Below are 101,874 nucleotides of genomic sequence, written 5' to 3' on the forward strand. Positions count from 1 at the left end.
GCCGACCCGGTCTCGGGCTGGCTGTCGCAGGTGGCGAAGGACGAGCACGGCTTCGTCCTCACCGACTCCGCCGGTCCGACCCTGCCGTTCCAGACCAGCGCGCCGCGGGTCTTCGCGGTCGGCGACCTCCGGGCGGGCTCGACCAAGCGGGTCGCCACGGCCGTCGGCGAGGGCGCGAGCGCGGTCTCCTCCGTCCACGCGGTGCTGTGACCCTCGCCCTACGTCGACCCGATCTGTTGGGCGCCGATGACGGAGAGCAGTTGCAGTTTCTCGTAGCTTTCAGTGCCGGGAACGGCGGTGTAGACGAGCAGGATGTGTGACTGCTCCGGGTCGACAAGTGATTGGCATTTGAGTTCGAGCAGGCCGACCTCGGGATGGATGAAACGCTTGACGTCGTTGTATCCGATGCCCACCTCGTGTTCCTGCCAGACCGACCGGAATTCCTCGCTCTGGGCCAGCAGCAGCTTTTGGAGGTGGGCCGCCCACGAGTCGGGGCCGCGCAGGGTGACCAGCTTGCGCAGGCCCGAGGCGAAGACGCGGGAGTGCAGCGCGTGGTCGTCCGGGTGGTACAGCGCCCGGGTGGCCGGGTCGGTGAACCACCGGTAGCCGATGCTCCGTGAGGGACCCGTGTAGCGGGTGAGATCGCCGGTCAGCGCCACCCCCGGCGGCGTCTGCCGCAGCGTCTCCCCCAACTCGGTGACGATCTCGGCGGGGGTGTCGGTGAGCCGGTCGAAGATGCGCAGCAGCCCCGGGCTGATGTGCTCGCTGATCGCGCCGCGCGTCGGCGGGTTGTGCCCGGCCAGCCGGAACAGGTGGTCGCGCTCGTCGAGCGACAGGTGCAGGCCCTGCGCGAGCGAGGCGATCATCTGCGGGGACGGGTGTGGCCCGCGCTCCCGCTCCAACCGGCTGTAGTAGTCGGCGGAGATGTGGCAGAGCGCCGCGACCTCCTCGCGGCGCAGACCGGTCGTCCGGCGCCGCTGGCCGCGCGGGAGGCCGACGTCCTCGGGCTGCAGTGACTCCCGGCGGCGACGCAGGAACTCCGCGAGCCCGGCTCGATCGATCATTTCTCCTTTCTATCACCGGCGCCGGAACCCAACCTCGGACTGTCAATCCCACCCTGGCGGCCTGGGATTCAGAGGCCGTGGATAAGCCCTCGAATCGGGTGCAGCGTGAATGCGCAGCCACATTCGAGGCACCGCCGAAACGAGGAGCAGCACAATGGCACGCACCCGACCGGAGATCACGGTTCCCGACCTGGCCGGAAAGCTGGCCGTCGTCACGGGCGCCAGCGACGGCGTCGGGGTGGGTCTCGCGGCCCGGCTAGCCGCCGCCGGGGCCGAGGTCGTCATGCCCGTGCGCAACCGCCGCAAAGGCGAGGCGGCGGTCGCGAGGATCAAACAGCAGCACCCGAATGCCGTCGTGTCCCTGCGCGATCTCGACCTGTCGTCGCTGGACTCGGTCGCCGCCCTGGGCGACCGGTTGCGCGGCGAGGACCGTCCGATCCACATCCTCGTCAACAACGCCGGCGTGATGACGCCGCCGACCCGGCAGGTCACGGCGGACGGTTTCGAGCTGCAGTTCGGCAGCAACCACCTGGGCCACTTCGCCCTGGTCGCGAACCTGCTGCCGCTGCTGCGCGCGGGCCGCGCCCGGGTGACGTCGCAGATCAGCGTCGCCGCCAACGAGAACGCCATCAACTGGGACGACCTGCACTGGGAACGGTCCTATCACGCCCGGCGCGCGTACAGCCAGTCCAAGATCGCTTTTGGCCTGTTCGGGCTCGAACTGGATCGCCGCAGCCAGGCGGGCGGCTGGGGGATCACCAGCAACATCTCCCATCCCGGCATCGCGCCCACGAACCTGCTGGCCGCCCGCCCGGAGCTGGGCAGAGCCAAGGACACCGCGGGTGTACGTCTCATCCGCCTGTTCTCCCGCAGCGGCATCCTGGCCGGCACGGTCGAGTCAGCGGCCCTGCCGGCCCTGCTGGCCGCCACCTCACCGACCGCCCGCGGCGCGCGCTTCTACGGCCCGAGCGGCCTCGGCAACCTGTCCGGGCCGCCCGCGGAGCAGACCGTCTACTCCCGACTCCGCAGCACCGACGAGGCCGACCGCGTCTGGCGGATCTCGGAAGAGCTGACCGGCACGACCTTCCCGGCCGAGCTGTCGCCGAACCGGTAGCGACGAGCGGCTCAGGTAGGCGATCGGACCGGCGCCGCGGCGAGGGCGGCCGTCACGGTGTCGCCGTGTGCGGCCACCCAGCGCGCGGCCGCCTCGGCGGGTGCCGCCGCCTGGGGTTCCAGGACGGCAAGGGGCGGTGCCGGCACGGCGGCACCCAGCTCGGCGAGCAGATCGCGCAGGGCCGCGCCCACCGACAGCCGGTGCGCCTCCGACGCCGCGACGGCGACCGGCACGGCGACCACATCGGACAGTTCGTGGTGGCCGAACCGGTCCAGGAAGACCTTCAACAGCCCGGTGTACGTGCCCTTGTAGGTCGGTGTCGCGACGAACAGCAGGCGCGCCGCGCGAACGACGGCGAACGGGTCGGCCAACGGTGACCGGGCCACCGCGGGCTCGGGTCCGAACGTGACGCCGACGAGCTCACCGAGCTCCAACACGGTCGGCCGGGCGAGCCCGGCCCGGGCCGACAGCTCGGCGACGGCCGCGTCGGCCAGGGCCCGGGTGCGCGAACCGGGTCGCGGGTTGCCGATCAGCGCGACCACCGCGCTCATGCCGCGGCCCGAGCGGCGACCGACCCGTAGGCGCCCATGTGGTAGAGCAGCGGGCGGCCGCTCTCGTCGTGCTCGCCGTCGACCGGTTCGGCCAGCACGATCGCGTGGTCGCCGGCGGTGACCCGCTCGGTCACCCGGCACAGCAGCCAGGCGACCGGCGCCGCCAGCAGGGGCACCCCGAACGGTCCGAGGCGCCAGTCGGCGTACGCGGTGAAGCGGTCGATGCCGCTCGTGGCGAACGTGCGGGCCACGTCCTGCTGGCCCTCGCCCAGCAGGTGCACGCCCACGTGCGACGCCCGCGCGAGGGTCGGCCAGCTCGACGAGGCGCGGTCGAGGCAGAACGAGACCAGCGGCGGCCGCAGGGACACCGACGTGAACGACGTCGCGGTGAACCCGGCGGGTGGCGTGCCGGGCGCCGTGACGACGGTGACCGTCGCGGCGTGGCGGCGCAGCAACGTCCGGAACGAGTCCGGACCAAGGGATGCAACCATCGGAGTCTCCTTCACCAGCTGCTGGTCTCGGTCTCGACGATCGGGGCGAGCGGCGGCGTGCCGCGCAGCGCCTCCAGGAACATGACCACGTGCGCGGCCACCGAGCGGTGCGACAGGTCGTTGAGCACGTCGTGGTGGGCGCCGCGGACGACCGACAGCCGCACCGCCGGCAACGCCTTGGCCAAACGGCCGAGGGCGGCCCGGTCGGCGAGCGGGTCGGCGTCGCCGACGAGCAGCAGGTGCGGCACGTCGGCGGTGCTGCCGTAGACGGCGTCGAGCAGATCCGCCGGTACGGCCGCGGCCAGCGCACCCGGCCGGACCGACGGGTCGTCGGTGAGCACGCCACGGTGGACCGGACAGTGGGTGCGGGCGTCGAGCTCCTCGTCCCAGTCGAGCACCCGGTGGGTGTCGTGGCCCGGCAGCCCGGCCAGCACGACCGCGTCCGGCCACCATCGCGCCCAGCGCTGCGGGCGGGCGACGAGCGCACCCAGGGCGACGGCTCCGGTGTCGGCGCCGACCAGGACCAGCGGCCCGACCCGGTCCGCGATGCCGCTGACAGCGGCGCCCAGGGCGGCGGCGAACTCGCTCGACGGGGCCGACAGCACCCGGACGCGGTACGCGTCGGCGGCGAGCCGCGCACCGAACCGGGCGTAGCTGTCCGGCGTCTCGCCCCGGCCGGCGACCACGACGACGGTCCCCCGGGTACGCAGCCCCGGCGGGGCGGTGAAATCGCGTTCAGACGTCATGGCGGATCCCTTCCTCGGTGCGGAGCAGCGCGCGCAGCCTCCGCCGCGAGGCCCGGTCGGCCCGGGCGGAGCGCAGGGTCGGTGCGGAGCCGACGAGCAGGCGGGTGTACGCATGCCGTGGCGTGTTGACGACGGCGCGGGCCGGACCGTCCTCGACGATCTCGCCCCGGTAGAGCACGGCGATCCGGTCGGCCACCCCGGCGACCGAGCCGAGGTCGTGCGAGATGAACACGAGCGCGGTCCCGGCGTCGCGCAGCGACGTGAGGAGCTCGAGCGCCTTCACCCGGTTGGCGGCGTCGAGGGCGCTGACGGGCTCGTCGAGGATGACCACCCGTGGTTCCGTCACCAGGGCCCGGGCGATCGTCACCCGCTGGCGTTGACCGCCGGACAGCTCGCCCGGCAGCCGCGACAACAGCTCCTCGTCGAGGCGCACCCGGGCGAGGTAGGCCCGCACCCGCTCGACGGCCTCCCGGCGCGGCCGGCCCTGGATGAGCAGTGGTTCGGCGAGGGACTCCTCGACGGTCAGGTCGGGGTCGAGGCTGCGCAGTGGGTCCTGGAAGACGTACTGAACGATGCCGCGTCGGCGCAGCGCCCGCCACTGCCGGGCGCGGAACGCGGTGACCTCCGCCCCCGCGACGGTGATCCGTCCGGCGGACGGGCGGACGAGTCCGACGACGGCCCGGGCGAGGGTCGACTTGCCGGAGCCGGTCTCGCCGATGACGCCGACGGTCTCACCGGGCGCGACCGACAGGCTGACCCCGCGCAGGGCGTGCAGCCGGCCCTGCCGGCGGCGGTAGTGCACGTCGAGGTCGGTGACCGCCAGCACGGGCTCAGGCGACATGGGCCAGCTCCCGCACCCGGTCGAGCCCGTACTGCTCGTGCTCGGCGATGAGCAGCCGCGTGTACGCGTGCCGCGGTTCGTAAAGGATCCGCTCGACCGGCCCCTGCTCGACGGTCTCGCCGTCGCGCAGGACCAGCACCTCGTCGCAGAGCTGCGCGACGACGGCCAGGTCGTGCGAGACGACGACGAGGGCCAGCCCGGTGCTCTCGCGCAGCTCGGCGAGCAGGTCGAGGATCTCCGCCTGCACCGTGACGTCGAGCGCGGTGGTCGCCTCGTCCGCGATGAGCACCTGGGGGTCGGCGGCGATCGCGGTGGCGATCAGCACCCGCTGGAGCATCCCGCCGGAGAGCTCGTGCGGATACTGCTGGTAGACCTGCGCAGGGTCGCGCAGGCGCAGCGCGTCGAGCAGTTCCACCGCCCGGCGCCGGGCGTCCCGCCGGCTGAGCCCCTTCTTGACCCGCACCACCTCGGCGATCTGGCCGCCGACCTTGAGCGACGGGTTGAGATACGACGCCGGGTCCTGGAAGACGGCGCTGACGGTCGCCCCGCGCAGCGCGGTCCACTGCCTGCCGGTCAGCCCGGCCACGTCGCGGCCGTCCACCGAGATCGCCCCGCCCGACACCGTGAAATGCGGTGGCAGGATGCCCAGCACCGCCCGGCAGGTCAGCGTCTTGCCGCTGCCCGACTCCCCCACGATGCCGACGGCCTGGCCGGCCTCCAGCGCGAACGAGACACCCTTGACGACGTCCCGGTCGCCGACGCCGTCGTGGATCCGGACGTCGTGCAGTGACAGCAGCGCCATCACGCCTCCCTTCCCGCGCCGGACAGGCCAGCGCGCACTGTGCGGGTGTTGAGCAGTGCCCGGCCGGCCTCGCCGGTGACGTCGCGGATGGCGTCGGCGAGCAGGTTGCAGGCCCAGACGGTGGCCATGATCAGGGCGGTCGGCACCAGCGGCGCCCACGGCTGGAAGCTGAGGTAGCCGAGGTCCGCCGCGAGCACGCCGCCCCAGGTCGGTGCGGGCGGCTGCACGCCGATGCCGAGGAACGTCAGGCTGGACACCACGACGAAACCGACGCCGGTGGTGTTGGCCAGCGCCACCGCGATCGGCGGCAGCACCTTGACCCAGACGTGCCGGCGGATCACCCAGCCGACCGACGCGCCGGCGATGATCGCCGCCTCCACGTACTGCGACCGGGCGACCGACAGCGTCGCGGCCCGGGCGACCCGGTAGAACAGCGGCGAGACCATGATGCCGACCACGAACATCGCCTGCGGGATGCCGTTGCCGAGCAGCGCGGTGACGGCGACCGCGAACACCAGGAACGGCAGGGCGACGAGGGTGTCGGCCAGGCGCAGCGTCAGCCACTCGAACGGCCGGCCGAGATAGACCGACAGGATCCCGGGGACCACGCCCACCACCAGCGCGATCAGGGCCACCTGGACGGCACCGAGGATGCTGACCCGGGACCCGTCGAGCAGCCGGCTGAGCACGTCCCGGCCGAGATAGTCGGTGCCGAGCAGGTGCGCCCACGACGGCGACGCGAGAATGTCGGCGCCGCTCTCGAGCGGGTCGTACGGCGCGAGCACCGGCCCGAACACCGCCAGCAGCCCGACGGTCGCGAGGATGCCGAGTGCGATGCGGCCCGTGGTCAGCCGGGCGATCCGGCGGAGCATGTCACACCCCCCGCGCCGACGCCGGCGCCACCCGCGCCAGGATCAGGTTGACCAGCAGGTTGAACACCACGACGAGGACGACCGAGACGACGAGGACGCCCTGCACGGCCGGCACGTCCCCGCGTTGCGCGGAGCCGGCGGCGAACTGGCCGAACCCCGGCATCCCGAAGATGGCCTCGGTGACCACGGCGCCGCCGAGCAGGTTCGGGAACTTCAGCCCGAGCACCGCCAGGGACGGCCCGATCCCGTTGCGCAGCACGTGCCGGAAGAAGATCCGATGTGGACCGAGGCCGCGCACCACGGCGCCGGTCACGTAGTTCTCCCGGTACGCCGCCACCAGCCCGGCCCGCAGCTGCCGGGCGACGTCGGAGACGGTGTCGAAGCTCAGCGCGATCGCCGGCAGCGTGATGTGCGCCAGCCACACCCCGAACCCCCGCTCCGCCGGCGCATAACCGGCGGAGGGGAACCAGCCCAGGCCCACCGCGAGCACGCCCACCAGTGCGATGCCGACCACGAAGGACGGCATCACCGAGATGAACGTCATGACGCCGGTGACGGCCCGGTCGACCCAGGTGGTGCGGCGCAGTGCCGCGAGGACGCCGAAGCCGAACCCGAAGACCACGCCGATGAGCAGGGCCAACCCGGCCACCGAAAGGCTGATCACGGCGCCCTCGGCGAGCAGCCGGGAGATCTCGGCGCCGTTGTGCCAACTCGTGCCGAGGTCGCCGCGGAGCAGGTCGCCGAACCAGTCGGCGTACTGCGTCAGGAACGGCCGATCCAGTCCCCACTGGTGCTCGATCGCCGCGACGGCCTCCGGGGTGGCCGACTCGCCGAGTTGGAGGTTGGCCGGGCTGAGCCCGCTGAGCGCGCGCAGCGCGAACGTCACGAACGTCGCCACCAGGAACACCGGCACGAAGATCGCCACAGATCGGCCGAGTACGCGTGCCGTGGCCCGCAGGAACCTGGTCACGGCTGGACCCGCAGCCCGGTCCAGTGGATCTGGCCGGGGATCGGCGTGAGGTCGGAGACCTTCGCGGTCTTCACGAAGATGTTCGGCTGGGAGTACGTGAACACCAACGCCCTGCTCTCCAGCCCCGCCCGGGTCGCCGCCTGCAGCTTGGCGGCGTAGTCGGGCGAGTCCAGCGGCGTGCCGCGGGCGGCGGCGACGGCGGCCTCGAAGCCGGCCGGCTGGTACGGCGTGCTCAGGTTGAGCGGCCCGTCGGGTCCGAAGTGGGCGGTCAGCGTCTGCACCGGCGACTCGCGGCCGGTCGTCCCGTACACGGAAAGGGTGAGGTCCTTGGCGAAGAACGGCTTCTCCCAGTTTGGGTCGACCTTGATGGTCACGTCGATGCCGACGGCCTTGAGCTGGGACTGCACGATCTCGGACGCGGTCGCATAGAGGGCACCCTGGATGACCAGGTCGACCTTGATCTGGCCCGGCGCGTAGCCCGCCTCCGCCAGCAGTTGCCTGGCCTTCTCCGGGTCGAACGGGTACCGGTTGGCGGACTCTTCGTCGTAGGCGATGTAGCCCGGCGGGAACGGCTGATCGGTCGCCTTGCCCTTGCCGAAGGTGATCTTGTCGACGTACTCCTGCCGGTTCGTCGCGTACCGGACCGCGTCGACGACCTTCGGGTTGGTGAACGGTTCCTTGTTGACGTTGATGCTGATGTTCGACGCGTTGAACCCCGGCTGGTAGACGACGTCGAGCCCCGCCGCCTCGGCCGTCTTGATCTGCGCGGCGGCGAGGTTCGCGAAGTCGTACACGCCGGTCCTGAGCCCGGAGACGATGGTCGCGGCGTCGGGTGCCGGCAGCAGCTCCACCCGGTCGACATGGATGTTGGCCGCGTCCCAGTAGTCGGGGTTCTCCTTGAGGTAGACGTGCGAGCCCGGCACGTTCTCGGTGACCACGAACGGCCCGGCACCGACCGGCGACTGGTCGAGCTTCGCCGGGTCGAGCGCCGCCTTCGGGCTCGTGATCTGCGCGACCCGCTCCCCCAGCAGCAGCGGAATCTGGTAGTCGACCTGGCTCAGCGCGATCACCACGTCGACGTCGCCCTGCGCCGTCACGGACTTGATCGAGGTGAGGTCGCCGAACAGCGCCGAGTTCTGCTGGGTCTTCGCCCGCTCGAGGTAGGCCTTGACCGCGGCCGCGTTCAACGGCTCGCCGTCGCTGAACGTCAGGCCCGGTCGCAGGTGGAAGGTGACCGCGTCGCCCTTGTCGTTGTAGTCCCAGCTCTGCGCGAGGCCGGGCACGGCCTTGCCGTTCTCGTCGATCTCGGTGAGCGAGGCGTACGCCAGGGACAGGATGCGGAACTGGGCGCCGCTGCCGCTGACCACCGGGTCCCAGTGCGCGGGCAGCGTCACCGCCCAGCGCAGGGTGGACTCGCCGGCCGCGCCACCGCTCCCGCCGTCACCGGCGCAACCGGACAGTCCCAGGGTGAGCGCGGCGAAGGCGGCGACCCATCGTCTGAGCGTCATCGTCAGACCGTCCCCGAGGTCAGGAGGCGGGCGGCCGCGTGCACGTTCGCCGGTACCGGCAGGCCGAGGTTGCCGCGCAAGGTGGTGGCCTCGTATTCGCTGCGGACGACGCCGCGCTCGCGCAGGATCGGCAGGACGCCCTCGGTGAAGCGGGCGAACTCGCTCGGCGCGTTGACGGTGACGTTGACGCCGTCGAAGGCACCCGCCTCCCACCAGCGCTGGATCTCGTCGGCGACCGTGAGCGGCGAGCCCACGAACGGCGACCGGCGCGAGTCCAACTGGTGCCGCACGACCTGGCGCAGCGTGAAACCGTTGTCCGCGGCCAGCTTCTTGATCCGGTCGGCCTGGGTGCGGAAGCTGCGGTCGCCGAGATCGCCGAGTTCGGGGAACGGCGCGTCGAGGTCGTACTGCGTGAAGTCGTGCCAGCCGAACGGCCGCCCGAGCTCCCTGAGCGCGCGGTCGAAGTCCTTGCCGCCCAGCAGCGCGCGCTCCTTCTCGCGGGCCTGCGCGTCGGTGTCGGCGAGGACCAGGCTGATGCCGGGGACGATCAGGACGTTGTCGGGGTCGCGTCCCTTGGCGGCGGCCCGGGCGCGGATGTCGCGGGCGAACGCCTGACCCTGCTCGATCGTCTGGGCGTGGGTGAAGATGGCATCGGCGATGCCGGCACCGAGGTCGCGGCCCTCGTCTGAGTCGCCGGCCTGGAAGATGACCGGCTGACCCTGCGGCGACCGCTGGATGTTGAGCGGCCCGACCACCGAGAAGTGCTCGCCGACGTGGTTCAGCGCGTGCTGGCGCGACGGGTCGAAGAACACCCCACGCTCCTTGTCGCGGGGGAACGCGTCGTCCTCGTACGAGTCCCAGAGCCCTTGCACCACGCGGACGTGTTCGAGGGCGCGGCCGTACCGGGTGGCGTAGTCGTAGTGCTCGGCGCGCCCGTAGTTGCCCGCCGTGCCGCCGTCCCCGGTGGCGACGACGTTCCAGCCGGCCCGCCCGCCGCTGATCACGTCGAGCGAGGCCAACCGGCGCGCGACGTTGAACGGGTCGTTGTAGGAGGTGGTCAGCGTGCCGACCAGCCCGATGTGGGTCGTGTGCACCGCCACCGCGGACAGCAGCGTGAGCGGTTCGAGCCGGTTGAGGTAGTGGTGCGGCGAGTCCGGGGTGATGAACTGGCTGTCGACGATGAAGACGTGGTCGAACTTGGCGGCTTCGGCCTGCTGTGCGCGGGCGACGTACCAGCGGATGTCGACGCTGGCGTCGCCGGGAATCTCGGGATCGAGCCAGGTGCGATGCTGGCCGGGGCCGCCGACTCCAAGGAGCACGGCGCCGAGCTTGAGCTGTCTGCGAGTCATTGTGTCCTCTTCGAGGGTGCGTGGAGGCGCGCGACGACGCGGCGGAACCGCGGCAGGGCGCGCGGGTACGCCGTCGGGGTCGCGACGGAAGCGAGCTGGATGCGGGGCGGGCGGCGGAGCTAGCGGCGGTGCCAGCTCCGGGTCAGCAACAGAGGGCCGCCGCGCTTCGACCGTAGTCGAGCCAGCGGCGACTGGTCAGCAGCACTGCGGGTCGCCGGCTCATGCAGCTGAGTATGGGTTGACGCGACGAGCGGTGTCCAACGACGGATTGTGATGTGGATCCATTACCCCTGCTAATCGAATTCCTAGTAAACTGGTAGGCATGCGCGGGAACCTCGGCATCATTCCGCTACGCAGCTTCGTGGCCGTCGCGGACCGCGGCGGCTTCCAGCGTGCGGCGGCGTCGCTGCACCTCACCCAGGGCGCCGTGAGCCAACACGTGCGCCGCCTCGAGGAGACGCTCGGCCGCGCGCTGGTCGAGCGGCACGGCCGCGGCTCCCGCTTCACCCCCGAGGGCGAGGCGCTGCTCGGCCACGCCCGGCGGATCCTGCGCGCGCACGACGAGGCGTTGCGGGCCCTGGGCGTGGAGGCCGATCCGACGCTGGTCATCGGGTCGACGGAGCACGCCGCCGACCAACTGCTGCCGGACCTCGCGTCCGAGCTGACCGGCACGTTCGCCGACTACCGGATCCGCTTCCGGATCGACCGCGGCGCCCAACTGCGGTCCCGGCTGGCCGAGGGCTCGCTCGACCTGGCGCTGCTGATCGGCCCGGCCGACGAACCCGAGGCACAGGCGGTCGGCCAGCTCACCCTCACCTGGTACGCCGCACCGGGCTGGCGCCGGCCCGCCCGCGACCAGCCCGTCCCGATCGCGGCCTTCGACGCGCCCTGCGCGCTGCGCACCCGCGCGCTGGAAACGCTCGCGGCCGGCGGCGTCGCGGCCGAGGTCGGCGCCGAGGCACCACACCTGGCCGGCGTGCAGGCGGCCGTCCGGGCCGGCCTCGGCATCGCCCTGATGGCTACGCTGGGACAGTGCCCCGAAGGGCTGGTCGCCCGCGACGACCTGCCGGCCGCGCGACCACTGGTGCTGTCGCTGTCGCGCCGGCGGGGCCTGCCCGCCCGGCTCGCGGACACCACCGCCGCCTCCGTGACCCGCCTGCTCGCCGCCACACCGCTGTTGGGAGCCGCCTGATGTCCGTCGTCCGTACGCCCAGCGGCGTGTTGGTGCCCGCCGGCATCGACCCGTTCCACCGCCGCCTCCACCGCGTCGCACCGGCCGGCCTGGTCGACCAGACGTCGCAAACCACCGGGATGCGCCGGCGGGAGGCGATCAGCGGCAAGACCGTCGGGGCCGCGCACCTGTGGATGGGCCAGACCCACGTGCCGGCGTTGACGAACTCCGGCAACCACCACCACGGCGACTCGGAGACCGCCATCTTCGTCCTGTCGGGCACGCCGGTGTTCGTGTTCCTCGACCTGGAGGGCGACGAGCCGGTGGAGACCCGTGTCGAAACCGGGCCCGGCGACTACGTCTTCGTGCCGCCGCACGTGCCGCACCGCGAGGAGAACCCGGACCCGGACACGGAGGCCGTGGTGGTGATCGCCCGCACGACCCAGGAGGCGATCGTCGTCAACCTCGACGGTCTCCAGTGGTGAAGCGGGTGAGCTTGTCGGGGTTGAGGACGCCGTAGATGGCGTGGATGCGGTCCGCGCGGATGTCGAACGCGACCAGTTGGCGCTGGCCGCCGATCACCGACCAGATGGCGGCGCCGCCGTTGGCCTCGACCAGGGTCGCCTGCTCCATCGGGTAGCGGGACAGCAGACCGGCCACGAAGGCCAGCACGTCGGGTCGGCCGGTGACCGGGCGCAGCGCGGCGCGGACCTTGCCGCCGCCGTCGTTGTAGGCGACCACGTCCTCGCTCAGCAGGTCGGTCAGCGCGGCCAGGTCGCCGCTGCGGGCGGCCGCCAGGAAGCGGCCGAGCAGCGCGCGGTGTGCGGTCGCCGACGGCGCGAACCGGGCGTCCCGGCCGTCGGCCAGGCGCCGCGCCGCACGGCGGTGCTGCTGCCGGCAGGTGCCGGGCGGACTGCCGAGGATCCGGGCGATCTCGTCGTACGGCAGGTCGAACGCCTCGCGGAGCACGAAGACCGCCCGCTCCGGCGGCGAGAGCCGTTCCATCAGGTGCAGGGTCGCGTACGACAGGGTGTCACGCAGTTCCGCCGAGTCGGCCGGGCCGAAGGCGTCCGCGGCGACCGGCTCGGGCAGCCACGGCCCCGGATAGGCCTCCCTGGTCACCCGCGCCGAACGCAGCTGGTCGAGGGCGAGGCGGGACACGACCGTCACCAGGAAGGCGCGGGGTTCGCGGACCTCCGACCGGTCCGCGCGCGTCCAGCGCAGGTACGCGTCCTGCACCACGTCCTCGGCGTCCCACATGCTGCCGAGCAGCCGGTAGGCGAGCCCGAGCAGCCGTGGCCGCAGCTGCTCGAACTCGGCCTCCAGGTCGTCCACCTCAGGCCGCCTGCTCCGCGGTGCCGCCGAAACCGTCGGTCCACGAGGCGTACCGGGGTCGCCAGTTCAGTTGCAGCCGGGCCCGGGCGTTGCCGGCGCCGCGCAGCTCGTTCATGAAGGCGACTCCCCACCCGCCGACGGCCAGCCGGGCCAACGCGGCCGGTGCCGGCTTCGGCGCCGGGGCGCCCAGCGTCCGCGCGTATGTGGGCAGCCATTTCCGCAGCTCAGCGGGGTTGTCGTCGACCACGTTGAGCACGCCGCCGACCGTATCATGATCAAGTGCGGCGACCACCGCGCTCGCCGCGTCACCGGTGTGGGTGAACGAGAACACCGCATGGCCGCCACCCACCAGCGGCACCTTTCCCGCGCGGACCTGGCGGGCGAACGACCCGTCCGCGGCGTACGCCGTCCCGGGGCCGTAGAGGTGCCCGAACCGCAGCACCAACCCACCCGCCGCGGTCGTCAGCCGCTCCAACTCCACGAGGGCCGCGAGCACAGGGGCGAACTGCCTCGGCGTCCCGTCCATCCACAGTGGGTCGTCCTCGTTGGCCGGTCCGGGCGCCGGCTGGTACGCGTACGCCAGTCCCTGGCTGATGATCCGCGCACCGCCCGCGGCCTCGACGAGGTTGCGCGTGCCCTCGACGCGCAGCCGGTTGGTCAGGGCGAAGTCTTTGGCCAGCCGCCGCGGGTTCGGCGCGGCCGGGATCGCGGTCAGCATGTTCACCACCGCGTCCGGCGCGGCGGCCCGCAGCACGCGGCGCACCGCGACGGGGTCCAGCGCGTCCGCCTCGACCACCTGGACTCCGGTGCCCGCCGCCGCCCCGGCGGACCTGGCGAGCGCCACCACCTCGTGCCCCACCGCGCTCAGCAGCGGCACCAGCCGGCTCCCGATCACGCCGGTTGCTCCCGCGACCAATACCCGCATCGTTCCTCCTCGTGCCGTCCGACCGTGCCGGTCGGACCCTGCTCGATACGGGAACTGGACGGGCGGGCCGCGGCCCGCGTTACAGGACGGCCGTGTGACCGCCGCCACGGTCGGGATCAGGCCGGCGCGGCCACCCGGAGGACCTTGAGGAACTCGCGCATCCAGGCCGGGTGGTCCGGCCACGCCCGGCCCGAGACGAGAGAGCCGTCGATGTGGGCCTCGCTGTCCACCCAGGTGCCGCCCGCGGCTCGGACGTCCGGCGCGCAGGCCGGGTAGGCGCTCGTCGAACGGCCGCTCAGCACGCCGGCGGCGGCCAGCACCAGCGGGCCGTGGCACAGCGCCGCGATCGGCTTGCCGGCCTCGGCGAAGTGCCGCACGAGGCGCAGGCAGTCCTCGTCGGTGCGGATGTATTCCGGTGCCCGGCCGCCGGGGACCACCAGGGCCGCGTAACCCGCCGGGTCGACGTCCGCGAACGCCGCGTCGGCCGGCCACGAGTGACCCGGCTTCTCCGTGTACGTGTCGAAACCCTCGACGAAGTCGTGGACCACGAACTGGAGCTTCTTCGCCGTCGGCGCGGCCAACGTGACCTCGTAGCCCTCCTCCAGCAGGCGCTGGTAGGGGTACATCACCTCGAGATCCTCGGCCGCGTCTCCGGTAATGATCAGGATCTTCGTCATCATGCACCTCCACACGAATCAAAAGTCGACTTCCCATCCTGGTCATCGACAAACCCGCCGGTGTGTCTCACGATGAGACAGATGGTGCCGCTGACAGGCGGTGGGATGCGGATATGCAGCCGACGACGTTCGCGCAGGTGGCCGAGACGGTGGCCGGGTTCGGGGCGCTCGGTCTCCTCACCGGTGCCCTCAACCTGTTTGCCCTCCGGGTCGTCCGCATCGACGAGGTCCCCGGCTGCGTCCAGGCCCGGATCCGCTGGTGGAGCGCGCACAACCCGGCGTTCCTGGTCACCAGCGCGGGCGTCACCCTCGCTGGGCTGGTCATGATGGTGATGGCGGCGCTCTAGCCGAAGAACGTGTCGTACAGCAGGAACACGTTCAGGGCGATGATCAGGCCCGCGATCGTACCCGCGGCGATGTTGGTCAGGCGGCCGTTGACGAAGGTGCCCATGATGTCCCGGCGCCGGGTCAGCAGCAGCAACGGCACCAGCGCGAACGGGATGCCGAACGAGAGCACGACCTGCGAGATCACCAGGCTGTCCGTCGCCGGCAGGCCCAGCCCGAGGACGACCAGGGCGGGCGCCATCGTCACCGCGCGGCGCAGGAACAGCGGGATCTGCCGGCGGATGAAACCCTGCATCACGACCTGACCGGCGTACGTGCCGACGCTCGACGACGACAGCCCGGACGCCAGCAGCGCCACCGCGAACGCCAGCGCGGCACCACCGCCCACCATGGACCCGAGGCCGGCGTGGGCCGCCTCGATCGAGTCGATGTCGGAGCGCCCGCCGCCGTTGAACAGCTGCGCGGCGATCACCAGCATCGACAGGTTGATCAGGCCGGCCGCGCCGAGGCCCACCACCACGTCCAGGCGCTGGAAGCGCAGCAGTTCCCGGCGCTCGGCATCGTCGCGGCAGGCGACCCGGGACTTGGTCAGCGCCGAGTGCAGGTAGACCACGTGCGGCATGACGGTCGCGCCGATGATGCCGCAGACCAGCAGCAGGCTCTCGCCGCCGGCGAGGTGTGGCACCAGGCCCGAGGCGAAGCCGGACGGGGAGGCGCCGACGACCAGCAGGTCGTACAGGAAGCCGAGGAAGACGATCCCGAGCAGCGCGATGATCGCGAGCTCGAAGCGGCGGTAGCCGCGCTGCTCCAGGGCCAGGATGGCGAACGCGACGATCGCCGTGATGATGCCGGCCGCGAACAGCGGCACGCCGAACAGCAGATAGAGACCGACGGCGGCGCCGACGAACTCGGCCAGGTCGGTGGCCATGGCGATGATCTCGGCCTGCACCCACAGGCCGCGGGACACCGGCTTGGGCAGGTGCTCGCGGCACAGCTCCGGCAGGTCGCGGCCGGTGGCCACGCCGGCCTTCGCGGAGAGGTACTGCACGAGCATCGCCATCAGGTTCGCGACGACGATGACCCAGACGAGCGTGTAGCCGAACTTGGCACCGGCGGTGAAGTTCGTCGCGAAGTTCCCCGGGTCGATGTACGCGACGGCCGCCACGAACGCCGGCCCGAACAGCGCCACCGCTCCGCGCATCCGCCCCCGCGACCGCAGTTGGCGCAGCGCGGACTCGGTGTCGGCCGCAGAGGCGACCGGGGCGACGGCGGGCACTGCCACGCCGTCGCCCTTGACCGGTCCCACGGCTGCGCTACCCGACCGACGGGCCGAGGCCGAGCGACTGCGGTGTGCTCGAGTCGGGCGAGGGCTGCTTGAGGCCCTCGTCCAATGGACCGAACTCGGTCATCAGCGCCGCGCTGCCGCCCCACGGCGTCTGCTCCTCGGCGACCAGCGTGTTGGTGGTCAGCAGCAGCCCGGCGACCGAGGCGCCGTTCTGCAGCGCCGACCGGGCCACCCGCAGCGGGTCGACGATGCCCATCTCGATCATGTCGCCGAACCTGCCTTCGAGCGCGTCGAAGCCCTCGCCCGGACCGAGCTTCGTGATGCGGTCGACGACCTCCTGGCCGGAGTAGCCGGCGTTGGCGGCGATCAGGAACGCCGGCTCGGTCAACGCCCGGCGCACGATCTCGACGCCGGTCGCCTTGTCGTCCTTGACGTCGAGGCCGTCGAGCGCGTCCTCGGCGTGCAGCAGGGCGGCGCCGCCGCCGGGGACGATCCCCTCGGCCATCGCGGCGCGGGTCGCGGACAGCGCGTCCTCGACCCGGTGCTGGAGCTCCTTGAGCTCGGCGTTGGTCGGCGCGCCGACCTTGATCACGGCGACCTTGCCGGACAGCGCGCCGATCCGCTCGGTCAGCACGTCCTCGTCGGCGCCGAAGGTGGCCCGCTCCAGCTCGGCTCGCAGCTGGGTCACCCGGAAGTCGACCGACTCGGCGTCGCCGCCGCCGTCGATGATCGCCGTGCGCTCGGCGTTGACCCGCACCTGGGACGCCCGGCCGAGCTGGTCGATCGTCATCGTCTCCAGCGTGAAGCCGGAGTGCCGGCTGTAGACCGCGCCGCCGGTGATCGCGGCGATGTCCTCTAGCTTGTGCAGCCGCCGGTCGCCGAACCCGGGCGCCCGCACCGCCACGCACTGGAAGACCCCGTTGACGTGGTTGTGCGCCAGCATCGACAGTGCCGTGCCCTCGACATTCTCCGCGACGATGACCAGCGGGCGTGGGGCCCGCATGATCTTGTCGAGGATCGGCATCAGCTGCTGGACCTTGGTGATCTTTTCACTGCAAAGCAGGATATAGGGGTCGTTGACGATCGCTTCGAGGCTCGCCGGGTTCGTGACCATGTAGGGCGACAGGTAGCCGTTGTCGAACTCGAAGCCCTCGACGAACTCCACCGACATGCCGTGCCGCGGCGACTCCTCCACGGTGACGATGCCGGCGTCGCCGACGGTGTGCAGCGCGGCAGCGATGACCGAGCCGACCGCGTCGTCGTCGTTGGCCGAGATGGCCGCGACCCGCGACAGCTCCTCCTGTGTGGACACCGGCCGGCTCACCGCCCGCAGGCGCTCGACGAGCTTCTCCACGGCCAGATCCACACCCCGCTTCACGAGTACGGGGTTCGCCCCGCCGTCGATCGCCCGCATTCCCTCGTGGACGATCGCCTGCGCGAGCACGGTCGCCGTCGTCGTGCCGTCACCCACGATGTCGTTGGTCTTGATCGCGGCTTCCTTGACGAGCTGCGCACCCATGTTCTCGAACTGGTCCTTGAGGTGGATCTCCCGTGCGATGGTCACGCCGTCGTTGGTGACGACCGGGGAACCGGTGATCTTCTCCAGGATGACGTTGCGCCCCTTCGGGCCCAGCGTCGACTTGACCGCCTCCGCCAGCTTGTCGACGCCGCTGAGGAGGAGGGAACGCGCGTCCGCGCCGAAGCGCAGTTCCTTGGCCATCGCTACTGCTCCTTAAGGGACGAGAATGGCGCGGCCGCGGACCCGGCCGGCGTCGAGGTCCTGGATCGCGTCGACCGCGGCGTCCAGTGGATAGGTGCGGGTGTGCAGGGTGACCCGGCCGGCCTGGGCGAGCACCATCAGCTCGGCGAGGTCGTTGTAGGTGCCCACGATGTTGCCGACGATGTTGCGTTCGGTGGAGATGATGTCCAGGGTCGGTATCTGCACCGTGCCGCCGTACCCGATGACGAAGTAGGAACCCGCCGGCGCGGTCATCGCGAAGCCGTCCTGCTCGGCGCCCTGCTCGGCGACGAAGTCGAACACGACGTCGGCGCCGCGGCCACCGGTGAGGTCCTGCACCGCCTGCACCTGCGCGCCGTTGGCGACCACGGTCTCGTTCGCGCCGATCTGCTCGGCGAGCTTGAGCGCGTCGGGGTTGCGGTCGACCACGATGACCTTCGTGGCGGTCAGCGCCGCCAGGCACTGGATGCCGATGTGCCCGAGCCCGCCGGCGCCGATCACGACGGCCGTGGTGCCCGGGTAGAGCAACGGCACGGCCTTGCGAACGGCGTGATATGCGGTGATGCCGGCGTCGGCCAGTGCCGCGACGTCCTGCGGCCGCGTGGCCGGGTCGAGCTTCACGCACGCCCGCTCCGAGGTCAGCAGGAACTCGGCCATCCCGCCGTCGCCGGACAGGCCGGGGAACGAGCTGTTGGCGCAGTGCATGTCGTTGCCCGCCCGGCAGGCCTGGCACAGCCCGCAGGTCGGCGTCGGGTGCAGGATCACCGTGTCGCCGACCGCGACGCTCGACACCGCCGAGCCGACGTCCTGCACCCAGCCGGCGTTCTCGTGCCCGAGCGTGTAGGGCAGCGGCGGCGCCATCGCCTGCGCCCACTGCCCTTCGACGATGTGCAGGTCGGTCCGGCACACGCCGGCGCCGCCGACCCGGACGAGCACGTCGAACGGGCCCTTCACGGTCGGTTCGGGCACGTCCTCGACCACGGGCAGCTGGTGGTACGCGTGCAGCCGGACGGCTTTCATGACTCCTCCACTCCGTAGCGGTGCCGCAGCATGCCGCGGCAGATGCCGGTGTTCGCGTCGAGGCTGGTGCGGGTCAGCCGGGCCCGCCGCAGGTGCAGCGGGACCGCCTCGTCGCCGATGGCCGCCCCTGACGCCGGGTCGACGAGCAGGGGGCTGTCGTCGTCCGCGGGCAGGCCCAGCTCCGTGCGGCGCCGGCGCAGGCGGTCGAGGGCCGGCGACGGCGGCACCTCGCCCACCGTCAGCGCCGACAGCGCGGCCGGCGCGAACCCCGCATCGACAAGTGGCCGGCACACCAGGTCGGTGCCGGCCAGCACGGCTTTGCGGAGGAAGCTGACCCGCAGCCCGTCGAGCTCCTCGACCGCCTCCCCCGCGAAGGAGGCGACGAAGCCCGCCCGCGCGGCCACCCCCTCGTTGATCGCGTCGGCGGCGAAGTGGTCGTCGAGCACCACCTCCGTCCGGCGGACGCCGGCCACCGTGGACACCGCGTCGTACGCGTCGGCCACCATGAGGTACGCGAAGTTCGGCGCGCAGAAATAGGTCGGCAGGCGCAGGTGCACGGTCGCGTCGCCGGCCGCCGACAGCGACGCCGACGCGACGAAGCCGAGCGTCGTGATCGGCTCGTCGAGCTCGGGGTCGCGCACCCCCTCGAGCGCGTCGAGGAGGGTGCGCGACCCGACCGCTGCTGTCATGACGGGTCCCCACTCCGTGGTGACCCGCCCTGCCCGGGCGGTCTGAGCTGATGATGCCCTCGCCAAGGCTCGGTCATGGCGACTCGACCAGCGTGGCGTCCTCCCGGGCCGCCGGGGTGCCCTCGCCGGCGTCGAGGCGGAACTCCGCCGGCACGTCGATGCCGTAGAGCTTCGCCGCGTTGAGCCCGAGGATCTTCTTCTTGGTGGCGGTGGTGACCCGCGGGTAGTCCGAGAACTCGTCGCTCGGGTAGTCCCAGTCGACGAACCCCTCGACCTGCCACTTGGGTTCCCAGATGCCGTAGTCGCTGCCGAAGGTCATCTTGTCCTCGCCGACCCAGAACAGCAGCTCGCCCATCACCTTCGCGAAGAACTTCGGCCTGGCGTGCATGAGGCCGCCGATGACGACCGACAGGCCCGCGTACACGTTGGGCTCCTGGGTCGCCATGAAGCAGAAGTCCTCGATCCGCGGCAGGCCGACGTGCTCGACGATGAAGTTGAGCTCCGGGAAGTCCGTCGCGGCGTGGTCGATGTCGGACACGTCGAACGCGTCCTTGTCGAGCGGCCAGATCGTCGGTCCCTTGTGGACGTGGATGTTGACGATCCCAAGCTCCTGGCAGGCCTCGAGGTATTTGTAGGCCTCGGGGTCGCTGAGCTTCCAGCCGCGCGAGCCCTCACGCCACTCGGCCGTGTAGAGCTTGACGCCCTTGGAACCGAAGCGATCGACGTTCTCGGCGAGCTTCTTGAGCCCTTCCTCGCCCTCGCGCGGGTCCCAGCGGGTGTTGGGGATGAACTTGCCAGGGTGCTTGGCGCCCAGGGCGGCGTTGCGCTCGGTGGTGTTGAAGCCGTCCTTGTACCACTCGGTCAGGTACGTCGGCTGGAACACCGCGACGTCCACGTAGCCCTCGTCGAAGACGTCCTTCATGAGGTCGTCTTCCGTGTACGACATGAACTTCTCGATCGGCCAGTGCGTCTCTGCCGGCGCGAGGCCCTGATACGCGTGGAAGCACTCGATCCAGCCCTTGGCGTAGTGCTCGGCACCCGGCACCCAGGTCTCCGGACCCGCCTGCCAGTAGTGCATGTGGCTGTCGACGATGAAGTACTTCTCCCCGTCCTTCTCGTACAAGGCGGCTACCTCGATCCGGCGGTGAGGTCGAAGCCGATGTAGTCGGCGGCGTCCTCGGGGTTGGCGAACATGATGGTGCGGTCGTCCTCGTGGATCATGCGGCCGTAGTGGGTCGACATGCTCTCCTCGAACTCGGCCGCGTCGAAGAAGCCGGGCTCCTCGCCGAGCGCCTCGGAGATCTCGTCGTAGACGACGTCCATCCGGTTGAGCGCGTCGACGCGGATCATCGACGGCAGCGGGGTCACGCGTACGTTCGGCTTGGTCTTCATGACCTCGGCCACCACGACGCCGACCTGGTTGTTCATCAGCGTGAAGCCGCACATGTTGGAGGCCGTGTTGTCGGACTTGAACGGGCTCTCCGAGAGCTTGAACTGCGTCACTGTGCCAGCTCCTTCGGTGTCTCGAGGCCGAGGTCGGTCACGATGCCGGCGAAGCGGCTCTTGGCGCTGTCCAGCGCGTCCTCGAAGCGCGGCGGCTTCGCGTCGGGCTGCGACCACAGTGGCTGGAGCGCCCGGGCGGCGGCGATCGAGGCCGGCACCCAGTCGGCGAGCCACGAGTGCAGGATCCGCTTGTTGTGGTCCGCGAACTCGCGGTCGGCGGTCAGCAGCTCGAACATCGCCTTCGTGTAGCGCAGGTCGCGCTCGGAGAAGTCGTACTCCTCGGCGCCGACGATCGTCGGGGTGACGAAGTCGCCGTTGCGGGGCGCGGCGTGCTGCACGAGGTGGCTGCGGAACAGCTCACCCACGAGCGGTTCGAACACCACGTTCGCCGCGAATACCGCCTCGCACCAGTCGTCGACCGCGGTCAGGCGCTCGGCCGTCTCGCGTACACCCTGCCAGGCCGGGTCGCTGTTCCACGCGTCGAGGTGCGCCGACCCGTCGAAGCCGTCGATCTCCTCGCTGAGGGTCAGCCCGTAGAGCGCCAGGTCCTGCGCGGCCCGGATGCGGTGCATGCTGTTCACCGAGATCGCGTTGTTGTGCATGTTGGTGGGCGCCCGCCGGTTGGCGTTGGCGAACAGGTAGAGGCCCAGGCCGTGGTCGACGTGCATCCACGCGCCGACGTGCCGCTCGACGAACCGCACCCAGTTGGGGTTCCACTGCCCGAACGCCTTCGAGCGGCGGGCGGCCTCGACGTTCTGGCCGACCTGGCGCACGACGTTGGCGTTGTAGCGGTAGAGGGACAGCTCCCATTCCTCGTTGGGGTCGCGGAACTCGTGCCAGCCGTGCGCCGGCCACTCGTAGCCCTTGCCGCCGGAACCCGGACCACGGACGGGCTCGGGCCGGTCGGAGCCCCACGCCTTCAGCACGGTCCAGTCGAGCGGGTAGCCGCCGCGGCCGTCGGAGAACCCGTACAGCCAGCCCTGCGCGAGGTAGTGCCGCGGGTCGGGCTGGACCTCGACGGTCACGTCCTCGTAGTGGGTCTGCTTGCGCTTCTGCGGGACGTAGTAGTTGAACCGGCGCGCGGTCGAGTCCGGGAACTCCTTCGCGCCGGCCTCGGCGTCGGTGAAGACGGGCTTGGGAACGCTACGTTCCGTCGCGGTCGTCATCAGACCTCCCCACCTGTCGTCGTGAACTTGTCGAAGTAGATGTGCTTGTCGGGCACGCCGAGCAGGCCGAGCAGCGGCATGGCCGCCTCGACCATCGGGGGCGGCCCGCAGAGGTACGCGTGCGCGCGGCTCAGGTTCTGTTCGTGCCGCTTGACCACGTCGGTGATCAGGCCGACCTCGCCCTCCCAACCCTCGTCGTCCGAGGGCTCCGACAACGCCGGCACGAAGCGGAAGTTGGGCAGCTTGTCCTCGAGCGCCTTGAGCTCGTCGACGAAGCAGAGGTCGCGGCGGCGCCGGGCGCCGTAGTAGAACACCGCCCGGCGGTCGATGCCGCGCTCGGCCATGGAGCGCAGCAGGGCCAGGATCGGCGCCAGCCCGGCGCCGCCGCCGACGAAGACGATGTCCTCGTCGTGCCCCTCGCGGAGCGTGAAGACCCCGAAGGGTCCGGTCAGGTCCAGCCGGTCCCCGACCGCCAGCCGGCCGTCGAGGAACGACGAGAACAGTCCGTCCGGGTAGACCTTGATGACGAACTCCAGCCGCCCGCCCTCACGGCTGGAGGTGTTCGCCATCGAGAACGAGCGCGTGGCGTCGGTGCCGGGCACCGCGATGTCCACGTACTGGCCGGGGAAGAACGTCAGGTCCGCCGGCTCGATCAGCCGCAGGACGAGGTGCCGGAGGTCGTGCGTCACCGGGTCGATCGACACGACCTCCGCCACGGCGTTCTGGATGGGCAGCCCGGACCGGATCATCTCCTCGTCGAAGTTGAGGAGCTCGATCGTCACGTCCTCGTAGACGTGCGCCCGGCAGAGGAGCGTGAAGCCCTCCTCCTTCTCGTAGTCGGGCAGGGCGAAGGTGGAGTACCGGTCGAGCTCGATGTCGTCGCCGTCGAGCACGAACGACTTGCAGGCCGCGCACTGGCCCTCCTTGCAGCCGTGCATGAGCATCAGCCCCTGCTCGGACGCGGAGCGCAGCACGGTCTGCTCCTCGTCGACCTCGATCTCGATGCCGACGGGCTCGAACCGGACCCGGTGCTTCTCGCCCATGATCGGCCGTTACGCGTCGGTGCGAGCCGGGCGACCGGCCGGTCCACCCTGGATGTAGGCGGCGTGGAACGCGTTGCGCTCCTCGTCCGTCATCTCGTTGAGCAGCACGTTGGGGCTGAGCAACGGGTCCATCCGGCGCAGGTGGTCGAGTGTCCACATCTTCGACGGGTCCAGGTTGAGGTGCGGCTGCGCCACGAGGGTCTTGCCGTCGTCGCGGACGAAGCCCATGTCGGAGACGACGTCGGCCCAGTTCCAGCCGTGGTAGAGCGTCTCCCACTCGCGGGACCCGATGAGCTGGCCCATGTTGGGCGTCTCGCGGCCCTGGTAGGTCGGGCGGAACGCCTCGACGTCGGTCCACCGGCAGGCTTCGTGGCAGTAGGTGCGCCACTGGCCGTTGACCTCGGCCATCACCATGTCCTCGCGGACCAGGCACGGGACCATGCAGACCCAGCAGCGGTGCGGGTACTGGTAGTCGACGTCCTCGGCGACGATCGGGTGGTGCCCGTTAGGCGTGGACAGGCGGTTGTAGTTCTCCCACCACTTGCCGTACCGGTCGTACCAGCCCGGGTACTTGTGCTCGAACCACTCGAAGTCCTTGTCGGTCATCGGGTCGATCCGCCAGTAGTTGGCGAGCCAGCCGGTCGCGAAGAACTGGGCGACCTCGTGCACGTAGCCCTTGTTCCAGATCTGGTTCCAGGCTTCCTCGATGAGGTCGTGCGGAATGACCAGACCATACTTTTCCAGCGGTACGAGGTACGAGCGGTAGTAGTCGTCGTAGATCCAGCGGCGCCACATCTCGGCGTACGACTCGCGGTCCTTGCGGCGGTCCTTCGTGCCGTACTCGATGAAGGTCCCGATCGCCGCGTCGACCACGCGGTGGTTGTTCCACCAGGCGTACCGCAGGTCGCGCTCGAGCAGTTGGTGGTTGCCCTCGTCGGCGAGCGCCATCAGCAGCGTCGCGTACCCGTTGCTGATGTGCCGCGACTCGTCGGACTGCACCGAGTGGAACACCGTCGGCAGCAGGTAGTCGCCGTTCGCGGCGGCCTCGGCCGGCATCGCGACGAACAGCGTGTTGGTGAACGCGGTCTCGGCGACGATCGTCAGGTAGATGCTGGCGGCCGTGATCGCGTCGCCGGTGATGAAGCCCTCGGCGAACTGCCGGCCGATCGTGCCGCAGTAGTCGTTCTGGAAGTTGCGCAGGCTCGAGTTGAAGCCGGCCGGGTCGATGTAGTTGTTCATGTACAGGCGCTTGAGGTTCTGCTGGATCGTCGAGTGCCGGACCTCGTCGATCATCTGGATGGCTTGGCCGTTGTGCAGCTCCGGGTTCGGGACCGTGCGGAACAGCAGCGGCATCGCGCGGGCCGCGGAGATCTCCGGCAGCGGGATGATCGACAGGAACAGCTTCTGCCATTCCAGCCAGCGCTCCTGCACCTGGCGGAACATGTTGCCGCGGATCGCGCCGTCGGAGGCGCCGTACACCCGGTGGTCCTTCTCCTCCTGCATCGGGAAGTACGACCGGAGAACCTGCTTGAGCGGGTCCTTCTTCTGCGCCTTGCGGAAGGTGTAGTCGGTTCCGTAGTGGGACACCGGCTCGTGGTACATGGGTTCCCAGGACAACTCCTGGATCTTCTGATGAGCCCTGGCCACGCTCTGCCGACTCATGGGTCACTCCTCACCGTTGACTGTGCGCCATGCGACGGATAAGACCGCACGTCGGCTCGGGGTGCGGTCTCACATTGAGTCAGGAGCCTGCCTCGTCGAACATCGCCGCCCGGATCTCGGCGAGCTGCCGTTTGACGTTCTCGCCCACCTGCCGGTCACCCTCGGCCGCGGGCTCGATGCCCAACGCCCGGAGCAACTCGGCGGCGGGCGCGCCCGGGTCGGCCCCGCCCAGGATCGGATGCAGGCCCTGCGCCGCGAGGTGGTGGAAGACCACGTTGACGACGCTCCACGGGTTGAACGACTCGCGCGTCGGCTCCATCGCCCGAGTCCACACCCACCGGCCGGCTCTGGGGTCTCAACATGAGACGGTCGGCGTCGACACGGCGCGTAACGTGTAACCACGATGTAACAGGAGTGTGCAGCGGCGATCCCGCGCGGGCCGGCGCGGTTCGAGCGAACAAGGGGGCCCCATGCTTCCGGGTTCGAAGATTCCCTACCAGATAACTGATGGCGAGCAGCTTGCCAGGACACGTGAACAGTTCCTGACCGCCGAGGACGTCGATCCCAACCAGGTGCGCGACGCGATCCTTGCCTCGTGGTGGCGGTCCAGGCGCTTCAACGTGGCCGCCGATCATGTCGATTTGTCCTATGTGCGCGACCCGGACCTCGACACGCCGCTGACCCGCAGCGCCTTGCCGGTGTTGCGCCATCTGCGCGAGCACCTCGACGGCCAGCCGATCAGCATCATCCTCACCGACCCGCAGGGGCTCGTGCTCACCCGGATGGACGCCGGTCGTGATCTCGACGCGCACCTCGATCGGGTGAATTTGGCGCCGGGTTTCAGCTACGCCGAGGAGTACGTCGGCACGAACGGCATCGGCACGGCGCTGGAGGGCGGCCGGCCGATGCACGTGTTCGGGCACGAGCACTACGCCGAGCACCTCGAGGACCTGGCCTGCGCCGGCGTGCCGATCCACCATCCGATCTCGGGCAAGACCATCGGCGCGGTGGACCTGACCTGCTGGCGCAAGGACGCCGACCCGCTGCTGCTCACGCTGGCCAAGACGACCGCCGGGCAGATCCAGCAGGCTCTGTTGACCGAGAGCGGCATCCGCGAGCTGGAGCTGCTCCAGGAGTACCTGCGCACCTGTCGCCGTACCGCCGGGATCGTCTTCGCCCTCAACAACGACGTCGTGATGATGAACGACCACGCCCGCCAGGTGCTCGACCCCACGGAGCAGTCCGTGCTGCTCGCGCAGGCCGCCGAGACCCTGGCCAGCCGCGCGCCGACCGCGTCCGTCGTGGTCGAGCTGCCCAGCGGGGTGCGGGCCCGGCTCTACTGCCGGCCGGTGCGCGGCGAGGGCCGGCTCGCCGGCGGCGTCGTGCATGTCAAGCTCACCGAACCCGGCGCCCGGCCGCGACCGGAGACGGCTCCCCGGATGTTCCTGCCGGGGCTGGTCGGCTCGGGCGCGCTGTGGCTGCGCGGTTGCCACCAGGTGCAGTCCGGGTACGACGCCGGCGAGTGGCTGGCGGTCGAGGGCGAGCCGGGCGTCGGCAAGCTCGCGGTCGTCCGCGCCGTGCACCAGCACCGGCGACCGGGTGTCCACTTCGCGGTCCTCGACGGCGCCGCCGCCGGCCGGCGGGGCTGGCTCGCGGACGCCCGCCGTGAGCTGCTCACCGGCCCCGGCACCGTGGTGATCAGGCACGTCGACCGGCTCAGCAGCGGACGTTCCCGGGCGCTGGCACGGCTGCTGGACGAGGCCCGGGCCGCCGCGCCGGCGCCCTGGGTCGCGGTGACCCTGAGCCAGCGGCGCGACGCCGGCGAGATGGCCGGGCTGCTGCGGTTCTTCCCGCGGACGGTCGAGCTGCCGCCGCTGCGCCACCACGTCGAGGACGTGCAGGCCCTCGTGCCGTTCTTCCTGTCGCGGCTGGTCAACGGCGGCAACCTGACCTGCTCCCCCGAGGCGATGCAGCTCCTGGTGCGGTCGAGCTGGCCGGGCAACACCGAGCAGCTCTACCAGGTGCTGCGCCGGGTGGTGCAGCACCGCCGCAGCGGCGCCATCCGGCCGGCGGACCTGCCGCCCGAGTGCCGGACGGTCAGCCGGCGGCTGCTCAGCCCGCTGGAGGCGATGGAGCGCGACGCGATCGTGCGGAGCCTGATCGACTGGGACGGCAACAAGATCAAGGCAGCCGGATCACTGGGCATGTCCAGGGCCACGATCTACCGCAAGATCCACGAGTACGGGATCGTCACGCCGGTCACCTGACCGCCGCAGCAGTCGGACCGCGAACGCGAGCAACCAGAGGCTCCACAGCACGTAGCCGACGAAGTTCGCGAGGTCGACGCCGGGTAGGTCCAGCGGCGAGAGCACGCCGACCAGGACGAGGATCGCCGAGGCGGCACCGAGCAGGTTGAACCAGGCCGGGCTCTTGAGCGCGGCCAGGACGAGCAGGGTCCAGGCGGCGGTGAGCAGGTAGCCGAGCGTCTCCCCGATGATGTTGCCGAGGACCAGGTGGGCGAGGGCGAACGAGTCCCGTCCGCCGGCCGCGACGGCCGGGTCGGCGCTGGCGGCGTCCGCGGCGAAGCCGGGGACCAGCAGGGGCCAGCGGGCCAGGCCGATCACCTGGACCACGGCCGCCGCGACGCCGACCGGCACCGCGACGCGCATGGCCCGGCTGCTCGACAGCCGGCCGACGCCGATCGCGATGGGCGCGAACAGCGCCGCCGACAGGGCCAGCACCGTGAACCAGGTCGTCACGGCGCCCTGGTGGTCGCGGAACGCGGCGAGCACGTCGGCGACCGGCTCCTTGAGCACGTCCGGGTAGTTGAAGACGCTGCCCAGCGCGGTGAAGGCCACGTTGGTGAGCACCGCGGCAGCGATCAGCAGGGCGGCGGTGAGTTTTCGGTTCATCGTTCCTCCTGGTGGTGTGCGCCCGCGATCCAGGCGACGAGGATGTTGTCGGGGTGGTCGGCGAGGTGGTCCCGGGCCAGCGCGTCCACCCGGTCCCGGTCGCCGCGCAGGTGGGCGGCGGCGATGGCGACGAGCTGCCTGTCCCGGGTGCTGGTCGCGGCGCGTTCGGCCCGGGCGAGCCAGGCGGGTTCGACGAGCGCGGCGGCGACCAGCAGCACCGGATCCGCGCTGGTCCGGGCGTGTTCGACGAGGCGGGCGGCCGCGGCGGGGTCGCCGCCGATGAGCTGCCGGATCAGCGGGTCGGTCATGCCGCGAGCATCGGCCCGCGCGCTGACGGTGCACTGACGGGCGGCTGACGGACCTATGCTCCCTGTCATGGTGACCGTGGCAGTCCTCGGTCCGGTCTCGGTGCGGCGGGACGGTGTCGCGCTGCCGCTGCCCGCCGGCAAGACGACCGAGCTGCTGGTCCGGCTCGCCCTCGACGCCGGCGAGCTCGTGCGGACCGAACGGTTGATCGAGGACCTGTGGGGCGGTGCGGCGGGCCGGAACACGCTCCAGGTCAAGGTGTCGGCGCTGCGCAAGGCGCTCGGCGATCGTGGGTTGGTGCTAGGCGGCGCCGCCGGCTACACGCTCGCGGTCGACCGCGGCGGGGTCGACGCGTTGGACGTGCTCCGGGTCGCGTCGACGGTCGGGTCGCTGGGCGACGCGGCCGAGGTCGAGCGCGAGTGCGCGGCGGCCCTGTCCTTGTTCGGCGGCGGCGGCGAGCTGCTGAGCGGAGCCGGTGACGGCGCGTGGGTCGCACCGCACCGCGGCCGGCTGGCGGAGGCGCGGCTGCGGCTGACCGAGGAGGCGTTCGCCGCCCGGATCACCCTGGGTGAGGCCGGCTCGTTGGTCGGCGAGCTCGAGAGCCTGGTCGTGGCCCATCCGGTGCGCGAGCGGTTCTGGGGGCTGCTGATCACGGCGCTGTACCGGGCCGGGCGGCAGGCCGACGCGCTCGACGCGTACCGGCGGGTGCAGCGGCTGCTGGCCGGCGAGCTGGGTGTCCAGCCGGGGCGGGAGCTGCGGGAGCTCGAGCGGCAGGTGCTGCGGCAGGACCGCGGGTTGGACCCGCCCGTCGGCAACCTGCCCGGCGTCTCGGCGTCGCTGGTGGGCCGCGACGCGGACATCGCGGCGGTCGCCGGGCTGCTCGGCATGCGGCGGCTGGTGACGGTGGCCGGCCCGGCCGGGGTGGGCAAGACGCGGCTGGCGGTCGAGGTGGCGCGGTCGCTCTCACCGGCCTGGCTCGTCGGCCTCGACGGCGTCGCGGGCGGTCCACTGTGGCCGCACGTCGGCGAGGCGTTCGGCGTGGCCGGCGCCACCGAGGCCGTGGTCGTCGACCGGCTCCGGGGCGGCGCCCTGCTGGTGGTCGACAACTGCGAGCACCTGCTGGACGAGGTCGCGGACCTGGTCTCGCGCGTGCTGCGGGCGGCGCCCGCGGCGCGGGTGCTGGCGACCAGCCAGGTGCCCTTGGGTGTGGACGGCGAGGTCGTGCACACCCTGGAGCCCCTGTCGCTCGCCGACTCGGTCGCCCTGTTCGCGGAGCGGGCGGTGCAGCAGCGCCGGTCGTTCGTGTTCGACGGCGACGCGGTCGCCGCGGTGTGCCGGTCCCTCGACGGCTTGCCGCTGGCCATCGAACTGGCCAGCGCCCGGGTGAAGGTGCTGTCGATCGCCGAGATCGCGCGGCGCCTCGACGACCGGTTCGCGCTGCTGGCCGACCCGACCAGCCGGCGCCCGGCCCGCCGGCGGACGCTGCGCGCGGCCATCGGGTGGAGCTACGACCTGCTGTTCCCGGACGACCAGCGCGGCCTGTGGGCGCTGGCCTGTTTCCCGGGCGGTGCGCCGCTGCCCGCGTTCACCTCGGTGCTGGGCGCGCTCGACGTGCCGGCCGCCGCGGCGGTCGACGTCGTGGACCGGCTCGTCGACCGGTCGCTGGTGCGGGCCGCCGGCGCGGACCGCTACGGGCTGCTCGACAGCGTGCGCGCGTACGCCATGGAACGGCTTCTGGATGCCGGGCTGGTCGACGTGGCCTGGGGCGCCCAGGCCGCGTGGGTCGCGGAGGCCGCCGATCGGGCCGCCGTCGGTGCCCGCGGCGCGGAGCAGGCCGTGCAGGTGGCGACGGTGCGGCGGGAGCGGGCCAACATCGACGCGGCGTTGGCGTGGACGGCCGAGCATGATCCGGCGCTGGGTCTGCGGATCGCGACCGGGTTCGGCTGGACCTGGGCGGTGCTCGGCGCCGGTCCGGACGGGGCGCGGCGAATCCGCGACGCGGCCGGCGACCTGCCTCCCGCCGCGTTGCTGCTCACCGGGTTCCTGGAGGCGTCCGGTGGCGACCTCGACCGGGCCACCGCCGACATCTCGCAGGGGATGGCCGACGACAGCGATGTCGGTCGGCTCTATCTGGCGTTCGTCCGCAGCCAGCAGGGCCGGGCGGCCGACGCGCTGGCGCTCCTGGCCGAGTGCCGGGCAGGGTTCCGGGCGCGTGGCCAGGACTGGGAGGAGGGCGTGAGCTGGCTGCTGGAGGCGTGGGCGTCGATCGCGCTCGGGGAGACGGACCGGGGCCGGGCGGCGTGCGACGAGGCGCTGCGGCTGCTGGCGCCGATCGGCGACCAGTGGGCGCTCAGCCACGCCGAGGCGCTGCTCGGCGAGTTGGCCCAGGCCGAGCAGCGGTTCGTGGACGCGGCCGCGCACCTGCGCCGGGCCGCGTCCGCGACGCACGCGCTCGGGTTCGCCGCGGCCGAGGCGCACCACCTGGCCAACCTGGGCCGCGCGCTGCAGCAGTCCGGCGACCCGTCGGCCGCTGCGCAGACGCTGCGCCGTGCGCTCGACGTGGCACGCGGCACCGGCGACCTCCGTACGGCCGCGCTCGCCGGGGTCCGGCTGGGCTGGGTCCTGCGCGCCCTCGGCGAGCCGGCGCGCGAGCCGCTCGAGTCCGCCCACCGGTGGTACCGGGCCGCGGGCCGCGGGGACGCCGCCCTGCTCGCCGAGTATCTGCTGGCCGCCCTCGACGCCGACGACGGTGTGGCGGGCGCCGACGATCGTCTGGTCTCCGTGTTGGCATCGGCGCGGCAGGCCGGCGACGGCGTTGTCGAGGTGCTCACGCTGGAGACACTGGCCCGGGTGCGGGCCGCCACGGGTCGGATCTCCGACGCACGGGACCTGCTCGCCGCCGCCGAGACCGCCCTCCCGGCCGTCAAACACCTGGTCACGGCCGCCGACCGTGCCGACCGGGACCACGCACGCGCCAATCTGGACTCATTGACCTGATCACGGGCCCTGAACTTGGATGGCTCCCACCAGCCGAGGAGTGGCCATGGGCATCCAGGTCGTCAAGGGAGACATCGGCACCGGCGCCGGCCGGGCCCAAGGCGTGCCCGGTCTGCGCGTGGACCTGTGGGAGCGCACTCCGACCGGTGACCGCCACGCCGCCACGACGCTCACCGACCATGCTGGACAGTTCACTGTGGCGGTCGACGACGCGACGGGTGCGCTGACGGCCGTGGTGACCGACCGGCACGGCACGCAAGTGCACCGGGGGCCGCTGGAGGCCGCGCGGTCGATCGGCGTCAGCCCGGAGGCGCTCGCCGCCCACCTGGCGGAACCGATCCTGATCGACCGGGGCGCGCCGCCGCTCGATCCCGACGGCCTCGTGCACGCGCTCCGCGAGCTGATGACGGTGGCCCTGCCGCACTGGAGCCCGGCGGCGCTCGACCGGGTGTTCGTCGACCTGCGCTGCCCGATCCCCGGCACGGCCACGTTCGCGGCGCTGGGCCGGGAGGCGCAGCGGGTGCTCGACGGCGATGCGCGCGCGGGCGTCGCGTTCGCGGCCATGCTGGGTGGGAGCGCCGAACCCGCGGGCGGCGCGCCCTGCGCGGGGTGCGCGGGCACTCGTGCGTCTGTTGCAAGAGAGGACCCGGCGCCGCTGTACGACCGCGTGGAGCCGTACGTCGCGGCGGACCATTCCGTGCCGTTGATCGCCGCGGCCGCCCTCCTGGAGGCTAGCGGCAAGTTCGGCGGCGGACTCGTCCTCGGCGTCGTCGACCGGCTCTGCTCCCTCGAACGGCTCGGCCAGATCCACCTTCTCGCGCTCGAGGTGGCCGGCGACCGGGCGGCGCTCGGGAACCGCCTCGAAGGGCTGCTCGGGCCTGGCGGCCCGTTCCCGGAGTGTCCGCGCGGCCCGAAGCTCCCGGACCTGCCCGTGCCCGCGTTCTGCGAACCGCTGCGCCGCTGCGGCGACGCCGCCGGCGGTACGTTCGGCGGTGTCGCGTCCTATGTGATCAACGCGGTGTCGCCACCGGTCGCCTGCCCCGGCGACACGGTGACGCTGTCCGGCTTCGGGTTCGGCTCCATACCGGGCACCGTGAGCTTCGGCGGCGCGACCGCGACCGCGTCGGCGTGGAGCGACACGTCGATCACCGTCACGGCGCCCGCCGGTGCCCGCAACCCGCTGGGCCTCATCCTGCCCACCCAGAAGTACCTGATCTGCGGTCGTCTCGTGGAGGCGCGCCCGACCGGCACGGTGACCGCCGACTTCGCGATCGGCGTCCCGGTGATCGAGGCGTTCTTCGCCGGCTCGCCGTGGAACAACCCGTACTGCGTGGAGCCCGGCGCGCCGATCCCGCTCCAGTGGCGGGTCAGCGGCGCCAACCACGTCCGGGTCGAGGTGCGCGACCAGAACGGCACGGTCGTGGCCGCCAGCGACCCGGCGCCGGCGCACGGCATCTTCGCGTCGCTCACCGCGGCACAGACAAACGCGACGACGACCTGGACGGCCCGGATCACGGCGTCCGGTGTCTGCGGCGGCCCCGCGCAGGCGCAGGTCGCGATCAGGATCACCCGCGACCCGATGCTGGTGATCTCCGGGATCGAGGTGACACAGGCGATCCAGCACTTCCAGTCGTACGCGCATCTCACCGACGCCGCAGACCGCGGTCCGGACAACAGCCTCGTCCTGGCGGCGGGCAAGGCCGCGTTCGTGCGGGTCTATCCCCAGTCGGTCCGTGATCCCGCGTTCAACCAGGGGATCCTCGGGCAGATCGACGGCAGCCTGACCGTCGAGCGGCTCGGCGCGAACGGCGTGTGGCAGCCGGTCCCGGACGTCACACCGACCGGCGCGCCCCTGTTCGTGACGACGGGCGCCCGGCCGGTCACCTTCCGGGCCAGCGACACCTACGACGACCGCCGCCGGAACCTCCCCCGCAGCCTCAACTGGATCATCCCCGCCGGCGTCATGACCGGTCGCCTGCGGATCGGCGTGGCCGTCCGGACCGGCGAGGAGCTGTGCGGGCGGCCGCCCGTGACGGGTGCGGTCGAGGTCAGCACCATCGTCCGCCAACTGCGGATCGCCGTGGTGCGGGTCGGCTACGACGGCCCGCCGAGCGCGACCTCCCCGGCCGGCACACCGGCGATCACGGTCGCCGCGCCGCCGCTGGGCAACGTGAACGCGACGGCCGGCTACACCCTGGCCACCTACCCCGTCGACGCGCAGTTGACCGTCCGCGACGCCGGCACGGCCACCGCGACGCTGCCGCTCGACGACCCGGTCACCACTCCCGGCGGGTGCACACCGAACTGGGGATCGCTGCTCAGCCTGGTCCAGACCGCCCGCACGAACGACGGCAACCAGCCCGGGTTCTTCTACTACGGCCTGATCGGCAGCGGCACGCCCGTCGGCATGGTGATCGGCTGCGAGGGCAGCACCGCGGCCGGCTTCGACGGCAACGGCACCACCCTCGCCCACGAACTGGGTCACGCGCTCGGCCGCCCACACGCACCGTGCGGGAACGTCGGCGCCTTCGACGCCGGCTACCCGTTCTACGAGCCGCACGACGCCGCGCCGCCGGTGCCACCGGCGCTGCGGGCGAGCGCCTCGATCGGCGAGTACGGCCTCGACATCAGGAGCGGCACGATCATGCATCCGGCCACCAACCACGACTTCATGTCGTACTGTGGCCCGAGATGGGTGTCGATCCGCGGGCACGACCTCTCCGCGAACGCCCCGCTCCTCGGCGCCCCCGCTCCGACCGCGGTCGCCATGGAAGGAGCCGCCATGGCCGGTGACGCGGGACCGGTCGACGTGGTCAGCGTGATCGGTCAGTTCGGCGGGGACGGCCGGCTGCACATCGAGTCCGTAGCCCGGGTGACCACCCACACCGACCTGCCCGGATGGCTGACCCACGAGGCGGTCGCCGAACTGCTCGACGACGCCGGCACCGTGCTGTCGAGCGCCCGGGTCCGGGTGCGGAGCACCACGGCGGCCTGCGGGTGCTCCGGTGCGGCCGGCGCGGCCGGGCCGTCGGACGCCGAGCCTGGTCCGAGCGTCTTCCAGGCGTTCCTGCCGCCGGCCCCGGAGGCCGTGGTCCTCCGGGTCCGCGTGGGCGACGACCGCCACGACGAGCGGCGGGCGCGCGCGTTCCCACCGCGGGTCGCGGTCACCTCATCCACTGTGGAGCGTGACGGCGTCCGGCTCACCTGGTCGGCGGAGCTCGCCCCGGACGCGACGCCGGAGGTGTGGATCCAGGCGGCCGAGCGCGGCCGCGACCGCTGGCGCGGTGTCACGGTCGACGCGGGTGACGGCGCGGCGACGATCCCGCTGTCCGCCCTGCCGGCCGGTCGCACCCGCCTGCGGGTGCTGCTGCACGACGGCTTCTCGACCGCGCAGGCCACCGGCCCCGTGATCGACCTGCCGGCGCGCGAGCCGACCGTGTCGATCGTCCACCCGCCGGACGGGGCCGTCGTCGACCCGGACGCGCCCGGTCTCGCGTGGGCGGCCACCCTCGACACCGCGGAGCCGGTCACCTGGCTGCTCGACGGCGCCACCATCGGCACCGGCGTCCAGCTGCCCCTGCCGGCGCTGGCACCGGGTGCCGCGCACACGCTGGAAGCGCGCGTGGCCGGGGCGTCGGCGACCGTGACGTTCCGGGCCGGCGACCGCTGACTCAGCCGAGCAGCTCCGGGCGCCGCCACTGTTCGCCCTTGACGTGCTGGGCCAGGAACGCGAGCACGGTCGCGTACCAGGCCTTGGCGTTGCCGGGTTTGAGGATCCAGTGGTTCTCGTCGGGGAAGTAGAGGAACTTGTGTCGGTCGTCCCCCGACCGCGACAGCAGGTCCCACCAGAGGCGCAGGGCCTCGCCGATCGGGACGCGGTAGTCCTTGTCGCCGTGGATGACCAGCATCGGCGTCGTGATCGCGTCGACGAAGGCGTGCGGTGAGTTGGCCGCCAGGCGCTCGGCGGTGAACTCGCGCGCCCAGTAGAACGCCGCGTCCGTCGTGGTCATCATCTGGTCGAGCGCCCACAGGGACGCGTGCGTGACGATCGCGTCGAACCGGTCGGTGTGCCCGGCGATCCAGTTGGCCATGTAGCCGCCGAACGAGCCGCCCATCGCCGCGGTCCGCGTCTCGTCGACGTCCGGGCGCGCCACGGCGGCGTCGGTGAGAGCCAGCAGGTCCGTGTACGGCGCGTCGCCCCAGCTCCCCCAGCCACGCTTGACGAACTCGTGCCCGTAGCCGGTGGACAGCGCCGGGTCCGGCATCAGCACCGCGTAGCCGTGCGCGACCGCGATCCACGGGTTCCAGCGCCAGGTCCACCCGTTCCAGGAGCCGAGCGGACCGCCGTGGATCCAGAGCAGCAGGGGCGCGGGCCCGTCCGTGCGCGGCAGCGCGAGCCAGGCACGCAGCGGGGTGCCGTCGGCGGCGGTGGCGGTGACCTCCGCGACGCGGCCCGGCACCTGGATGGGCTCGGCCGGTCCCGGGAGCGGCTCCACGCCCGTCGCGGCGCCCAGCGGCACCCGGACCGGGGTGGGCGGGCTGTCGATCGCGTTGCGCAGCGCGTAGACCCAGCGCCCGTCCGGCGCGATCCGGATGTCGGTGTAGGCGCCGTCGTCCTGGGTCAGCCGGGTGACCTCGCCGGTGGTGGCGTCGACCCGCCACAGTGGCGCGCGCCCGCTGTCGTCGGCCGCCACGACCAGCGCGGCACCGTCCGGCGTCCAGCGCGTGCCGTAGGGCACCCTGTCCCACGCCTCGGTGAGGTCGTGCGCCGGCCCGCCGTCGAGCGGCAGGACGGCCAGCCAGGCGTCGCCGGGATCGTCCGCCGAGGACCGTCGCCGGACGACGACGGCGACGCGGGCGCCGTCGGGCGAGACCCGCGGGGTGCTGTATCCGTGGCCCGCGTCGTCGGCGAGCACGCGCCGATCGCCGGTAGCGGTGTCGATCGCCACCAGCGTGGACCGCTCCGACCCGGCGGGCTCCGCGACCGTCCAGGTGACGACGACGGTGCGGCCGTCGGGGGCGACGTCCCATTCGCTGTCGTCGTGGATCGCCCGCCCGACGTGGCCGGTGAGGTCACGGAATCGCAGCTCGCCGTCCCCGAGATCGGCGGCCAGCAGGCGGGACCGGTCCGGCCCGAGGTCATGGTCCCAGCGGCGGATCGGGTACTCCTCGTGGAGGATCGCCGAGACGCCCGCGTCCTTGCGCTTCTTGCGGGCCTCCTTGTCGGCCGCCGGGTCGGCGGACGCGGGCAGCAGCGGCGAGCCGGCCACGACGGTCCCGTCGGCGCTGACGAGCACGCCGTGGACGCCGCCGGGCAGCTTCGCGATGACCCGGGCGTCGCCGCCGGCGGCCGGCTGCAGCCACAGCGCCGCGCGTGCGTCGTCGTCGGGCTCGGCGTCCGGGTCCGGCCGGGCCGAGGTGAACAGCAGGTCGCCGGCGGGCGTGAAGGCGGCCGCGGCCTCGCCCTTGACGCTGCGGGTCAGGCGCCGCGCCGGCCGGTCGCCGTCGGGGTCGACCTCCCACAGGGCCGTGCTGTAGCGGGTGTTCTCGCGGTCGGGCGTCGCCACACCGACGACGAGCCGGCGACCGTCGGGCGAGAGCCACAACCCGCCAAGACGAGGCAGCCGAACGTACGCGTCGAGGTCGAGGAAAGGATCAGCGCTCTGCACCGGGCCTTTCTACCATTGCGCGGCCCGCGATGATGGACTCATGGTTGTCGAACTGGGCCCGTATCCGCTGTGCGACCGGTGCCGGCGGACCAACGGCGGGCTGGTCGCGACCCGCCACCGGCAGGTGCACGTCAGCGTGGCGGGCCAGGAGGCCTGCGTCGACCAGGGCTTGGCCGGCGTGATCGCGGCACTGTGGCCGCTGTGCAGCACGCGCGCCTGTTGCGAGGACGACGATGGGCGGGCCTACGTCGTGCCGACCGCCGACACGGCGAACGCCGCGGAGAGCGCGTTGGTCGCCCTCGGACTCGATGTCGAACGAACCGCGGACGGCACGCTCCGCTTCACGCTTCCCGCGACGCCCTCCAGGACGGTGCGGCCGGACCTGTCGGTCGACGGCGACTTCCTGGTCGCGGTGGACGTGGCTCGCCGCGCGGTCGCCGAGGCGGCCGAACAACTGGGCCGGCACACCGTGGGCATCGAACATCCGCGAGTCACGGAGGCCCGGAACCAGCTTGCCGCCGCGCAGGAATGGCTGACGGTCGCGATGGTCCGGCGGGTCAGCGTGTTCCGCGGACCGAGCGGCACCCTGCGGCCCGGTGGCATCGTCCTGCACGTCGGGCTGCTGGCTGCGGCGTGTTGGGGCGCCGCCTCCGCGGCCGGCTTCGTCGCGGGGGGATCGACGGCGTGGACGCTGGTCGGCGGCGTCGCCGGCGTGATCGCCGTCCTCGTGCCGATCATGCTGCTGACCAACTTCCTCGAAAACCGGGTCGGTCGGTGGACGGTCGCGCGGATCCTGCGGAAACGCGGCGAAGCCGCTCATGCCGAGCCACCTTGGCCCGGCGTGTTCGTTCCGGTGGATCGCGCGCTGGTCGACATCCGGAAGTCCGTCGACGCGGTGCGGCGCGGCGTCGCGGAGATCGCCGAGCGACACATGCGCGGCCGGGGTCACCAGCCCCCGGCGGCCCCGGTGTTCCTCGCCTACCAGGCATTCGACTTCGAGACGCGCGCCACGGCCGAGGCAGACCTGGCCCTGTGCCAGGCGTCCGACGCCATCCGCATCTGGCTCGAAGCGCCACAGGGGTAACCGATGACCACCGACCCTTACGAGATCGCGTCGCGACTGCGGAACGCAGCGGTCCGCGCACGGACGCTCAGCGGCGACTTCCAGCACACCTGGTGGTTCGGCGGCCCCAACCGTTCCACAGCCGTCGCGAACCTCGAACGTGCCGCCGCCCACCTCGACCAAGCCGCGGCGGCGCTCGCCGGGTCGGCGCCGCCGGCCAAACGCGTGATGATCGCCTCCGCGGTGAGCACCGGGACCTGGGCCGCGGTGACGGCGGCGGTGCTGCTGGTAATTCCCGACCCGGGTCTCCCCGAAGTCATCGTCGGCGCCGTCCTGGCCGGCTTCCTCGCGGCGGACATTCTCGGTCGGGTCAGGTCCAAGGTTCGCCTTCGCCGACTCACCGCCGAACCCGCCGTCCCACCGACGGTCCCGGCCGCCGAACGCTTACGCCAAATCCGGGCGGCGGTCGACGAGTTGCTCCCCGCCGCCGAGCATAACGAAGCCGCCGTCGAACACGTGCGTGGCGCACAGGTCTGGCTCGCCTAGGTGACGGGTTGGATCGAGACGGCCTGCGTCGCCGTGCGGCCCTGCTCGACCAGCAGGGCGACGCCGCCGCAGGACAGGGCGGTGTCGTCGAGGTCGAACAGCTCGGCGCCGTCGAGCGTGGCGGTGATGCGGGAGCCCGCGACCCGCAGCGTCAGGCGGTGGGTCTCGCCGAACTCCCACGTGTACGGCGTGGCCGCGAGCACGGTCGGCTCCGGGCCGTCGAGGTGGCGGACCAGCTCGACCCGGTCGCGGCCGGCCAGCCGCAACGCGTAGTAGCGGCGCAGGCCCTGCACCCGGGCGGCCAGGCCGACCGCCTCGGCCAGGTGCGGGGTGACGTCGGCGGTCACCGTGTAGTCCCGCCATTCCCGGTCGCCCTGGATGAGCAGGCCCGTGCCGCGGTTCTGGACGAGCCGGAACGGCTCGGGCCAGTGCTGGTCCCAGCGGTCGACGGCCTTGACCCAGGCCCGCCGCCACATGGCGTCGCCGCGTTGCCCCGTGAGCGTGACCGTGGGCGCGCCGTCCCAGGTCAGCGACTCCAGCGCCACCGGCCCGGTGGTGCGCAGGCCGACGTAGACGACGGGCTGGCCGCCGACGTCCGGCACGGTCCAGGCGGTGTCGCCGGGCGGACCGTCGACCCAGGCCAGTGTGCCGTCATCGGCGGCGTAGTGCGCGATCGTCAGCCGGAAGCCGGATCCGCCCGAGACCCTGGCCCGTAGCGTCTGTCCGCTGTAGAGGGTCGGGCTGGCAATCAGCCCGTAGCCCGGCATGTCCAGCGCCTCCGGCGGGATGAACGTCGGCGTGGCGACGGTGCCGGCGCCGTCGATCGCCAGGCGGCCGCCGGGGTTGTGCACGGTCGCGTCGCCGGCGAGCACGGTGAAGCCCTGGACGCTGCCCGGCAGCGCGAAGTGGAACCGCGCTCCCCCGGTCAGGTCGCGGGCCGGCTGCCCGGCCCAGGCCCGCCCGTGGCCCGCCAGGGTCAGCGCCTCGCGGGCCGCGTCGGTGACCGTCGAACCGCCGTCGGTGCTCGGCAGGTACATCCGGTCGGCGACCGGGCCCCGGTAGTCCGGCCCGGCCTCGATGCCGGCCACGCCGCCGAACACGCCGCAGATCGCGCCGACGTCGCCGGCGTTGGAGTCGGTGTCCCAGCCGGAGGTGTTGACCACGGTCATCGCCGCCGGGTACGCGCCCCGACTGCGGGCCACCGCGTGGATGACGGTCGCGTGGTTCGGCACGACGTGGCAGTTGCCGCCGTAGCGGTGGTAGCCGTAGCGCTCGTCGATCCGGTCCCGGGTCGTGGTCCACTCCGCGTCGGCGGCGGTCCACTCGCGCACGTCGTCGACCACCCGGCGGATCAGGCTGTCGGCGGGGATCAGCCCCGTCGCGACGTCGAGCAGCTTGTCCATGTCGGTCTCGGTGAACGCGCCGGCGACCAGCGCCGCGACCACCCGGGCCGCGTGCACGGACTCGCCGTCGTGGCTGACCCGGGCGGCCCGCTCGACCAGGTCGGCGGCCGCCTCCGGGTCGCCGGGGCGGGTCATCGCGAAGCCCTCGACGAAGATCTGCGCGCCGACCTGCTCGGCCACGACCAGCCCGTTGCGGGCGATGCTGCCGCTGTCGGGCGCCCGTACGCCATCCTTGAGGTTCAGGAATGCGGTGTGCTCGGTGGAGTTGCCGACCCCGCCCCACCACAGCACGGAGATGCCTTCGAGGATCTCGTTGAGCCACACGTCGCCGATCTGGGCGGAGGTCGGCTCGATGCCATGGTCGCGCAGTGCCCTCGGGAACACGAACGTGCCGCTGATGTCGTCGTCGGTGACGACCAGCAGGTGGTTCTTCAGCACGAGGTCGGTCCGGTGGTTGACGTAGCCGGTGATCTCGCCGAGCTCACGGGTGATCCGCTCGTGCGTCCAGCCCTCGAACGGGCGGCCGAGGTAGACCGCGATGGCCTTGCCGAGCACGCCGGCGTAGACGCGCTCCTCGTAGTCGGTAGGGAACATCAGACAGTCACTCCCGCTGGTAGTCGGCGACGAGGAAAGAGTCGAGCTCCGCGGCCATCGGCATCGCCGACTGCGCGCCCATGCGGGTGGTGGCGAGCGCGCCGGCCGCGCACCCACGGCGCACGGCCTCGTCCAGCTCGGCGCCCTCGGCCAGGGCCGCGGCCAGTGCGCCGCAGAACGTGTCGCCCGCGCCGGTGGTGTCGACCGCGTCGACCCGGAACGGCCGGTGTGTCCGGGTGCCGGTCGCGTCGGCGCTGACCGCGCCGCGGGCGCCGAGGGTGATCACGCACGCCGCCGGGCCGCGGTGGCGCAGCGCGGTCGCGTCGCCGCCCAGCTCCGCGGCCTCGCCCTCGTTGACCACCAGCACGTCGACCTCGCGCAACAGCTCGGCCAGCGCCGGCGCGCCGGCCGGTGGCAGGGGCGCGGCGTTGAGCAGCACCCGGGCGCCGGCCCGGCGGGCGTGGCGGGCGGCGGCCAGGCACGTGTCGAGCGGGATCTCGAGCTGGAGCACGAGCAGGTCGGCAGACCCGAGGAGGTCGGGCAGGCCGGCGAGCGCCGCGGCGTCGAGCCGGGCGTTGGCGCCGGACGAGACCACGATGGTGTTCTCGCCGTCCGCGTCGACCACGATCAGCGCGATCCCGGTCGCGCAGTCGTCATAGGTCACCACGTGGTCCGGCGGCAGGCCCTCGCCCGCCAGCGCGACGCGCAGGTCCGCGCCGAACCGGTCGCCGCCGAGCGCGGCGACCAGCACGGCGTCGGCGCCCAGCCGGCGCGCGGCAACCGCCTGGTTGGCGCCCTTGCCGCCGGGGCTGGCCACGACGTCGGAGCCCAGCACGGTCTCACCCGGCCGCGGCAGCTGCCGCACGCCGACACCGAGGTCGAGGTTCGCGCTGCCGACCACCACGACACGGTTCATGCCGCCGCCTCCTCGCTGATCGGGTCGCCGCCCGGCGGGTCCGGGCAACCGCAGGAGCCGCGCTTGACGAGGGTCACCGGCAGCACGTCGGTGGGGCCGGCGGGTGGGGAGAGCAGGTGCGCGACCGCGGCGGCGGCCAGCATCGCGAACGGCTGGGCCATCGTGGTCAGGGCGGGCGTCGTGTACGCGGCGCCGGGGATGCCGTCGAAGGACGCGACCGCGATGTCGTCGGGGCAGCGCAGGCCGGCTTCGGCGATCGCGCGCAGCACGCCGACCGCCTGCTCGTCGCTGGCGACGAAGACGGCATCGGGCCGGTCGGGGCCGGCCAGCAGCTCGCGGGCGGCGCCATAGCCGCCGCGGCGGCCGAACCCGGTGTGCACGGCGGGCATCGCGATGCCGTCCTCGGCGAGCGCCGCGCGCCAGCCGTCGACCCGGTCGGCCGCCGGCATCAGGTCGCGCGGGCCGCCGACACAGGCGATCCGGCGGCGGCCGTGCGCGAGCAGGTGCCGGGTGGCCGCGTAGGCACCGCCGCGGTTGTCGACGAGGACGCCGGGCGCGGCGGCGCCGGGCACCTGGCGGTCCAGGCAGATCCACGGCGTGCGGGACCGTTCCAGGTCGCCGAGGAAGCCGGCGGGACCGTGGGCGGGCACGATGAACAGCCCGTCCACCTGTCGGGCGAGGAAGGTCCGCACGTACGCCGTCTGCCGCTCGTCGTTCTCCGCGGCGTTGCCGATCAGCAGCGTGTAGCCCTCGGCGAAGGACTCCTCCTCGATCGCCCGGGCCAGCTCGGCGAAGTACGGGTTGGCGTTGTCGGGGATGACCAGGCCGAGCGTCATCGTGCGGCTCATCCGCAGCGAGCGGGCGATGCCGTTGGGCCGGTAGCCGAGCTGCTCGACCGCGGCAAGCACCTTTGCCCGGGTTTGTGCCGACACCGGGCGGGGACCGCCGTTGAGCACGTAGCTCACCACCGCGGGCGAGGTCCCGGCCAGCCGGGCCACGTCCATCCGCCGCGCCGTCACCCTGGCACCTCCGGTCAACACGTGTTGCGTCCGACTTGCTGGAGATCATGCGCGGCACGCGTCGCATCACGCAACACGTGTTGACCGGCCGTTACCGGACCGCGACAAGTGATCGTCCGGCTCCGGAGAGTGGACGTACGGTGGTGGCAATGAGCGGTGACGTGGTGCTGCGGGTCAACGGCGAGGACCGGGTGCTGCACCTCGACAACCGGGTCACCCTGCTCGACGCGTTGCGGGAACACCTGCGTCTCACGGGCACCAAGAAGGGCTGCGACCACGGCCAGTGCGGCGCGTGCACGGTGCTGCTCGACGGCGAGCGGGCCAACAGCTGCCTGCTGCTCGCGGTCGCCGTCGCCGGCCGCGCGGTGACCACGGTGGAGGGTCTCGCCGACGGGGCCGAGCCGCATCCCTTGCAGCGGGCGTTCATCGCACACGACGGGTTCCAATGTGGCTACTGCACGCCCGGGCAGATCTGCTCCGCGATCGGGATGCTCGCCGAGGCCGCGGCCGGGCTGCCGAGCGCGGTGAGCGCGGACCTGGCCGGGACGGCTGCGGTGGACCTCGACGACGAGGAGATCCGGGAGCGGATGAGCGGCAACCTCTGCCGGTGCGGGGCGTACGCCGGGATCGTCGCCGCGATCCGCGAGGTGGCCGGCGGATGAGGGCCTTCCGGTACGCGCGGGCCACCGACCCCGGCGAGGCGGCCGCTCTCGTCGCGGGCGTGCCGGACGCCGTCTACCTCGGCGGCGGCACCAACCTGGTCGACCTGATGAAGCTCGGCGTGCTCCGCCCCGGCCTGGTGGTCGACGTCAGCGGGCTGCCGTACGACACGGTCGCGCACCGCCCGGACGGCGGCGTGCTGATCGGCGGCGCGGTCCGCGGGCGCCGGCTCGGGCTGGACGAGGGCATCCGGAGCCGCTTCCCGGCGCTGACCCGCGCGCTGCTGTCCGGCGCGTCCGCGCAGATCCGCACTCAGGCCACGGTCGCCGGCAACCTGTTGCAGCGCACCCGGTGCCCCTACTTCCAGGACACCGGCACGCCGTGCAACAGGCGGTCGCCGGGCAGCGGCTGCGCGGCGATCCCGGGCGTGCACCGGGACCTCGCGGTGATCGGCACCTCGGACGCCTGCGTGGCCAGCCACCCGTCGGACCTGGCGGTGGCGCTGGCGGCGTACGACGCGGTGGTCGAGGTGCGGCGGCCGGACGGGGAGCAACGCCTGGTGCCGATCCACGAGCTGCACCGGCTGCCGGGCGACACGCCGTGGATCGAGACGGTGCTGGAACCGGGCGACCTGATCACGGGCGTCCACCTGCCGCCGCCGGCGGCCCCGTCCGCCACCTACCGGAAGGTGCGCGATCGTTGGTCGTACGCGTTCGCGGTCGTCTCGGTCGCGGCGGTGCTGCGGGTCGAAGCCGGGCGTGTCGGCGACGTGCGGATCGCGCTCGGTGGCGTCGCGCCGCGCCCATGGCGGTTGTGGGCGACCGAGCGCGCGCTGGTCGGCACCGATCCCGGTGACGACGACGTGCGCGCGGCGACCCGGCTGGCGTTCGCCGACGCCCGGCCGCTGCCGGGCAACGCGTTCAAGCTCGACCTGGCCGCCGACCTCGTGGCGGCCGTGCTGCGGGAGCTGCGTTGAGCGCCGGCACCGGACTGTCCCGGCTGGAGGGGCGCGACAAGGTCACCGGAGCGGCCCTCTACGCCTACGAGTACCCGGTCGAGGACCCGCTCTACGTCTGGCCGGTCGGTGCCACGGTCGCCAACGGGAGCGTCGTCGAGGTCGACCCGGCGGCAGCGCTGGCCGACCCGGAGGTGGTCGCGGTCCTCGACCACACCAACGCGCCCCGGCTCGGACAGGGTGGGATCGCCGACCAACACGTGCTGCAGTCGCCGGACGTCGCCTACCGCGGTCAGATCGTGGCCGGCGTGGTGGCCACCACGCCGGAAGCCGCCCGGGAGGGCGCCGAGCAGATGCTGGTGCGCTATGTGGAGCGCCCGGCCAAGGTCGTGCTCGACCCGTCGGATCCCTCGTTGGAAGAGCCCACGGCGGCCTTCGGCGGCCATCCCGGCAGCGACGCCAAGGGTGACGTGGACGCGGCGCTGGCCGCCGCCGACGTGGTGGTGGACCGGGTCTACACGACACCGACTGAGCACCACAATCCGATGGAGACGGTCGCCACGATCGCGCAGTGGTCCGGCGACCGGCTGCTGGTCTACGACTCCAACCAGGGACCGTGGACGGCGGCGGTCGCGTTCGGCGCGCTCTGGGACATCCCGCCGGAGCGGGTCGAGGTGGTCACCGAGCACGTCGGCGGCGGCTTCGGCGCCAAGGTCCGGCCGACTCCGGGAGCCGTGCTGGCCACCATGGCCGCGCGGGTCACGGGCCGGCCCTGCAAGCTGATGCTGACCCGGCAGCAGATGTTCACGATGTCGCCCGGCCGCTCCGCGACCCGCAGCCGCATCCGCCTCGGTGCGCGTCACGACGGGACGCTGACCGCGGTCGACCACGACGCGCTGCAGTACAGCTCGGTGATCCACGAGTACGTCGAGCACACGGGCGCCGCGACGCGGACGATGTACGCGACCGACAACCTGCGGATCACGCACCGCCTGGCCCGGCTCAACCTGCCCACGCCGCGGGTGATGCGGGCGCCCGGTCACGCGCCGGGCATGTTCGCGCTGGAGTCGGCGATGGACGAGCTCGCGTACGCGCTGGACCTCGATCCGCTGGCCCTGCGGCTGGCCAACGAGCCGGCGGTCGAACCGGCCGGCGGCCTGCCGTTCGCGGGCCGGCACCTCGTCGAGTGCCTGACGGTCGGCGCGGAACGCTTCGGCTGGGCGACCCGCGACCCGACGCCCGGTATGCGCCGGCACGGGCGGTGGCTGTTCGGCACGGGGCTCGCGGCGTCCACGTACCCGGCCCTCCAGCGGGCCGCGACGGCGACCGCCCGGGCCGAGCCGGACGGCGGCTTCCACGTCTGGGTCGGCGCGGTCGACCTGGGCACGGGCGCCCGCACGGCGCTGTGGCAGCTGGCCGTGGAAGCGCTCGACGCGCCGCCGTCCCGGGTCTCGATCCACATCGGACACTCATCCCACGGACAGGCGCCGTTGGCCGGCGGGTCGAGCGGGACGGCGTCGTGGGGCGGCGCCGTCCGCGCGGCGTGCACGGCGCTGCGCGAACGGCTGGCCGAGCACGGCGGCGTGGTGCCGGCCGACGGCCTGGCGGTCACCGGGTCCACCGAGCCGCCGCCGCCGGACCGTTCGCGGCACTCGTACGGCGCACACTTCTGCGCGGTCCGGGTGGACGCCGACACGGGCCAGGTGCGGGTCGACCGCCTGCTCGGCGTGTTCGCACACGGCCGCCCGCTCAACGCCCGCACGGCCCACTCACAACTGCTCGGCGGCATGGTGATGGGCGTGTCGATGGCGCTGCACGAACAGACGGTGGTCGACCCGCGGCTGGGCATGTTCGTCAACCACGACCTCGCGCAGTACCACGTGGCCACCAACGCCGACATCCGCGGCCTGGAGGCGCACTCGCTGGAACGCGCGGACGACGACGTCACCCTGGCGGGCGGCAAGGGCGTCGGCGAACTCGGCATCGTCGGCGCCGCCGCCGCGATCGCCAACGCGGTCCACCACGCCACCGGCGTACGCGTCCGCGACCTCCCCATCACTCTCGAACGCGTACGCGGTCAATAGTCAGCCGGCGCAGCGCGTCGCGAACGCTCACGGCGACGTCCGGTTGGTCCTCGACCGCCGGCAGCATCCCGTCGACGTCCGCGCAGATCTCTCGGATCCGCTCCTCGAAGGGGATCGCCGACGTGGCGGCAGCCTTGGCGACCAGCCGGCGGCGCCGCACCGCCTGGTAGATCCGGCCGACGATCTCGCCGACCACCGAGCCGCCCAGGACCGCGGCGACGATGATCTCGGGTCGGCCCGGGTCGGGAACCGCCAGCAGCGCGGCCGCGACGACCACGCCCGCCGTCCCGCTCGTCAGCGCCGAACGGATCATCGCGGAACTGCTGGGCAACTCCTCCTCGCCGGCCAGCTTTTCGGCGGCCTCGGCCAAGCAGACGGCCGCGCGTTCGAGATTCGCGATCTCCCGCGTCGCGGGCGGCCCGCCGAACCAAGACCCGTGCTGAAGCTCGGCTCTGAGCGTCCGCGTGCGGACCGCCGACTCGCGCAGCCGCGGGGCGAGCGCAGCCGAGGGTCTCATCCGCTCACCCCCGCCGCGCTTGCAGCCACGCGACGAGCGCGTCGGATGCCAGGCACAGCGCCAGGTCAGCCTCGGCAGCGGCGCGCAGGCGGAAGTCGAACTCCTGGTGCGTGAAGAACGCCGCGGCCGCCAGTGGCCCGTGACGCGCGGCGCGCATGCGCCGGCCGTGCAGAGTCGCCATCGCGCGGCGGACCGAGTCGATCGTCATCACGACGTCAGCCAGCGCGTCCTGAATCGGAGTGAGGACGGTCGACTCAGCGGGACCCGCCGCCGGGGTCTCGGCCCGCCGGCTGAGGATCCATGCGACCGCCAGCCGACCGAGCCGTCTGTCGACCACGTCGAGCACCCGGGCGGTCGGCGACACCATGGCGAAGAGGCCGGCGATGCCGCCGACCACCGTCCACGCTGTGGATCCACCGGAGACGAGGTGAGCCCCCCACGCGCCGAGCCAGCAGGCGGTCGCTGACAGCACACCGCGGACGGCAAGACCCGCCGGGCGCAGGTAGCCGTCCGGCCGCTCGATCAGGCTCACCTGGCGGATCGTTCCCCGTGCCGTCCACCGCCGTGCCTCGGCCAGCGCCGCCCGCGCCTCCCGGATGTCCGGGTGCTCCACACCCACGGTGTGCCGCCCGAGCCGCCGCGCCACCTCGCACAGAGCGCGGTCGGCGGCGTTCAGCCCGACCACGAAGTCGCCGTCGACCGGAACCTCCGCAGGCACGGCTTCAGCGGGCCGCGCGGGAAGTGCGAAGCGGAGCGCGCCGTCGGCCGTCCGCTCGATGCGAAGCCCGAGCCCCGTCAGCGCTCTCTCGGCGGCATCAGCCGTTTCGGGGGTCGGCACGACAGCGGCACGCCCACCGTCGTCCTCACAACAGCTCACGGTGTCGGCCACGGTCCAGAGCGTCGCGACGACGCCGACCAGCCCCTGGTCCACACAGGACTCCTTGCCGGCGACGCCGACGTGCACCTGCCGGTGCCGGGTCGCCACCAACCCACCGTTGGTTTCCTGGCAACGGTCACACAGCGGAAACGGACCCAGTTCGACAGTCATCGTGCCACCATCGTCGCAACCGGTGTAAAGGAGATGGTTCTCGCCGGCGCCCGATCTTTCCTACACTGTTCGCGATGGTGTCCCGGCGGTCGTTCGTGCTCGTCGCCCTGCTGCTGGCGGTCGCGGCGATTCTCGGTGGTTCGGTGGCGCCGCCCGTCCGCGCCGTGCGGCTGTTGCAGCTCAACCTGTGCGCCAGCGGGCAGGCCGCCTGCTACACCGGCCGGTCGATCGACGAGGCGGCCCGGGTCATCCGGGAGACCCGACCGGACGTGGTCACCCTCAACGAGATCTGCGAAGGCGACGTCGACACGCTCGGGGCGGTGCTCGCGGCCGTGCACGGCGAGCCGGTCGCGTCCGGGTTCCGGGCCGCGCCCGACCGGCCCTCCGGCGGGCCGACGCGATGCGGGCGCAACGGGCAGGCGTACGGGATCGGGCTGGTCGCCCGCCGCCCGACCACCGCGCACGAGGTCGTCGGCGGCGTCTACCCGGTGCAGGACCCCGTCGACCCGGAGGAGCGGGCCTGGCTCTGCCTGCTCGCCGCCGTCGACGTCTGCACCACCCATCTGGCCGGTTTCGACGCCGAGGCGGCCCTCCACCAGTGCCAGCACCTGTTCGGCGTCACCCTGCCCGCGCTGCACCGGCGGTCCGGCTACCGCCCGACGATCGTGGCCGGCGACCTCAACCTCCGATACGACCCGCCCAACGGGCCTGACCTGCGGGACTGCATCCCGGCCGGCTACCGCTGGCTCGGCGACGGCGCCTTGCAGCACGTGCTGGCCACCCGTGACCTCGCCCAGCCGACCATGCGGACGGTCGATCTGGCCCGCAGCACCGACCACCCGGGCCTGCTGGTCACCGTGGGGCTGACCGCCACAGCCTGAGCCCAGACGCCGGGCGTACGATCCGGCAATGGCGCTGCTGCACCGGGCGACTGTGACGCCCACGAAGCTCGAGTTGATCGCCGGCTGGCTGCCACGCCAGCGCTGGCACCAGGGTGCCGCCGGTGACCTCGAGCGGGTCGCGGCGTTCCGGTTCGACGACCCCGCGGGGTCGGTCGGCATCGAGACCATGCTCGTCCGTTACGGCTCGGGCCCGGTCCACCACGTGCCGCTCACGTATCGTGACGCGCCGCTGCCCGGCTGCGACGCCTGGCTGATCGGCACGGCCGAGCACTCCGTGCTCGGCAAGCGCTGGGTGTACGACGCCGCCGGCGACCCGGTCTACCTCGCCGCCCTGGCCGGCGCGATCATCGCCGGCACCGGCGAGGCCGAGGAGTTCGTCGACGTCGACGGCGCCGGCACCCTGGAACGACGGGCACCGGCCATGACCGCCCGCGGCACCGGCGTGGCCGGCGGCACCCCGCCGACGGTCGCGGAGATCCGGCGGATCGAGGACCACGGCGACCACACGGTGGTCCACGTGGGGCAACTACGCATCGTCATCCTCCGCCGGTTTACGGACGGTGACCTTCCACCCGCCGCGCTCTCCGGCCGCTGGGACGACCAACCGGAAGTTATCTTGGCGTTTCTCTCGAACGGTTGACATCGCTCGATCTGTGGACTGATGTAGGACCCAACGTCCTTCGATGTCCGCAGGAGGTTTCATGTCAACCAGACGGATCCGGGTGGCCGCTCCCACTCGCCGGATCTGGGTGGCCAGTGCCACCGCAGCCGTCCTGACCCTCGGGCTGCTCGCCCCGTCCGGATCGAGCACCGCCGCCCCGCCCGACACCGCGGCACCCGCCGCCGGGCCCAGCGTCAAGCTCGCCGCCGGCGAAACCGCACTCGTCCGCTTCCGCCTACCCGACGAAGCGATGCTGCGCGACCTGGTCGCCGGCGGCGCCGACGTGGCCGCCCGGCCGCGCACCACCCTCGGCCAGGTCCAGGTCGACCTGGTCGTCACCGACCAGGAACTGGCCGCGCTGACCGCCCGCGGCGCCGTGGCCACCCAGCTCATCCAGACGGCGACCGAGGGCTCCGCAAGGGTCGCGGCCAGCAGGCAGGCCGCCCGCACGCTCGCCGTGAACACCGACACCCTGCAGTTCCTCCAGTCCTACTGGTGGACCGCCGACGGCCAGAGCTTCCTCGCCGTCCAGGTCGCCACCACGGCGACCGACGACCCCGACGTCGAGATCACCGTGACCTGGAAGACCGCCGACGGCACCACCGGATCGTTCCCCCTCTCCCGCTTCGAGGACTCGGGCGAGTACCAGTACCACGTCGCCCTCCCCCAGCCCGTGCCCGCGCAGCCGGTGACCGTCACCGCCAGCTCCAGCCTCGGCGGCACCACCCGGGCCATCCGGCCGACCGCCTGGCCGGGCGCGACCCCGCCGCCGCTGCCCGCCGGCTACCAGAAGGACTTCATCGCCGCCTACCTGACGCCGACCGACATCCAGGCGCGGATCAAGCGGCTCAAGCGGCAGTACCCGGCGCTCGTCGACGTCATCGACCTGCCCGACAAGACCCAGGGCTACCGCCGCACCGCCGCCGCGTACCTGGGTAACACCGCCGACGCAGCGGTCGTCGTGGAGTCGGTCAAGTTCGGCGACCAGAAGATGAACGGCGTCCAGGTCAAGTCGGTGAACCCCGGCAAGAAGAACAAGCCGCTCAACGCCACGTACAAGGACCGGGTGTTGACCGTCTCGCTGGCGACGGACGCTGCCGGCACGGCGATCAGCACCACCGACGACGTCGCCGCGTTCGTCAAGGCCCGCTACCCGCAGGAGTTCAACGCGTTCGTCGAGGACGGCTCGGCCGGCAAGCTCATGCCGGTGGCCGGCCCGGCCCGGCTCGACGACGGCCTCGACGGCACCGAGGTGTCGAAGAAGCCGTGGACCGTGCAGGCCATGCGGCTCGGCTCGGTCCGCGACGGCTCGAAGATCGGCGTGCTGGCGTACTCGCAGGAGCACGCCCGTGAGTGGGCCACCCCGCTGGTCACGATGGAGTTCGCGGAGCGGCTGCTGGCCAACTACGCGACCGACGCCGAGACGCGCAGCCTGCTGGACAACGTGGACGTGTTCGTGCTGCCGGTGGTCAACCCTGACGGCGCGAACTACGCGTTCAACGACTACAACTTCCAGCGCAAGAACCTGGTCAACCACTGCACGGGCGCGTCCCGCGACCCGGCACGGGCCAACTCGTGGGGCGTCGACGTCAACCGCAACTACACGGTCGGTTCCTACTTCGACGGGTACGTGGGCGGCAGCGCGAACTGCCTGTCGGGCACCTACTCCGGCACGTCGGAGCTGTCCGAGGCGGAGAGCCGCAACGTCATCGCGCTCGCCGAGTCGCACCCGAACATCAAGTTCGCCATGAACGTGCACAGCTACGGTGGCTACTTCATGTGGCCGCCCGGCTCCTACAAGGCCGACGGCCGGATCACCCTGCCGCGTCCGTCCATCGAGGAGTCCGCGTACTTCATGGAGAGCGCGAAGCGCATCATCGGCGCGATCCGCAGCTCGCGTGGCACGGTCACCTGGCCGTCCTACACGGGCCCGGTGGCCGACGTGCTCTACTCGGCGGCGGGCAACTCCGCCGACCAGCTCTACTACGAGCTGGGCATCCTGGCCTGGGACTTCGAGGTCGGCAACGACCTGTGGAACGCGGAGACCCAGGAATGGGAGGGCGTCGGCTTCCAGCCGCCGTACGACGAGGCACACGCCGAGTCACAGGAGTACGCGTCGGGCCTGGTCGAACTGGTCCGCGTCGCCCGCGACCTGGCCGCGGAAGGCGCCGTCCAGCCCTAGCACTTCCATTGCCTGAAAGGAACGGTCCGTTGACGACGGACCGTTCCTTTCACGGCCGGGCGAAGGCCGTAATGATTCCCGAGATCAGCGCGGCCCGGTCGACGGTGGCGTCGACGTCGATGTGCTCGTCGCGGGCGTGCGCCCCGGCGCCGACGGCGCCGAGGCCGTCGAGCAGCGGCACGCCGAGCGCCGCCAGGAAGTTGGCGTCGCTGCCGCCGCCGACGGCGCGCTCCGCGAGGTCGTCGCCCAGGTTGGCCGCGACGGTGCGGGCCAGGTCGACCATCGCCGCGATGCCGGGTGTACGCGGCATCGGCGGCCGGTTCCAGCCGCCGTGGACGACGAGCCGCAGGCGCGGGTCGCTCGGGCGCAGGGCGGCCAGCGCCGCGTCGATCCGGGCCGCCTCGGCCGGGTCGCTCACCCGCACGTCGACCGTGGCCGAGGCGTGGCCCGCGATCACGTTGGGCCGCGTGCCGCCCTCGATCGTGCCGATGTTGACGCTCGTGCCGCGGTCGAGGTCGGCCAGTGCGCGCAGCGCGAGGATGACCCGCGCCAGCTCGTCGATCGCGCTCACGCCCTTGTCGGGGTCGAGGCCGGCGTGCGCCTCGACGCCGGTGACCTCGATCCGCAGCAGGCCGAGCCCCTTGCGGGCGGTCTTCAGCGCGCCGTCGATGCCCGGCTCCAGCACCAGCGCCGCGGTGACGCCCTCGGCCGCGGCCTCCAGCGTCGGGCGCGAGGTGATGCTGCCGACCTCCTCGTCGCCGTTGAGCACGACGCGCAGCGGCGGTCGCGCCCGGCCGGCGGCGTCCAGCGCGCGGACCGCCCAGAGCGCCTGCACCAGCCCGGCCTTCATGTCGAAGACGCCCGGGCCGCGAGCGACGCGACCCTCCACTGTGAACGGCCAATCGGCGAGCGTGCCGGCCGGCCAGACCGTGTCGTAGTGGCAGAGCACGAGCAGCCGCCGGGGCCCCACGCCGGCGAAGTCGGCGACCAGGGTGTCGCCGTGCGTCGCGGAGCGACGCCGGTGAATCGCCGTTGGCTCTCCCAGCGCACCCGTCAGGCGGGCGGTGACCCAGTCGAGCCCGCGGTCGAGGTGCGGTTTGCTGTCGCTCGGGGTCTCGACGCTGACGTAGTCGGCGATCTCGGCGAGCACGTCGGCCCGGCGGTCACGCAGCCACTGCCGCAGCGGCGCCGCGTCGACATCGGCCCGCGTCGGCAGGTCTGGTGCGCTGGTCACGGCACATCATCTCATCAGCGGCTGTAGAACTCGACCACGAGCTGTTCGTCGCAGAGCACCGGGATCTCGGCCCGCTCGGGCAACCGGACCAACGTCGTACGCAGGTCCGCGATCGCCGTCGACAGGTAGGGAGCCGTCCGCGCGCCGACGTGCGCGCCCGCCGAGGCGATCTGGAAGGGTGGCTTGGCACGGCTCTTCTCGCGCACCTCGACGGTCTGGAAAGGCTGGACGCGATAGGAGGGCCGGTCCACCTTGCGCCCGTCGACCGCGATGTGGCCGTGCGCCACGGCCTGGCGCGCCTGGTAGATCGTGCGCGCGAAGCCGGCGCGCAGCACCAGCGCGTCGAGCCGGCACTCCAGGCTCACGACCAGCCGCTCGCCGGTCTTGCCGGTGCCGCGGTGCGCCTCCGCGAAGGCGCGCCGGAGCTGCGCCTCGCTGACGTTGTACTGGTGCCGCAGGCGCTGCTTCTCCAGCAGCCGGACCTTGTAGTCGGTCTCCTTGCGGCGGGCGCGGCCGTGCACTCCCGGCGGGTACGGCCGGCGCTCGAAGTACTTGACGCACTTCTGCGTCAGCGGGATGCCGAGCGCCCGGGAGAGCTTCGCCTTCGGCCGCGACTGGTTCAACGGTGCCTCCAGTGGTTGGAATTGTCGAGAGGTTAGCCTAACCTAACCACAACGCGCACCCCGGGAGGCCAGTCATGACGCAGTCAACCGACCTCGTCGCGCTCGTCCGCACCCTCGCCTCCGGGCACGTGCCGGCCACGATCCAGGTGAGCCGGCGGGCGTCCGGGGCCGGCGGCCCGCACCCGGTCCGGCACGCCCTCGACCGCGCGGGATCGCCGCTGCTGCTCACCGCCGTGGACTCGCCGGCCGACCGGGCGCTGACCGGCTCGGACGACTACGACGTGGCGACGGTCCTGGCGGTGCCCGCGCCCGACGGCGGCCAGCTCTGGATCTCCGGCTGGTCGACCCGGTTGCGCGACCCGCTCTCCCGCGCGGCCGTGCTCGAGTTCGCGGCCCGGCATCCGCTCGCGGACCTGCTCGACGTCGGCGTCGGCCACGTCCTGCATCGCATGGACGTGGCCGAGGTCCACCTGGAACTCCCGGACGGCCGCTGGATCGAGATCGACCCCGAGGAGTACGCGGCGGCCTGACGCGGGGCTCAGCCGACCGGTCGAGGTGGCCAGGTCGCCGGGTCGTCCGGGTCGCCGGCCGGCGTGATCGCCGTCAGGACGGCGCTCGCCTCGGCCGCGTCGCCGACCGCGTAGTTGATCGAGACCCGCAGGCCGGGAAGAGTCCGCGCGATGCTCGCCAGCTTGACGTCGGACCGCACGGGACCACCCGTGGGCGTCGCGAACGGCGAGGTTGGCGCGGCGTCCGGTGTGCCCGAGAAGTCCGACGGGTCCGGCGTGTGCGGCGGAGACATGGTCGCCTCGGGTATCGGCGACGTGTACTCGACCGTGAGCGGGCGCGTCTCCGTCGCGATCCGCAGGATGCCGTACCGGTGCCGCTGGTTCGGCCCGGTCATGTCGACGGAGCCGGAGCAGCCGCGCAGCGGCTCACCCTCGGGGATCCGCAGCGGCGCCGTGCAGGCGGTCGTGGTGTCGAGCCGCACGGCGTCCGCGAACGCCATGAGATCCGCGACGTCCACGACCGAGGACAGCTCCGGCGGCGCGGTGACGCCCTCCTCGCCGACGGTCAGCAGACCCGACGCGACGAGCCCGACCTCCGCGGTCAGGCCGGGCGCCGGGTGCCAGGTCACCCACCGGTTCGGTCCCCAGTCGAACCGCTCCTCCGTCAGCACCGCGGGCTGCCCGTCGACGGTCACCGACGACGTCCGGTCGGGCACGTCCGCATTGCCCAGCCCGCTGTCCCCCTCTCCACGCCGCAACTCCACGTTGCCGCTGATCTGGCTGTTTCCGGACGACATCTGGATGCTGATCCGTTCGACGTCGGCCTCGGCGGACCAGATGACGGACTGCACGGGGAACGGCGTCCACGGCACACCGAACCGAAGCACCGTCGGGTCCGTGCCGACGAGGTCCGGGCGTGCCGCCGCGCCGTCCGCACCCGCCACCGCCGGGAGGGCGGGCATGGTGTCCCAGCCGACGGGCGGGTTGTCCGCCAGCGGGGCCGGGCCGCCGTTGAACACGAGCGTGGCGGCGACCACGCCGGCCACCCCGGCGCTGGACAGGGCGTAGGCGCCGTGCCGGCGGCGGGTCCGGGCCCGGCCGGCGGCGAGCGTGGCGGCGAGCAGGGCGTCGGCGTCCACGGGCCGATCGGCGCGCGCGCTCAACAGCGCGGTGAGCTCGTTCTCGATGGTCATCGCCGACTCCTCGTCTGGTTGGCGGAGGTCAGGGGGAAGCCGGCCGCGGGGAGGTTCGCGCGCAGCGCGGCGATCCCCCGCATCACGTGCGTCCGGACGGTGACGGCCGAACAGCCGAGGATCTCCGCGATCGCCGGGTCGTCGAGGTCCTCGTAGTAGCGCAGGACCAGCGCGGCCCGCTGCCGCGGCGGCAGGGCGGCGACCAGGTGCCACAGGGCCTGCCGGTCGGCGCCGTCCAGGCCGCTCTCGGCGGCGGGTTCGGGCACGACGGCGGCCACCGGCACCTCGTGCCGCCGGACGGCCCGCCGCCACCACGAGTTGCGGGCGTTGACCAGCATCCGGCGCACGTACCGGTCAGGGTCGTCGGCGCCGACGATCCGGGACCAGCGCGGGTACGCCTTGGCCAGGACGTCCTGCACCAGGTCCTCGGCACGGTGCTCGTCGTCGACCAGCAACCGCGCCAGCCGGACGAGCGCCGGCCCGCGAGTGAGCACGTACTCCTCGAACGTCACACCCAACAGACGCCACCGCGCCCCGGTCTGTTGACACGCCCGACGCTAATCGCGCACCCACGGCCCGACCGGGTCCGCCACGACGCGAAACCCCGCCGCCGTCGCGGCCGCGGCGGCCGCCCGGAACCGGCGCGCCAGCGCCTCCGGGTGGTGCGCGTCGCTGCCGAACGTGACCGCCCGCCCGCCGGCATCCCGCCACCAGCCGAGCAGCACGAGGTGGACCGGACCGGCGCTGGCCGCGTCCTCGGCTCCGTCCATTCGCGACGGTTCGGCGGCGGCCGGTTCGTCGACGTGAGTGATGCGTATGCTCGGTGAACGCGATCGCGGGCAGGCCCAGCTCGACCGCCCGCGCACACGTGCGGATCAGGTCGCCGCCGGGCGCGTCCCACAAGAACTGGGTGTGCACGTGCCCGTCGGCTGGAAGCGTCACGGCGCAAACCCTATGCCCAGTTTGGCGTCCTCGATGCGGGGAAGGTGGCGGGCATGGACCTGCGGATGCTGTCCGGCGTGACCGCCGGCGCCGCGGCGGGGGCGGCTGGGTGCGCGGCCCTCGACGCGACGACCTACCTTGACATGGCCGTGCGTGGCCGGCCCACGAGCGACGCTCCGGCGGAGACCGTCGAGGCGTTGATCAAACACCTGCCCGTCGACGTGCCGGGCACCAACTCGCGCCGCCACAACCGTCTGGAGGGGCTCGGCGGTCTCTCCGGCTCGCTCACGGGCATCTCGGTCGGCGCGGCGTTCGGTCTGCTGTACGCGTCCGGCTGGCGGCCGCCGTTGCCCGTCGGCGCGGTCGTCGCCGGCCTCACCGCGCAGGCGCTGTCCGACGGATCCCTGGCGGGCACGCGCGTGTCCGACCCGCGCACGTGGTCGCTCACCGACTGGCTCAGCGACATCATCCCCCACCTCGTGTACGGCGCGGTCACCTACGCCACGCTGGACGCCCTGGAGCGCGGCGGCCGTTGATTCGGGTGGCGGTCATCCGGCCGCCCGCGTAGGGTGGCCGTCAGGATCGAGACGTTCCGATCAATCGATGGGGGGTCCGGAACTTCACATCGCTGTGCGAGATCCTCGCCGCTGGCCGGCGCGCGGGGCCCCATGGCAAGGGCCCCGAACAATGTGTGCCGCAAAGTGCGACCGTCTCGCCGTGCTCGACACCTCGTCGGCCTCTGGCACGAGCCGGCGAACGCCTGGTCACCCGTGACCGGCCGTGCGTCCGGCGTCCAATCGTGTCGGCGACGAACGACGCGTGACGCTGCCCCGGTCCGGGTGCCTCTGTTCACCCAGACACAGGAGGCGTCAGTTGCGCAAGAAGCTTGCCCTGGCCGTCGCACCGCTGCTCGCGGTAGCCGGCGGCGCCATCTCGTGGTCGCCGGCCACGGCCGCGCCACCCGGCGGCCCGCCCGCCGACAGCAACTTCCAGAAGGTCACCCTCAACGACTTTCCCGGCGAGCCGATGAGCCTCGCCGTCCTCCCGGACAACCGCGTGCTGCACACGGCCCGCACCGGCGAGGTGCGCATCCACGACCCGAAGTCGGGCCTCAACATCCTCGCCGCCGACGTGCCCGTCTACGAGCACGACGAAGAGGGTCTGCAGGGCGTCGCGATCGACCCCGACTTCGCCCGCAACAAGTGGGTCTACCTCTACTACTCCCCCGTGCTGAACACGCCGACCGACGACCCGGCGACGCCGGACGTCAACGAGGGCGACGCGCCGACCACGGGCACCGCGGCCGACTTCGCGCCGTTCAAGGGCCACCTCCAGCTTTCCCGGTTCAAGCTGGAAGGCAACAGGCTCAACCTCGGCACCGAGCAGAAGATCATCCAGGTCGCCACCGACCGCGGCATCTGCTGCCACGTCGGCGGTCAGATCGACTTCGACAGCAAGGGCAACCTCTATCTGTCCACAGGGGATGACACCAACCCGTTCGAGTCCGACGGGTACGTGCCGATCGACGAGCGGGCCGACCGCAACCCCGCCTTCGACGCCCAGCGGACGTCGGCCAACACCAACGACCTGCGCGGCAAGGTGCTGCGGATCAAGGTGAAGTCGACCGGCGGCTATACGATCCCGTCCGGCAACCTGTTCAAGCCGGGCACGGCTGAGACGCGTCCCGAGATCTACGCGATGGGCCTGCGCAACGCGTTCCGGTTCGCGGTCGACAAGCGCACCGACGACGTCTACGTGGGCGACTACTCGCCGGACGCGGGCGAGGCCGACCCGGCGCGCGGCCCGGCCGGCCAGGGTCGCTGGATGCGCATCGACAAGCCGGCGAACTACGGCTGGCCGTACTGCGCGACACCGGACCTGCCCTATGTGGACTACGACTTCGCCACGGGCGCGTCCGGCGCGCCGTTCAACTGCAAGCGGCCCGTCAACGAGTCGCCGCACAACACGGGGCTGACCCAGCTGCCCGCTGTCGAGAAGCCCGAGGTGGCCTACTCGTACGGCCCGTCGGCCGCGTTCCCCGGCCTGGGCGAGGGTGGCATCGGCCCGATGGGCGGTCCGGCGTACGAGTACGACAAGCGCAGCAAGTCGCGGGTCAAGTGGCCCGAGTACTACGACGGCGTGCCGCTGTTCTACGAGTGGACCCGTGACTACATCAAGGAGTTCCGCCTCGACAAGCGCGGCAACGTCGCCGACATCCGGCCGGTGCTGCCGTCGTTCGCGGTGGACAACCCGATGGACATGGAGTTCGGCCCCGACGGCGCGCTCTACGTCCTGGAATACGGCGACGGCTTCTTCTCGGAGAACCCCGACGCCCAGCTGGCCCGGTTCGACTTCGTGCGCGGCAACCGCACGCCGATCCCGGTGATCAGCGCCGACCCGCTGGCTGGCGACGCACCGCTGACCGTGCAGTTCTCCAGCGCCGGCACCGTCGACCCCGACGGCGACGCGCTGCGGTACGCGTGGGACTTCGACGCCGACGGCACGGTCGACTCGCGGGCGGCGAACCCGACCTACACGTACACCGCGAACGGCGTCTACCGCCCGACGCTGAACGTCACCGACAGCACCGGCCGCTCCGCGTCCGCGGAGATCCCGTCGTTCGTCGTCGGGCCGCGGGCACCCTCGATCGAGCTGACCCAGCCCGTCGCGGGCCAGCCGTTCGCGTTCGGCGACACCGTCTCCTTCCAGGTGAACGTCGTCGACAACGACCCCGTCGACTGCTCGCAGGTGACCGTCAACTACATCCTCGGTCACGACGAGCACGGCCACCCGATCACCGCGGCGACGGGTTGCAGCGGCACGATCACGACCTCGGCGCCCGGTCACGGCTCGGGCGACAACCTGAGCGGCGTGTTCGTGGCCACCTACACCGACCCCGACGGCCTGACCGCCACCGACCAGGTCGTCCTGACCCCCAGCACAACCCCGTAACGGGCATGGGCCGGGTGGTCCGGATAGGGCACACTGCGTTTCGTGGAACAGCCCTTCCGGACCACCCTGGCCCAGCTCCTCAAGGCCCGGTTCCCCATCGTGGCGATCGAGTCCCACGAGGAGCTGCGGGTGCTCTTCGAGGTGCGCGCGGTCGCCGGCGACGCCGACCTCGTGCGCACGCCGCGGCCGGTGTGGACCTGGTCGCTGACCGACGGGCTGCGCCGCGACGACGGCGAGGAGCAGGGCCGCACCAAGGACCCGGCCGACGCGCTCGACGCCCTGCTGCGGTTGCAGCAGCCGGTGGTCGCGGTCTTCCGTGACCTCCATCCGTCGCTCGGTGGCGCGGGCCAGCCCGGCGACGCGGCGGTCATCCGCCGGCTCCGCGACGTGGCGACCGCGTTCCGCTCCGGCGCCGTCCCCCGCAGCCTCGTCCTGGTCTCACCCGTCAGCCGGGTGCCGGTCGAGCTGGAGAAGGACATCACCGTCATCGACTTCCCGCTGCCGGCCGAGTTCGAGATCCGCGGGGTCCTCGAGGGCATGCTGCGCGCCAACGCCGCCTCGCCCCGGCTGCGGATCGACCTCGACGACGACGGGCGCGAACGGTTCGCCAAGGCCGCGCTCGGCCTGACCCTGCACGAGGCGGAGAACGCGTTCGCCCGCGCGATGGTCAACGACGGCGTCCTCGACCTCGCCGACCTGCCCGTCATCCTGGAGGAGAAGCGGCAGACCGTACGCAAGGCCGGGTTGCTCGAGTTCATCGAGACCGGCCCCCGCCTGTCCGACATCGGCGGTCTGGAAAACCTGAAGCGCTGGCTCGGCCGCCGCGAGGGAGCCTGGCTGGCCGACGCCGCCGACTACGGGCTGCCCGCGCCGCGCGGCGTGCTGATCACCGGCGTCCCCGGCTGCGGCAAGTCGCTGACCGCCAAGGCCGTCGCCGCCGCGTGGGGCATCCCGCTGCTGCGCCTCGACATCGGCCGGGTGTTCGCCGGCCTCGTCGGGTCCAGCGAGCACAACATGCGCGCCGCGATCCGCACCGCCGAGGCCGTCGCGCCGTGCGTGCTCTGGATCGACGAGATCGAGAAGGGCTTCGCCGCCACGGGCGCCAACGACTCCGGCACCTCGTCGCGCGTGTTCGGCTCGTTCCTGACCTGGCTGCAGGAGAAGAGCCGGCCGGTGTTCGTCATCGCCACCGCCAACGAGATCGAGAGCCTGCCGCCGGAGCTGCTCCGCAAGGGCCGCTTCGACGAGGTGTTCTTCGTCGACCTGCCGACCCGGGCGGAGCGGGGCGCGATCTGGTCGGTGCACCTGGGGCGCTGGCTGCGCCATCCGCGGGTCGGCGGCGCTCTCACGGCCGACCACGCGGTGCTGACCGAGCTGACCACGCTGAGCGAGGGTTACTCGGGTGCGGAGATCGAGCATGCGCTGATCGCCGGGGTCTACGACGCGTTCGCCGAGCGCCGGCCGCTGCGCCATGACGACGTGGTGCGGGCCCTGGTCAACATGGTGCCGTTGAGCGTCACCCAGGCCGAGCGGATCGCGGCCGTACGCGCCTGGGCCGACGCCCGCGCGGTCGCCGCGACCGCCGCCGAGGACTGGGATCTCGGCACGCCGGTGGCCCCCACGCAGCCTCGGCCGGACGGCGGAGGCCCGCACCGGCCACACGGCGGACGCCCCGTTGAGTTCTAATGTGGGCATCGACGGCGGGAGGATCCGATGAGCGTTTCCCTCCTTCTGGTCCCGGTGGCGCTGGCCGCCGCCGCGGCCATCCAGGCGCGCGCGTCCGGCGGTGAGGCCAAGGGCACCATCTGCACCGTGTCGACCCGGATGCGCGACAGCGCCCTGCTCGCCACCGCGCTGCGGGAGACCGGTGCCGTGGTCACCGCCGCCACCGACGTGGTCGACGCGGCCTGGCAGGGCGTCGAGGGGCGGTTCACCCGCGGCGCCGACGGCGTCTGGACCGCGCATTTCCGCGGCGACGTCGACGAGACGCGGGCGGTGGAGATCGTCCAGCGGCTCGACGCCGCCTACGGCCGGCAGGTGCAGGCCGCGGTGCTCGACCGGCTGCGTGACCGGGCGCCGGCGGCCGGGCTGCGCCTCGAGTCCGAGACGGTGACCGACGACGCCGCCGTCCGGCTGGTCTTCGCGGTCGAGCGGCAGGAGCGGGCATGAGCGCACAGATCACGGTGGTGGTGGCCGCCGACGGCACGGTCCACGCCGAGACGCACGGGTTGCCCGGCCCGGCCTGCCTCGACTACATCGCGGTGCTCGAGGACCTGCTCGACGCGACCACCGTGTCCAGCGCCTACACGGCCGACTTCCACCACGCGCGCAGCACGGTCGAGGCGGCAGAAGTGGTGCGCGATGTCGACCGGCGCTGACCCGGCACACGGCTTCTGGTGGCGGATCACCCACAGTCTCTGGCTGCTGTTCCCGATCCTCGGGTTCGGCTGCGGCGGGGCGGGCGCGCTCATCTTCTTCGGCTTCCTGCTGCACCGCCGGTCGACCTGGATCAGCGGGATCGTCTACCTGGCCCTGTCGATACCCGCGTTCGTCGTCGTGGGCGAGTCACCGACGGAAAGCACGTCGAGTGATTGGGCCGTCAGCGTGCTGATGGCGGTCTGGGTCGTCACCATCGTGCACGCCTTCACCGTCAACATCGCGTGGCTGCGCCGGCAGCGGGGGTACGACGCACCCTGGCCGTCCGCACCGGCGGCGCCGCTGGTGCCCCCGCCCGGCTACGCCGCCGCACCCACCGGCCCGGTCGACGTCAACTCGGCCGGCGCAGAGGATCTCGCCGCGCTGCCACACTTCGGCCACGCGCGGGCGGTGCGGGCCATCGCCGAGCGGGACCGCCTCGGCGGCTTCGCCGACGTGTTCGAGTTCAGCAACACGCTGGAGCTGCAGCCGCACGAGTTCGTGCGGATCTTCCCGCTGGTCGTCGCGAACCCGATCGCGCCGCCGGCCCCGGCCCCGCAGCCGCCGCCAGGCCCGGTCGGGCAGCCCGGCCGCATCGTCGATGTCTGAGCCGGCCGTCACCGTCGCCCGCTACCTGGCGACCACGACGGCCGAAGGCCCCGGCACGCGCACCGCGGTCTGGGTGCAGGGCTGCACGATCCGCTGCGCGGGTTGTTTCAACCCCGACCTGTTCCCCACCGAGGGCGGCACCCGCTGGTCATCCGCGGAGTTGGCCGCGCGCGTGCTGACCGAGCCCGCCACGGGCCTCACGCTGCTCGGCGGCGAGCCGTTCGACCAGGCCGACGGGCTGGCCGAGGTGGCCCGCCGGGTCCGTGCCGGCGGGCGCTCGGTGCTCACCTTCTCGGGTTACACCCACGCCGCCCTGCGCCGCGCCGCGGCGGCGGGCCGCCCGGGCGTCGCCGACCTGCTCGCCGCGACCGACCTGCTGATCGCGGGCCCGTTCCTGCGCGACCGGGTCGACCACGACCGCCCGTGGGCCGGCTCGACCAACCAGGAGTTCGTCCTGCTCAGCGACCGCTTCCCGGACCTGGTCGACTGGCGGCGCGGCGCCGTCGACCGGATCCAGATCGACGTCGACCGGTCCGGCACCGTCGCCGTGAACGGCTGGCTCGACACCGACCGCCTCGACGCGCTGCTTGCTGATCTCCAAAGAATTAACTCTGGACTTATATAAGCGGCTACTGCCAGACTGTTGGCGGCACCAGGCGGGCGCCCGCTCGCCGCCGACGGAAGGGACGAGCCGCATGTTCGACATCGCCAACCACCTCAAGGCGATCCACCGTGAGGTCGGGACCGGCCCGGCCGAGGGCGGTGGCGAGGAGGTCCGCGTGGTGCTCCGCCGGACCTACGCGGCCCCGGTCGCCGACGTCTGGGACGCCATCACCGACCCGGACCGGGTCAAGCGCTGGTTCTTCCCGCTCACCGGCGACCTCAAGCCCGGCGGCACGTTCCAGCTCGAGGGCAACGCCGGCGGCGAGATCCGCCGCTGCGAGCCGCCGCGGCGCCTCACGATCACCTTCGGCGGCCCGACCAGCGTCGTCGACCTGCACCTCTCCCCCGGCTCCGCCGACGACACCGAGCTCGAGTTCACCCACACGGTGCCGATCGAGATGGCCGGCAGCGGCGCCGGCGCGCTGTTCGTCGGCCCGGGCTGGGACGGCGCGCTGCTCGGCCTGGCGCTGTTCCTGGCCGGCGAACAGATCGGCGACCCGATGGCGGCGGCCAACTCCCCGGAGGTCCGGGAGTTCTCCCGAGGCTCGATCGACGAGTGGGTGGCCGTGGTCGAGGCGTCGGGCACCGCCACCGCCGAGGAGACCGACCAGGGCAGGCAGATGGCGCTCGCGCAGTTCGCGCCCGGCGAGTCATAACGTCCGATTCGCACCCATCAGGGGTTACGGTCGGCGGGTGACCGACCGACCACCACTGCCGCCGTTCGACCGGCCGTCCGCGCTGGCGAAGGTGCAGGCCGCCGAGGATGCGTGGAACACCTGCGATCCGGAGCGCGTCGCACTGGCGTACACGATGGACTCGGTGTGGCGGAACCGTGACCAGTTCTTCGTCGGGCGTCCCGCGATCGTCGAGTTCCTGCAGGACAAGTGGTCCCGCGAGATGGACTACGCGCTGCGCAAGAACCTGTGGGCGTTCACCGACGACCGGATCGCGGTCCGCTTCCAGTACGAGTCGCACGACGGCACCGGCCAGTGGTGGCGCAGCTACGGCAACGAGCTGTGGGAGTTCGACGAACACGGCCTGATGCGCCGCCGGGAGGCGAGCATCAACGACGTCCGCATCGACGAATCGCAGCGCCGCATCTTCGGCCCGCGCCCGAAGGACGCGACCGAACCGGACCTGCCGAGCTTCTGACCGTTGACCTCAAGCCGGGTTGAGGTCGCAGACTGGCGCCCATGCGTGCAGCGGCGTTCACGTCACCCGGTGGTCCCGACGTCCTCCACCTCATGGAGGTGCCCGACCCGGTTCCGGCGGACGGTCAGGTGCTGATCCGGGTACGCGCGGCCGGTGTGCAGCCCTACGACTGCGCGGTCCGGGCGGGCTGGCTGCCGGCCGGTGTCCCGCCGACGTTCCCGCGCGTCCCGGGCAACGAGTTCGCCGGCGTCGTGACGGGGGACGCCGGCGGCCTCGCTGACGGCACCGAGGTGCTCGGCTTCGGCCAGCTCGGCGCGTACGCGGAACTGCTCGCGGTCCCGGCCGACCACGTCGTCCCGAAGCCGGCCGGGATGCCCTGGGCGGTCGCCGGCGGCTTCTCGGCCGGCGCGCAGACGGCGCACATCGCGCTCGGGGAGCTCGCGCCGGCACCGGGCGAGACGCTGCTCGTGCACGGCGCCGCGGGCGCGGTCGGCACGGTCGCGGTGCAGCTCGCGGCGGCAGCCGGTGCGACGGTGATCGCCACCGCCCGCCCGGAGAACCACCCCTACCTGCGCGAGCTCGGCGCGATCCCGGTCGCCTACGGCCCGGGCCTGGCCGACCGGGTGCGCGCGGCCGCACCCGGCGGCGTCGACGCGGCCCTCGACGGCGCGGGCGGCGACGCCCTCGACGTCTCCCTGGACCTGGTCGAGGACCGCGACCGGATCCTGACCCTGGTCGACCACGCCCGCGCCGCCGACCTGGGCGTCCGGGTCACGCCGAACGCACGCTCGGCCGCCCGCCTGGCCACGCTGGTCGACCGCTACGACCACGGCGACCTGCGGATCCACGTCCGGCGGACCTACCCGCTGGCCGAGGCCGCGGGCGCACACCGCGAGGTCGGGACGGGCCACGGGCGGGGCAAGGTCGTGATTACCGTCTAGAGCCATGATTGGACGTCTGCACCACACGATCCTCGACTGCCCTGATCCGGCCGCTCTCGCCCGGTTCTACAGCGTGCTGCTCGGGCTGCCGATCACGTACCGTGACGACGACTTCGTGGTCGTCTCCACCACCGACCGCGCCTCCGGCCTCGCGTTCCAGCGGGCGCCGGACCACCGCCCGCCGACCTGGCCGGATCCGGCCGTGCCACAGCAGATCCATTTCGACGTGATGGTCGACGACCCGGTCGCCGCCGGAGCCGCGGTGCTGGCGCTCGGCGCTCGCAAGCTCGCGGGGGACGGCGTCTACGCCGACCCGGCCGGGCACCCGTTCTGCCTGATCCCACTCCCGAGCTGGGCCGACCCGGTCCGTGCTGAAATGGGATGATGCGTTTGGACGAGCTACGGGCCCTGCTCGCGCGGCACGCGCGGCCGGACATGACGACGGACGTCGACGGTGTGCTGATCTCGAAGGTCGACCGGGAGCTGCCCCCGTCGCCCTCGATGTCCGGCACCGTGCTCGCGCTGATCGCACAGGGCGCCAAACGCCTCTCCCTGGGCGACCGGGTCTACGAGTACCGCGCCGGGCAATACCTCGTGGCCTCCGTCGACCTGCCGGTGACCGGGCATTTCGTCGACGCCAGCGTGGACCGGCCCGCGCTCGGGTTCGGGCTCGTGCTGCGCCCCGACGACATCGCCGAGCTGCTGCTGGGCGCCGGGCCCGCCGAGGTGCCCGCGGCCGCGCCGCCCGGGATCGCGGTCAGCGACGCGCCGGACGAGCTGCTCGACGCCGTCGTCCGCCTGCTCCGGCTGCTCGACCGGCCGCGCGACCGGGCCGTACTGGCACCGCTGGTGATCCGCGAGATCCTCTGGCGGCTCGTCACCGGCGAGCAGGGCGGGCTGGTGCGCCAACTCGGCCTGCCCGACAGCGGGCTGCGGCACGTCGCGCGGGCGGTGCGCTGGATCCGCGACAACTACGCGGAGCCGTTCCGGGTCGAGGACCTGGCCCGGCTCGCGGGGATGAGCGTCTCCGCGTTCCACCGCAACTTCCAGACGACCACGGCGATGAGCCCGATCCAGTTCCAGAAGCGGATCCGGCTGCAGCAGGCGCGGCTGCTCCTGGCCGCCAACCCGGGTGACGTCGCCCGGGTCGGCCACGAGGTCGGGTACGACAGCCCGTCGCAGTTCAGCCGCGAGTACCGGCGCGAGTTCGGCGCGCCGCCCAGCCGGGACGCCGCCCTCGCCCTCGCGCTCCCGTAGCCGGGCAGGCTGAGCCGCTGGAGAGGATCAGGCAATAGCCCGCGCGGATCGGTCTACCAGCGGCGGCGGCACGCGCGTTCGATGAAGACATGGCACTCGACCACTACGTCACCCTCGGCCGGTCCGGACTCCGGGTCAGCCCGTTCGCACTCGGCGCGATGACCTTCGGCACCGACCCCGGCGGGGCCGGCTGCGACGTCGCGGAGTCCGAGAAGATCCTGGCGACCTACCTGGAGCGCGGCGGCAACTTCGTCGACACCGCCAACTTCTACACCAACGGTCACTCGGAGAAGATCCTCGGCGACTACCTCGCCGCCCGACCGGGGCTGCGCGACCGCGTCGTCCTCGCGTCGAAGTTCTTCTTCAACATGTTCCCCGGCGACCCCAACGGCGGCGGCGCCGGCCGCGGCTCGATCATCGCGCAGCTCGACGAGTCGCTGCGCCGGCTACAGACCGACCACCTCGACCTCTACTGGATGCACAACTGGGACCGGCACACGCCGATCGAGGAGACCATGCGGGCCCTGGACGACCTGGTCCGGGCGGGCAAGATCCGCTACATCGGCTTCTCGAACACCCCCGCCTGGGTCACCGCGCAGGCACACACGACGGCCGTCCTCAAGGGATGGACGCCGCTGATCGCGCTGCAGGTGGAATACTCGCTGCTCGCCCGCACCGTCGAGGGCGAGTTGGCGCCGTTCGCCCGCGACCAGGGCGTGGCGCTGACGCCGTGGAGCCCGCTGAAGAACGGCTTCCTGTCGGGCAAGTACCGCCGCGGCGCGCAGGTCACGGACTCGGCCCGCAGCGCGTACGTCGGCGGTCCGACGGAGGCCGACTACGACGTCATCGAGGCGGTCGCCGCGGTCGCCGACGACCTGGGCACGACTCCGGCGGCGGTGTCGCTGGCCTGGCTGCGCGCCCGCGAGGGCACGGTGGTGCCGATCATCGGCGCCCGCCGCGTCACGCACCTGGAGTCCAACCTGGCCGGTCTGGAGATCACGCTGACGGACGCGCACCGCCGCGCGCTCGACGAGGCATCCGCACCGGACCTGAACTACCCGGCCCCGATGCACGGCGCACAGCAGGCGATGCTCCAGTTCGCGGGCACCACGGTGGACGGCGTGTCGTCCGAGGTCTACCCACCGCTGTTGGCGAGCAACGTCCGTTACTAGCCTCGGCCGCGGGCGACCACGCCGGTCTCGTACGCGAAGACCACCACCTGCACCCGGTCGCGCAGGTCCAGCTTGGTGAGGATCCGGCCGACGTGGGTCTTCACGGTCGCTTCGGCGAGCCGCAGCCGGGCCGCGATCTCCGCGTTGGAGCGGCCCTGCGCGACCTCCAGCAGCACCTCCCGTTCCCGCTCGGTGAGCCGGTCGAGCCGGCCGCCGGCGGGTGCGGCGGGGTCGGGCAGGTAGCCGGCGAACGCGTCGATCAGCCGGCGGGTGACCGGAGGTGCGACGACCGCGTCGCCGGCCGCCACGGCGCGGATCGCCGCGAGCAGGTCGGCCGGTGGCGCGTCCTTGAGCAGGAAGCCGCTCGCACCGGCCCGCAGCGCCGCGTACACGTACTCGTCGAGGTCGAAGGTCGTCAGCACGATCACCCGGGCCGGCAGGCCGGCGGCGACGATCCGGCCGGTGGCGACGATGCCGTCCTCGACCGGCATCCGCACGTCCATCACGACCACGTCGGGGCGCAGCGCGCCGGCCATCGCCACCGCCTGCGCCCCGTTGCCGGCCTCGCCGACCACCGACAGGTCGGGCTGGCTCTCGAGCACCATCCGGAAGCCGGTGCGCACCAGCGCCTGGTCGTCGGCGAGCAGCACCCGGACGGTCACGCGGCCACTCCCGGTCCGAAGTGGAGCGTCGCGCGGACCCGCCAGCCGGCACCGGATCGCGGGCCGGCGTCCACCGTCCCCTGGTAGGGAGCGGTCCGCTCGGCCATTCCCGCGAGGCCGTGCCGGCCGGCGGGGGTGGGCGGCCGGGCCGGGCGGCCGGCGCCGTCGTCGAGCACCTCGATCTCGACGTCGTCGGTGCCGTAGCGCACCCGCAGGTCGGCATGCGCGCCAGGACCGGCGTGCTTGATCACGTTGGTCAACGCCTCCTGCGCGATCCGGTAGACGGCGAGCCCGGCGCCGGGACCCCAGTCGCCGGGCCGGCCGTCGGCGTGCAGTGTGACGTCGACGCCGGCCGCCCGCACCTGGCCGACCAGGTCGTCGAGGTCCGCCAGGCCCGGTTGCGGCACCCGCTCTCCGGGTCCACCGGCGCGCAGCAGCCCGACCAGGCGGCGCATCTCGTCGAGGGCCTGCCGGCCGGTCGCCGACACCTGTCGCATCGCCGAGCCGACCCGCTCCGACTCGGCGGCATAGCTGGCGCCGTCGGCCAGCGCGACCATGACGGCCAGGTTGTGCGCCACGATGTCGTGCATCTCCCGGGCGATCCGCGCCCGTTCGTCGGCGACCGCGAGCCGCGCCTCCCGGTCGCGGTCGCGCTCCAACCGCGCGGCCCGCTCCACCACCGCCGACAGGTACGCCTGGCGGGTGCGGCTGTTGGCACCGAGCAGGACGCTCGCCGCGACCACCGCGGTCGCGCCGATCATGCCGGGCCACGGCAGGACGCCGCTGATGGTCCCGACCACGAACCCGACCAGCACGACCGCCAGCGGCGCGAGCAGGTGCCGCGGCGGCCGGTGCCGGGCGACCGTGTATAGCCCGACCAACGGCGCGAGCACGCCGGACGGCGAACTCGCGCCGGCGGCCTCCGCGACCAGGGTGCCGGCCAGCACCGCCCAGAGCGTGCCGGCCGGCCAGCGCCGCCGGGCCAGCAGGGGCAGCGGCACCAGCACGACCGCGACCCACTGCCCGGGCTCCGCCGGACCGTCAACGCTCGCCCGGCCGGCCAGGACGGCCGCGGCCAGCCCGGCGACCGCCGCGACGAGCGCGACGTCGCCCACCGTCCGCCTCATGCCCACGAGGGTACGAGACCTCACACGTCCCGCCGCCACAGCGCGACGCCCGCCGCGGCCAGCAGCAGGGCCACCCAGCCGGCCAGGACCAGCCCGGCCGCGCCCGGCGCGAGCAGGTCGAACGGTCCTCCATCCGGCCCGGTCGCGTAGAGCGCCTGACTGGCGGCGACGGGAACGAACCGCATGACGTCGCCGGCGGTCTCGTCCGGCAGCGCGGCCGGCAGGATCGCCGGCAGCACGAGCAGTGCCGCCACGAACACCGTGATCGCCAGTGCCGTGTGCCGCAGCAGGGTGCCCACCGCGAGCCCGACCAGGCCCATCGCGAGCGGCGCGACGGCCGCTCCCGCGGTGGCGCGCAGCACGCCCGGGTCGCCCAGCGTGATCCGGTCGCCCTGGGCGAACGCCTGGTTCGTCACCAGCGCCGCGACGCACGTGACCGCGAGCACCGGGAGCGTGGCGGCCGCCAGGGCGAGCACCTTGGCCGCGAGCACCGGCAGCCGGCGCGGCACCGCCACGAACGTCGCGCGGGCCAGGCCGGAGCTGAACTCGCCGGTCATCAACAGCACGCCGAAGACGCCGAGGACGAGCGAGAAGAGGTCGATCGGCAGGAAGGCGCCGGCCACGGTCGGCGCGTCACCGGCCCGGGCCTGGTTCCAGCCGACGAAACCGGCGAACGCGACCGTCAGCACTCCGGTCGCGCCGAGCACCACCCACGTGGACCGCAGCGACAGCAGTTTCGTCCATTCCGCGCGGACCACGCCGCGCACCGTCGACGTCATCGCTCCCCCACCCGGGTCAGCTCCATGTAGGCCTGTTCCAGCGACGCCCGCCGGGGCGTGAGCTCGTGCAGCACCAGGCCCCGGCCGGTGGCCACGGCCCCGATCGCGTCGGCCTCGAGCCCGGTCACCAGCAGCCCCGCGCCCTCGTCGGCCACCGCGGCGCCGTGCGACCGGAACAGGTCACGCAGCGCGTCCGTGCGCGGGCCGCGGACGAACACGCCGGCCCGGCCGATCAACGCGTCCAGCGAGGTGTCCGCCAGCAGCCGGCCGCGGTCGATGACCAGCAGGTGGTCGGCGGTGACGGCCATCTCGCTCATCAGGTGGCTCGACACCAGCACGGTGCGGCCGTCCGCGGCGAGCCGCTTGAGCAGCGTGCGCATCCAGAGCACGCCGTCCGGGTCGAGTCCGTTGACCGGCTCGTCGAGCAGCACCACCGCCGGGTCTCCCAGCAGCGCCGCCGCGATGCCGAGCCGCTGTGCCATGCCGAGCGAGAACCCGCCGACCCGGCGCCGGGCCGCGGCGGCCAGGCCCACCTCGTCGAGCAGGGCGTCGGCCCGAGCGGGCGGGATGCCGTGCGTCTGGCCCAGGGCGACGAGGTGGTCGCGGGCCGTCCGGCCCGGGTGGGCGGCGCGGGCGTCGAGCAGCGCGCCGGCGGCGCACAGCGGCGCGGCGTGCGCGCGGTAGGGGCGTCCGCCGACGGTGGCCCGGCCCGCGGTGGGCCGGTCCAGGGCGAGGATCATCCGCATGGTCGTGGACTTGCCCGCGCCGTTGGGGCCCAGGAAGCCGGTCACCTGGCCGGGCCGCACCGTGAACGACAGCTCGTCGACGGCGCGGATCCGACCGTACACTTTGGTCAGTCCGGTCACTTCTATCACGGCTTCGACGCTATGGGCGGGCCAGCCCGCGCACGACGGTCGCGGGTCGCACCCGTCGCGGCGCGACGTGCGACCTGAGGACTACCCCAGCTGCTCCCGGCGGCGGGCCAACTCCGTGCGGTTGCGGACGCCGAGCTTGCGGAAGATGTTGCCCAGGTGGAACTCGACGGTCTTCACCGAGACGAAGAGGTGGTCCGCCACCTCCCGGTTGCTCAGGCCGTCGGCCACGGCGACCGCCACCCGGACCTCGGCGCCGGTCAGCGCCGCCTCGCCCGGCCTCGGGTCGAGCGGCGCCGCCGGCAGCTCGGGCGGCGGCCCGCCGGTCACCGCGCGCAGGTCGGCCTCCACCAGCGCGAGCATGCCGCCCGCGCCGATCGTCGCGTAGCCGGCGCAGGCCGCCTCCAGCAGCCGCACCGCCACGGCGCGGCGACCGGCCCGGCCGTGCGCCCCGCCGAGCAGCCAGGCCATCCGGGCCCGGGGCAGGCGTTCGGCGGGCTGGGTCAGCTCCGGCAGGACGGCCTCGAACGCCTGCGCCCGGCGCACGTCGGCGGGGTCCTCGATCCACGACCGCCAGGCCGCCATCGCCGGGCCACCGGGCAGCCCCACCGGAGCCGGCGGCACGTCGCGCAGGAGGGCCGCCGCCGTCTCCGGGCGGCCGTGCAGCGCGTGGTGGGTGGCCAGCTCCCAGCGGTACTCGAAGACCAGGCCTGAGTCGACGCCGAGCCCGGCGGCGACCATCAGCTCCAGCACCGCGACCCAGGCCTCGGTGTCACCGCGGGCGAGGTGCAGCGCGGCCGAGCCCTCGGTGATGTGCCCGGCCACCCACTCGGAGCCGTTGCGCGCGGCCAGCGCCCTGGCTTCGGCGAGGTGCGCGGCCGACGCGGCCAGGTCGCCGCGCAGCGCCTCGCACTTCACCAGCCACGCGGTGACCTCGGCCCGCACGTCCTGGCGACCGGCCTGGATCGCCAGGTCGCGGGCCTCCAGCATCTCGGCCTGGCCGCGGACCAGGTTTCCCGCCCAGGCGTCGCCGAGCCCGATCATCGCCAGCAGCCGGGCCTTCGCGGCCGGGTCGAAGGTGAGGCGGTCGACGTACCCCGCGAACTTGGTCCTGGTCTCGTGCGGCCGGATCAGCGTGAGCGTCGCGAAGATCGCGCACTCGAGGTAGAGCGGGTCGTCGTGCAGCGCCCGCTCGTCGAAGACGCGCAGCGCCCGCTCCAGGTGCGCCGGGCCGTCGGCCGAGCCGGCCCGGTGCAGCGCGACGCCGGTCAGCACGTGGAACAGGTACGGGTCCCGGTCGGCGTACCGCGACATCCGCACCACCAGCGGCTGGAGGTCGCGCGCGGCGGCGTTGCGGCTGAGCACGAGGAACGCCTGGAAGAGCAGCCGGGGATCGTCCAGCCGGAGCGACTCGGTCAGCAGCCGATCCGCTTCTAGATCACTGGACACGGTCCGAGGGTAGGAACTAGGGATCTCCCCGGTGTATCCGCCGACCGGCGCTCGTCAGACTCCGAACTCATGAAGATCGACACCGCCCTGCCTCTGCCGTACGCGATCACGGGGCTCGGCACGCTCATCGGGCGGGTGCTGCCCATCGACGAGTGGGCCGCGGCGGCGAAGATCCCGGCGCGGGCCGGCGGGGTGATGAGCGGCGAGCTCGTGGAGCGGATCCTCGGCATCCAGGGCAAGAGCTGGGACCCGTGGACGTTCGCCGACCTGGGCCGGATCGCCGGGACCGCCCGCGACGCGCTGCTGTCGGCCGACCTCGAGCCGCGTGACGTCGACACGTTGATCGTGGTGACCTGTTCGCCGTACGAGATCATGCTCGATCAGGACGCCTTCCGCCTGGCCCGCGACCTGGAGCTGCCGGACAGCGTGGTGCCTGTCCAGATCGGCGCGGGCTGCGCCGGCCTGGCCCGCGCGGCGGCGCTGGCCGCCCGGCTCGCCGCCCGGCACGCGCTGGTCGTCACCTACAACGCCCCCAGCCGGATCACCGGCGACCTCGAAGGCGGCGTCAACCCGGTCTACCTGCACAACGACGCGCACCCGCTGGGCCGCAGCCTGTGGGCGTCGGCGGGCATCTTCTCGGACGGCGCGGCGGCGCTGGTGCTCAGCCGGCAGGAGGACCGGCCCGGCCTGGTGCTCTACTCGCGCGACTCGCAGGCGTTCGGCGCGCAGCCCGGCTTCACCGACCCGCTGATCCACCATTTCGGCGGCGGGTCGAGCCGGCCCTTCGGCACGCCCGACGCCGCGGAACTGGCCTGTTACGGGATGAACGGGCCGGCGGTGAAGCGGTACTACACCGAGGGCATGATGCTCAACCACGCCGCGCTGGAGGCGGCGCTGCCGGGCTACGTGGACCGGGTGCGCCGGATCTACACGCATCAGGCCAGCCCGGCGCTGGTGCGCACGTTCGCCGCGCTGGCCGGCCTGCCGGAGGGCAAGGCGCCGACCAACGCGGTGCGTTTCGGCAACCTCGTGAGCGCGAGCACCGCGAAGATGCTGCACGACGACGTGTACGCCGGCGAGGTGGGCGCCGGTGACCTCGTCTGTGTCTCCGTCGTCGGCTCGGGTCCGGAGCGCGGCGCGTACGTGCTGCCGGTCGAGGTCGGCAAGGTGGTCGAGCCGGCCGCCGCCTGATCAGCGGGGCCGGTCTGGGGGGCTACCGCCGGGTCGTGACCGTACGCGGCACGACCCGGCGGTAGAGGAAACCCCTAGACGCCGAGCGCCACGGCGGCGCCGATGCCGAGCAAGGTGCAGCCGGTCACGACCTGGAGGCGGCGGTGCGTCGCCGGGCGGGACACCAGCACGCGGCCGCGGTCGACCGCCCACGTGAAGATCACGTACCAGGCGCCGGTGACCGCCGCCCAGAGCACGCCGAGGCCGACGCTGGAGATCAGGACCGGGCCGTCGTCGGTGAGGAACTGCGGCAACAGCGAGATCGCGAACACGCCGGCTTTCGGGTTGCCGAGGTTGGTCGCCAGACCCGCCGCGTACGCCCGGCCGTAGCTCGATCCGCTCGGGGCCGGCGCCGGGCCGGGTGGCTTGCGCAGGCCGGCAAGGGTGCTCACACCGAGGGCCGCGAGCAGTGCGCCTCCGGCGATCCGCACGGCGGCGTACGCGTGCGGGTTGGCCAGCAGCACCGCGGAGAGCCCGGCGGCCGCGGCGGTTGTCCAGATGACCAGGCCCGTGCAGGTGCCGCCGATGCTGGCCCACGCCCGCCGGCGGCCGCCGTCCAGGGTCTGCCGGAGCATCAGCGCCTGCCCGGCGCCGGGCAGCATCGCGAGCAGGAACGTGGTGACGACGAAGACCGGCAGGTGGGTCGGCATGCCTCCAGGTTGGCGGCCGTCGCGCATGAAGAGAAGTAAAGCTTCCGTGCCGCAGCATTAAGGTTGCTTCATGCTTCTGGACCCTGGGCAGTTGCGGCTGCTCGCCCTGATCGACCGGCACGGCTCGCTGGCCTCGGCCGCGGCCGCACTGGGCGTCACGGCGGCGGCGGTGACCCAGCAGGTCGCCCGGGCGGAGCGGACCTGTGGCGCGCCGCTGGTCCGCCGCGGCCCGCGCGGCGCGTCGCTGACCGCCGCCGGCGCGCTGCTGGCCGCGCACGGCCGGGTGATCGACGAGCAGACCCGGCAGGCCGGGGCCGGGCTGTCGGCGCTGCTCGGGGAGCTGTCACTGCGGCTGCGGATCGGCGCGTTCCAGGCCGCCGCCCTGCGCCTGCTGCCGCCCGCGTTGACCGCGTTGCGGCACCGGCACACCGACGCCGACCTGTCCGTCGTCGACATCACGTCCGACCAGGGCATGCCCGCGGTCGCGGCCGGCGACCTCGACCTCGCGGTGATCGCCGCGTGGGACCGGCCGCCGGCGCCGCCGGAGCACGTGCGCCTGCACCCGCTGCTGACCGACCCGATGGTCGTCGTGCTGCCCGACGACCACCCGCTGGCCGCCGGCACCGGACCACTGCGGTTGGCGGAGCTGCGGGACGCCGCCTGGGTGACGATCATCGCCGGCCATGCCGCCCGCGCCCAGTTCGACCGGGCCACCGGCGCGGCCGGGTTCACACCGCGGATCCGGTTCCAGACCGCCTCGTACGACGTGGCCCAGGCCCTGGTCGGCACCGGCGTCGGCGTCGCGCTGGTCTCCCGGCTCGCCCTCGGCGCGACGCCCGGCACCGTCCACCGTGAGCTGGCCCAGCACGGCCTGCACCGCCGCCTCTACGCCGCGACCCCGGCCGACACCACCCTCACCCCGCTCGTCGACGCCTTCCTCCGGCTGCTGCACGACGTCGCCGGCGAGCTGTCCAGTTCCGGACACCCGACGTATTGACCGGTGGCCGTCCGGCGTCTGTGTCACATAGGTTCACGCACAGACGCATCGAAGGCGAGGCCAGCCATGCGAGTCCCGGGGAGGCTCACCGGCGTGCCCGATCCCCTCCGCGACCTCCGCGCGCTCGTCGAGACGTTGCCGGTGCCGTCCGCCCCACCCACGTACACCCAGCGCGAAGCGGCCCTCGGCCTGGCTCTGCTCGACCTCTCGCTGCGGCTCGAACACGTGCCGCGGGTCGCGGAGCACCTCACGCTGATCGACCGCGGCCACATGACCCGCTCGGTCAGCGTCGACGTCGACCTCCACGCGATCACGGACGCCCAACGGCGGCGGATCGCGGCGCCGACCGAACCCGGCCGGCACGGCACGTCCCTCTGGATTCCCGTCTCCCGCTACAGCCGCAGCGACCTGGCACCCGTGGTGGTCAAGGACTCGACCGGCGAGGTGGTGCCGAGGTTCACCCACCGCGACTCCGACCGGGTGACCGCCGCCGCGTTCGTGCGCCTGCTGGCGATGCTGATCGACGCGCACCGCGACGTGACCATCCGCGACACGGTCGTGCACAAGCTCCGGCACACCCACCAGCGGTCGCGCTGGCTGGTCGAGGCCGCGCTGGCCGAGCTGGTGACCGCCGGGTCGCTGCCGGAGGCGGGCGTGCGCACGCCGCTCGACTACGCCCGCCCGCTGCCGCCCTCGCCGGGCGGCGGGCGCGAGGCCGACGCGCGGGCCGTGCGCGACCTGGCGCTGGCCGGGCTCGAGGAGCTGTGGCCGGCCGACGGCCGCAACGGGATCCGGTTGCCGTTCGCCCATCTGCTGAGCCTGGCGTGCAGCCAGTACATGCTGATCGTGCTCCTGGACGCCGCCCAACCCCGCCGGTTCCTGATGTGGGACGCGCCGCTGCTCCCCGGTCGCCGGCCCCGCGCGCCGCTGCAGCGCATCGCGCAGAGCGTGCTCCCGGTCAACCGCGAGTTCGTCGTCGAGTACGAGACGGCGATCCCGCGGTCCGTCGGCGCCTACCACCTCACGGTCGAGGTCAACGAGGAGGTCAGCGTCCGGCGGTTCGTGCTCTCCAGCGATGTGGACGACGACTTCGTGCGGGCGCTGACCGAGGACGTCGAGATGCTCGCCGAGGCCAACGCCGGGCAGGCGCCGCACCGCAAGCTGCTGGAGCTGGAGCTGCAGGGCATCGCGTCGCGGCTGGCCGAGATCGGCCGGCGGCGGTTGACCGACCTCACCAGCTACCGGCACTACGTCGCCGAGCGGCGCGCCGCGCTGCCGGGTGCCCAGCCGCGGAGCATGAGCGGTGACGAGGTGGTCGCCGCGCTGGGCCGGGGTGACTGCTCGGTGCCGGTGCTGGCCGCGTTCGCCGCGCACTACGCCGCGGACGGCATGCGGCACCTGGCCCGGGGCCCGCTGGCCGGTGCGGCGCTGCCGGCGCTCGCCGCCGGGATCCGGGACTACCAGCTCGGCCACGACATCACCACCGACAACGACCCCCGGGAGCACGGCGCACACGCGCACTGGCGCCGGCCGAGCGTCGATCTGAGTCCACACTCGACACAGCCGGTGCGGGCCGTCGCCTACCTGTCGCTGGCCGACGAGGCGCCGGCGCTGATCGAGAGCATCACCCGCATGGTCGCCGGCCTCGCGCTCGTCGTGCTCGGCATCGGCACGCTGCTGACCGGCGGCCTGGCGTGGCTCTGGTCGGCGGCGATCACGCCGCACTCCGTGCCCGAGCAGGCCGACGCGGTCGTCGCGGTGCTGCTGCTCGTGCCCGGCCTGCTGATCGCGCGGCTCGACCTGCCGGGCACGAACTCCGTGCTCGGGCAGCTCCGCCAGTTCCAGCGGTCGTTGGCGATCGCGTCGGTCGCGGTGACCACGGGCCTGGCCATCGCCGCGGGCGCCGTGCACACCGACCGCGGGATCACGCGCGCGTTCCAGCTCGGCATCGCGGTGCTCGGCCTCATCCTGCTGTGCTGCCTGGTCGAGTTCGTCGCGCGCCGGGCCCGGCGGCGCAGCCCGGTGCCGCGGTCGGCGCGGCTGCCGCGGTGGCTGCGGGGAACCCAGCGGCGGGCGTACGCGCCCGACGCCGTCTTCGACGCGCGCGGCGAGGTGTGAGATGCACGGATCGAGGTTCGCGGAGCTGGCCACGATCGCTGCCGAGGCCGCGGGCGCCGACACGTCGTCGGTGCGCCTGCGCCTCATCCACGGGCCCGCCGGCTTCCCACCTGACGGCCTGACGCGACCGGTCCCGGCCTTCGAGCCGCCGCTGCACGACCTGGCACAGTGGCCGAGCGATTTCTGGCTGTTCTCGGTCGCCGGCGTGGCGATCTGCGTGTGCGCCTGGCCCACGCCGGCGAAAGTGTTCAGCGAACCGTTCGAGGTCGGCCCGCCGCAGGCGACGGACCGGCCGGACACCTACGCGTACGACGGCTTCTCCGTGCCCAACCCCGGCTTCCTCAACGAGCCCAACCGCCGGATCGACGCGCTGCTCACCCTCAACAGCAGCCACTGGGCACCGTCCTATCGCGACTGTCTGGTCACCGGAGTCGTGCTCGCCCGGGCGTGCCAGCTCGCCCTCGAGCACGGGCACGGGCCGGTCGTGCACCTGCACACGCCGGTGGCGCCGTTCATCGACCAGCAGGTCTCCGCCCGCGGCGACGGCTCGCACGAGCGGCTGCGGGACGCGATCGGGCCGTGCGTCCGGCTGTCGGTCGCGGTCGACCCGCACGAGCCGACCGCGCGACTCGACTTCGAGCAGGGCCTGGTCGCGCTCGCGGAGGAGTACGGCCTCGGCCTGAAGCTCAACGACCGGCGGTTCAACCGCGTGCCCGGCGAGTGGTTCACGATCCGGGGGTTCGACCGCGAGCGTTACCGGCAGGTCCGGGCCCGGATGTTCCCGGACCCGCCGATGCACCTGCCGAAGCACGCGGTGGTCGCGACCGTGCTGGGCCCGGCGCGGCTGGGCATGGCGGCCGACGTGATCGCCCACCTCCGGGCCACCGGCGCCGGTGTGCTGGCGGCGGCCGTGTCGAGCGTACGGAAGATCGGCTTCGTCAACCTGGTGCTGCCGCTGGCCGAGGGGGCCGACGTGTCCGCACCGGCCTGGTCCGGCGGCTGGCACGACGGGGTCAAGCTGATCGCGGAGCGGTGCCGCCTCTACGACGCGGACGGCGCCGACCACGGCGACGACGACGCGTTCGCGGGGTTCAAGGTGGCGCTGAGCGCGCCGATGCGGTGCTCGTACCCGCAGTCGAGCCGGCGCACCGGTGCGTCGGTCACCGGCCGGGTGCCGTACCCGCTGTGGCTGCGGTGGGAGATCCCCAACCGGACGGTCGGTTCGCCGCTGCTGCTGTCGATGGTGGCGGAGAACCTGTCGCCGTACGCGGAGCACACCGAGGTCGCCTACGCCCAGGCCCGGGTGGGTCGCGGCGACGTGGTCCGCGGTCGGGCGAAGCTCGTGGTGCTGCTGGCGCAGGCGCCACGCGACGTGGCCGACGCGCAGGCGGTGCTCAACGAGGTGGCCGAGCGGGCCCAGGAGCGCACCCTGGAGCAGCTTGCCGACCGGCGCCTGGTCGGCCCGGGCCGGGTCCGGCTGCGCCTGTCACCGCGGGAACGGTGGTTGACGACCTAGCCGCACAGGTCGTCGGCGAGGTGGGCGAACTCGTCGCGGGTGACGGTGCGCTGGCGTTCTTCGCCCTCCTGGACCTCGGTGATCAGGATCGAGCCGCTCGGCACCTGCGCGAGCTCGGCCACGGTGAACGTCACCCGGCGGGTGGTGAACTCGCTGGCGGCGTACATGCTCAAGACCGTCGGATCGGTCGGGAAGTCGGTCAGCGGCACCGTGGCGGGCGAGGTGGCCCCGGGCGGCAGCGGGTAGTCGCGGCCCGGCCATTCCGGCCACGTCGTCGGCGAGTTGTCGGCGTCCGAGTCGCGGAAGAGCATGACGCTCTCCGGGCTTCCGGGGTCGCACCAGACGATCTCGGCGGACGCCCGGCCCGTGGTGTCGACCGAGATGCCGGTGTAGCCCTTGATCTCCGGGCTGCACGCGGTCAGCGCGACGGCCGCGAGGGCCGCCGCGGGCAGCATGGCGAGCCGTTTCCGCGCCATGCCGCCATCGTCGGTGCCGGCCGTCTCGGGCCGGTCAAGTGTCAGTAACGGCTGCCCATCGACCAGCACAGGATGTCGAGCAGCCGGACGTCACCGAGCTTGCCGGCGGCCTCGGCCGCGAGGTCGCCCTCGGCGCGCATCGCCGTGCGCAGCTCGTCGAGGGCGTCCGCCGCGAGCAGCAGGTCGGCGCGGATCGCCGCCCAGTACGCGCGGCGCGGCCAGGTGCGGTCACGGCGGCGATCCGTCAGGTCGCGCGCCGCCGCGCGGGCCGGCTGGCGGTAGAGCTGGAGCAGCCGGCGGTCCAGGATCGGGAAGAGAGCGGGGCGGGTCAGGTGCAGGCACTTGCTGATCTTCGCGTGGTCGATGTCGCGCGGATGGTCGCGGTGGAAGTGCGCGTAGAGGCGCTCCGCGTTGTCGTAGAGGCCGGCGGCGACCATCGGGTCCGCGTCGCGCAGCACGGCCTCGCGGTCGACCTCGTCCCAGGGGGCGCCGGCCGACTTCGTCAGCAGCCACGCGGCCTGGGGTCGGCCGATCCGGCCGTCGATCGCGGTGGTCGCCGCCACCAGGTCGGGGGTCAGGGTCGCGGCCGTGCCCGCGACGAAGTCGTAGCGGCGCAGCGTCCCGGCGTGGGCGCGGCAGTAGTCGGTCACCACCGACAGCGGATCGTCGACCTTCCAACCGGCAACCTCGATGGGCGGTACGTTTCCGTTCACATCCATCGCCTCTCGTCGAACCGACAGGTCGCAGCCAACAATGTCCGCGCATGCGGTTGGCGTCAACCCGTCGGAACGCGACCGTCCATGATCGACGGATCTGCGGTTTCAGAGTGTGAACTGCTGGCCGCCGTCGATGTCGTACGTCGCACCCGTCAGGGCGGTGTTGGTCATGATGTGCACGGCGAGCGCGGCGACGTCGGCAGGGCCGATGACGCGGCCGATCGGCAGTGTGGCCCGCAACTCGGCGCGCCGCTCCTCGATCTGGTCGCCGAGCAGGGCCGCGGACAACGGCGTGTCGACGAAGCCGGCGGCGATCAGGTTGACCCGGACCGGCGCGAGCTCGAGGGCCAGGGCCGCGGTGAACGGTGGCAGCACGGCGGTCGCGGCCGAGACGATACCGAGGCCGCGGCGGACCTGCCGGGCGCCGGTGCCGCCCATCAGCAGCAGGGTGCCGCCGGGGCGCATCTGCGGTGCCGCGTTGCGCGCGACGTCGAGGGCGATCGTCACGTGGTCGGTGAGGACGGCGCGTACCTCCGCGGGGTCCATCTCCAGCATCGGCCCGTAGCGCGGACCGCCCGCCGTGATCAGCACGTGGTCGATCGGCCCGTCGAGGCTCTCGAAGAAGGCCGCCACCGCGGCCGGGTCGGTGGCGTCGAACGCGGCGGTGCGCCAGGCGCCGACCTCCTGCGCCGCCCGGTCCAGCCGACCCTGGTCCCGACCGGTGATCACGACGCCGGCACCCTCGGCGCCGGCCCGCCGGGCCGTCTCCAACCCGATGCCCGCGCTGCCGCCGATCACGACCACGGTCTGCCCGACCAGTTCCGGCATGGCTTCTCCCCCGCTCGGCTGGCTGGCGCCATACTGGCACGAATAACAACAATATCGACCCTAGACCCGACTGGAGGCTGCGATGAGCGCGACCGCCGACATGAAGCTCGAAGTGGTCGTCATCCCCGTCTCGAACCCCGACCGCGCCAAGGAGTTCTACACGGGCCTCGGCTGGCGGCTCGACGCCGACATCGCCGCGGGCGACGTCCGGACGATCCAGTTCACGCCGCCGGGTTCGGCCTGCTCGGTGCAGTTCGGCACGAACAAGACGCCGGCCACACCCGGCTCGGCGCAGAACACCTACCTCGCGGTCACGGACATCGCGGCTGCCCGCGCCGACCTGGTCGCGCACGGCGTGCAGGTCGACGAGATCTGGCACCTGACCACCGCCGGCCGCGCCGCCGGCGTGGACCCGGACCACCGCAGCTACGGCTCGTTCTGCGCGTTCCGCGACCCGGACGGCAACAGTTGGCTGCTGCAGGAGGTCACCGCCCGGCTGCCCGGCCGGGTCGACCCCGACACGACGACGTACGCGTCGATCTCGGACCTGGCCGCCGCGATGCGCCGCGCCTCGGCCGCGCACGGCGAGCACGAGAAGCGCATCGGCGCGGAGGACCCGAACTGGCCGGACTGGTACGCCGAGTACATGGTGAAGGAGCAGTCGGGCCAGGAACTGCCCACGTGAGCGCTCAGCGCGGCGCGACGACCTCGGCCTCGCCGGGGACGCCGGTGCTGACCTCGACGGGCGCCGCCGCACCGCGCCGCCAGGACCGGTAGCCGCGGAACGCGATGGGCAGACCGCGCGCGGCGTGCGCGTCCGGGCCGTCCATCGCCTGGATGTGCAGGTGCGGCTGGGTGGAGTTGCCGGAGTTGCCGCACGCGCCGAGCCGCTGGCCCACCGCGACCTGGTCGCCCGCGCGGACCTCGACCGAGCCCCGGCGCAGGTGGGCGAGCAGGACGTAACCGTCGGCCAGCGCGAGGACCACGTGGTTGCCGGCCAGGGCGGGGCCGCCGGCCCGGGCGCGGGACGCCTGGGTCAGCGCGTACGGGACCTGCGCGGCCGGTGACCGCCGTGCGACGAGGTCGGGCTCTCCATCGTGGACGGAGACGACCCGGCCGGCGGCCGGCGCGAGGATCGGCGCGCCGAAGGCGTAGAAACGCTCCACGGGCTCGGTGGCCAGCATCGTGCGCCAGTCCCGGGTCGCCGACGTGCGCCCGTCGCGCACCTCGACGAAGTCCATCGCGTACGTGGTGGCGAACAGGTGTGTGCCGTGGCTCGGCACCCGCCGCGCGGGACTGTTGCGCACCTGCCAGGTGCCCTGGAACGGCAGCTCGAGCACGACCACGAGTTGCACCCTACCGGTGCGGGGCTCGCGGTATATACCGGGAGGCGATATATTCTCCGTCCATGACCGACCGACCGATGTCGGAGCCGACGTTCCTGATCCTGACCGCGCTGGCGGCCGCGCCGCAGCACGGCTACGGGGTCATCGAGGACGTGCTGCGCATCTCCGAAGGCCGCGTGCGGTTGCGCGCCGGCACGCTCTACTCCGTGCTCGACCGGCTGCGGGCCGACGGGTTCATCGCGGTCGACCGCGAAGAGGTCGTGCAGTCGAGGCTGCGCCGCTACTACCGGCTGACCGGCGTGGGCGCCGAGCGCCTGGCCGAGGAGACCGCCCGGCTGCGCCACAACGCCAACGCCGCCGCCACCCGGCTGCGCCGCAGCGGCCTGCTGCCCACGGAGGGTCTGGCATGAGCGACGAGCTGGAACGTCGCTACCGGCGGCTGCTCGTGTTCTACCCGTGGTCGCACCGCCGGGTCTACGAGGAGGAGATGGTCGCCGTGCTGGTGGCCGGCGCCCGTCCCGGTCAGCGCCGTCCCACGCCGGGCGAGACCGTCAACCTGATCGCGTCAGGGCTGCGTACCCGCGCCGGCGCCGCGATGACCAGCATGGTCGGCCCGGCCTGGCGGGACGCGGCGGTCGTGTTCGGTCTGCTGGCCGCCGTCGTCCTGCTCTCCCAACGGGTCGTCCGGCTGTCCGACGAGATCGTCTACGGCCTGGGCGTCAACGCCTATCCGTCCCTGCGGGCCCTGGGCTGGGCCGCGGTCGTGGTCGCGGTGCTGGTCGGGTTGCGCCGGTCGGCGGCGGTGCTGGCCTGGGTGACCGTGCTCGGTGAGGCGGTGCTGATCGCGCAGCAGTACCGCAGCGCACCCGTCACTGCCGTCCAGCTCTTCTGGCCGCTCACGCTCGGCATCGTCGCCGCCGCCGCGCTGAGCGTGCCCGCCGCCCGCGGCCGGGCGATCGCTCTGCTGCGCTGGCGGCTGGCCGCCTTCGTCGCCGGCGTCGGCGCGGCGCAGACGATCCAGGTCCTCAACCACCAGCAGGCCTGGAGCTGGCGGGAGGCCGGCGTGTCGTACACCTGGTTCGGGCTGGAGAACCGGTCCGAGCTGGGCCTCTACCTCTGGACGGCCGTCGTCGCCGTCGGTGCCCTGACCGCGGCGGTCGCCGTGCTGACCTTGCCGGCGGCCGTGCGGTGGCGGGTCGCCGCGCTGGCCACACCGGTCGTCACGCTGGCGGCGCAGATCCGGCTGACGCTCAGCGGTTGGGCGACCTCCAACGGCCACATGGGACACCCGATCTACCTCGTGCCGATCCAGTGGACGCTGCTGGTCGCCGCACCGGTGATCGCGTTCGCCCTCGCCGCGGCCTTCGCACACTGGCGCGAGCAGACCGCCCGCCTGACCGCGCTGGGCCGGGCCGCCGACCGCGAGAGCCTCGGCGCCTAGCCATGCGAAAGGCGCCGCCCGAAGCTTCGGGCGGCGCCTTTGGCGTTACGTCAGGCGACGTCGTACCGGTCCAGGTTCATGACCTTGACCCAGGCGGCGACGAAGTCGCTCACGAACGTCTCCTGCGCGTCGTCGGCCGCGTAGACCTCGACCAGCGCCCGCAGGATGGAGTTCGAGCCGAAGACCAGGTCGGCCCGGGTGGCCGTCCACTTCAGCTCGCCGGAGACCGTGTCGCGACCCTCGAACGTCTCCTCCTCGTCGGACGTCGGCGTCCACGTGGTGCCGCCGAAGTCCGCCAGGTTGACGAAGAAGTCGTTGGTCAGCGCGCCCGGCCGGTCGGTGAACACGCCGTGCTTCGACTGGCCCACGTTGGCGCCGAGCACCCGCAGGCCGCCGACGAGCACGGTCACCTCCGGCGCGGTCAGCGTGAGCAGCTGGGCCCGGTCGACCAGCAGCTGCTCGGTCGGCCGCAGGTGGCCCTTGCCGAGGTAGTTGCGGAAACCGTCGGCGGTGGGCTCCAGCACGGCGAACGACTCGACGTCGGTCTGCTCCTGCGAGGCGTCGGTGCGGCCCGCGGTGAACGGGACCACGACGTCGTGCCCGGCGGCCTTCGCCGCCTGCTCGACCGCCGCGCCGCCGCCGAGCACGACCAGGTCGGCCAGCGAGACCCGCTTGCCACCGGTCTGCGCGGCATTGAAGTCCCGCTGGATGCCCTCCAGGGTGCCCAGCACGCGGGCGAGCTGCGCGGGCTCGTTGACCTCCCACTCGCGCTGCGGCGCGAGCCGGATGCGGCCGCCGTTGGCGCCGCCGCGCTTGTCGGTGCCGCGGAACGTCGAGGCCGACGCCCACGCGGCGGCGACCAGCTCGGCCACCGTCAGGCCGGAGGCGAGGATCCGCTCCTTGAGGGTCGCGAGGTCCGCGTCGTCGACCAGCTCGTGGTCGACGGCGGGCACCCGGTCCTGCCAGAGCTGCGGCTCGGCCGGCACGAGGGCGCCGAGGTAGCGCTGGATCGGGCCCAGGTCGCGGTGGGTGAGCTTGAACCACGCCTTGGCGAAGGCCAGCGCGAACTCCTGCGGGTTCTCGTAGAACCGGCGGGAGATCTCCTCGTAGATCGGGTCGACGCGCAGCGCGAGGTCGGTGGTGAGCATCATCGGCGCGTGCCGCTTGGCCGGGTCGTGCGCGTCCGGCACCAGGTCGGCGGCCGCGCCGTCGGCCGGCTTCCACTGCTTGGCGCCGGCCGGGCTCTCGGTCTGCTCCCACTCGAAGCTGAACAGCGTCTCGAAGAACGTGTTGTCCCAGGTGGTCGGGGTCGGCGTCCAGGCGCCTTCCAGGCCGCTGGTGATGCTGTCGCCACCCTTGCCGGTGCCGTGGGTGCTCTTCCAGCCGAGGCCCTGCTCCTGGATGGAGGCGCCCTCCGGCTCCACGCCGACGTGGTGCGCCGGGCCGGCGCCGTGCGCCTTGCCGAACGTGTGGCCGCCGGCGATCAGCGCGACGGTCTCCTCGTCGTTCATCGCCATCCGGCGGAAGGTCTCGCGGATGTCGCGGGCGGCGGCGAGCGCGTCGGGGTTGCCGTTGGGGCCCTCGGGGTTGACGTAGATCAGGCCCATCTGCACGGCCGCGAGGGGGTTGGCGAGCTGGCGGTCTCCGCTGTAGCGCTCGTCACCGAGCCAGGTGCCCTCGTTGCCCCAGTTGATCTGCTCGGGCTCCCAGGTGTCCGCCCGGCCGCCGGCGAAGCCGAAGGTCTCGAAGCCCATCGACTCCAGCGCGACGTTGCCGGCCAGGACCATCAGGTCGGCCCACGAGAGCTTCTTGCCGTACTTCTTCTTGACCGGCCAGAGCAGCCGGCGCGCCTTGTCGAGGTTGCCGTTGTCGGGCCAGCTGTTCAGCGGGGCGAAGCGCTGGTCGCCGGCGCCGGCGCCGCCGCGGCCGTCCGAGATCCGGTAGGTGCCGGCGCTGTGCCAGGCCATCCGGATGAACAGCGGGCCGTAGTGGCCGTAGTCCGCCGGCCACCAGTCCTGCGAGGTCGTCATGACAGTGTTGATGTCGGCCTTGACGGCCGCCAGGTCGAGGGTCTTGAACTCCTCGGCGTAGTCGAAGCCCGCGCCCATCGGGTCACCCGCCGGCGGCTTCTGGTGCAGGACCGTCAGGTCCAGCTGGTTCGGCCACCAGTCCCGGTTCGCCCTCGCCCGCGCCTGGTTGTCACTTGCCACGTTGGTCTTCTCCTTGGACTCGGAATCGGTGTCCGCCGTCCAAGAGTCTGGACACTTTTCTGGACTGAGTCAAGAAAGGGCGTGTCGCGCGTCACCGGATCATCGCGCCGCGGTGGTGACCTCTTCCACGGGCCGCTTCGCGTCCGGCGGAGAGACGTACGCGCGGTCGAGAACGAGCAGGAGCCAGCCGATCGTGCCACCCGCGATGACGCCGATGAGCGCGTACAGGGTGTCGGAGTCGGCGGCGTTGACCGGCACGCTGCCGGCGAGGGCGGTGAACCAGGACGCCACGGGGACGGCGAACACGGTGAACAGCAGCGTGAACATCACGAGAGCGGGATAGAGCACGAGGAGTACGAGCAGCTTCGGCAGCTGCTGGAGCCACGGGAGCGGTGCGCGCGGCAGGTCGCCGGTCAGCAGGGCCACGCCGGCGAGCAGCAGCGCACCGAGCAGCATCACCGGCGTGAGCCGGGTGCCGGGTGCGAGCGCGCGACTGAGCACCAACGCCACGGCCGCGCCGGCCGCGACGACGCCGGCGACCACGAACCGGCCCCTTGACCGGTCGGGTGCCGCCGTCCACGCGAGCGCGATGCTCAGCGCCGTGAGGATGACACCCAGCGTCGCGGCGGCCGGGGTGAGGGCCGTTTCCGTGTCGGTCGGCGACTCCATGCCCGCGGCGAGCGGGGCCACCGCCGCCGCGATCGACGCGCCGATCACGAGCGTGCGGCGGCGCGGCGCGTCGTCGCCGGCCCGGCGGAGGACGAAGGCGGTCACGGCGAGCGCGACGACCCCGCCGGCCACCGCCAGCAGCGCCGCGGCCGTCTCGCCGTGGGCGCCGGCGCGGTCGACGAGGAGGTCCACGCCGATCCAGCCGGCGGCGGTCGCCGGCGCGACCCAGCGCGACAGCCCGCCGCCGCGGCCGGCGAGCGAGACCGCCAGCCCGATCGCGACGGCGGCGCCGAACCGTAGGTCGCGGGCCCAGTAGGTGTTGTTCTCGGCGGAGAGGAAGGCGAGATCCGCGCGCTGCTCGGCCATCGGCTGCCACAGCGCCATGTCGAGGCCCCACAGCACCGCCGCGGCGAGCGCGCACACGATCGCGACCGCACCACGTCCGTCAATCCGCATGGTCGGAACCGTAGACCACCCGGGCGGGTGACGCGACTAACCGAGCCGCTCGACCAGAACGACCGTCACGGTCGATCCGGCTTCCTTGCCGATCGCCTTGCGCACCTCCGCCTTGACGGGCAGCTTGTGCCGTCCGTCGCCCATCGCCATGAACGAGCTCTCGAACGGGTGACCGTCGATGGTCCCGCGCACTTTCACGAGACCGCGGGTGCCGAAGTACGTGACGGACTCCGGCCAGACCACATAGGTGTGTCCGCCCTTCGCGGGGCTCTTCACGAGTGCCGCGCTGAACTCCCGGTCGAGCGGACCTTGTTTACCAGCCACGACCGGAGTATCCCACTCGTCACCTGTCAGGCGCGTTTGGCGTAGTTGGCGATTTCACCGAAGTCGAGCACCACGCAGTCCTCGTTGCCGAGCACCTCGGCGTCGTGGCCCGGCTCGATGGCGAACACGTCGCCCGGGCCCAGCTCCATCGTGGGGCCGTCGTCCATCATGATCCGCATCCGTCCGGACTGGACGTAGCCGAGGTGCGAGGTCATGCAGGACGGCGTGCCGGCGATGGGCTTGATGTTGTTCGACCACTTCCACCCGGGCTCGAACGTGCCCCGGCTGACCGGCCGGTCGGCCACCATGACAACGTCGGCGTAACCGTTGCCCTCGAACATCCGCTTTTCGTCAGGGGCTTCGAACGTCTTGCTCTCCAGGCCTTTCATAGCAACCTCCTGCGTTGCCCATCTTTCGACGTTAGCGCCGTCCGGAGCGGTCCGTCGCCGGTTGCCGGAGGTCGTCAGCACCAGCACCAGCGAGCCGCGGCAGCCCCACTGGTCGCCCGGTCATGAGGAGCAGGATGGCGTCAATCGGGCCCTCGACCACCGGCCCGTTGCCCACCCGGAAATCGGCGTCGGCGGCCACGAAGGCGTACCCGCGAAGGGGTTTCATGGCGCGGAACAGCCACGGACGGGACCAGATCCGATCGGCCGCCGCGGCGGCGGCGTGCGGTGGCAGGTCGTGCCGGCGGCCCAGCGGGATCATGATGTCCTGGCTGTGCACCAGGACGTCGATGAGCGCCTCGTTGTCGGTCATGAACGGCACGTGCCGGCGCGAGCCGATGTGGCCGCGGACCTCGGCGATCAGGGTGGCGGTGGGCAGGGCGGCCTTGGCCACGGCGGCGTCGCGGACGGCGCGGTCGACGTTGCCGCGGGCCCGGGCGACGTCGCGCAGGGCCCGGCCCACCCTCAGGTGCTGCAAGGTGAGGTGGGCGGCGACGTCGCGGACCGTCCACCCCGCGCAGAGCGACGGGTGCCGCCACTCGTCGTCGGAGAGCTCCTCGAGTTGGTCGGTCAGGGCGCCGCGCTGGGCGTCGATCACCCGCCACAGCTCGTCACGGTCCATCGGTGCCTCCCATCAACGCTTCCACCAACGGGGTGAGCCGCCCGGCCGGGTCGAAGGCCGGGTCGGGGTTGGCGAGCTCGTGCAGGACGAGCCCGGTGTACGCGTTCGCGATGATCGCGGCATCCCGCTCGGGCTGCTTGGACCCCGACACCCGCAGCCACATCACGAACCAGGCGTCGACCCGCCGGCCGGCGGCGAGCAGCCGCTCGCGCAGCGCCGAGTGGTGTGCGGCCTCGACGAGGATCACGTAGCGGGCCAGGGTCAACGTCCGGTGCGGGCCGACGGCCTCCCGGGCGACCGTGGCCAGCACGGCGGCCAACTCGGCCGGCGAGGCCGGCGCGCGGTCGGCGGCGAGCGCGTCCCAGATCGCCTTCTCGCGCTCGGCGAACCGTTCCACCACGGCGCCGAGCAGGGCGTCGCGGCTGCGGAACAGGTTGGAGGTGGCGCCGGCGGGCAGGCCCGCCTCGGCGTCGACCGCGCGGTGCGTGACGGCCCGCACCCCGCCCGTCCCGAGCAGGCCGATCGCGGCGTCGAGGACGTCGTCACGACGACTCATACCGCGACACTACATCCGTAGTTAGATCGACTACAAGAGTAGTGGACCGAGGGTCAGATAGGCGAAGCCCAGCACGCCGCGGTGGCCGCGCAGCCAGGTGTTGCGCTGGTTGTCGAGGCGCGACCGCAGGTCGGCGGCCTCGGGGTGGTCGGCGTGCGTGAGCAGCCACTCCTCGCCGTCGGCGGCGAGCCCGGACTCGAACTCCGCCCACTCGTCGGCCGTGACCGTCTCGATCCGCAACGGCCGGAACCCGGCGGCGATCGCCCGGTCGACGAGCCCGGCCAGGTCGTCGCAGTCGTCGGCGGTGGCGCCCGGCCACATCCTGGCCAGCCGCTCGGCCGGCGGCGGATGCTCCCAGAACTCGGCGCCGAAGAGCACCCGGCCGCCCGGGTTGACCAGGCCACGGACCGCGCGCAGGCCGGCGTCGAGGTCGCCGAACGCGTGGTAGGCGCCGATGTTGAGCACGACGTCCGCCGGGTCGGCGTGCGCGGCCGCCGGCCCGTCGACGAAGCTCACCCGGTCGCCGAGACCGCGGGCGGCCGCGTTGGCCCGGCCGCGGACCACGTCCGGGCCGTGGCTGTCGATCCCGACGCCGCGGGCCTCGGGCGCGGCGGCCAGCACCCGCAGGAGCAACTCGCCCCAGCCGCAGCCGACGTCGACCACGGTGGCCGGCCGCCGGGCGGCGAGGTCGGCGGCCAGCCGGTCGGCCCGGTGCGCCGACAGCGGGCCGTTGAAGTCGAGGCGGGTGCCGGCGCCGTGCGCGGGAGCGTCGCTCATCGGCCGGACGCTAGCGGGCGCCCGCCGCCACGGCTATCGATTTAGCCGCCGGCGGAGCAGGTCGGCGGCCGTGCCCCACAGGCCGCGCCGGAACACCAGCACCACCACGATGAACAGGCCGCCGGTGACGAGGCCGACCGCCTCGAAGCCCGAGAACGACAGCCAGTCCTCCAGCCGCACCAGCAGCGCCGCGCCGAGCACACCGCCCCACAGCGTGCCGATGCCGCCCAGCACGACCATCACCACCGCCTTGCCGGAGGTGGTCCAGTGCAGCGTGTCCAGCGTGACGAAGCGGTGCGCCATCGCGAACAGGCCGCCGCCCAGGCCCGCGATGAACGCGGACAGCACGAAGGCCAGCAGCTTGTAACGGTGCACCGGGTAGCCGAGCGCCCGGGCGCGGGCCGGGTTGTCGCGGATGCCGACCAGCACCCGCCCGAACGGCGAGTGCACGATCCGCCACGCCGCCCACAGCCCGAGCAGCACCACGGGCAGCGCCGCGTAGTAGAAGTAGTACGCGTCGGTCAGGTCCAGGCCGAACAGCTCGCGCGGCACGCTCTGCAGCCCGTTCTCGCCACCGGTCAGCCCGCGCCGGTTGTTCGCGATGTAGTAGATCATCTGCGCGAACGCCAGCGTGACCATCGCGAAGTAGATGCCGGTCCGGCGCACCGCGAGGTAGCCGATCGGCGCCGCGAGCGCGGCGGCGACCAGGGCGCCGGCCAGCACGGCGACCGGGAACGGCACGCCGGCGTGGATGGCGACCAGACCCGTCGCGTACGCGGACGTGCCCCAGAACGCCGCGTGGCCGAACGAGAGCAGGCCCGTGTAGCCGAGCAGCAGGTCGACCGCCACCGCGAACAGCGCCCAGCAGAGGATGTCCACGGCGACCGCCGGATAGAGCCCGTTGGGCAGCCAGAGCGTGACCGCCAGCGCCGCGGCCAGCAGCGCCCAGCGCAGCCCGCGCGGCGCACCGGCGACGGCGCGGAGCAGGGACGGCGGCCGCTTCGCCTTCTCCTGCGTGGCGACGCTCATGCCGGTGCCTCCTCGCGGCCGAACAGTCCGGCCGGTCGCCACAGCAGGACGGCCGCCATGATGACGAAGACCGAGGTCTGCGCGACGATCGGCCACTGGTCCAGATAGGACTCGCCCCAGGCCTGCACCAGGCCGATGCCGAAGCCGGCGGCGACCGAGCCGAAGATCGAGCCCAGGCCGCCGATCACCACCACGGCGAACACCACGATGACGAGGTCGGCGCCCATCAGCGGGTTGACGGCCCGCATCGGCGCGGCCAGCACCCCCGCGACGCCGGCGAGCGCGATGCCGAAGCCGAACACGGGCGTCACCCAGCGCCCGACGTCGATGCCGAGCGCCCGGGTCAGCTCCGGACGCTCGGTGGCCGCCCGCACCAGCATGCCGACCCGGGTGTGCCCGAGCAGCCACCAGACCGCGACACAGGCCACGACGGCGAAGGAGAGCACGAAGACGCGGTAGGCCGGGAAGTCGAACAGTCCGAAGTCGACGGTGCCGGTGAGCGCCGACGGTGTGCCGTACGGGCTGGAGGTCGTGCCGTACCGCAGCTTGACCAGATCCTGGAGCACCAGCGTCAGCCCGAAGGTGAGCAGGAAGTTGTAGAGCGGGTCGAGGCGGGCCAGCGGGTGCACCAGGGTGCGCTCGACGGCCATGCCGAACGCGCCGAGCGCCAGCGGCACGACCAGCAGCGCCCACCAGAACGGGATGCCGAACTCCGTCAGCAGCAGGTAGGTGCCGACCGCGCCGAGCATGTAGAACGCGCCGTGCGCGAAGTTGACGACCCGCAGCATCCCGAAGATGACCGACAGGCCGAGGGCGAGCAGGGCGAGAAACGCCCCGCTCACCAGGCCGTCGAACGTGTGTTGCAGAAAAGCGCTCATAGCTTGCAGTCGGCCGACGGTGTCCGGAACGCCTCGGCCGCGGGGATGGTCTTGAGGATCTTGACGTAGTCCCAGTCCTCGGTGACCTCGGCCGCCGGTTTGACCTGGGCGAGGTAGGCGTCGTGGATGACCCGGTGGTCCTCGGCGCGGATCTTCCCGTTGCGCAGGAACACGTCGTTGATGTCCTTGCCCTCCAACTGCTTGACCACGGCGTCCGCGTCGTCGGTGCCGGCCGCCTGGACGGCCTCGAGGTACTGCAACGCCGCCGAGTAGTTGGCCGCGTGGGCGAACGTCGGCCGGGAGCCGGTCTCCTTGAGGAACCGGTCGGCGAACGCCCGGTTCTCCGCGTCGAAGTTCCAGTACCAGGCGTCGGTGTACGTGGTGCCGGCCAGCGCCGCCGGTGTCAGCGAGTGGATGTCGGTGAGGAACATCAGGCCGACCGAGAGGTCGACGCCCTTCTCCCGCAGCTTGAACTCGTTGTACTGCTTGACCAGGTTGACCAGGTCGCCACCGGCCTGCATGGTGCCCAGCACGTCCGGCTTGGGGTTGAGCGTCGGCGCCTTGAGCAGGAACGTGGAGAAGTTGTCGTTCGGGAACGGCGTCGCGTCCTTGCCGACGATCGTGCCGCCGGCCCCGGTCACCGCGGCCGAGAAGCTCTTCTCCATGTCCTGCCCGAACGCGTAGTTCGGGTAGACGATGTACCAGTTCTTGGCACCCTGCTCGGTGACGGTCTTCCCGGTGCCGTTGGCGAGCATGTACGTGTCGTACGCGTAATGGAACGTGTACTTGTTGCACGACTTGCCGGTCAGGTCCGTGGTCGCACCGCTGATGTTGAAGTAGAGCTTCTTCTTCTCCTTGGCCACGTCGGCCACCTTCAGCGCCGCCGACGAGGTGGGCACGTCGAGGATCGCGTCGACGCTGAGCCGGTCGTACATCTCGGCGGCCTTGGTGTTGGCGATGTCTGGCTTGTTCTGGTGGTCGGCGGTCTCCACCGTGATGTCGTCGGTGATCGCATCACCGCCGTGCTTGGCCTTGAAGTCGGCGATGGCCATCTGCACGGCCTTCACCGAGTTGGTGCCGGACAGGGCGAGATAGACGCCCGACTGGTCGTTGAGCACGCCGAGCACGATCCGGTCACCGGACAGCTTGCTGTCCGACGAGCCCTGCGGCCCCCCGCCGCCGCAACCGGCGAGCAGGAGCGCGACGGAGCAGACTATCGTGGCGCGTTTTCTCATCAGCAGCCTCCACTGTGGTCGTGTCAGATGCCGAGGTACGTGAGCAGTTCGCCTTCGCGCTCCCGTACCTCGTCGTTGCGGAGCGTCTCGACCACCCGGCCCTCGGCGAGGAGGTGGTGGCGGTCGGCGACGCCGGTCGCGAAGCGCAGGTTCTGCTCGACCAGGAGCACCGCGGTGCCCTGGTCGCGGACCTGCCGGAGGATGTCGGCCACCCGGGTGACCAGCAGCGGGGCCAGCCCCTCGGTCGGCTCGTCGCAGAGCAGCAGGCGCGCGCCCATCCGCAGGACCCGGGCCAGGGCGAGCATCTGCTGCTCGCCGCCGGAGAGCTGGGTCGCCGCGGAGTTGCGCCGCTCGTGCAGCACGGGGAACGTCTCGTAGACCTTGTCCAGGGACCACGGTGCCGGGCCGACCGCGGGCGGCAGCGTCAGGTTCTCGGTGACGGTGAGCGAGGCGTAGGCACCGCGGTCGTCGGGCACCCAGCCGAGGCCGAGCCGGGCCCGGCGGTGCGCCGGCAGCGACCCGAGGTCCCGGCCGTCGAACGAGACCGTGCCGCGCTGGCCGGGGTGCAGCCCCATCACGGCGCGCAGCAGCGTGGACTTGCCGGCGCCGTTGCGGCCGACCAGCGTGACCACCTCGCCGGGCGCGACCGTGAGCGCGACGTCGCGCAGCACCGTGGCCTCGCCGTACCAGGCGTGCAGCCCCTCAACCCGCAGCATCGGCCGCTCCCAGGTAGGCGGTGATCACCCGTTCGTCCGCGCGAACCTCGTCGTAGGGGCCCTCGGCGAGCACCCGGCCGGCCTGCAGCACGGTGACCCGGTCGGCGAGCCGGCCGACGACGCTCATGTTGTGCTCGACCAGCACGACGGTGCGGCCGGCACGGACCCGGTCGACCAGGTCGACGGTGCGGTCGACGTCCTCGAGGCCCATCCCGGCGGTCGGCTCGTCGAGCAGCAGCACGTCGGGGTCCAGGGCGAGCGCCAGGGCCAGCTCGAGCGCGCGCTTGCGGCCGTAGGGCAGCGCGTTCGCGGGGGCCTCACCCAGCTCGTCGAGGCCGACCATGGCCAGCAGCTCGTCGGCCCGCGCGCGGTAGCGGCCGAGTAGCTTCGCCGAACGCCAGAACCGCCAGCCGAGCGTGCCCCGGCCCTGCAACGCCAGCTCGACGTGCTCGCGGGCCGAGAGCATCGGGAACAGGCTGGTGATCTGGAACGAGCGGGCGACGCCGAGGGCGGCGATGCGCTCGGGCGGCAGGCCGGTGATGTCGCGGCCGGCCACCTCGATCCGGCCGCCGCTGGGCTTCAGAAAGCCGGTGAGCAGGTTGAACAGCGTGGTCTTGCCCGCGCCGTTCGGACCGACCAGGGCGTGCACGGTCCCCGCGGCGACCGCGAGGTCGACGCCGTCGACGGCCCGGAACCCGCGGAAGTCACGGGTCAGGGCGTGGGTGGCCAGCACCGTCTCCGCCACGCGCGCCTCCTGTCTGTGTCCCGCGCCACACCTGCACGACGCATTCCGGAAACCTAAGGGGCCACTCGCGTGTATCGATATGTCGATCCCCCACATAAACCCACTGGGATCGATGTGTGCTGGTGGTGGGGTTTTCCCTACCGACAACGGCGCCCGCAGCGGGGAGAATGGCGGCGATGGACTGGGAGGAACGGATCCGCGCGGCGCGCGAGGCGGTCCCGCGGGGTCTCGCCCTCGCGGCGCTCTCGCTCGGCGTCGGCCTGCCGCTGTTCGTCGCCACCGTCGTCTCCGTCGCGCTGCTGCCGCTCGGGGTCGGCGTGCTGCTCGCACCGCGCGCGCTGGCCGCCGTCCGCCGGTTCGCCGACGCGCAGCGGGACCGCGGGCTGAGGTGGTCCGGCGTGCGGGTGGACCGGTCGCACCGCGCACCCGGTCTGCGGACGCTGGCCGACCCGGTGACGTGGCGCGACCTGCTCTGGCTGGCCGTCAACGTGCCGGTCGGCACCGCGATCGGCCTAGTGCCGGCGGCGCTGACCGCGTGGGCCGGGTTCGGCCTGGTGATCGCCCCCGTGGTCGCGGCGAGCGGTGCCGAGGGCGGCTTCTGGCCGGTCGCGGTCGCGATCGGCGTGTCCGCGGCGGCCGTGCTGGTGCTCGGCGCGCCGGCGATCCTCGGGCTGCACGCCCGGTTCAGCGCCGCGCTGCTGCGCCCGCCCCGGCGCGAGCTCGCGGCGCGGGTCGACCGGCTCGAGGAGACCCGGGCCGACGCGGTCGACGCCGGCGCCGCCGAGCTGCGCCGGATCGAGAAGGACCTGCACGACGGCGCACAGGCGCGGATCGCCGCGGTCGGGATGACGATCGGCCTCGCCGAACAGCTCGTCCGGACCGACCCGGCGAAGGCCGAGGCGCTGCTCGCCGAGGCCCGCGACACCAGCGGCCAGGCCCTCGCCGACCTGCGCCGGCTGGTCCGCGGCATCCACCCGCCCGTGCTGGCCGAACGCGGGCTGGTCGAGGCGGTCCGGGCGCTCGCGGTGGTGCTGCCGGTGCCGACCACGGTGTTCGCGGACCGGGGCGTGCGCGCGGCGCCGCCGATCGAGGCGGCGCTCTACTTCGCGGTCGCGGAAGCGCTGGCCAACGTGGCCAAACACAGCGGGGCGGCGCGCGCGTGGGTCACGCTGCGTGCCCCCGCCGACGGGGTGTTGGTGGTCGAGGTCGGCGACGACGGCGCGGGCGCCGCCCGGGTCCCGACGGCCGGCGGCCTGGCCGGGGTGCGCCGTCGGCTCGACGCGTTCGACGGCCGGCTGGCGGTGACCAGCCCGCCCGGCGGCCCGACGGTGGTGACGATGGAGGTGCCGTGCGGGTCGTGATCGGCGAGGACCAGGCGCTGCTGCGCGACGGCCTGGAGCGGATCCTGACCGCGTACGGCGAGACGGTGGTGGCCGCGGTGGCCAGCGCGCCGGAACTGGCCACGGCGATCGCCGCCCTGACGCCGGACGTGGCCATCGTCGACGTCCGCCTGCCGCCGTCGTTCACCGACGACGGGCTGCGGGTGGCGACGCGGGCGCGTACGCGTACCCCCGGATTCCCGATCCTGGTGTTGTCGCAGCACGTCGAGGTGCTCTACGCCCGTGAGCTGCTCGCCGCAGGGCAGGGTGGGCTCGGCTACCTGTTGAAGGACCGGGTGGCCGACGTGGCGCGGTTCGTCGAGGCGGTCCGGATCGTCGCCGCGGGCGGCACGGTCCTCGACCCGGACGTGGTCGCCGACCTGCTGACGCGGCGTGGTCACGAGGACGGCATCGGGCGGCTCACGCCGCGTGAGCGGGAGGTGCTGCGGCTGATGGCCGAGGGCCGGGCCAACGCCGGGATCGCCAGCCGCCTCGGCGTCACCGAGAAAGCGGTGAACAAGCACATCAACAACATCTTCGGCAAGCTCGGCCTGCTGCCGGACCAGGACGACAACCGGCGGGTCCTCGCGGTGCTCAACTACCTGGAAGCGCCCTGAGCGTACAGTGACGGACCGTGGCCGAAACCTATACCGTTTCCCGCTCGATCGAGATCGCGGCGCCGCCGGCCCGGATCTACGAGAAGATCGCGGATTTTCACAACTGGACACAGTGGTCGCCGTGGGAGGATGTCGACCCGGCGATGCAACGCGACTACTCGGGCGCGGCGTCGGGCCCGGGCGCGGTCTATTCGTGGTCGGGCAACAACAAGGCCGGCAAGGGCCGCATGGAGATCGTCTCGGCGCAGGAACCGTCGGAGGTCAAGATCGACCTGGCCTTCGAGAAGCCGTTCAAGTCCCGCAACGACATCGTCTTCGCGGTGCAGCCGACCGGCACGGGCTCGAAGGTCACCTGGACGATGATCGGCCCGAAGACCTTCGGCATCCGCCTGATGTCCCTGGTCAAGCCGATGGACAAGATGATCGGCCCAGACTTCGAGCGCGGCCTCGACCGCCTGCGGACGGTCTCCGAAGCCGGCTGACCGACGGGGCGTGCGCGTCCCCCGCACAATGTTGGGCGTGACGTGGTGGAACACCGGCGGTCTCTACTTCCTTTCGCTCCTCGGCGGCGCCGCCGGAGCGGCGCTCGTGGTCACGCTGGTCGGTCGGGCGCTGATCCGGATGTCGGGGCCGCCCCTGGTCGGGCGACGACCGAGCACAATCGACCTCGCCTACCTCAAGGGCGGTCCCGGACTTGCCGCGCTCGCCTGCGCGGTCGGGCTGCAGCGGACCGCGGCGGTCAACCGCGGGCCGATGCTGACGCTCGACGTGACCGGCCCGCTCCCGGCCGGCGCGCCGCCGCTGATGGCCGCCATCCATGCGCGGCTGCGCGAGCCGTGCGCGTGGCTCCAGGTGCTGGCCGACCCCCAGGTTCGCGCGGCCGCCGGCCGCCTGCACCGCAAGCTGGTCCGGCGCGGGCTGCTCGCCTCCGACGCCCGGCGGCGCTGGGCCCGGCTGACGACGGTGCCGCTCTGGGCCGTCACCGCCCTGGGTCTCGTCCGGCTGGCCTCTCTGGTCGGCAACGGCGCCGAGGCCGGCCGCGGAGCGACGGCGGGCATCGTGGTGGTGACCTGCGCGACGGCCCTCGCCGGCTGGCTGCTGTTGCCGGCGCCGTGGCTCACGCGGGGCGGGCGGAGCACGTTGCGGCAGGCGGCCGCGGACCTGCGCGATGTGGGGGCGCGCCGGGAGGGCGGCCGCGAGCCCTCGGCGCGGGAGCTCATGCGGGCGGTCGCGGTCCGCGGACCCGACGAACTCGTCGCCGTCGACCCGGTGTTCGGTGACGCGGTCGGCGCCCACCGCCGGCCACGACCGGCACCGCCGGTGCGCATCTTCAGCTGGGAGTACAACCGTTACCTGTAGAGGCGGCGGTGCAGGGCGCCGATGAGGGTCGAGTAGGCCGGGCCGGTCAGGCCGTTGCGGGCCAGTGCGGCGTGGGCCGCGTTGGAGCCCGGGGCGCCGTGCACGCCGCCGCCCGGGTGGGCCGAGGCGCTGGCCAGGTAGAGGCGGTCGATCGGGGTGTCGGCGCGGCCGAGGCCCGGCACCGGGCGGAAGAACAGCTGCTGGTGCAGCGCCGCGGTGCCGGCGTTGATGGCGCCGCCGAACAGGTTCGGGTCGCCCTGTTCCAGGTCGCCGGGTAGCTGCACGTGGCGGGCCAGGATCAAGGCGCGGAAGCCGGGTGCGTGGCGTTCGATCGCGTCCTCCATCCGCTGCGCCTGCTCGCTCATCCGGGCCCGGTCACCCGCGACGCTCTGCGGCACGTGCGTGTAGGCCCACAGCGACTCAGTGCCCGCCGGTGAACGGCTCGGGTCGCTGGTCGTCATCTGTCCGATCAGGACGAACGGGTCCGCCGGCACCACGCCTTGGGACAGGGCCGCGCCGTAGGCGCTCAGGCCCGCCTGGTCGCCGAGGTGGACCGTGCCCGCGCCGCGGGCCTCGACCGCCGTCCAGGGCACCAGTGACGAGAGCGCCCAGTCCACTTTGATGGTCGCGTTGTCCCACTGGAACCGGCGCAGGTGCCGGACGAAGGCCGCCGGCAGCGCGTCGAGGCCGACCAACCGTTCGTAGAGGGCCGGCGCCGGCACGTCGGCCAGCACCGCGCGGCGGGCTCGGACCCGGTCGCCGTGCGCGTCCTCGACGCCGACCGCGGTCGCGCGGGCGTGCAGCACCCGGGCCACCGGCCGGCCGTACTCGACGGTGCCGCCGCGGGCGTCCAGCCTCCGCAGCAGCGCGTCGACGAGCCGGCCCGCGCCGCCGACCGGCACCGGGAAGCCGACGTCCTGCCCGAGCATCGCCAGCAGCCAGCCGTAGAGGGCGCTGCCCGCCTGCTCCGGGGCCAGGTCGGTGTGCAGGGCGCCGCCCGACAGCAGGAGTTGCGCGCCCGCGCCGTGGAACGTCTCCCGGCCGAACTCCTGCACCGGGAGCACCGCGAAACGGGCGAAGTCGAGTGCGCCCGCTACGCCGAGCCGGCCGGCCAGCCGGATGCCTGCGCGTACCGGCGGGAAAGGTCTCATGATCGCGTCGAGGAACGGCCGGCCGATCCGCTGCCAGCGGCGCACCTCGGCGAGCCACGCCTGGCCGTCGCGTGGGTCGAAGGCGGCCAGCGAGGCCGCCGTCCGCTCCGGGTCGCGGTGCAGGACCGCCGCGCGGTCGTCCGGCAGCACGTGGGCGAGTACGGCCGGCGCGTGGTGCCAGGCCAGCCCGTGTGCCTCCAGGTCCAGCGCCCGCAGCACCGGCGAGGCGGCGCCGAGCGGGTAGAACGCGCTGTAGACGTCGTGGTGGAAGCCGGTCGCGGTCAGCTCGGCCGTCCGCACCGCTCCCCCGGCGGTGCCGGTGGCCTCGAGCACCAGCACGTCCCAGCCGGCGTCCGCCAGCAGGTTGGCGGCCACGAGGCCGTTGTGGCCGGCCCCGATGACCACCGCGTCGACTGTTCGCACGCCTCCGAACCTACCCAGCCGCCTCGAGCTGGGCGCGGGTCAGCAGCGCCCGCAACGCGATGCCGTCGGCCGCCAGCGCCTCCGCCCCGCCTTCCTGGCGGTCGATCACGCAGGCGGCCGCGTCGATGCGGGCGCCGAGCTCGCGGAGCTGGCGCGTCGAGATGACGATCTGGCCGCCCGAGGTGACCACGTCCTCGACGACGAGGACCCGGCGTCCGGCGACGTCGGCACCTTCGGCGAGGCGGGCGGTGCCGTAGGCCTTGGCCTCCTTGCGCACGAACGCGCACGGCAGGCCCGTGTGCCGACCGAGCGCGGTCACCACCGCGATGCCGCCCATCTCCAAACCGGCCAGCACCTCGGTGCCGTCCGGCACCAACGCGACCATGTGCTGCGCCAAGCTGTCCAGGAGTGCGGGATCGGCCTCGAACTGGTACTTGTCGAAGTACTCGTCGGCCACCCGCCCCGACCGCAACACGAACCGCCCCGTCAACCGCGACGTGGCATAGACCCGCCGCGCCAGCTCAGAAAGATCCACGAGCCCTATCCTCTCAGCGGAGGGACGGACACCTGCGATGGCTGGGCGGTGGTTCGGCCGCGGACCTGGCTCAGGCGTTGCGCGAGGTCGCTCCCGAGCTCGCCCGTCGCGCCATCTCGACGCCCTGACCGACCGCCTCCGCGAGGTCGACCTCGCTTGATCATCCCCCGTAGGCTGGCGCGATGGGGAAGGTCGACTACGACGCACGCCTGCACGCCGTCTACGCGGCCGGGCGCACGATGTCGCACGATGCGCAGGAGACGTGGCTGGCGGCGTTCGCCCGCCACCTGCCCGAGACGCGGCCACTGACCTGGCTCGACCTGGGGTCGGGCACCGGCCGGCTGACCCCCGCGTTGGCCCGCGCCTTCGGCGGTCCGGTGCACGGGGTCGAGCCGTCCGACAAGATGCGCGCGCAGGCCGTTGCCCATCCCGCCGTCACCTATGCGGCGGGGTCCGCCGAGTCGATCCCGCTGCCGGACGGCTCTTGTGACGCGGCCGTGCTGTTCTTCGTGTGGCACCACGTCGTCGACCGCGTGGCCGCGGCCCAGGAGTTGCGCCGGGTCGTCAAGCCGGGCGGCAGGCTCTTCGTGCAGGCGAACTTCGCCGACCGCATGCCGGACGTCTGGTGGTTCCGGGTCATGCCGGAGTGGCGTGCCGCCGACGCGTCGCAGTTCCGCACGCAGGCCCAGGTGGAGGGCGACTTCACCGCCGCCGGGTGGCGGTTGGTCGCGCACGACCAGGTCACCTGGGTACGCTCGCCGAGCCTCGCCGCGGACGTCGCACGGCTGCGGCTGCGCGCGGTGTCGGCGTTCGAGCACATGACCCCGGAGACCGTCGAGGCGGGCTTCGCCAGGATCGAGGCGGCCCTCCCGTCACTCGACGACGGACCACAGCACGAAACCAACGACCTGCTCGTCTTCGAGCGCTAGCGGCGTTTGCGTTCGCTCGACTGGCGTACCGCCAGATCTGGTTGGAAGACCACGTGTCGGTGTTCGTGGGTTTCCGGGTCCGTGGACTCCTCCAACAGGAGTTGCGCCGCCGTGCGGCCGAGTTGCTCGCGGGGCTGGCGGACCGACGACAGCGGCACCGCGGCGCCGGCGGCGAACTCGATGTCGTCGTAGCCGACCAGCGCGATGTCGTCCGGGACCCGCAGGCCGTGTGCGGTCAGCGCCTGGAGAGCGCCCAACGCGACGAGGTCGTTGGCGCAGAAGATCGCGGTCGGGCGGCGGGTGGCCGGCAGCGCGACGATCTCGTCGGCGGCGGTGCGGCCCGTCGACACCGAGAGCATCGGGGTTTCCACCACCAGCGGGGGCGGCAGGCCGCGCTCGGCCAGGGCCGCTTCGGCGCCGGCGCGGCGGTCGGCCACCTGGCGCAGAGTGAGCGGGCCGCCGACGAAGGCGATCGCGCGGTGGCCGCGCTCGGCAAGGTGTTCCGCCGCCAGCCGTCCACCCAGGACGTCGTCGACGGCCACCGAGCACTGGTCGGCCAGGCCCGCGCCGCGGTCGACCAGGACCACCGGGATGCCGCGCTTGACCATCCGGTCCAGGCGGGGCTGCCGGCCGTCGCTGACTGGTGTCACCAACAGGCCCTGGACCCGCTGCTCCTCCAGCACGTCGAGGTGGCGGTGCTCGCGGGAGGCGTCGCCGCCGCTGTTGCAGACGACCACCATGCCGCCGGCGCCTTCTACGACGGTTTCGGCGCCGCGCACCACGTCGGTGAAGAACGGGTTCGAGACGTCGAGCACCACGATCGCGACCGTCCGGCTGCGGCCCGCGCGGAGCTGCCGGGCCGAGTCGTTGCGGACGAACCCCAGCTCTTCGATGGCTTCCTGGACGCGCTTGCGGGTCTGCGGCGAGACGATGTCGGGGCGGTTGAGCACGTTGCTCACGGTGCCCAGCGAGACGCCCGCCCGCTGCGCGACCTCCTTGATGCTCGCCGCCATGGTCGATCAGCGTACGCGATCAGGGCTTTCCTCTGAAACGTCTCATACCTTGACTCCCCCATCGAGGGGCGGATATCGTCGGCTCGCTGGATGAAACGTTTCAGGCGGAGGACGGAACGATGACCGAACTTGCCCCGTCAACCCGGAGCCGCGTCCTGGCGGCGTTGCGTGACCAGCGGATCGAGACGGCGTCGTGGGCGTTCGGGAACTCGGGCACGCGGTTCAAGGTGTTCGCGCAGGAGGGTGTGCCGCGGGACCCGTACGAGAAGATCGCCGATGCGGCGGTCGTGCATCGTTTCACCGGTGTCGCGCCCACCGTCGCGTTGCACATCCCCTGGGACAAGACTGACGACTACGCGGCGCTGGCCGCTCATGCCAAGTCGCTCGGGATCGGCCTTGGGGCGATCAACTCCAATGTGTTCCAGGATGACGACTACAAGCTCGGGTCGGTGACCAACCCAGATCCGCGTGTACGGGAGAAGGCGCTCGCGCATTTGATCGAGTGCGTCGACATCATGGATGCGACGGGATCCCGTGACTTGAAGCTGTGGTTTTCCGACGGCACCAACTATCCCGGGCAGGACAGCATCCGGGCGCGGCAGGATCGGCTCGCGGAGGCGCTCGCGGCAACCTAC

General features: G+C 72.9%; 103 protein-coding genes and 1 pseudogene (1 of these 104 cut by a window edge). 43 read left to right on the forward strand and 61 right to left on the reverse strand.

The features are described 5' to 3' along the window. Positions 1-210: the final stretch of an FAD-dependent oxidoreductase gene (locus tag Air01nite_RS08235; protein WP_203701361.1), read on the forward strand. 1,386 nt of this gene lie to the left of the window's left edge; only the last 210 of its 1,596 coding nucleotides appear in the window; its start codon lies off the left edge, out of view; its stop codon occupies positions 208-210. 8 nt (positions 211-218) lie between these two features. Here the strand turns inward: Air01nite_RS08235 and Air01nite_RS08240 are convergent, their stop codons facing one another. Next, positions 219-1,064 (reverse strand): helix-turn-helix transcriptional regulator, encoded by an 846-nt coding sequence (locus Air01nite_RS08240; protein WP_203701362.1) that lies wholly within the window; start codon positions 1,062-1,064, stop codon positions 219-221. Between the two features lie 154 nt (positions 1,065-1,218). Here Air01nite_RS08240 and Air01nite_RS08245 point away from each other — a divergent pair, with 154 nt between their 5' ends. Beyond that, on the forward strand, positions 1,219-2,178 hold the full coding sequence (locus tag Air01nite_RS08245; RefSeq protein ID WP_203701363.1) for an SDR family oxidoreductase: 960 nt from the start codon (positions 1,219-1,221) through the stop codon (positions 2,176-2,178). Between the two features lie 11 nt (positions 2,179-2,189). Here Air01nite_RS08245 and Air01nite_RS08250 read toward each other — a convergent pair whose 3' ends face one another. Genes Air01nite_RS08250 through Air01nite_RS08290 form a run of 9 tightly spaced genes read right to left on the reverse strand, consistent with a single transcriptional unit; the run spans position 2,190 to position 10,308 of the window. Next, positions 2,190-2,729, reverse strand: coding sequence for an NAD(P)H-dependent oxidoreductase (locus Air01nite_RS08250; RefSeq protein WP_203701364.1), 540 nt, complete (start codon positions 2,727-2,729; stop codon positions 2,190-2,192). Then, a complete protein-coding gene (locus tag Air01nite_RS08255) occupies positions 2,726-3,220 on the reverse strand; it encodes a flavin reductase family protein (RefSeq protein WP_203701365.1) in 495 nt (164 codons plus the stop codon). Before Air01nite_RS08255 ends, Air01nite_RS08250 begins: the two co-directional genes overlap by 4 nt. Positions 3,221-3,231: 11 nt before the next feature. After that, positions 3,232-3,966: an alpha/beta hydrolase gene (locus Air01nite_RS08260; RefSeq protein ID WP_203701366.1), complete on the reverse strand. Its 735-nt coding sequence runs from the start codon at positions 3,964-3,966 to the stop codon at positions 3,232-3,234. Beyond that, entirely contained in the window at positions 3,956-4,807 is an 852-nt protein-coding gene (locus tag Air01nite_RS08265; protein ID WP_203701367.1) for an ABC transporter ATP-binding protein, read from the reverse strand. The genes Air01nite_RS08260 and Air01nite_RS08265 overlap by 11 nt, the downstream gene beginning before the upstream one ends. Then, on the reverse strand, positions 4,797-5,609 hold the full coding sequence (locus Air01nite_RS08270; protein ID WP_203701368.1) for an ABC transporter ATP-binding protein: 813 nt from the start codon (positions 5,607-5,609) through the stop codon (positions 4,797-4,799). Before Air01nite_RS08270 ends, Air01nite_RS08265 begins: the two co-directional genes overlap by 11 nt. Then, positions 5,609-6,481, reverse strand: coding sequence for an ABC transporter permease (locus Air01nite_RS08275; RefSeq protein ID WP_203701369.1), 873 nt, complete (start codon positions 6,479-6,481; stop codon positions 5,609-5,611). The genes Air01nite_RS08270 and Air01nite_RS08275 overlap by 1 nt, the downstream gene beginning before the upstream one ends. A gap of 1 nt (position 6,482) precedes the next feature. Then, a complete protein-coding gene (locus tag Air01nite_RS08280; RefSeq protein ID WP_203701370.1) occupies positions 6,483-7,451 on the reverse strand; it encodes an ABC transporter permease in 969 nt (322 codons plus the stop codon). Next, on the reverse strand, positions 7,448-8,959 hold the full coding sequence (locus Air01nite_RS08285; protein WP_203701371.1) for an ABC transporter substrate-binding protein: 1,512 nt from the start codon (positions 8,957-8,959) through the stop codon (positions 7,448-7,450). The genes Air01nite_RS08280 and Air01nite_RS08285 overlap by 4 nt, the downstream gene beginning before the upstream one ends. A 2-nt stretch (positions 8,960-8,961) precedes the next feature. Next, positions 8,962-10,308, reverse strand: a complete 1,347-nt coding sequence (locus tag Air01nite_RS08290) for an NtaA/DmoA family FMN-dependent monooxygenase (RefSeq protein ID WP_203701372.1) — start codon at positions 10,306-10,308, stop codon at positions 8,962-8,964. Positions 10,309-10,630: 322 nt separating this feature from the next. Between Air01nite_RS08290 and Air01nite_RS08295 the strand changes: the two genes are divergently transcribed. Together Air01nite_RS08295 and Air01nite_RS08300 are read left to right on the forward strand one after the other, a co-directional pair. Then, a complete protein-coding gene (locus Air01nite_RS08295) occupies positions 10,631-11,500 on the forward strand; it encodes a LysR family transcriptional regulator (protein WP_239090575.1) in 870 nt (289 codons plus the stop codon). Beyond that, a complete protein-coding gene (locus Air01nite_RS08300; protein WP_203701373.1) occupies positions 11,500-11,964 on the forward strand; it encodes a cupin domain-containing protein in 465 nt (154 codons plus the stop codon). Before Air01nite_RS08295 ends, Air01nite_RS08300 begins: the two co-directional genes overlap by 1 nt. Here Air01nite_RS08300 and sigJ read toward each other — a convergent pair. The 3 genes from sigJ to Air01nite_RS08315 all read right to left on the reverse strand — a co-directional run bounded on the left by sigJ (position 11,939) and on the right by Air01nite_RS08315 (position 14,419). After that, positions 11,939-12,814: an RNA polymerase sigma factor SigJ gene (gene sigJ, locus Air01nite_RS08305; protein ID WP_239090576.1), complete on the reverse strand. Its 876-nt coding sequence runs from the start codon at positions 12,812-12,814 to the stop codon at positions 11,939-11,941. The two genes, Air01nite_RS08300 and sigJ, sit on opposite strands and share 26 nt — an antisense overlap. 1 nt (position 12,815) lies before the next feature. After that, positions 12,816-13,739: an NAD-dependent epimerase/dehydratase family protein gene (locus Air01nite_RS08310; RefSeq protein WP_203701374.1), complete on the reverse strand. Its 924-nt coding sequence runs from the start codon at positions 13,737-13,739 to the stop codon at positions 12,816-12,818. Between the two features lie 116 nt (positions 13,740-13,855). Further along, on the reverse strand, positions 13,856-14,419 hold the full coding sequence (locus Air01nite_RS08315; RefSeq protein WP_239090577.1) for a DJ-1/PfpI family protein: 564 nt from the start codon (positions 14,417-14,419) through the stop codon (positions 13,856-13,858). Between the two features lie 110 nt (positions 14,420-14,529). Between Air01nite_RS08315 and Air01nite_RS08320 the strand changes: the two genes are divergently transcribed. Beyond that, the gene (locus tag Air01nite_RS08320) at positions 14,530-14,763 is read left to right on the forward strand and encodes a hypothetical protein (protein ID WP_203701375.1); all 234 of its coding nucleotides are present in this window, start codon (positions 14,530-14,532) and stop codon (positions 14,761-14,763) included. Here the strand turns inward: Air01nite_RS08320 and Air01nite_RS08325 are convergent. The 10 genes from Air01nite_RS08325 to Air01nite_RS08370 all read right to left on the reverse strand — a co-directional run bounded on the left by Air01nite_RS08325 (position 14,760) and on the right by Air01nite_RS08370 (position 25,186). After that, entirely contained in the window at positions 14,760-16,043 is a 1,284-nt protein-coding gene (locus Air01nite_RS08325; protein WP_275408187.1) for an Nramp family divalent metal transporter, read from the reverse strand. The genes Air01nite_RS08320 and Air01nite_RS08325 overlap by 4 nt on opposite strands. A gap of 31 nt (positions 16,044-16,074) precedes the next feature. Beyond that, positions 16,075-17,766: a chaperonin GroEL gene (gene groL, locus Air01nite_RS08330; RefSeq protein WP_203701376.1), complete on the reverse strand. Its 1,692-nt coding sequence runs from the start codon at positions 17,764-17,766 to the stop codon at positions 16,075-16,077. 12 nt (positions 17,767-17,778) lie between these two features. Next, the gene (locus Air01nite_RS08335; protein ID WP_203701377.1) at positions 17,779-18,804 is read right to left on the reverse strand and encodes an NAD(P)-dependent alcohol dehydrogenase; all 1,026 of its coding nucleotides are present in this window, start codon (positions 18,802-18,804) and stop codon (positions 17,779-17,781) included. Next, entirely contained in the window at positions 18,801-19,493 is a 693-nt protein-coding gene (locus Air01nite_RS08340) for an iron-sulfur cluster assembly protein (protein ID WP_203701378.1), read from the reverse strand. Before Air01nite_RS08340 ends, Air01nite_RS08335 begins: the two co-directional genes overlap by 4 nt. A gap of 73 nt (positions 19,494-19,566) precedes the next feature. Beyond that, entirely contained in the window at positions 19,567-20,616 is a 1,050-nt protein-coding gene (locus Air01nite_RS08345; RefSeq protein WP_203701379.1) for an amidohydrolase family protein, read from the reverse strand. A gap of 5 nt (positions 20,617-20,621) precedes the next feature. After that, positions 20,622-20,996 (reverse strand): propane 2-monooxygenase effector subunit MimD, encoded by a 375-nt coding sequence (mimD, locus tag Air01nite_RS08350; protein WP_203701380.1) that lies wholly within the window; start codon positions 20,994-20,996, stop codon positions 20,622-20,624. After that, the gene (locus Air01nite_RS08355; protein ID WP_203701381.1) at positions 20,993-22,162 is read right to left on the reverse strand and encodes a ferritin family protein; all 1,170 of its coding nucleotides are present in this window, start codon (positions 22,160-22,162) and stop codon (positions 20,993-20,995) included. The genes mimD and Air01nite_RS08355 overlap by 4 nt, the downstream gene beginning before the upstream one ends. Further along, positions 22,162-23,205 carry an FAD-binding oxidoreductase gene (locus tag Air01nite_RS08360; protein WP_203701382.1) on the reverse strand — a complete coding sequence of 348 codons (1,044 nt, stop codon included), beginning with the start codon at positions 23,203-23,205 and terminating at the stop codon, positions 22,162-22,164. The genes Air01nite_RS08355 and Air01nite_RS08360 overlap by 1 nt, the downstream gene beginning before the upstream one ends. 9 nt (positions 23,206-23,214) lie before the next feature. After that, positions 23,215-24,867, reverse strand: a complete 1,653-nt coding sequence (locus Air01nite_RS08365) for a ferritin family protein (RefSeq protein ID WP_239090578.1) — start codon at positions 24,865-24,867, stop codon at positions 23,215-23,217. A gap of 79 nt (positions 24,868-24,946) precedes the next feature. Beyond that, entirely contained in the window at positions 24,947-25,186 is a 240-nt protein-coding gene (locus tag Air01nite_RS08370; RefSeq protein WP_203701383.1) for a hypothetical protein, read from the reverse strand. A 151-nt stretch (positions 25,187-25,337) separates the two neighbouring features. Between Air01nite_RS08370 and Air01nite_RS08375 the strand changes: the two genes are divergently transcribed. Continuing rightward, positions 25,338-27,134 (forward strand): sigma-54-dependent Fis family transcriptional regulator, encoded by a 1,797-nt coding sequence (locus Air01nite_RS08375; protein ID WP_203701384.1) that lies wholly within the window; start codon positions 25,338-25,340, stop codon positions 27,132-27,134. Here Air01nite_RS08375 and Air01nite_RS08380 read toward each other — a convergent pair. Beyond that, positions 27,063-27,779, reverse strand: a complete 717-nt coding sequence (locus Air01nite_RS08380) for a DUF4386 family protein (RefSeq protein ID WP_203701385.1) — start codon at positions 27,777-27,779, stop codon at positions 27,063-27,065. The two genes, Air01nite_RS08375 and Air01nite_RS08380, sit on opposite strands and share 72 nt — an antisense overlap. After that, positions 27,776-28,087 (reverse strand): hypothetical protein, encoded by a 312-nt coding sequence (locus tag Air01nite_RS08385; RefSeq protein WP_203701386.1) that lies wholly within the window; start codon positions 28,085-28,087, stop codon positions 27,776-27,778. The genes Air01nite_RS08380 and Air01nite_RS08385 overlap by 4 nt, the downstream gene beginning before the upstream one ends. Before the next feature lie 67 nt (positions 28,088-28,154). On the opposite strand from Air01nite_RS08385, the gene Air01nite_RS08390 reads away from it, so the two are divergent. Further along, positions 28,155-31,082: an ATP-binding protein gene (locus Air01nite_RS08390; protein ID WP_203701387.1), complete on the forward strand. Its 2,928-nt coding sequence runs from the start codon at positions 28,155-28,157 to the stop codon at positions 31,080-31,082. Between the two features lie 46 nt (positions 31,083-31,128). Continuing rightward, complete coding sequence (locus tag Air01nite_RS08395; protein WP_203701388.1) at positions 31,129-34,752, forward strand: IPT/TIG domain-containing protein; 3,624 nt, start codon at positions 31,129-31,131, stop codon at positions 34,750-34,752. A gap of 1 nt (position 34,753) precedes the next feature. Here the strand turns inward: Air01nite_RS08395 and Air01nite_RS08400 are convergent, their stop codons facing one another. Further along, entirely contained in the window at positions 34,754-36,751 is a 1,998-nt protein-coding gene (locus tag Air01nite_RS08400) for a prolyl oligopeptidase family serine peptidase (protein ID WP_203701389.1), read from the reverse strand. A gap of 40 nt (positions 36,752-36,791) precedes the next feature. Between Air01nite_RS08400 and Air01nite_RS08405 the strand changes: the two genes are divergently transcribed. Both Air01nite_RS08405 and Air01nite_RS08410 read left to right on the forward strand, forming a co-directional pair. Beyond that, complete coding sequence (locus tag Air01nite_RS08405) at positions 36,792-37,835, forward strand: hypothetical protein (RefSeq protein ID WP_203701390.1); 1,044 nt, start codon at positions 36,792-36,794, stop codon at positions 37,833-37,835. Between the two features lie 3 nt (positions 37,836-37,838). Further along, positions 37,839-38,360: a hypothetical protein gene (locus tag Air01nite_RS08410; RefSeq protein ID WP_203701391.1), complete on the forward strand. Its 522-nt coding sequence runs from the start codon at positions 37,839-37,841 to the stop codon at positions 38,358-38,360. Here Air01nite_RS08410 and Air01nite_RS08415 read toward each other — a convergent pair. Genes Air01nite_RS08415 through Air01nite_RS08425 form a run of 3 tightly spaced genes read right to left on the reverse strand, consistent with a single transcriptional unit; the run spans position 38,357 to position 42,292 of the window. Then, positions 38,357-40,357 carry an ADP-ribosylglycohydrolase family protein gene (locus Air01nite_RS08415; protein ID WP_203701392.1) on the reverse strand — a complete coding sequence of 667 codons (2,001 nt, stop codon included), beginning with the start codon at positions 40,355-40,357 and terminating at the stop codon, positions 38,357-38,359. The genes Air01nite_RS08410 and Air01nite_RS08415 overlap by 4 nt on opposite strands. Before the next feature lie 7 nt (positions 40,358-40,364). Further along, complete coding sequence (locus Air01nite_RS08420; RefSeq protein ID WP_203701393.1) at positions 40,365-41,273, reverse strand: ribokinase; 909 nt, start codon at positions 41,271-41,273, stop codon at positions 40,365-40,367. Then, positions 41,270-42,292, reverse strand: a complete 1,023-nt coding sequence (locus Air01nite_RS08425) for a LacI family DNA-binding transcriptional regulator (protein ID WP_203701394.1) — start codon at positions 42,290-42,292, stop codon at positions 41,270-41,272. The genes Air01nite_RS08420 and Air01nite_RS08425 overlap by 4 nt, the downstream gene beginning before the upstream one ends. Before the next feature lie 149 nt (positions 42,293-42,441). Here Air01nite_RS08425 and Air01nite_RS08430 point away from each other — a divergent pair, with 149 nt between their 5' ends. From Air01nite_RS08430 to Air01nite_RS08440, 3 genes are read left to right on the forward strand one after another with little or no spacing between them, the layout of a single operon-like run. After that, on the forward strand, positions 42,442-42,954 hold the full coding sequence (locus Air01nite_RS08430) for a 2Fe-2S iron-sulfur cluster-binding protein (protein WP_203701395.1): 513 nt from the start codon (positions 42,442-42,444) through the stop codon (positions 42,952-42,954). Continuing rightward, positions 42,951-43,928, forward strand: a complete 978-nt coding sequence (locus Air01nite_RS08435; RefSeq protein WP_203701396.1) for an FAD binding domain-containing protein — start codon at positions 42,951-42,953, stop codon at positions 43,926-43,928. The genes Air01nite_RS08430 and Air01nite_RS08435 overlap by 4 nt, the downstream gene beginning before the upstream one ends. After that, positions 43,925-45,991 carry a xanthine dehydrogenase family protein molybdopterin-binding subunit gene (locus Air01nite_RS08440; RefSeq protein WP_203701397.1) on the forward strand — a complete coding sequence of 689 codons (2,067 nt, stop codon included), beginning with the start codon at positions 43,925-43,927 and terminating at the stop codon, positions 45,989-45,991. Before Air01nite_RS08435 ends, Air01nite_RS08440 begins: the two co-directional genes overlap by 4 nt. Here Air01nite_RS08440 and Air01nite_RS08445 read toward each other — a convergent pair. Continuing rightward, a complete protein-coding gene (locus tag Air01nite_RS08445) occupies positions 45,963-46,508 on the reverse strand; it encodes a hypothetical protein (RefSeq protein ID WP_203701398.1) in 546 nt (181 codons plus the stop codon). The genes Air01nite_RS08440 and Air01nite_RS08445 overlap by 29 nt on opposite strands. Positions 46,509-46,512: 4 nt before the next feature. After that, on the reverse strand, positions 46,513-47,556 hold the full coding sequence (locus Air01nite_RS08450; RefSeq protein ID WP_203701399.1) for a hypothetical protein: 1,044 nt from the start codon (positions 47,554-47,556) through the stop codon (positions 46,513-46,515). Between the two features lie 74 nt (positions 47,557-47,630). On the opposite strand from Air01nite_RS08450, the gene Air01nite_RS08455 reads away from it, so the two are divergent. The 3 genes from Air01nite_RS08455 to Air01nite_RS08465 all read left to right on the forward strand — a co-directional run bounded on the left by Air01nite_RS08455 (position 47,631) and on the right by Air01nite_RS08465 (position 51,301). Continuing rightward, positions 47,631-48,437, forward strand: a complete 807-nt coding sequence (locus Air01nite_RS08455; protein WP_203701400.1) for an endonuclease/exonuclease/phosphatase family protein — start codon at positions 47,631-47,633, stop codon at positions 48,435-48,437. 28 nt (positions 48,438-48,465) lie between these two features. Then, positions 48,466-49,098, forward strand: a complete 633-nt coding sequence (locus tag Air01nite_RS08460) for a CG0192-related protein (protein WP_203701401.1) — start codon at positions 48,466-48,468, stop codon at positions 49,096-49,098. 61 nt (positions 49,099-49,159) lie between these two features. Then, positions 49,160-51,301: a M14 family zinc carboxypeptidase gene (locus Air01nite_RS08465; RefSeq protein ID WP_203701402.1), complete on the forward strand. Its 2,142-nt coding sequence runs from the start codon at positions 49,160-49,162 to the stop codon at positions 51,299-51,301. A 49-nt stretch (positions 51,302-51,350) separates the two neighbouring features. On the opposite strand, the gene Air01nite_RS08470 is transcribed toward Air01nite_RS08465, so the two are convergent. Further along, positions 51,351-52,535 (reverse strand): M20 family metallopeptidase, encoded by a 1,185-nt coding sequence (locus Air01nite_RS08470; protein WP_203701403.1) that lies wholly within the window; start codon positions 52,533-52,535, stop codon positions 51,351-51,353. Between the two features lie 14 nt (positions 52,536-52,549). Then, entirely contained in the window at positions 52,550-53,158 is a 609-nt protein-coding gene (gene rpsD / locus Air01nite_RS08475; RefSeq protein ID WP_203701404.1) for a 30S ribosomal protein S4, read from the reverse strand. Between the two features lie 74 nt (positions 53,159-53,232). Here rpsD and Air01nite_RS08480 point away from each other — a divergent pair, with 74 nt between their 5' ends. Continuing rightward, positions 53,233-53,688 carry a hypothetical protein gene (locus Air01nite_RS08480; RefSeq protein WP_203701405.1) on the forward strand — a complete coding sequence of 152 codons (456 nt, stop codon included), beginning with the start codon at positions 53,233-53,235 and terminating at the stop codon, positions 53,686-53,688. Between the two features lie 8 nt (positions 53,689-53,696). Here Air01nite_RS08480 and Air01nite_RS08485 read toward each other — a convergent pair whose 3' ends face one another. The 3 genes from Air01nite_RS08485 to Air01nite_RS41000 are packed head-to-tail and all read right to left on the reverse strand — an operon-like array spanning position 53,697 to position 55,630. After that, positions 53,697-54,860: a hypothetical protein gene (locus Air01nite_RS08485; RefSeq protein ID WP_203701406.1), complete on the reverse strand. Its 1,164-nt coding sequence runs from the start codon at positions 54,858-54,860 to the stop codon at positions 53,697-53,699. Next, entirely contained in the window at positions 54,857-55,372 is a 516-nt protein-coding gene (locus tag Air01nite_RS08490) for a SigE family RNA polymerase sigma factor (protein ID WP_203701462.1), read from the reverse strand. The genes Air01nite_RS08485 and Air01nite_RS08490 overlap by 4 nt, the downstream gene beginning before the upstream one ends. A gap of 45 nt (positions 55,373-55,417) precedes the next feature. Continuing rightward, positions 55,418-55,630, reverse strand: a complete 213-nt coding sequence (locus Air01nite_RS41000) for a hypothetical protein (RefSeq protein ID WP_239090579.1) — start codon at positions 55,628-55,630, stop codon at positions 55,418-55,420. A gap of 225 nt (positions 55,631-55,855) precedes the next feature. Here Air01nite_RS41000 and Air01nite_RS08500 point away from each other — a divergent pair, with 225 nt between their 5' ends. The 13 genes from Air01nite_RS08500 (at position 55,856) to Air01nite_RS08560 (ending at position 66,963) form a co-directional block, all read left to right on the forward strand. Then, positions 55,856-56,338, forward strand: coding sequence for a hypothetical protein (locus Air01nite_RS08500; protein ID WP_239090580.1), 483 nt, complete (start codon positions 55,856-55,858; stop codon positions 56,336-56,338). A 337-nt stretch (positions 56,339-56,675) separates the two neighbouring features. Next, positions 56,676-58,754 carry a PQQ-dependent sugar dehydrogenase gene (locus Air01nite_RS08505; RefSeq protein ID WP_203701407.1) on the forward strand — a complete coding sequence of 693 codons (2,079 nt, stop codon included), beginning with the start codon at positions 56,676-56,678 and terminating at the stop codon, positions 58,752-58,754. A gap of 42 nt (positions 58,755-58,796) precedes the next feature. Then, the gene (locus Air01nite_RS08510) at positions 58,797-60,440 is read left to right on the forward strand and encodes a Ycf46 family AAA ATPase (protein WP_203701408.1); all 1,644 of its coding nucleotides are present in this window, start codon (positions 58,797-58,799) and stop codon (positions 60,438-60,440) included. A 27-nt stretch (positions 60,441-60,467) separates the two neighbouring features. After that, positions 60,468-60,923 (forward strand): hypothetical protein, encoded by a 456-nt coding sequence (locus Air01nite_RS08515; protein ID WP_203701409.1) that lies wholly within the window; start codon positions 60,468-60,470, stop codon positions 60,921-60,923. Further along, the gene (locus Air01nite_RS08520; protein ID WP_203701410.1) at positions 60,920-61,132 is read left to right on the forward strand and encodes a DUF2997 domain-containing protein; all 213 of its coding nucleotides are present in this window, start codon (positions 60,920-60,922) and stop codon (positions 61,130-61,132) included. The genes Air01nite_RS08515 and Air01nite_RS08520 overlap by 4 nt, the downstream gene beginning before the upstream one ends. Beyond that, positions 61,116-61,778: a ComEA family DNA-binding protein gene (locus Air01nite_RS08525; RefSeq protein ID WP_203701411.1), complete on the forward strand. Its 663-nt coding sequence runs from the start codon at positions 61,116-61,118 to the stop codon at positions 61,776-61,778. Before Air01nite_RS08520 ends, Air01nite_RS08525 begins: the two co-directional genes overlap by 17 nt. Continuing rightward, on the forward strand, positions 61,771-62,403 hold the full coding sequence (locus Air01nite_RS08530) for a 4Fe-4S single cluster domain-containing protein (protein WP_203701412.1): 633 nt from the start codon (positions 61,771-61,773) through the stop codon (positions 62,401-62,403). Before Air01nite_RS08525 ends, Air01nite_RS08530 begins: the two co-directional genes overlap by 8 nt. Before the next feature lie 70 nt (positions 62,404-62,473). Then, on the forward strand, positions 62,474-63,097 hold the full coding sequence (locus Air01nite_RS08535) for an SRPBCC domain-containing protein (RefSeq protein WP_203701413.1): 624 nt from the start codon (positions 62,474-62,476) through the stop codon (positions 63,095-63,097). A gap of 37 nt (positions 63,098-63,134) precedes the next feature. Beyond that, positions 63,135-63,593 carry a nuclear transport factor 2 family protein gene (locus Air01nite_RS08540; RefSeq protein WP_203701414.1) on the forward strand — a complete coding sequence of 153 codons (459 nt, stop codon included), beginning with the start codon at positions 63,135-63,137 and terminating at the stop codon, positions 63,591-63,593. A gap of 41 nt (positions 63,594-63,634) precedes the next feature. Beyond that, positions 63,635-64,534 carry an NADP-dependent oxidoreductase gene (locus Air01nite_RS08545; protein ID WP_203701415.1) on the forward strand — a complete coding sequence of 300 codons (900 nt, stop codon included), beginning with the start codon at positions 63,635-63,637 and terminating at the stop codon, positions 64,532-64,534. A 4-nt stretch (positions 64,535-64,538) separates the two neighbouring features. Continuing rightward, positions 64,539-64,919, forward strand: a complete 381-nt coding sequence (locus Air01nite_RS08550; protein WP_203701416.1) for a VOC family protein — start codon at positions 64,539-64,541, stop codon at positions 64,917-64,919. Continuing rightward, positions 64,916-65,791 carry an AraC family transcriptional regulator gene (locus Air01nite_RS08555; protein ID WP_239090581.1) on the forward strand — a complete coding sequence of 292 codons (876 nt, stop codon included), beginning with the start codon at positions 64,916-64,918 and terminating at the stop codon, positions 65,789-65,791. The genes Air01nite_RS08550 and Air01nite_RS08555 overlap by 4 nt, the downstream gene beginning before the upstream one ends. An 89-nt stretch (positions 65,792-65,880) precedes the next feature. After that, a complete protein-coding gene (locus tag Air01nite_RS08560; RefSeq protein ID WP_203701417.1) occupies positions 65,881-66,963 on the forward strand; it encodes an aldo/keto reductase in 1,083 nt (360 codons plus the stop codon). Here the strand turns inward: Air01nite_RS08560 and Air01nite_RS08565 are convergent. The 5 genes from Air01nite_RS08565 to Air01nite_RS41520 form a co-directional block, all read right to left on the reverse strand. Then, positions 66,960-67,625, reverse strand: coding sequence for a response regulator (locus Air01nite_RS08565; RefSeq protein ID WP_203701418.1), 666 nt, complete (start codon positions 67,623-67,625; stop codon positions 66,960-66,962). The two genes, Air01nite_RS08560 and Air01nite_RS08565, sit on opposite strands and share 4 nt — an antisense overlap. Beyond that, positions 67,622-68,752, reverse strand: a complete 1,131-nt coding sequence (locus Air01nite_RS08570) for a sensor histidine kinase (protein WP_203701419.1) — start codon at positions 68,750-68,752, stop codon at positions 67,622-67,624. The genes Air01nite_RS08565 and Air01nite_RS08570 overlap by 4 nt, the downstream gene beginning before the upstream one ends. Before the next feature lie 20 nt (positions 68,753-68,772). Then, on the reverse strand, positions 68,773-69,531 hold the full coding sequence (locus tag Air01nite_RS08575) for a hypothetical protein (protein ID WP_203701420.1): 759 nt from the start codon (positions 69,529-69,531) through the stop codon (positions 68,773-68,775). Further along, a complete protein-coding gene (locus Air01nite_RS08580; protein WP_203701421.1) occupies positions 69,528-70,406 on the reverse strand; it encodes an ABC transporter ATP-binding protein in 879 nt (292 codons plus the stop codon). Before Air01nite_RS08580 ends, Air01nite_RS08575 begins: the two co-directional genes overlap by 4 nt. A gap of 81 nt (positions 70,407-70,487) precedes the next feature. Further along, positions 70,488-71,852, reverse strand: coding sequence for a helix-turn-helix transcriptional regulator (locus Air01nite_RS41520; RefSeq protein WP_203701422.1), 1,365 nt, complete (start codon positions 71,850-71,852; stop codon positions 70,488-70,490). Positions 71,853-71,921: 69 nt separating this feature from the next. Between Air01nite_RS41520 and Air01nite_RS08590 the strand changes: the two genes are divergently transcribed. Further along, complete coding sequence (locus Air01nite_RS08590; protein WP_203701423.1) at positions 71,922-73,043, forward strand: 3-oxoacyl-[acyl-carrier-protein] synthase III C-terminal domain-containing protein; 1,122 nt, start codon at positions 71,922-71,924, stop codon at positions 73,041-73,043. Between the two features lie 74 nt (positions 73,044-73,117). Here the strand turns inward: Air01nite_RS08590 and Air01nite_RS08595 are convergent, their stop codons facing one another. Beyond that, a complete protein-coding gene (locus Air01nite_RS08595) occupies positions 73,118-73,732 on the reverse strand; it encodes a LysE family translocator (RefSeq protein WP_203701424.1) in 615 nt (204 codons plus the stop codon). A gap of 70 nt (positions 73,733-73,802) precedes the next feature. Here Air01nite_RS08595 and Air01nite_RS08600 point away from each other — a divergent pair, with 70 nt between their 5' ends. The 3 genes from Air01nite_RS08600 to Air01nite_RS08610 all read left to right on the forward strand — a co-directional run bounded on the left by Air01nite_RS08600 (position 73,803) and on the right by Air01nite_RS08610 (position 78,363). Then, positions 73,803-74,729 carry a LysR substrate-binding domain-containing protein gene (locus Air01nite_RS08600; protein ID WP_203701425.1) on the forward strand — a complete coding sequence of 309 codons (927 nt, stop codon included), beginning with the start codon at positions 73,803-73,805 and terminating at the stop codon, positions 74,727-74,729. Positions 74,730-74,822: 93 nt separating this feature from the next. Then, positions 74,823-76,847: a hypothetical protein gene (locus Air01nite_RS08605; protein WP_203701426.1), complete on the forward strand. Its 2,025-nt coding sequence runs from the start codon at positions 74,823-74,825 to the stop codon at positions 76,845-76,847. 1 nt (position 76,848) lies between these two features. Further along, entirely contained in the window at positions 76,849-78,363 is a 1,515-nt protein-coding gene (locus Air01nite_RS08610) for a hypothetical protein (protein ID WP_203701427.1), read from the forward strand. Here Air01nite_RS08610 and Air01nite_RS08615 read toward each other — a convergent pair. From Air01nite_RS08615 to Air01nite_RS08625, 3 genes are all read right to left on the reverse strand, one after another. Further along, positions 78,360-78,839 (reverse strand): hypothetical protein, encoded by a 480-nt coding sequence (locus Air01nite_RS08615; RefSeq protein WP_203701428.1) that lies wholly within the window; start codon positions 78,837-78,839, stop codon positions 78,360-78,362. The genes Air01nite_RS08610 and Air01nite_RS08615 overlap by 4 nt on opposite strands. A gap of 41 nt (positions 78,840-78,880) precedes the next feature. Next, positions 78,881-79,558, reverse strand: a complete 678-nt coding sequence (locus Air01nite_RS08620) for a DUF6308 family protein (protein ID WP_203701429.1) — start codon at positions 79,556-79,558, stop codon at positions 78,881-78,883. A gap of 102 nt (positions 79,559-79,660) precedes the next feature. Beyond that, complete coding sequence (locus Air01nite_RS08625; RefSeq protein WP_203701430.1) at positions 79,661-80,383, reverse strand: SDR family NAD(P)-dependent oxidoreductase; 723 nt, start codon at positions 80,381-80,383, stop codon at positions 79,661-79,663. Positions 80,384-80,465: 82 nt separating this feature from the next. Here Air01nite_RS08625 and Air01nite_RS08630 point away from each other — a divergent pair, with 82 nt between their 5' ends. Next, positions 80,466-81,068 carry a VOC family protein gene (locus tag Air01nite_RS08630; protein WP_239090582.1) on the forward strand — a complete coding sequence of 201 codons (603 nt, stop codon included), beginning with the start codon at positions 80,466-80,468 and terminating at the stop codon, positions 81,066-81,068. Positions 81,069-81,072: 4 nt separating this feature from the next. Here the strand turns inward: Air01nite_RS08630 and Air01nite_RS08635 are convergent, their stop codons facing one another. Next, on the reverse strand, positions 81,073-81,729 hold the full coding sequence (locus Air01nite_RS08635) for a M23 family metallopeptidase (protein ID WP_239090583.1): 657 nt from the start codon (positions 81,727-81,729) through the stop codon (positions 81,073-81,075). Between the two features lie 62 nt (positions 81,730-81,791). Between Air01nite_RS08635 and Air01nite_RS08640 the strand changes: the two genes are divergently transcribed. Further along, on the forward strand, positions 81,792-82,139 hold the full coding sequence (locus Air01nite_RS08640; RefSeq protein ID WP_203701431.1) for a PadR family transcriptional regulator: 348 nt from the start codon (positions 81,792-81,794) through the stop codon (positions 82,137-82,139). Beyond that, positions 82,136-83,170 (forward strand): hypothetical protein, encoded by a 1,035-nt coding sequence (locus tag Air01nite_RS08645; protein WP_203701432.1) that lies wholly within the window; start codon positions 82,136-82,138, stop codon positions 83,168-83,170. The genes Air01nite_RS08640 and Air01nite_RS08645 overlap by 4 nt, the downstream gene beginning before the upstream one ends. A gap of 50 nt (positions 83,171-83,220) precedes the next feature. Here Air01nite_RS08645 and katG read toward each other — a convergent pair whose 3' ends face one another. From katG to Air01nite_RS08705, 12 genes are all read right to left on the reverse strand, one after another. Continuing rightward, positions 83,221-85,380 (reverse strand): catalase/peroxidase HPI, encoded by a 2,160-nt coding sequence (katG, locus tag Air01nite_RS08650; RefSeq protein ID WP_203701433.1) that lies wholly within the window; start codon positions 85,378-85,380, stop codon positions 83,221-83,223. A 99-nt stretch (positions 85,381-85,479) separates the two neighbouring features. Beyond that, entirely contained in the window at positions 85,480-86,505 is a 1,026-nt protein-coding gene (locus Air01nite_RS08655) for a hypothetical protein (protein WP_203701434.1), read from the reverse strand. A gap of 36 nt (positions 86,506-86,541) precedes the next feature. Continuing rightward, the gene (locus tag Air01nite_RS08660; RefSeq protein ID WP_203701435.1) at positions 86,542-86,829 is read right to left on the reverse strand and encodes a DUF1905 domain-containing protein; all 288 of its coding nucleotides are present in this window, start codon (positions 86,827-86,829) and stop codon (positions 86,542-86,544) included. A gap of 26 nt (positions 86,830-86,855) precedes the next feature. Then, entirely contained in the window at positions 86,856-87,218 is a 363-nt protein-coding gene (locus tag Air01nite_RS08665) for a cupin domain-containing protein (RefSeq protein ID WP_203701436.1), read from the reverse strand. Positions 87,219-87,249: 31 nt separating this feature from the next. Then, entirely contained in the window at positions 87,250-87,897 is a 648-nt protein-coding gene (locus Air01nite_RS08670; protein WP_203701437.1) for a maleylpyruvate isomerase family mycothiol-dependent enzyme, read from the reverse strand. After that, positions 87,887-88,453: a TetR/AcrR family transcriptional regulator gene (locus Air01nite_RS08675; RefSeq protein WP_203701438.1), complete on the reverse strand. Its 567-nt coding sequence runs from the start codon at positions 88,451-88,453 to the stop codon at positions 87,887-87,889. The genes Air01nite_RS08670 and Air01nite_RS08675 overlap by 11 nt, the downstream gene beginning before the upstream one ends. Before the next feature lie 30 nt (positions 88,454-88,483). Beyond that, the gene (locus tag Air01nite_RS08680; protein WP_203701439.1) at positions 88,484-89,230 is read right to left on the reverse strand and encodes an SAM-dependent methyltransferase; all 747 of its coding nucleotides are present in this window, start codon (positions 89,228-89,230) and stop codon (positions 88,484-88,486) included. A gap of 33 nt (positions 89,231-89,263) precedes the next feature. Then, positions 89,264-90,259 carry a branched-chain amino acid ABC transporter permease gene (locus Air01nite_RS08685; protein WP_203701440.1) on the reverse strand — a complete coding sequence of 332 codons (996 nt, stop codon included), beginning with the start codon at positions 90,257-90,259 and terminating at the stop codon, positions 89,264-89,266. Further along, the gene (locus tag Air01nite_RS08690) at positions 90,256-91,137 is read right to left on the reverse strand and encodes a branched-chain amino acid ABC transporter permease (RefSeq protein WP_203701441.1); all 882 of its coding nucleotides are present in this window, start codon (positions 91,135-91,137) and stop codon (positions 90,256-90,258) included. The genes Air01nite_RS08685 and Air01nite_RS08690 overlap by 4 nt, the downstream gene beginning before the upstream one ends. After that, on the reverse strand, positions 91,134-92,372 hold the full coding sequence (locus Air01nite_RS08695; protein WP_203701442.1) for an ABC transporter substrate-binding protein: 1,239 nt from the start codon (positions 92,370-92,372) through the stop codon (positions 91,134-91,136). Before Air01nite_RS08695 ends, Air01nite_RS08690 begins: the two co-directional genes overlap by 4 nt. Before the next feature lie 23 nt (positions 92,373-92,395). Then, complete coding sequence (locus Air01nite_RS08700) at positions 92,396-93,088, reverse strand: ABC transporter ATP-binding protein (RefSeq protein WP_203701443.1); 693 nt, start codon at positions 93,086-93,088, stop codon at positions 92,396-92,398. After that, positions 93,075-93,833 carry an ABC transporter ATP-binding protein gene (locus Air01nite_RS08705; RefSeq protein ID WP_239090584.1) on the reverse strand — a complete coding sequence of 253 codons (759 nt, stop codon included), beginning with the start codon at positions 93,831-93,833 and terminating at the stop codon, positions 93,075-93,077. The genes Air01nite_RS08700 and Air01nite_RS08705 overlap by 14 nt, the downstream gene beginning before the upstream one ends. A gap of 176 nt (positions 93,834-94,009) precedes the next feature. Between Air01nite_RS08705 and Air01nite_RS08710 the strand changes: the two genes are divergently transcribed. From Air01nite_RS08710 to Air01nite_RS08725, 4 genes are read left to right on the forward strand one after another with little or no spacing between them, the layout of a single operon-like run. After that, on the forward strand, positions 94,010-95,194 hold the full coding sequence (locus Air01nite_RS08710; RefSeq protein ID WP_239090585.1) for a sensor histidine kinase: 1,185 nt from the start codon (positions 94,010-94,012) through the stop codon (positions 95,192-95,194). After that, entirely contained in the window at positions 95,182-95,829 is a 648-nt protein-coding gene (locus Air01nite_RS08715; RefSeq protein WP_203701446.1) for a LuxR C-terminal-related transcriptional regulator, read from the forward strand. The genes Air01nite_RS08710 and Air01nite_RS08715 overlap by 13 nt, the downstream gene beginning before the upstream one ends. A gap of 17 nt (positions 95,830-95,846) precedes the next feature. Continuing rightward, positions 95,847-96,311, forward strand: a complete 465-nt coding sequence (locus Air01nite_RS08720; protein WP_203701447.1) for an SRPBCC family protein — start codon at positions 95,847-95,849, stop codon at positions 96,309-96,311. A gap of 37 nt (positions 96,312-96,348) precedes the next feature. Continuing rightward, positions 96,349-97,188, forward strand: a complete 840-nt coding sequence (locus Air01nite_RS08725; protein WP_203701448.1) for a TIGR04222 domain-containing membrane protein — start codon at positions 96,349-96,351, stop codon at positions 97,186-97,188. Here Air01nite_RS08725 and Air01nite_RS08730 read toward each other — a convergent pair. Continuing rightward, the gene (locus Air01nite_RS08730; protein ID WP_203701449.1) at positions 97,179-98,762 is read right to left on the reverse strand and encodes a phytoene desaturase family protein; all 1,584 of its coding nucleotides are present in this window, start codon (positions 98,760-98,762) and stop codon (positions 97,179-97,181) included. The genes Air01nite_RS08725 and Air01nite_RS08730 overlap by 10 nt on opposite strands. A gap of 10 nt (positions 98,763-98,772) precedes the next feature. After that, positions 98,773-99,297: an orotate phosphoribosyltransferase gene (locus tag Air01nite_RS08735; RefSeq protein ID WP_203701450.1), complete on the reverse strand. Its 525-nt coding sequence runs from the start codon at positions 99,295-99,297 to the stop codon at positions 98,773-98,775. A gap of 182 nt (positions 99,298-99,479) precedes the next feature. Between Air01nite_RS08735 and Air01nite_RS08740 the strand changes: the two genes are divergently transcribed. Beyond that, on the forward strand, positions 99,480-100,226 hold the full coding sequence (locus Air01nite_RS08740; protein WP_203701451.1) for a class I SAM-dependent methyltransferase: 747 nt from the start codon (positions 99,480-99,482) through the stop codon (positions 100,224-100,226). Here the strand turns inward: Air01nite_RS08740 and Air01nite_RS08745 are convergent. After that, positions 100,223-101,239 carry a LacI family DNA-binding transcriptional regulator gene (locus tag Air01nite_RS08745; protein ID WP_203701452.1) on the reverse strand — a complete coding sequence of 339 codons (1,017 nt, stop codon included), beginning with the start codon at positions 101,237-101,239 and terminating at the stop codon, positions 100,223-100,225. The genes Air01nite_RS08740 and Air01nite_RS08745 overlap by 4 nt on opposite strands. A gap of 119 nt (positions 101,240-101,358) precedes the next feature. On the opposite strand from Air01nite_RS08745, the pseudogene Air01nite_RS08750 reads away from it, so the two are divergent. Continuing rightward, a pseudogene (locus Air01nite_RS08750) lies at positions 101,359-101,874 on the forward strand (L-rhamnose isomerase); the annotation flags it as partial.

The organism is Asanoa iriomotensis (assembly GCF_016862515.1).
GTDB classification, from domain to species: domain Bacteria; phylum Actinomycetota; class Actinomycetes; order Mycobacteriales; family Micromonosporaceae; genus Asanoa; species Asanoa iriomotensis.

Bases quoted from the DNA above. Each gene is read 5' to 3' on its own strand.
- Air01nite_RS08395 (WP_203701388.1), top strand. From the start codon at position 31,129: ATGGGCATCCAGGTCGTCAAGGGAGACATCGGCACCGGCGCCGGCCGG.
- Air01nite_RS08680 (WP_203701439.1), bottom strand. From the start codon at position 89,230: ATGAGCGACGCTCCCGCGCACGGCGCCGGCACCCGCCTCGACTTCAAC.
- Air01nite_RS08590 (WP_203701423.1), top strand. From the start codon at position 71,922: ATGAAGATCGACACCGCCCTGCCTCTGCCGTACGCGATCACGGGGCTC.
- Air01nite_RS08525 (WP_203701411.1), top strand. From the start codon at position 61,116: ATGTCGACCGGCGCTGACCCGGCACACGGCTTCTGGTGGCGGATCACC.
- Air01nite_RS08435 (WP_203701396.1), top strand. From the start codon at position 42,951: ATGAGGGCCTTCCGGTACGCGCGGGCCACCGACCCCGGCGAGGCGGCC.
- Air01nite_RS08405 (WP_203701390.1), top strand. From the start codon at position 36,792: ATGGTTGTCGAACTGGGCCCGTATCCGCTGTGCGACCGGTGCCGGCGG.
- Air01nite_RS08625 (WP_203701430.1), bottom strand. From the start codon at position 80,383: ATGCCGGAACTGGTCGGGCAGACCGTGGTCGTGATCGGCGGCAGCGCG.
- Air01nite_RS08535 (WP_203701413.1), top strand. From the start codon at position 62,474: ATGTTCGACATCGCCAACCACCTCAAGGCGATCCACCGTGAGGTCGGG.
- Air01nite_RS08515 (WP_203701409.1), top strand. From the start codon at position 60,468: ATGAGCGTTTCCCTCCTTCTGGTCCCGGTGGCGCTGGCCGCCGCCGCG.
- Air01nite_RS08335 (WP_203701377.1), bottom strand. From the start codon at position 18,804: ATGAAAGCCGTCCGGCTGCACGCGTACCACCAGCTGCCCGTGGTCGAG.
- Air01nite_RS08275 (WP_203701369.1), bottom strand. From the start codon at position 6,481: ATGCTCCGCCGGATCGCCCGGCTGACCACGGGCCGCATCGCACTCGGC.
- Air01nite_RS08740 (WP_203701451.1), top strand. From the start codon at position 99,480: ATGGGGAAGGTCGACTACGACGCACGCCTGCACGCCGTCTACGCGGCC.
- Air01nite_RS08555 (WP_239090581.1), top strand. From the start codon at position 64,916: ATGATGCGTTTGGACGAGCTACGGGCCCTGCTCGCGCGGCACGCGCGG.
- Air01nite_RS08355 (WP_203701381.1), bottom strand. From the start codon at position 22,162: ATGACGACCGCGACGGAACGTAGCGTTCCCAAGCCCGTCTTCACCGAC.
- Air01nite_RS08265 (WP_203701367.1), bottom strand. From the start codon at position 4,807: ATGTCGCCTGAGCCCGTGCTGGCGGTCACCGACCTCGACGTGCACTAC.
- Air01nite_RS08460 (WP_203701401.1), top strand. From the start codon at position 48,466: ATGGCGCTGCTGCACCGGGCGACTGTGACGCCCACGAAGCTCGAGTTG.
- Air01nite_RS08615 (WP_203701428.1), bottom strand. From the start codon at position 78,839: ATGGCGCGGAAACGGCTCGCCATGCTGCCCGCGGCGGCCCTCGCGGCC.
- Air01nite_RS08415 (WP_203701392.1), bottom strand. From the start codon at position 40,357: ATGTTCCCTACCGACTACGAGGAGCGCGTCTACGCCGGCGTGCTCGGC.
- Air01nite_RS41000 (WP_239090579.1), bottom strand. From the start codon at position 55,630: ATGGACGGAGCCGAGGACGCGGCCAGCGCCGGTCCGGTCCACCTCGTG.
- groL (WP_203701376.1), bottom strand. From the start codon at position 17,766: ATGGCCAAGGAACTGCGCTTCGGCGCGGACGCGCGTTCCCTCCTCCTC.
- Air01nite_RS08600 (WP_203701425.1), top strand. From the start codon at position 73,803: ATGCTTCTGGACCCTGGGCAGTTGCGGCTGCTCGCCCTGATCGACCGG.
- Air01nite_RS08645 (WP_203701432.1), top strand. From the start codon at position 82,136: ATGAGCGACGAGCTGGAACGTCGCTACCGGCGGCTGCTCGTGTTCTAC.
- Air01nite_RS08310 (WP_203701374.1), bottom strand. From the start codon at position 13,739: ATGCGGGTATTGGTCGCGGGAGCAACCGGCGTGATCGGGAGCCGGCTG.
- Air01nite_RS08545 (WP_203701415.1), top strand. From the start codon at position 63,635: ATGCGTGCAGCGGCGTTCACGTCACCCGGTGGTCCCGACGTCCTCCAC.
- Air01nite_RS08420 (WP_203701393.1), bottom strand. From the start codon at position 41,273: ATGAACCGTGTCGTGGTGGTCGGCAGCGCGAACCTCGACCTCGGTGTC.
- Air01nite_RS08385 (WP_203701386.1), bottom strand. From the start codon at position 28,087: ATGACCGACCCGCTGATCCGGCAGCTCATCGGCGGCGACCCCGCCGCG.
- Air01nite_RS08500 (WP_239090580.1), top strand. From the start codon at position 55,856: ATGGACCTGCGGATGCTGTCCGGCGTGACCGCCGGCGCCGCGGCGGGG.
- Air01nite_RS08360 (WP_203701382.1), bottom strand. From the start codon at position 23,205: ATGGGCGAGAAGCACCGGGTCCGGTTCGAGCCCGTCGGCATCGAGATC.
- Air01nite_RS08550 (WP_203701416.1), top strand. From the start codon at position 64,539: ATGATTGGACGTCTGCACCACACGATCCTCGACTGCCCTGATCCGGCC.
- Air01nite_RS08390 (WP_203701387.1), top strand. From the start codon at position 28,155: ATGGTGACCGTGGCAGTCCTCGGTCCGGTCTCGGTGCGGCGGGACGGT.
- Air01nite_RS08255 (WP_203701365.1), bottom strand. From the start codon at position 3,220: ATGGTTGCATCCCTTGGTCCGGACTCGTTCCGGACGTTGCTGCGCCGC.
- Air01nite_RS08260 (WP_203701366.1), bottom strand. From the start codon at position 3,966: ATGACGTCTGAACGCGATTTCACCGCCCCGCCGGGGCTGCGTACCCGG.
- Air01nite_RS08480 (WP_203701405.1), top strand. From the start codon at position 53,233: ATGACGCAGTCAACCGACCTCGTCGCGCTCGTCCGCACCCTCGCCTCC.
- Air01nite_RS08700 (WP_203701443.1), bottom strand. From the start codon at position 93,088: ATGCTGCGGGTTGAGGGGCTGCACGCCTGGTACGGCGAGGCCACGGTG.
- Air01nite_RS08575 (WP_203701420.1), bottom strand. From the start codon at position 69,531: ATGACGTCGACGGTGCGCGGCGTGGTCCGCGCGGAATGGACGAAACTG.
- Air01nite_RS08285 (WP_203701371.1), bottom strand. From the start codon at position 8,959: ATGACGCTCAGACGATGGGTCGCCGCCTTCGCCGCGCTCACCCTGGGA.
- Air01nite_RS08610 (WP_203701427.1), top strand. From the start codon at position 76,849: ATGCACGGATCGAGGTTCGCGGAGCTGGCCACGATCGCTGCCGAGGCC.
- Air01nite_RS08365 (WP_239090578.1), bottom strand. From the start codon at position 24,867: ATGAGTCGGCAGAGCGTGGCCAGGGCTCATCAGAAGATCCAGGAGTTG.
- Air01nite_RS08250 (WP_203701364.1), bottom strand. From the start codon at position 2,729: ATGAGCGCGGTGGTCGCGCTGATCGGCAACCCGCGACCCGGTTCGCGC.
- Air01nite_RS08465 (WP_203701402.1), top strand. From the start codon at position 49,160: ATGTCAACCAGACGGATCCGGGTGGCCGCTCCCACTCGCCGGATCTGG.
- Air01nite_RS08710 (WP_239090585.1), top strand. From the start codon at position 94,010: ATGGACTGGGAGGAACGGATCCGCGCGGCGCGCGAGGCGGTCCCGCGG.
- Air01nite_RS08380 (WP_203701385.1), bottom strand. From the start codon at position 27,779: ATGAACCGAAAACTCACCGCCGCCCTGCTGATCGCTGCCGCGGTGCTC.
- Air01nite_RS08445 (WP_203701398.1), bottom strand. From the start codon at position 46,508: ATGAGACCCTCGGCTGCGCTCGCCCCGCGGCTGCGCGAGTCGGCGGTC.
- Air01nite_RS08595 (WP_203701424.1), bottom strand. From the start codon at position 73,732: ATGCCGACCCACCTGCCGGTCTTCGTCGTCACCACGTTCCTGCTCGCG.
- Air01nite_RS08560 (WP_203701417.1), top strand. From the start codon at position 65,881: ATGGCACTCGACCACTACGTCACCCTCGGCCGGTCCGGACTCCGGGTC.
- Air01nite_RS08450 (WP_203701399.1), bottom strand. From the start codon at position 47,556: ATGACTGTCGAACTGGGTCCGTTTCCGCTGTGTGACCGTTGCCAGGAA.
- Air01nite_RS08295 (WP_239090575.1), top strand. From the start codon at position 10,631: ATGCGCGGGAACCTCGGCATCATTCCGCTACGCAGCTTCGTGGCCGTC.
- Air01nite_RS08270 (WP_203701368.1), bottom strand. From the start codon at position 5,609: ATGGCGCTGCTGTCACTGCACGACGTCCGGATCCACGACGGCGTCGGC.
- Air01nite_RS08690 (WP_203701441.1), bottom strand. From the start codon at position 91,137: ATGAGCGCTTTTCTGCAACACACGTTCGACGGCCTGGTGAGCGGGGCG.
- Air01nite_RS08630 (WP_239090582.1), top strand. From the start codon at position 80,466: ATGAGCGCGACCGCCGACATGAAGCTCGAAGTGGTCGTCATCCCCGTC.
- Air01nite_RS08695 (WP_203701442.1), bottom strand. From the start codon at position 92,372: ATGAGAAAACGCGCCACGATAGTCTGCTCCGTCGCGCTCCTGCTCGCC.
- Air01nite_RS08245 (WP_203701363.1), top strand. From the start codon at position 1,219: ATGGCACGCACCCGACCGGAGATCACGGTTCCCGACCTGGCCGGAAAG.
- Air01nite_RS08300 (WP_203701373.1), top strand. From the start codon at position 11,500: ATGTCCGTCGTCCGTACGCCCAGCGGCGTGTTGGTGCCCGCCGGCATC.
- Air01nite_RS08240 (WP_203701362.1), bottom strand. From the start codon at position 1,064: ATGATCGATCGAGCCGGGCTCGCGGAGTTCCTGCGTCGCCGCCGGGAG.
- Air01nite_RS08340 (WP_203701378.1), bottom strand. From the start codon at position 19,493: ATGACAGCAGCGGTCGGGTCGCGCACCCTCCTCGACGCGCTCGAGGGG.
- Air01nite_RS08520 (WP_203701410.1), top strand. From the start codon at position 60,920: ATGAGCGCACAGATCACGGTGGTGGTGGCCGCCGACGGCACGGTCCAC.
- Air01nite_RS08430 (WP_203701395.1), top strand. From the start codon at position 42,442: ATGAGCGGTGACGTGGTGCTGCGGGTCAACGGCGAGGACCGGGTGCTG.
- Air01nite_RS08640 (WP_203701431.1), top strand. From the start codon at position 81,792: ATGACCGACCGACCGATGTCGGAGCCGACGTTCCTGATCCTGACCGCG.
- Air01nite_RS08670 (WP_203701437.1), bottom strand. From the start codon at position 87,897: ATGGACCGTGACGAGCTGTGGCGGGTGATCGACGCCCAGCGCGGCGCC.
- Air01nite_RS08675 (WP_203701438.1), bottom strand. From the start codon at position 88,453: ATGAGTCGTCGTGACGACGTCCTCGACGCCGCGATCGGCCTGCTCGGG.
- Air01nite_RS08375 (WP_203701384.1), top strand. From the start codon at position 25,338: ATGCTTCCGGGTTCGAAGATTCCCTACCAGATAACTGATGGCGAGCAG.
- Air01nite_RS08745 (WP_203701452.1), bottom strand. From the start codon at position 101,239: ATGGCGGCGAGCATCAAGGAGGTCGCGCAGCGGGCGGGCGTCTCGCTG.
- Air01nite_RS08320 (WP_203701375.1), top strand. From the start codon at position 14,530: ATGCAGCCGACGACGTTCGCGCAGGTGGCCGAGACGGTGGCCGGGTTC.
- Air01nite_RS08655 (WP_203701434.1), bottom strand. From the start codon at position 86,505: ATGCGGATTGACGGACGTGGTGCGGTCGCGATCGTGTGCGCGCTCGCC.
- Air01nite_RS08315 (WP_239090577.1), bottom strand. From the start codon at position 14,419: ATGATGACGAAGATCCTGATCATTACCGGAGACGCGGCCGAGGATCTC.
- Air01nite_RS08410 (WP_203701391.1), top strand. From the start codon at position 37,839: ATGACCACCGACCCTTACGAGATCGCGTCGCGACTGCGGAACGCAGCG.
- Air01nite_RS08620 (WP_203701429.1), bottom strand. From the start codon at position 79,558: ATGGATGTGAACGGAAACGTACCGCCCATCGAGGTTGCCGGTTGGAAG.
- Air01nite_RS08665 (WP_203701436.1), bottom strand. From the start codon at position 87,218: ATGAAAGGCCTGGAGAGCAAGACGTTCGAAGCCCCTGACGAAAAGCGG.
- Air01nite_RS08485 (WP_203701406.1), bottom strand. From the start codon at position 54,860: ATGACCATCGAGAACGAGCTCACCGCGCTGTTGAGCGCGCGCGCCGAT.
- Air01nite_RS08290 (WP_203701372.1), bottom strand. From the start codon at position 10,308: ATGACTCGCAGACAGCTCAAGCTCGGCGCCGTGCTCCTTGGAGTCGGC.
- Air01nite_RS08685 (WP_203701440.1), bottom strand. From the start codon at position 90,259: ATGAGCGTCGCCACGCAGGAGAAGGCGAAGCGGCCGCCGTCCCTGCTC.
- Air01nite_RS08530 (WP_203701412.1), top strand. From the start codon at position 61,771: ATGTCTGAGCCGGCCGTCACCGTCGCCCGCTACCTGGCGACCACGACG.
- Air01nite_RS08370 (WP_203701383.1), bottom strand. From the start codon at position 25,186: ATGGAGCCGACGCGCGAGTCGTTCAACCCGTGGAGCGTCGTCAACGTG.
- Air01nite_RS08570 (WP_203701419.1), bottom strand. From the start codon at position 68,752: ATGAGGCGGACGGTGGGCGACGTCGCGCTCGTCGCGGCGGTCGCCGGG.
- Air01nite_RS08455 (WP_203701400.1), top strand. From the start codon at position 47,631: ATGGTGTCCCGGCGGTCGTTCGTGCTCGTCGCCCTGCTGCTGGCGGTC.